This window comes from Chryseobacterium sp. YIM B08800 (assembly GCF_026163565.1).
In the GTDB taxonomy this organism is placed as follows: domain Bacteria; phylum Bacteroidota; class Bacteroidia; order Flavobacteriales; family Weeksellaceae; genus Chryseobacterium.
Map to the genome: position 1 here is coordinate 1 of NZ_JAPDKN010000028.1, position 90,160 is coordinate 90,160.

Annotated in this window: 83 protein-coding genes and 2 riboswitches; of the genes, 38 read left to right on the top strand and 45 right to left on the bottom strand. The window is 33.1% G+C overall.

The window, feature by feature from the left end; translation table 11 throughout:
* Positions 1 to 155: 155 nt before the first annotated feature.
* Positions 156 to 728, bottom strand: coding sequence for a hypothetical protein (locus OEW74_RS11705; protein WP_265428664.1), 573 nt, complete (start codon positions 726 to 728; stop codon positions 156 to 158).
* A gap of 329 nt (positions 729 to 1,057) precedes the next feature.
* Here OEW74_RS11705 and OEW74_RS11710 point away from each other — a divergent pair, with 329 nt between their 5' ends.
* The 4 genes from OEW74_RS11710 to OEW74_RS11725 are packed head-to-tail and all read left to right on the top strand — an operon-like array spanning position 1,058 to position 5,215.
* Positions 1,058 to 1,423 (top strand): BlaI/MecI/CopY family transcriptional regulator, encoded by a 366-nt coding sequence (locus tag OEW74_RS11710; protein WP_265428665.1) that lies wholly within the window; start codon positions 1,058 to 1,060, stop codon positions 1,421 to 1,423.
* Between the two features lies 1 nt (position 1,424).
* Complete coding sequence (locus tag OEW74_RS11715; RefSeq protein ID WP_265428666.1) at positions 1,425 to 3,446, top strand: M56 family metallopeptidase; 2,022 nt, start codon at positions 1,425 to 1,427, stop codon at positions 3,444 to 3,446.
* A 40-nt stretch (positions 3,447 to 3,486) separates the two neighbouring features.
* On the top strand, positions 3,487 to 4,317 hold the full coding sequence (locus OEW74_RS11720; protein ID WP_265428667.1) for a GLPGLI family protein: 831 nt from the start codon (positions 3,487 to 3,489) through the stop codon (positions 4,315 to 4,317).
* Position 4,318: 1 nt separating this feature from the next.
* A complete protein-coding gene (locus OEW74_RS11725) occupies positions 4,319 to 5,215 on the top strand; it encodes a GLPGLI family protein (RefSeq protein WP_265428668.1) in 897 nt (298 codons plus the stop codon).
* A 214-nt stretch (positions 5,216 to 5,429) separates the two neighbouring features.
* On the opposite strand, the gene OEW74_RS11730 is transcribed toward OEW74_RS11725, so the two are convergent.
* The 5 genes from OEW74_RS11730 to OEW74_RS11750 all read right to left on the bottom strand — a co-directional run bounded on the left by OEW74_RS11730 (position 5,430) and on the right by OEW74_RS11750 (position 11,685).
* The gene (locus tag OEW74_RS11730) at positions 5,430 to 7,286 is read right to left on the bottom strand and encodes a peptidase M61 (RefSeq protein ID WP_265428669.1); all 1,857 of its coding nucleotides are present in this window, start codon (positions 7,284 to 7,286) and stop codon (positions 5,430 to 5,432) included.
* Positions 7,287 to 7,413: 127 nt separating this feature from the next.
* A complete protein-coding gene (locus tag OEW74_RS11735) occupies positions 7,414 to 9,042 on the bottom strand; it encodes a M1 family metallopeptidase (RefSeq protein WP_265428670.1) in 1,629 nt (542 codons plus the stop codon).
* A 128-nt stretch (positions 9,043 to 9,170) separates the two neighbouring features.
* Positions 9,171 to 10,001, bottom strand: coding sequence for a twin-arginine translocase subunit TatC (tatC, locus tag OEW74_RS11740; RefSeq protein WP_265428671.1), 831 nt, complete (start codon positions 9,999 to 10,001; stop codon positions 9,171 to 9,173).
* Positions 10,002 to 10,055: 54 nt separating this feature from the next.
* Positions 10,056 to 10,706: a hypothetical protein gene (locus OEW74_RS11745; RefSeq protein ID WP_265428672.1), complete on the bottom strand. Its 651-nt coding sequence runs from the start codon at positions 10,704 to 10,706 to the stop codon at positions 10,056 to 10,058.
* Between the two features lie 19 nt (positions 10,707 to 10,725).
* Positions 10,726 to 11,685 carry a KpsF/GutQ family sugar-phosphate isomerase gene (locus OEW74_RS11750; RefSeq protein ID WP_074229214.1) on the bottom strand — a complete coding sequence of 320 codons (960 nt, stop codon included), beginning with the start codon at positions 11,683 to 11,685 and terminating at the stop codon, positions 10,726 to 10,728.
* Positions 11,686 to 11,831: 146 nt separating this feature from the next.
* Here OEW74_RS11750 and recQ point away from each other — a divergent pair, with 146 nt between their 5' ends.
* From recQ to OEW74_RS11825, 15 genes are all read left to right on the top strand, one after another.
* On the top strand, positions 11,832 to 14,036 hold the full coding sequence (gene recQ / locus OEW74_RS11755) for a DNA helicase RecQ (RefSeq protein ID WP_265428673.1): 2,205 nt from the start codon (positions 11,832 to 11,834) through the stop codon (positions 14,034 to 14,036).
* Between the two features lie 19 nt (positions 14,037 to 14,055).
* Positions 14,056 to 14,304 (top strand): hypothetical protein, encoded by a 249-nt coding sequence (locus OEW74_RS11760; RefSeq protein ID WP_265428674.1) that lies wholly within the window; start codon positions 14,056 to 14,058, stop codon positions 14,302 to 14,304.
* On the top strand, positions 14,292 to 14,528 hold the full coding sequence (locus tag OEW74_RS11765) for a hypothetical protein (protein WP_265428675.1): 237 nt from the start codon (positions 14,292 to 14,294) through the stop codon (positions 14,526 to 14,528). The genes OEW74_RS11760 and OEW74_RS11765 overlap by 13 nt, the downstream gene beginning before the upstream one ends.
* 125 nt (positions 14,529 to 14,653) lie before the next feature.
* A complete protein-coding gene (locus OEW74_RS11770; RefSeq protein ID WP_265428676.1) occupies positions 14,654 to 15,739 on the top strand; it encodes a glycosyltransferase in 1,086 nt (361 codons plus the stop codon).
* 24 nt (positions 15,740 to 15,763) lie between these two features.
* On the top strand, positions 15,764 to 16,408 hold the full coding sequence (locus OEW74_RS11775; RefSeq protein WP_265428677.1) for a hypothetical protein: 645 nt from the start codon (positions 15,764 to 15,766) through the stop codon (positions 16,406 to 16,408).
* 59 nt (positions 16,409 to 16,467) lie between these two features.
* Complete coding sequence (locus OEW74_RS11780; protein ID WP_265428678.1) at positions 16,468 to 16,818, top strand: hypothetical protein; 351 nt, start codon at positions 16,468 to 16,470, stop codon at positions 16,816 to 16,818.
* 49 nt (positions 16,819 to 16,867) lie between these two features.
* A complete protein-coding gene (locus OEW74_RS11785) occupies positions 16,868 to 17,425 on the top strand; it encodes a zinc-ribbon domain containing protein (RefSeq protein WP_265428679.1) in 558 nt (185 codons plus the stop codon).
* 138 nt (positions 17,426 to 17,563) lie between these two features.
* A complete protein-coding gene (gene lpdA, locus OEW74_RS11790; RefSeq protein ID WP_074229207.1) occupies positions 17,564 to 18,967 on the top strand; it encodes a dihydrolipoyl dehydrogenase in 1,404 nt (467 codons plus the stop codon).
* Positions 18,968 to 19,169: 202 nt separating this feature from the next.
* Complete coding sequence (locus OEW74_RS11795; RefSeq protein ID WP_265428680.1) at positions 19,170 to 20,045, top strand: DUF4476 domain-containing protein; 876 nt, start codon at positions 19,170 to 19,172, stop codon at positions 20,043 to 20,045.
* A gap of 9 nt (positions 20,046 to 20,054) precedes the next feature.
* Positions 20,055 to 20,537 (top strand): hypothetical protein, encoded by a 483-nt coding sequence (locus tag OEW74_RS11800; RefSeq protein ID WP_265428681.1) that lies wholly within the window; start codon positions 20,055 to 20,057, stop codon positions 20,535 to 20,537.
* 290 nt (positions 20,538 to 20,827) lie between these two features.
* Positions 20,828 to 21,652, top strand: a complete 825-nt coding sequence (locus tag OEW74_RS11805; RefSeq protein WP_265428682.1) for a S1 RNA-binding domain-containing protein — start codon at positions 20,828 to 20,830, stop codon at positions 21,650 to 21,652.
* A gap of 250 nt (positions 21,653 to 21,902) precedes the next feature.
* Complete coding sequence (locus OEW74_RS11810; protein ID WP_265428683.1) at positions 21,903 to 22,496, top strand: TetR/AcrR family transcriptional regulator; 594 nt, start codon at positions 21,903 to 21,905, stop codon at positions 22,494 to 22,496.
* 89 nt (positions 22,497 to 22,585) lie between these two features.
* On the top strand, positions 22,586 to 23,938 hold the full coding sequence (locus tag OEW74_RS11815) for a TolC family protein (protein ID WP_265428684.1): 1,353 nt from the start codon (positions 22,586 to 22,588) through the stop codon (positions 23,936 to 23,938).
* Between the two features lie 4 nt (positions 23,939 to 23,942).
* Complete coding sequence (locus tag OEW74_RS11820; RefSeq protein ID WP_265428685.1) at positions 23,943 to 25,004, top strand: efflux RND transporter periplasmic adaptor subunit; 1,062 nt, start codon at positions 23,943 to 23,945, stop codon at positions 25,002 to 25,004.
* A gap of 6 nt (positions 25,005 to 25,010) precedes the next feature.
* Positions 25,011 to 28,199: an efflux RND transporter permease subunit gene (locus OEW74_RS11825; protein WP_265428686.1), complete on the top strand. Its 3,189-nt coding sequence runs from the start codon at positions 25,011 to 25,013 to the stop codon at positions 28,197 to 28,199.
* A gap of 238 nt (positions 28,200 to 28,437) precedes the next feature.
* Here the strand turns inward: OEW74_RS11825 and OEW74_RS11830 are convergent, their stop codons facing one another.
* From OEW74_RS11830 to metE, 4 genes are all read right to left on the bottom strand, one after another.
* The gene (locus OEW74_RS11830) at positions 28,438 to 28,884 is read right to left on the bottom strand and encodes a KTSC domain-containing protein (protein ID WP_265428687.1); all 447 of its coding nucleotides are present in this window, start codon (positions 28,882 to 28,884) and stop codon (positions 28,438 to 28,440) included.
* Between the two features lie 210 nt (positions 28,885 to 29,094).
* Positions 29,095 to 29,679: a hypothetical protein gene (locus OEW74_RS19635; protein ID WP_322645557.1), complete on the bottom strand. Its 585-nt coding sequence runs from the start codon at positions 29,677 to 29,679 to the stop codon at positions 29,095 to 29,097.
* A gap of 29 nt (positions 29,680 to 29,708) precedes the next feature.
* Entirely contained in the window at positions 29,709 to 30,458 is a 750-nt protein-coding gene (locus OEW74_RS11840) for an HNH endonuclease (RefSeq protein ID WP_265428688.1), read from the bottom strand.
* A gap of 87 nt (positions 30,459 to 30,545) precedes the next feature.
* Positions 30,546 to 32,861: a 5-methyltetrahydropteroyltriglutamate--homocysteine S-methyltransferase gene (gene metE / locus OEW74_RS11845; protein ID WP_265428689.1), complete on the bottom strand. Its 2,316-nt coding sequence runs from the start codon at positions 32,859 to 32,861 to the stop codon at positions 30,546 to 30,548.
* A 525-nt stretch (positions 32,862 to 33,386) separates the two neighbouring features.
* A riboswitch (cobalamin riboswitch) is annotated at positions 33,387 to 33,572 on the bottom strand.
* A 153-nt stretch (positions 33,573 to 33,725) separates the two neighbouring features.
* On the opposite strand from metE, the gene OEW74_RS11850 reads away from it, so the two are divergent.
* Positions 33,726 to 34,187, top strand: coding sequence for an Lrp/AsnC family transcriptional regulator (locus tag OEW74_RS11850; protein ID WP_074229194.1), 462 nt, complete (start codon positions 33,726 to 33,728; stop codon positions 34,185 to 34,187).
* Between the two features lie 32 nt (positions 34,188 to 34,219).
* Here the strand turns inward: OEW74_RS11850 and OEW74_RS11855 are convergent, their stop codons facing one another.
* From OEW74_RS11855 to OEW74_RS11890, 8 genes are all read right to left on the bottom strand, one after another.
* Positions 34,220 to 34,783, bottom strand: a complete 564-nt coding sequence (locus OEW74_RS11855; RefSeq protein ID WP_265428690.1) for a suppressor of fused domain protein — start codon at positions 34,781 to 34,783, stop codon at positions 34,220 to 34,222.
* Between the two features lie 55 nt (positions 34,784 to 34,838).
* The gene (locus tag OEW74_RS11860; RefSeq protein WP_265428691.1) at positions 34,839 to 35,039 is read right to left on the bottom strand and encodes a hypothetical protein; all 201 of its coding nucleotides are present in this window, start codon (positions 35,037 to 35,039) and stop codon (positions 34,839 to 34,841) included.
* A 3-nt stretch (positions 35,040 to 35,042) separates the two neighbouring features.
* Positions 35,043 to 35,636, bottom strand: coding sequence for a hypothetical protein (locus tag OEW74_RS11865; protein WP_265428692.1), 594 nt, complete (start codon positions 35,634 to 35,636; stop codon positions 35,043 to 35,045).
* Positions 35,637 to 35,655: 19 nt separating this feature from the next.
* A complete protein-coding gene (locus OEW74_RS11870; protein ID WP_265428693.1) occupies positions 35,656 to 36,228 on the bottom strand; it encodes a hypothetical protein in 573 nt (190 codons plus the stop codon).
* Between the two features lie 99 nt (positions 36,229 to 36,327).
* Positions 36,328 to 36,909, bottom strand: a complete 582-nt coding sequence (nudK, locus tag OEW74_RS11875; protein ID WP_265428694.1) for a GDP-mannose pyrophosphatase NudK — start codon at positions 36,907 to 36,909, stop codon at positions 36,328 to 36,330.
* Between the two features lie 197 nt (positions 36,910 to 37,106).
* Positions 37,107 to 38,012, bottom strand: coding sequence for a TIGR01777 family oxidoreductase (locus tag OEW74_RS11880; RefSeq protein ID WP_265428695.1), 906 nt, complete (start codon positions 38,010 to 38,012; stop codon positions 37,107 to 37,109).
* Positions 38,013 to 38,224: 212 nt separating this feature from the next.
* Positions 38,225 to 38,563 carry a DUF2116 family Zn-ribbon domain-containing protein gene (locus OEW74_RS11885; protein ID WP_265428696.1) on the bottom strand — a complete coding sequence of 113 codons (339 nt, stop codon included), beginning with the start codon at positions 38,561 to 38,563 and terminating at the stop codon, positions 38,225 to 38,227.
* A gap of 5 nt (positions 38,564 to 38,568) precedes the next feature.
* Entirely contained in the window at positions 38,569 to 39,165 is a 597-nt protein-coding gene (locus tag OEW74_RS11890; RefSeq protein WP_265428697.1) for an HPP family protein, read from the bottom strand.
* 496 nt (positions 39,166 to 39,661) lie between these two features.
* A riboswitch (TPP riboswitch) is annotated at positions 39,662 to 39,766 on the top strand.
* A 26-nt stretch (positions 39,767 to 39,792) separates the two neighbouring features.
* Between OEW74_RS11890 and pnuC the strand changes: the two genes are divergently transcribed.
* Complete coding sequence (gene pnuC / locus OEW74_RS11895; protein ID WP_265428698.1) at positions 39,793 to 40,386, top strand: nicotinamide riboside transporter PnuC; 594 nt, start codon at positions 39,793 to 39,795, stop codon at positions 40,384 to 40,386.
* A gap of 292 nt (positions 40,387 to 40,678) precedes the next feature.
* A complete protein-coding gene (locus tag OEW74_RS11900) occupies positions 40,679 to 41,698 on the top strand; it encodes a hypothetical protein (RefSeq protein ID WP_265428699.1) in 1,020 nt (339 codons plus the stop codon).
* Between the two features lie 15 nt (positions 41,699 to 41,713).
* Here OEW74_RS11900 and OEW74_RS11905 read toward each other — a convergent pair whose 3' ends face one another.
* A complete protein-coding gene (locus OEW74_RS11905; protein ID WP_265428700.1) occupies positions 41,714 to 42,952 on the bottom strand; it encodes a hypothetical protein in 1,239 nt (412 codons plus the stop codon).
* A 295-nt stretch (positions 42,953 to 43,247) separates the two neighbouring features.
* On the opposite strand from OEW74_RS11905, the gene OEW74_RS11910 reads away from it, so the two are divergent.
* From OEW74_RS11910 to OEW74_RS11925, 4 genes are all read left to right on the top strand, one after another.
* Positions 43,248 to 43,580 carry a single-stranded DNA-binding protein gene (locus OEW74_RS11910; RefSeq protein ID WP_074229183.1) on the top strand — a complete coding sequence of 111 codons (333 nt, stop codon included), beginning with the start codon at positions 43,248 to 43,250 and terminating at the stop codon, positions 43,578 to 43,580.
* 177 nt (positions 43,581 to 43,757) lie between these two features.
* Entirely contained in the window at positions 43,758 to 44,216 is a 459-nt protein-coding gene (locus OEW74_RS11915; protein ID WP_265428701.1) for an HRDC domain-containing protein, read from the top strand.
* Positions 44,217 to 44,355: 139 nt separating this feature from the next.
* Positions 44,356 to 45,726 carry a histidine--tRNA ligase gene (gene hisS / locus OEW74_RS11920; RefSeq protein ID WP_265428739.1) on the top strand — a complete coding sequence of 457 codons (1,371 nt, stop codon included), beginning with the start codon at positions 44,356 to 44,358 and terminating at the stop codon, positions 45,724 to 45,726.
* Positions 45,727 to 45,738: 12 nt separating this feature from the next.
* Positions 45,739 to 46,425, top strand: a complete 687-nt coding sequence (locus tag OEW74_RS11925) for a DUF1835 domain-containing protein (RefSeq protein WP_265428702.1) — start codon at positions 45,739 to 45,741, stop codon at positions 46,423 to 46,425.
* A 98-nt stretch (positions 46,426 to 46,523) separates the two neighbouring features.
* Here OEW74_RS11925 and OEW74_RS11930 read toward each other — a convergent pair whose 3' ends face one another.
* The 4 genes from OEW74_RS11930 to OEW74_RS11945 all read right to left on the bottom strand — a co-directional run bounded on the left by OEW74_RS11930 (position 46,524) and on the right by OEW74_RS11945 (position 50,816).
* The gene (locus tag OEW74_RS11930) at positions 46,524 to 47,030 is read right to left on the bottom strand and encodes a thermonuclease family protein (RefSeq protein WP_265428703.1); all 507 of its coding nucleotides are present in this window, start codon (positions 47,028 to 47,030) and stop codon (positions 46,524 to 46,526) included.
* Positions 47,031 to 47,214: 184 nt separating this feature from the next.
* Positions 47,215 to 48,813, bottom strand: a complete 1,599-nt coding sequence (locus tag OEW74_RS11935) for a hypothetical protein (protein WP_265428704.1) — start codon at positions 48,811 to 48,813, stop codon at positions 47,215 to 47,217.
* A complete protein-coding gene (locus OEW74_RS11940; protein WP_265428705.1) occupies positions 48,814 to 49,788 on the bottom strand; it encodes a hypothetical protein in 975 nt (324 codons plus the stop codon). It lies immediately after the preceding gene.
* A gap of 5 nt (positions 49,789 to 49,793) precedes the next feature.
* Positions 49,794 to 50,816, bottom strand: coding sequence for a hypothetical protein (locus tag OEW74_RS11945; protein ID WP_265428706.1), 1,023 nt, complete (start codon positions 50,814 to 50,816; stop codon positions 49,794 to 49,796).
* Positions 50,817 to 50,976: 160 nt separating this feature from the next.
* On the opposite strand from OEW74_RS11945, the gene OEW74_RS11950 reads away from it, so the two are divergent.
* Positions 50,977 to 51,774, top strand: coding sequence for a class I SAM-dependent methyltransferase (locus OEW74_RS11950; RefSeq protein WP_265428707.1), 798 nt, complete (start codon positions 50,977 to 50,979; stop codon positions 51,772 to 51,774).
* A 33-nt stretch (positions 51,775 to 51,807) separates the two neighbouring features.
* Here the strand turns inward: OEW74_RS11950 and OEW74_RS11955 are convergent, their stop codons facing one another.
* The 4 genes from OEW74_RS11955 to OEW74_RS11970 form a co-directional block, all read right to left on the bottom strand.
* Positions 51,808 to 52,050: a YtxH domain-containing protein gene (locus OEW74_RS11955; protein ID WP_265428708.1), complete on the bottom strand. Its 243-nt coding sequence runs from the start codon at positions 52,048 to 52,050 to the stop codon at positions 51,808 to 51,810.
* 101 nt (positions 52,051 to 52,151) lie between these two features.
* Positions 52,152 to 52,994, bottom strand: a complete 843-nt coding sequence (locus tag OEW74_RS11960) for an isoaspartyl peptidase/L-asparaginase (RefSeq protein WP_265428709.1) — start codon at positions 52,992 to 52,994, stop codon at positions 52,152 to 52,154.
* An 84-nt stretch (positions 52,995 to 53,078) separates the two neighbouring features.
* Positions 53,079 to 53,405, bottom strand: a complete 327-nt coding sequence (locus OEW74_RS11965; protein ID WP_265428710.1) for an antibiotic biosynthesis monooxygenase family protein — start codon at positions 53,403 to 53,405, stop codon at positions 53,079 to 53,081.
* 1 nt (position 53,406) lies between these two features.
* Positions 53,407 to 54,336 (bottom strand): alpha/beta hydrolase, encoded by a 930-nt coding sequence (locus tag OEW74_RS11970; RefSeq protein WP_265428711.1) that lies wholly within the window; start codon positions 54,334 to 54,336, stop codon positions 53,407 to 53,409.
* Positions 54,337 to 54,465: 129 nt separating this feature from the next.
* Here OEW74_RS11970 and OEW74_RS11975 point away from each other — a divergent pair, with 129 nt between their 5' ends.
* Positions 54,466 to 55,149: an ArsR/SmtB family transcription factor gene (locus tag OEW74_RS11975; protein ID WP_265428712.1), complete on the top strand. Its 684-nt coding sequence runs from the start codon at positions 54,466 to 54,468 to the stop codon at positions 55,147 to 55,149.
* A gap of 39 nt (positions 55,150 to 55,188) precedes the next feature.
* Here the strand turns inward: OEW74_RS11975 and OEW74_RS11980 are convergent, their stop codons facing one another.
* Positions 55,189 to 56,073 carry a cyanophycinase gene (locus OEW74_RS11980; RefSeq protein WP_066679208.1) on the bottom strand — a complete coding sequence of 295 codons (885 nt, stop codon included), beginning with the start codon at positions 56,071 to 56,073 and terminating at the stop codon, positions 55,189 to 55,191.
* Between the two features lie 288 nt (positions 56,074 to 56,361).
* Here OEW74_RS11980 and cphA point away from each other — a divergent pair, with 288 nt between their 5' ends.
* Positions 56,362 to 58,989, top strand: coding sequence for a cyanophycin synthetase (gene cphA, locus OEW74_RS11985; RefSeq protein WP_265428713.1), 2,628 nt, complete (start codon positions 56,362 to 56,364; stop codon positions 58,987 to 58,989).
* A gap of 23 nt (positions 58,990 to 59,012) precedes the next feature.
* On the opposite strand, the gene OEW74_RS11990 is transcribed toward cphA, so the two are convergent.
* From OEW74_RS11990 to OEW74_RS12035, 10 genes are all read right to left on the bottom strand, one after another.
* Complete coding sequence (locus OEW74_RS11990) at positions 59,013 to 59,489, bottom strand: hypothetical protein (RefSeq protein ID WP_265428714.1); 477 nt, start codon at positions 59,487 to 59,489, stop codon at positions 59,013 to 59,015.
* Between the two features lie 62 nt (positions 59,490 to 59,551).
* Entirely contained in the window at positions 59,552 to 59,995 is a 444-nt protein-coding gene (locus tag OEW74_RS11995; protein WP_265428715.1) for a hypothetical protein, read from the bottom strand.
* Between the two features lie 13 nt (positions 59,996 to 60,008).
* Positions 60,009 to 61,193, bottom strand: a complete 1,185-nt coding sequence (locus tag OEW74_RS12000; protein ID WP_265428716.1) for a hypothetical protein — start codon at positions 61,191 to 61,193, stop codon at positions 60,009 to 60,011.
* Positions 61,194 to 61,267: 74 nt separating this feature from the next.
* Entirely contained in the window at positions 61,268 to 62,101 is an 834-nt protein-coding gene (locus OEW74_RS12005; protein ID WP_265428717.1) for a type 1 glutamine amidotransferase, read from the bottom strand.
* Positions 62,102 to 62,133: 32 nt separating this feature from the next.
* Positions 62,134 to 63,252: a carboxylate-amine ligase gene (locus tag OEW74_RS12010; RefSeq protein WP_265428718.1), complete on the bottom strand. Its 1,119-nt coding sequence runs from the start codon at positions 63,250 to 63,252 to the stop codon at positions 62,134 to 62,136.
* 25 nt (positions 63,253 to 63,277) lie between these two features.
* Positions 63,278 to 64,231 carry an ATP-grasp domain-containing protein gene (locus OEW74_RS12015; protein ID WP_265428719.1) on the bottom strand — a complete coding sequence of 318 codons (954 nt, stop codon included), beginning with the start codon at positions 64,229 to 64,231 and terminating at the stop codon, positions 63,278 to 63,280.
* A gap of 55 nt (positions 64,232 to 64,286) precedes the next feature.
* A complete protein-coding gene (locus OEW74_RS12020; protein ID WP_265428720.1) occupies positions 64,287 to 64,997 on the bottom strand; it encodes an alpha/beta hydrolase-fold protein in 711 nt (236 codons plus the stop codon).
* 97 nt (positions 64,998 to 65,094) lie between these two features.
* A complete protein-coding gene (locus OEW74_RS12025; RefSeq protein WP_265428721.1) occupies positions 65,095 to 66,306 on the bottom strand; it encodes an ATP-grasp domain-containing protein in 1,212 nt (403 codons plus the stop codon).
* A 140-nt stretch (positions 66,307 to 66,446) separates the two neighbouring features.
* Complete coding sequence (locus tag OEW74_RS12030; RefSeq protein ID WP_265428722.1) at positions 66,447 to 67,862, bottom strand: leucyl aminopeptidase family protein; 1,416 nt, start codon at positions 67,860 to 67,862, stop codon at positions 66,447 to 66,449.
* Positions 67,863 to 67,881: 19 nt separating this feature from the next.
* Entirely contained in the window at positions 67,882 to 68,997 is a 1,116-nt protein-coding gene (locus OEW74_RS12035) for an alpha/beta hydrolase (protein ID WP_265428723.1), read from the bottom strand.
* A 172-nt stretch (positions 68,998 to 69,169) separates the two neighbouring features.
* Between OEW74_RS12035 and glgB the strand changes: the two genes are divergently transcribed.
* The 7 genes from glgB (at position 69,170) to apaG (ending at position 79,793) form a co-directional block, all read left to right on the top strand.
* Entirely contained in the window at positions 69,170 to 71,119 is a 1,950-nt protein-coding gene (gene glgB / locus OEW74_RS12040) for a 1,4-alpha-glucan branching protein GlgB (RefSeq protein ID WP_265428724.1), read from the top strand.
* Positions 71,116 to 72,522, top strand: a complete 1,407-nt coding sequence (locus OEW74_RS12045; RefSeq protein WP_265428725.1) for a glycogen synthase — start codon at positions 71,116 to 71,118, stop codon at positions 72,520 to 72,522. The genes glgB and OEW74_RS12045 overlap by 4 nt, the downstream gene beginning before the upstream one ends.
* 17 nt (positions 72,523 to 72,539) lie before the next feature.
* Positions 72,540 to 73,808: a glucose-1-phosphate adenylyltransferase gene (locus OEW74_RS12050; RefSeq protein WP_265428726.1), complete on the top strand. Its 1,269-nt coding sequence runs from the start codon at positions 72,540 to 72,542 to the stop codon at positions 73,806 to 73,808.
* A 187-nt stretch (positions 73,809 to 73,995) separates the two neighbouring features.
* Positions 73,996 to 75,036: a polyketide cyclase gene (locus OEW74_RS12055; RefSeq protein WP_265428727.1), complete on the top strand. Its 1,041-nt coding sequence runs from the start codon at positions 73,996 to 73,998 to the stop codon at positions 75,034 to 75,036.
* Between the two features lie 123 nt (positions 75,037 to 75,159).
* Positions 75,160 to 77,973: a 2-oxoglutarate dehydrogenase E1 component gene (locus OEW74_RS12060; RefSeq protein ID WP_265428728.1), complete on the top strand. Its 2,814-nt coding sequence runs from the start codon at positions 75,160 to 75,162 to the stop codon at positions 77,971 to 77,973.
* Between the two features lie 106 nt (positions 77,974 to 78,079).
* Complete coding sequence (gene odhB, locus OEW74_RS12065; RefSeq protein WP_265428729.1) at positions 78,080 to 79,324, top strand: 2-oxoglutarate dehydrogenase complex dihydrolipoyllysine-residue succinyltransferase; 1,245 nt, start codon at positions 78,080 to 78,082, stop codon at positions 79,322 to 79,324.
* Between the two features lie 82 nt (positions 79,325 to 79,406).
* A complete protein-coding gene (gene apaG / locus OEW74_RS12070; RefSeq protein WP_102980216.1) occupies positions 79,407 to 79,793 on the top strand; it encodes a Co2+/Mg2+ efflux protein ApaG in 387 nt (128 codons plus the stop codon).
* A 73-nt stretch (positions 79,794 to 79,866) separates the two neighbouring features.
* Here apaG and OEW74_RS12075 read toward each other — a convergent pair whose 3' ends face one another.
* The 3 genes from OEW74_RS12075 to OEW74_RS12085 all read right to left on the bottom strand — a co-directional run bounded on the left by OEW74_RS12075 (position 79,867) and on the right by OEW74_RS12085 (position 82,480).
* Positions 79,867 to 80,421 carry a 3'-5' exonuclease gene (locus tag OEW74_RS12075; RefSeq protein ID WP_265428730.1) on the bottom strand — a complete coding sequence of 185 codons (555 nt, stop codon included), beginning with the start codon at positions 80,419 to 80,421 and terminating at the stop codon, positions 79,867 to 79,869.
* 190 nt (positions 80,422 to 80,611) lie between these two features.
* On the bottom strand, positions 80,612 to 81,601 hold the full coding sequence (locus OEW74_RS12080; protein ID WP_265428731.1) for a glycosyltransferase family 2 protein: 990 nt from the start codon (positions 81,599 to 81,601) through the stop codon (positions 80,612 to 80,614).
* Positions 81,602 to 82,480: a lysophospholipid acyltransferase family protein gene (locus OEW74_RS12085; protein ID WP_265428732.1), complete on the bottom strand. Its 879-nt coding sequence runs from the start codon at positions 82,478 to 82,480 to the stop codon at positions 81,602 to 81,604.
* Between the two features lie 79 nt (positions 82,481 to 82,559).
* Between OEW74_RS12085 and OEW74_RS12090 the strand changes: the two genes are divergently transcribed.
* Entirely contained in the window at positions 82,560 to 83,135 is a 576-nt protein-coding gene (locus OEW74_RS12090; RefSeq protein ID WP_265428733.1) for a thioredoxin family protein, read from the top strand.
* Positions 83,136 to 83,169: 34 nt separating this feature from the next.
* Here the strand turns inward: OEW74_RS12090 and OEW74_RS12095 are convergent, their stop codons facing one another.
* The 4 genes from OEW74_RS12095 to OEW74_RS12110 all read right to left on the bottom strand — a co-directional run bounded on the left by OEW74_RS12095 (position 83,170) and on the right by OEW74_RS12110 (position 88,744).
* Positions 83,170 to 84,531, bottom strand: coding sequence for an aldehyde dehydrogenase (locus OEW74_RS12095; RefSeq protein WP_265428734.1), 1,362 nt, complete (start codon positions 84,529 to 84,531; stop codon positions 83,170 to 83,172).
* A 42-nt stretch (positions 84,532 to 84,573) separates the two neighbouring features.
* Positions 84,574 to 86,136 (bottom strand): hypothetical protein, encoded by a 1,563-nt coding sequence (locus OEW74_RS12100; protein WP_265428735.1) that lies wholly within the window; start codon positions 86,134 to 86,136, stop codon positions 84,574 to 84,576.
* Between the two features lie 218 nt (positions 86,137 to 86,354).
* The gene (locus OEW74_RS12105) at positions 86,355 to 87,401 is read right to left on the bottom strand and encodes an HlyD family secretion protein (protein WP_265428736.1); all 1,047 of its coding nucleotides are present in this window, start codon (positions 87,399 to 87,401) and stop codon (positions 86,355 to 86,357) included.
* Positions 87,402 to 87,406: 5 nt separating this feature from the next.
* Positions 87,407 to 88,744: a TolC family protein gene (locus OEW74_RS12110; RefSeq protein ID WP_265428737.1), complete on the bottom strand. Its 1,338-nt coding sequence runs from the start codon at positions 88,742 to 88,744 to the stop codon at positions 87,407 to 87,409.
* A 135-nt stretch (positions 88,745 to 88,879) separates the two neighbouring features.
* Between OEW74_RS12110 and OEW74_RS12115 the strand changes: the two genes are divergently transcribed.
* Entirely contained in the window at positions 88,880 to 89,683 is an 804-nt protein-coding gene (locus OEW74_RS12115; protein WP_265428738.1) for a helix-turn-helix domain-containing protein, read from the top strand.
* Positions 89,684 to 90,160: the final 477 nt, after the last annotated feature.

The window sequence follows — 90,160 nt, forward strand, 5'->3', positions numbered from 1 at the left end:
GGCTCATAACCCGGAGGTCGCACGTTCGAGTCGTGTCCCCGCTACCAACAGGAGAGTCAGAAATGGTTCTCCTTTTTTGTTATTAATGCTAAAATTTAAAACAAAAAATCCCGCTTCATTGAAACGGGATCTTTTTGTTTATGTAGTTAGTTTCCTTATTTAACCAAAGTATCGAAAGGAGCCAATTTGAAATCTTCAGATTTTACCTGCTCAAAGTAAGATGCTTTTGCCATACCTCTTAATTTACCTGCTGCTTTTGAAGCTGCAGTAAAGTCGGTATCAATTTTAGTAGCAATTTCTGTAGGTTTAAAATCTTTTTTCACAGAATCATCTTCTACTCCTAAATATCCGTTTTTCTTTGTGATATAATTGATGAAGTTATCATAATTACCTAATGTATTTCTGAAATATAAAGTGTGGTAATTCATGCATTTTGTTGCTTTTTTAGAAGATTTATTGACGATACAGCTTGCCATATTTCCTCTGTAAAGATCGAATTCTAATGCAACAATATCGTATTCTTTTTTAAGAGCATTTTTACCATTGGTAAGAATGGCATTGTCATTTTGCGATTCGCTTATTTTTTTTAAATGTTCCAAAACCAAAGGAACGGTGTTTTCAATTTTTGTTTTTGCTTCAGTAACCGATCCGAAAACAGAAGATGTCTGCGCTGATGTTACACTAAATATCAACAACATTAAGACAGAAAATAGAGTATATCTTTTCATTAGAAATTTTTAAAGCACTAAAATAAATATATTTTCTCATTCTGTGCATATTCATTTTAATTTTATTTAATAAAATTTAACAAGTTTTAAGAATTTACACTCATATTTAGCTTTTCTCTGATGATTAATAATTGCCTATTTTCTGTTAATTAAAAATTTAACATATTTTAATATTTTTTATAACACTGATTATCAATTACTTATTTGTTTTTAATTTTTATCACTAAAAAAATAGTTGTTCGGATGAAAAATATTTCTACATTTGTATAACTAATTTATTAGTGATACGATTTTTTTAGTAATTTTATCACTTAATCTAAATTAAAATTATGGTCATCCAAACTTTAACAAAAGCAGAAGAACAGGTAATGCAGTTTTTATGGAAACTAGAAAAAGGTTTTCTTAAAGATGTTTTGGATCTTTATCCGGAACCAAAGCCTCATACCAATACAGTTTCTACGATTCTGAAAGTTTTAAAAGATAAAGAGTTTGTAGATTATAATGTGTACGGAAGACAGCACGAATATTTTCCTTTGGTAACCAAAGAGCAGTATTCCGGGAAAACGATGAAGAGTCTGGTGAAAAATTATTTTAAAGGTTCTTACAAAAGTGCCGTTTCTTTTTTGGTTGAAAAAAATGAAATGACCGTTGAAGATCTTGAAATGTTATTAAGCGAACTTAAAAACAAAGACTAATATGGAAGCGCTGATTTTTTACTTCGGAAAAGTAATCATCTGTTCGGGTGTAATGTTTTTGTATTATCAGTTGTCTTTAAAAGACAAGACTTTTCATCATTACAACAGATTTTATCTTTTGTCGGCAATGTTGATCTCGATTTTGCTGCCTTTGATTAAAGTGGAAGATTTTACCATTGAGGTTAATGAAAATTTGTTTTTGCTGATTAATAAGATACAGAATTTAAATACAAATAAAACTATAAGCCATGACTACATTTATTTTAGAATTATTTTTTCAGCTTTGGGACTGGTTTCTCTCTATTTTTTAGGGAAATTCATGTACGGGATTTTCAGAATCCAACAGCTCAAAAATCAGTTTAAAAAAGAAAGTTTTGAAGGGGTAAATTTTTACCAGACCAACCTTTCTGAAGCTCCGTTTTCGTATTTCAAAAATCTTTTCTGGAAAAACTCTATTGTTATCAACTCAGAAGTTGGGAAGCAGATTTTAAAGCACGAAATGGTTCATATTGAACAAAAACACTCTATCGACAAGATATTTATAGAGATTCTCACTTCTGTTTTTTGGTTCAATCCGTTTTTTCACATTATCAAAAAAGAAATCAATTTAATACACGAATATCTGGCTGATAAAAAAGCCGTAAAACAATCGGACACAAAAGCATTTGCGCAGATGCTTTTAGCAAGCCACTTTTCCGGAAAACCGTTGCCTGCGACCAGTCCGTTTCTAAGTTCAAACCTTAAAAAACGACTCAAAATGTTACAAAAACCTCAAACAAAATTCGGGTATGCGCGCAGAATATTTGCCTTACCGGTTTTATTCACCGTTGCATTCGCTTATATGGTTAATGCAAAAAACAAAGAAATAAAAGAAGTAAATAACGAAATTGAAAAAGCAGTTGCTGAAATTAAAAGAGACACTATTTCTCCAAAAAATGAAACAGAGCAGATTGTAAAATTGCAACAGGAAAAAATTTCAAAAGCTAATGAAAAGCTGAAAATTCAGTCTGAAAAGCTTAAAACTTTAAGTGAAAAATCAAAAGAAAAAGCTGCAGAACTTCAGAAAATAGCAAAAGAAAAAGGGGAGAAAAGCTATGAATTTGAATTAAAAGCTAAAGAGCTGAAACAGCTTTCAGGCGAAATGGATAAGATTGCCCGCGACAAGCAGTTTTCTATGGATTTTGATGATTTGCTAAGCAGAAGAGACAAAATGCTGGCTGAGAAAGATGCTAAAGTTATTCTTAAAGACATGAGTTTTAAAAGAGTATTTCCTGATGGAGATAACTATAAAATAAGCGTTAATGGAGAAGAACTTGATTTAGAAAAAATGTTTGATTCTAAAGAATTCAAAGAAAAAGCAGGCTTAACTGATGAAAAGATTGAGTCTTTAAAAAGTACTTTTTTATCTCCTGAATTTAAAAAGAAATATAGCAATATTAATAAGTTTTATATCAACGGAAAGGATGTATCTACAATTAGCCCAGAAGATTCTAGAAAACTAGAAGTTTTTAAAGATTATGGTTACAGAATTTTAAGTGATAATCTGAATCGTAGAATGGAGCAAATAGCGAAAGGTAAAAATAACCTTTCTAAAAAAGACCAGAGAAAACTTGAAAGATTATCAAAAGAAAAAGCAGAACTTTCTAGAAAGCAAGCAGAACTATCTAAAAAACAAGCAGAAATCATTAGAGAAAAAGCACAAAACAATCCGTGGATGATTTCTGTTGATGCTCACGCACCAAAAGTAAGTTACTCAACAAGTTCTTCTTATACAGATTCTTCATTACCTTCGAATAATAAAATTAAAATTCTTTCTACAGGAGGAACCTTTCAAACAAATGTGAAAGATATGATTAAATCTAATTCTGTGGGAGATATAAAATATTTCATTGACGGGAATGCAAGTTCTAGTGAAGAAATGCAAAGTCTTGATCCAAAAAATATCGAATCTATTAATATCAACAAAACGAAAATTTCCGGCAAAGACGCAGGGGAAATTCATATCAAAACAAAACAAAAATAATCTTTAAAGATTTAAAATACTCACAAAATAAGTTTTTAGAATGAAAAAACTAATAACAGTTTTCAATGTATTGCTGATCGGGATTTTTGCCAATGCTCAAAACAAACGCTTTACGTATGAATACCGTTTCATACCAGATTCTACCAATGTAAGCGATGTGAAAACAGAGATGATGAATCTTGATGTTGCCGATTCTGGATCTAAATTTTACAGCTATACTGCTTATCATTCTGATTCTATTATGAAAGTTGATTTAGAAAAACAACTGGCTTCAACGGGAATGATTAATATAAAAACCGATGATCGAAAAGGTTCGGTAAGATATTCAATTTCCAAAAAATATCCGAAATATGAAGTTTTCCTTCATAATAGAATTTTGAGAGATCAGTACAAAGTTTCTGATGACCGAAAAATAGATTGGAAAATAAGTTCCGAAAAGCAAAAAATAGGAGAATGGAATACTCAGAAAGCGGAAACTGAATTTGGAGGAAGAAAATGGGCGGCATGGTTCACTTCAGATATTCCGATTCAGGATGGACCTTACAAATTTCATGGTCTTCCCGGTTTGATTGTAAAGTTGGAAGATCTTAGTAAATCTCATGTTTTTAATCTGCAAGCTGTAAAAAATCTCACAGAAATTCCAAAAGATGTTTTTGGAGAAAAGGAAATTTTAGTCAATCAAAAACAATACGATAAATTGGTTAAAGAATACGAGAATGATCCTACAAAAGGATTAAAGCAAATGCAGATGGGCGGTGTTACGATGATTATGAAAGAAGGTACCGGAAATCAAATGAAAGATCAGGAAGAACGTCTGAAAGCAAGAATAAAAAAGGATAACAACAGAATAGAACTTAATAAAACAAAATAGCATGAAAAAAATATCTTTAGCGCTGTTATTAGTAATAGGATTCTCTAGTTTTGCTCAAAACCGTTTTTTCTACGATTATAAATTTATTCCGGATTCTACAGATAAAACAAACGTTTTGAAAGAAATAATGCTTTTGGATATTGATAAAAGCGGATCAAAATATTACGGTCAGGAAAAGTTTATAGCAGATTCTACTTCTCGGGCAGATTTAGAGAGACAATTAAAATTGAGTCCCAACAATATTAGTATCAGCAGAAACGATAAACCGGGAATGATTACTTATAAGGTTACCAAACAATATCCGGATTTTAAAACTCATCTTTTCACAAAGATTTCCAGTGACAATTATAAAATTGAGGAAGATAAAAAACCTGAATGGAAAATTCTTCCCGACAAGCAGAAAATTGGTGAATACAATGCTCAAAAAGCGACGACGAAATATGGCGGAAGAGAATGGACGGCTTGGTTTTCTTCAGATCTACCTTTTCAGGACGGACCTTATAAATTCTACGGACTTCCCGGTTTAATCGTGAAAATTGAAGATAAAACAGGTTCACATTCTTTAACTTTAGTAGGAAATAAAACGATCAAAACTGTTGACGAAAAAGAGATGAATCTTCCGCAGGGAGTTCAGCTTTATGGAATGGGAGGGAAGGATATTGAGATTAATAAAGCTCAGTTTAAAAAAGCATGGAAAGCATATAAAAGTGATCCCACGAAAAATATGCGAGAAATGATGTCTAAAAATTCTGATACCAATAAGATTGTTTTCAAAACAAAAACAGCCGATGGAAGAGAGATTTCAGATCCTAATCAGGTTTTCAGAGAGATGGAGAAAAAAGCAAAGGAAGGTTTTAAAAAGAACAATAATCCTATTGAACCGGAATTGTATAATTAGTTATTAGTTATTAGTTATTGGGTTTTAGTTTAACCTATAAAAAATTAACCTATAAATACTTTCAGAAACTGTAAAATCTCATTCATAATAAAACAAGCGAGGAAATTTTTCCCCGCTTGTTTTTATTTTAAATTCTTTGAATAATATAATTTTTTGATTTTTAAATAAGGTATCAAACCATTAACGATCAACTAAAAACCATCAACAAAATAAATTACTTTTTTCCAGTCAACCACTGATCCTGAAGTTTCTGTTCTGCAGGAGTAGGATTGGCTTTAAATGTAAGCGTTTCCAGTGTTATTTTATCTAAAATAGCTTTTCCTTTTAAATCAATTTTATCCATTTTATCGCCGTTTTTACGAAGAATGGTTACGGTAACGTTTTGCCCGTCTTTAATCGATTGTGCGTAGCTGATAAATTCCTGTGCATTTTGGATATTGATAGTTTTTCCGTCTAAAGCAAGAACCTGATCGGTAATTTTCATTCCGATGCTTTTTGAGAATGGTGACAATGCAGAATGATCATCAAAAGCAAAAGCATTGTTCTTCTCATCATATCCGGTTTGTGCAGGATCTTTGATAAACCAAAACATTGGCGGAGTTTCCTGTTTTGTGATTTCAACAGCAACTTCTTTCAGATATTCTGCATAAGGAGTCGGCTGGCTTCCTGCAATATATTTATTATAAAAATCTTTTACTTGCGGATATCCTGTAATGGTTACCAATTCGTCAATCAGTTTATCATCTTTAAAAGGTTTGTTTTCACCAAATCTCTGAGATAATTTTCTGATCATATCACGATAACCCATTTCTCCGTTTGAGAGTTTTCTCAGTTCAATATCAAGACACATCGTCAAAAGCGTTCCCTTTTCGTAAACATTTCTGTACTGATCTTTGTATTGATCCTGAAGAATATTTTTACTCATCACCGTAAAAGGCATGGTGTCATCATAGCTTTTAGAATTTTTGATTTTATCTCCGATTCTCTGTAAAAACTGATCTTTGGTAATTAAGCCTTCCTGAATCTGAAATAAATTGGCAAAATATTCGGTTCCGCCTTCATACATCCAAAGATGCTGAGACATTTTAGGATCTGCATAATCGAAATAATGAATTTCTTCAGAATGGGTTTTCAAAGGATTTACCGTGTGGAAAAACTCATGAGATACTACATCAACAATCGATTCGTCAATAGCTTCTTTAGGCATCATTTCGTGAAGGACAACACTTGTAGATTCGTGATGTTCCAAAGCTCCGAAACCTTTAATTTGCGGACCTTCAGTTCCTGCAAGATAAAGCATGATCGCATATTTCTTATTGGTATTCATATCGCCCAAAAATTTCTTTTGAGCAACGACCATTTTTTCTAAATTTTCTTTAAAATCTGCCGCTTTATATTTTCCTGTCGGAGAATAAACGCCTAAAACAAGATCCATTCCGCCTGCATTAAAACTGATGTAATCAGGTTTTGAATACATTAAAGGAGAATCGGTCAGTTTAGCATAATTTGCCAAAGTAAATGTATCTGTTGCTTCAGATTTATCCTGATCTACCAAAGCGGTCGTTCCGTAAAAATCATTAGGTTTCTGAATTACCAATTGATACGGAACGTCTTGCATATTATCGATGTAGCCTACAAAACCGTGGGTATTAATTAAATAAACTTTTCCCTGCTCGATATCTGTTCCTGAAGGCGAAAATACTGCTTTATGCTTATCGGTGTCGTTTTCCTCATCGAAACTGTCGTTTACCCAATACGTAATTTTACTTAAAGCTTTTGCATTTTTTAGGGAGTAGGTATTGTCATTCACTTTGGTAAAAGCGATTTCTTTTCCTTTGTTGTCTAAAAATTTTATTCCTTCTATAAATCTTCCATAATCATCCACAGAATAAGTTCCGGGAACCGTTTTCGGAAAGTGAAACTTCACGTCATTCGATTTCATTTTCGGAAATTCCATCGTAACGGCGATTTTATCGTCTTTTACATTCACCAAATCGATGTTTGTTTTTATAGATTGCGCTTGAACGAATGCCACCGCAAGAATTCCTAAACTAAGTGCTATTTTTTTCATTAGGTTTATTTTATTGATAAGTAGTTGATTTTAAATTGAGATTGTTACAGAGTGATTTATAATTTTTTGCTAAACTTTAGTTAAAAAAAGCAAAACCATACTTATGATTTTGCTTTTTAAAATTTCATTAAATCTTTTTATATCTGATATAATAATTTTTGCTAAACTCTACCGGATTTGAATTTTTAAGTTTCAAAGTCTGCCAAGATTCGTTTGGTGAAATGGTATATTCGTCAAATCTTATCGGAAGTTTTAGGTTTTTTACACCATTTACAAAACGGTATTTCAATTCAGTTCCTTTTTGTGTGTATTCTAAAACAGGAACATCGGTTGTCCGTAAATATTGGTTGAAAATCGTTGTAAAGTCAAAACCTGCCTTCTCTGAAATATATTTTTCAACTTGCTCGGTTGTAACGGTCTGATGATAAAAATCTTTATTTAAACCTCTTAAGATTTGTCTGAATTTCGCATCGTCATTAATAATCTGTCTCATTGTATGTATCATACTTGCGCCTTTCGCATACATATCGCCGCTTCCTTCATTTCGCACACCATATTTACCGATAATAGGAACGTCGTTTTCAATATTATTCTGAATCCCCTGCGCATAAATATCTGCAGATTTTTTATCCATATAATTTTCGGTGAAAAGAACTTCAGAATAATTGGTAAACGCTTCGTGAATCCACATATCGGCTTGATCTTTTGCCGTAATATTATTAGCAAACCATTCGTGCCCGCTTTCGTGAATAATGATGAAATCCCAGTTTAAACCCACTCCGGTTCCTGAAAGATCTCTGCCCAAATATCCGTTTTGATAGCCATTTCCATAAGCAACATTACTTTGATGTTCCATTCCCAAATAAGGCGAATCTACCAACTTGTAAGAATCTTCGTAGAAAGGATAAGGCCCAAACCAATATTCAAACGCTTTCAGCATAGGTTTTACCTGTTGAAACTGCTTTTTTGCTTTATCTAAATTATAGTCGATTACCCAATAATCAAGATCCAGTTTTCCTTTTTCTCCAGTATAAGAATCTTTAAAATTCACATATTTTCCGATATTCGGAATGATAGAATAGGCATTAATTGGATTTTTAACTTCCCAGATAAAAATATTTTTATTGTTCTCAGTCTTTTTGCTGATTAATCTTCCGTTTCCGACTCCAACTAAATCTTTTGGAGTAATAATTTTCATGACGATTCCGTTATCAGGTTCGTCACTCCAAATATCTTTTGTAGGAAGCCAGATCGAAGCACCAATTCCCTCATCGGCAACGCTCATCCACGGATTTCCTTTTTCATCTTTTGTGAAAACCCAGCCTCCGTCCCAAGGTGCTCTTTTGGCGATCGTTGGGTTTCCGGAATAGCCAATATCAATGGTGTATTTTTCTCCCTTTTTAAAGTTTTTATGAGAGGAAATAAAAATAAAATCACCTTCTCTTTTAAATGGTTTTGGAGTAGGGAAACTACATTGTACAACATCAACTTTCATTGGTTGTTGTAGATCAATCTGAAAAACAGGATTTGAAATATCTTTCGTAATCTCAAAACTTATTTTATTATTTCCCGCGATACTTTTTTGCTGAAAATCAGCTTCTACAGAAAGTTCATACTTTTTTACATCCCAGAAATTTCTGAATTCAGTATTAGAACCTTTTAAAGTGTCTTGCTTTGTAAAGGTTTTGCCTTTTTCGAAAAACTGACCGAAAGCTAAACCTGAAACTAATAAAATTGAGTAAGATATTTTTTTCATTAAGATGAAATTTGACTAAAGTCAAAATTAGAAAATATTATTAATAATGTTTGTATTTTGATAAGTATTCTGAAAATAAGCGGCGCGAAAATCGAAGATTTTCGCGCCGCTACTATTTATATTAATTTTTAAGATTTTTGAACCGTTTTTAAACCGGTATCACGTTTTTGAACTTTTTTATAAGTGTAACCACACATTACTATACTGAATTCATATAGTAATAAAAGCGGCAATGCAGCCATCATCATACTCAAAACATCGGCAGGAGTAATAATTGCAGCAACAACCATAATTAAAACAATAGCGTGTCTTCTGTATGTTTTCATAAACTTTGGATTCAGAATTCCGATGTTGGTCAAGAAATAAATTAAAACCGGAAATAAAAAGACAACGCCCATTCCTAAAACAACCTGTAAGAATAGAGTAGTATAATCACTAAGGTCATAAAGGGGGATAATAATGTCTGAAATTTTAAAAATAACCCCAAAATTAACCGCAAAAGGTAAAATAAGGAAATAACCGCATAAAACTCCGGTCATAAATAAAATCCAAACCGAATTGATGATAAAAAGCGAATTTTTTCTTTCATTAGGATGCAAAGCCGGACTGATGAATCTCCACAATTCCCAAACGATATAAGGAAAAGCTGCAACAACTCCACCAAAAATAGAAACTGCCATCATCACGTTAAATTGCTGATACAATCTCTGAACTCGCACCGGAAATTCATCCGGCAAAGTAATACTGTCTTCACCCAAAATCCATTGTGAAAATTCATTCACCAGTTTAAACGTAGGAAAATCATTTCGGGTAGGACCAAAAAAGATATGATCCATAATCCAGTTGATATTAAAACCGACAACAACTGCCGCGATAACAATAGCAAGAATAGAGCGGATTAAATGTGCTCTTAATTCCCCAATATGCCCGAAAAAGGACATGTCTTTATCTTCTGCCATAAATTTATGTTATGAATTCTGAGATTCAATTTGCAATGATAATAATTATTTTAATTAATTATTGTTTTGATAAGCTAATTCTTTATCTAATAACGTTTTTAATTCAGAGTCAGGAGAAAACTTCACATGAAATGTAACAGGAGTTTTGTACCAAATCTCTTCTTTAATAATATATACGCCTAATTCTTTTAAAATGGATTTTAAAACTTCAAATTGTGGTTGAGCATTGGCAACCGAAATTTCATAAACTTCATACTGATCTCCGCCGTCATTTTCTGTTTTTATATTTCCATGAATTAAAAATGAACCCAATAAATACGATAGCAACTGATTTTTTGTTCCTTTTAAAACTTTTTCAGGATTTAATTTCCCGTTATAATTTTCACTACTTTTTGCTCTGGAAAAAGAATAAAATTGATTGATTTCTTTTTCATAATGATCAGAATTGAGAGAGCTCCAGTCTTCTAAGGTTTCAGAACTAAAGTTTGAAAATTTTAAACCGGAAATTTCTTCAAGCCTATTAATTATATTGGTTTCATTCTTCTTGATCTTTAAAACATAGCCTTTATAATCACTGTTTTTTAGTTCATAATTTCTACCTGAATAATTATCAACTGCTCCTAATAAATAATACGTTTTATCAATTTCCTGAGCATTTAGATTAAAAGATAAAAAGGCAAAACAAAATATAATGAAATTTCTCACTTTAATAATCACAGAAAAATTAATTAATTCCTTCGTCTAATAATGTATGCAGATCAATAATTCCAAAGTACTGTCCGTTTTCTGTTACAATTAATTGTCCGATGTTATTGTCTTTTAAAATTTTCATGGCTTCTTTCGCCAAAACATCTTTCTCGATTGTTTTAGGATTTGCAGACATAATATCTTTTGCCAAAACTTTAGAAATATCATCTCCTTTCAATAACATTCTTCGCAAATCTCCGTCGGTAACAACTCCGATAATTTTATCGTTATCTGTTACTACAGTGATTCCATGACTTGATGCACTGATTGAAATAATAACATCTCTGATTGAAGAATCTTCTGAAACCTGAGGTTTTTGTGAAGAAAGGAACTGTTCAACTCTCGCCGTTAAGTTTTTACCTAAACTTCCACCCGGATGAAATTTGGCAAAATCATTTTCTTTAAAGTCATTCATTTCCATAAGACAAACAGCCAAAGCATCGCCTAAAGCCATTTGATTGGTGGTTGAACTTGTGGGAGCCAGTTTATTTGGGCAAGCTTCCAAATCTACATGAGTATCTAAAATAACATCAGAAAATTCTGCAAGTTTGCTTTTTCTGTTTCCTGTCATGCCTATTAAAGCCGAAGAATAATCTTTTAAATAAGAAACAAGATTGGTAATTTCTGGCGAATTTCCAGAGTTGGAAATGCATAAAACCACATCCTGCTTTTGAATAACCCCCAAATCTCCGTGAATGGCTTCAGAAGCGTGTAAAAATTGGGAAGGAGTTCCTGTAGAATTCAGAGTGGCGACGATTTTATTGCCTACATGAGCCGATTTTCCGATACCCACTACGATAAGTTTTCCGGTAGCAGAATGAATCAGTTCTACTGCTTTTACAAATTCATCTCCAATTCTTTCTTTTAATTTTTCCAGTTCGGAAATTTCTATGGTCAATGTGCTTTTTGCTATTGAGATAATATTGTCTCTTTCCATTTTTTATAACGAAATTAGTATGTAGATTACCAATGATTTGAATTTATACTTAATATAAATTTGATGACTAAAAATTCTATTACTTTTATTTTAAGTAAAAATTTTATAACTTTGGATTGGATGCAAATTTAGCAATACAAAATTAGATGAGCGCAAAAAAAGCCAATTTATCAGGCGAATTAAAAAAATACTTCGGATTTTCTACCTTTAAAGGACAGCAGGAAGAGATCATCACTAATCTCTTAGATGGAAAAGATATTTTTGTACTGATGCCTACAGGAGGCGGTAAATCACTGTGTTATCAGCTTCCGGCCCTTATTTCTGAGGGCACGGCTATCGTTGTTTCACCGCTTATTGCTCTTATGAAAAATCAGGTGGATGCGGTAAACGGTCTTTCTTCCGAAACAGGTGTAGCCCACGTTCTTAATTCTTCTCTTAACAAAACTCAGACCAAACAGGTCTTTGATGATATAAAAAGTGGTAAAACAAAACTACTTTATGTAGCTCCGGAATCTTTAATTAAAGAAGATTATTTGGAATTTTTTAAAGATGTTAAAATATCATTCTTTGCAATAGATGAAGCACACTGTATTTCAGAATGGGGGCATGATTTCCGACCTGAATACAGAAATTTAAAGCAAATTATCGATAAGATTGCAGATGTTCCTGTAATCGCTTTAACGGCGACGGCGACCCCGAAAGTACAGGATGATATCCAAAAAACTTTGGGAATGACAAATGCTTTGGTGTTTAAAGAAAGTTTTAACAGAGCCAATTTATTTTATGAGGTTACTCCAAAAGTAAATATTGATAAAGAAATTGTAAAATTTATCAATAAAAATAAAGGAAAATCAGGAATTGTTTATTGTTTGAGCCGAAGAAAAGTGGAAGAATTTGCCCAGCTTCTTCAGGTAAACGGTATCAATGCGCTTCCTTATCATGCAGGTCTCGACCAGAAAGTGAGAGTTGCCAATCAGGATAAGTTTCTGATGGAAGAAGCAGATGTAATTGTAGCTACAATTGCATTCGGGATGGGAATCGATAAACCGGATGTACGCTTTGTGATTCATTATGATTTTCCAAAATCTCTGGAAAGTTATTATCAGGAAACCGGTCGTGCAGGTCGTGATGGAGGAGAAGGGTATTGCCTTGCTTTCTACGATCCTAAAGATATTGAAAAACTGGAAAAATTCCTGGCTCAAAAACCTGTTTCTGAAAGAGAAATCGGTTTACAGCTTTTAAATGAAGTAGTAGGTTATGCCGAAACTTCGATGAGCCGAAGACAGTATATTTTATATTACTTTGGCGAAACTTTTGATCCTATAAACGGTGACGGAGCCAAAATGTGCGACAATGCAGCAAATCCGCCAAAGCTGAAAGATGCTACGGCTGATTTAAAGAAAACCTTAGAATTAATCAACGAAACAAAGGAGAAATTTAAATCAAAAGACTTAATTTCTGTAATTGTTGGGAAAGAAACAGCGGTTACAAAGTCGTACAAATTAGAGCAAAGTTCGTTTTTCGGTTTTGGAAAATCAGAAAAAGATAATTACTGGAAAACAATTCTAAGACAGGCAACCGTACAGAATTTTTTACAAAAAGATATTGAAACTTACGGTGTTTTAAAAATTGCAGAAAAAGGAAAACAAGTTTTAAACGGAGATTTTAAAGAACAATTTTTAATTGCCGAAGACCGTGAATTTGACCTTTCACAGACAAAAGCAGAAAGTGATCAGGTGCAAATGCAGTCTGGTGGAGGTTTAGACCAAAACTTGTTTGCACTTTTAAAAGAACTTAGAAAAAAAGTAGCCAAAAAACACGGGATTCCACCTTACACGGTTTTTATGGATCCTAGTTTGGAAGATATGACCGTACAATATCCTATTTCTGTTGAAGAAATTGCCAAAATCTACGGGGTCGGAGAAGGAAAAGCTAAGAAGTACGGAAAAGAATTTGCAGATTTCATCGCAAAATATGTTGAAGACAACAACATAGAACGTACTCAGGATATGGTTTTGAAGCAGGTTGCGAATAAATCTAGTCATAAAGTTTTTATCATTCAGAGTACCGACAAAAAAATTGATCTTGAAGATATCGCAAGAGCCAAAAATCTTTCGATGAATGATCTTTTGAAAGAAATGGAACGTATTGTTTATCAGGGTACAAAATTGAATATCGATTACTATATTGAAGATAACTTTGATGAAGATGTAGTAGATGATTTTATGGAATTTATGAACGAATCTGAAAGCGACAGTATGAAAGTTTTGCTTGATGAATTCGGAGATGAGCTTTCTGATGAAGAAGTAAGAATGCTGAGAATAAAATTTATCAGCGATGTAGCCAATTAATTTTTGAAAAAAATTAAAAATGGAAAATCCGATATTAGAAGCAAAAAAAGAACTCATTCAATGGATAAAAGAAATGGATGAGCTTGAAGATATTGCAGAATTGCTTGAGATTAAGAATAGAAAAACTTCCGTAAGTAAAGTTGCAGAATCTCAAGCTGAATATGTTGTGAAGGATGATTTTGATGAACGATTTGCAAAAGGAATTCCACATGATGAAATGAGGAGAAGAACATTTGAATTTATTGAAAGTTTGCCTTGGAAACAGTAATTGTTTATAAGGATAGGTTTGAAAATGAAATTGACAAATTACTTGAAGTTTTATTTGTAAATGAATATTTTGGCTTTGAGGATTCTGCCTTGAATTATGTAGAGAAAATTTATGATTTTATAAAGAATAATATTTCCAAACCTATCAGCAAAAATTCACCATTAGCTTATCAGAAATTTGGTAAAAAGTTTATAAAATACAAAGCAAACAACAATACCTATTGATATATATTTTTTGATCAGAAAGAGCATAGGTTTTTAATAAATCATATTATAAATAATCATTCTCAGGATTTTCCAGACCTATTGTGAGACTAAATTCCTTTGAAAAATATTTTAAAAATCTTAGGATGAATAAGAAAATTTCTGTCATGTTTATTCTGCCGGATCTTGAAACCGGAGGTGCAGAAAGAATCGTTACCACCATTGCAAATCATCTTTCCAGAGATCGTTTTGAGCCTATGATTTTGCTTTTACGAAAACAAGGCGGTTACTTAAATTTTCTAAAAAAAGATGTAGAAATTATCGACATAGATACCGAAAGAATCAGACATTCTTTAAAGCCTATTCTTTCACAAATTTACCGTAGAAAACCTGATATTGTTTTTTCAGGATTTGGTGAAGTAAATGCATATTTGTCTGTATTTATCAAGCTTTTCCCGAAAATTAAATTTATTGCAAGAGAAACCAATGTCGTTTCAGAGCATGTTACACGAAAAGAAATAAAATTTTTCTATAATTTTTACAACAATTATCAACAGATTATTGCGCAAAGCGATGATATGATGAATGATTTGGTGAGTAATTTTAATATTAAAAAAAATAAAATCACCAAAATTAATAATCCTGTAGATTTTGAATTTATCAATGAAAAACTTCTGATTTCTACAAAACCTGAAAGTTTTAAATACAATTATAAAAATGTAGTTGCCATCGGCAATTTGTCTGCAAGAAAAGGGTTTGATAATCTGTTGAAAGTTTTTTCAAGACTGAAAAATGAAAAAATTATCCTTCATATTCTAGGAGATGGCAGAGATCGGGAGATTCTTCATCAAATGAAAGATTTTTTAGGTTTAAAACAGGTTATTTTTCATGGAAGACAGGAGAATCCGTATCAGTTTTTGAAATTTGCAGATCTTTTTATTCTTTCTTCACGTTATGAAGGTTTTCCGAATGTTTTGTTGGAAGCCGGAGCTTGCGGAACATATTCTTTGGCAAATAATTGCAGAGGTGGAATCAACGAAATTATTCAGCATAATACCAACGGCGAAATTGCAGATATTGAAAATCACGAAGACTTTTCACAAAAAATTATGCAGATTTTGCATCAGTCATATGATCAGGATGCAATAAAAAATTCTATAAAATCTAGATTTTCCAAAGAAATTATTTTAGATAGATATGAAAAAATTTTATTGGATTTAATAAAAAAATAGGTTCTATAATTTCAAAAATCTTAAATGCGAAAACTTTTTTCTTTAATATTTCTACTGCTCCTATTTTCCTGTAAAAAACAGGAAGCTATAGTAATTAAAGAAAATAAAGATACGATCGAATACGAATCCACAGACTGGCAGGAAGGTTTTGGTCTAACTTATTCAATTGATCTTGATTCCGTTTGGGGGAAACCTATGAGATATTACATTACAAATAAAAACTGTGATCCTGTTGCAAGAGATTTTTATTTGGGAGTTTACAGACCCAAAGACGAACCTAAAACGGAAAGACTATTAAATTTAGTTACAACGGATAATGATTCTTTAAGACCTTTTTATCGATGGATTTTAGATAAGACGATACTTATTCAGGATGGAGCTTTAGGAGAATACACCGGACTACCTGCAAGAAAATATGCGGAAAAATATCCAAAAGAATTTTTTGACTACATGGATTTTGATGAATCTGGAAAAAAGTATTCTGATTGGTGTAATTCTATTTTGTACAGTGGTTTTAATGATTTTGAAAATTCGGATAATACAGAAGAAATTAAACAAAGTTTTATTAAAACAATGACCCAAAATTGTAATAATTGTAATGCAAATTTTGAAAAAAGAATAGTGAAATTTGCTGATGATTGTTTTTCAAATGGGAATATTGCTAAATAAAAGCTTTTATATTTCCTTAAATTTACAATTCAATTTTATTTAAAATCAATATTTCATTCATGAAAAAACTTCCGAAACTGGGGTGTGCCTGCGAAAAACACGACTTAATTGAATCCGAATATAGAACCTCAATAGTAGGAACAGATGTTACTCATGGCAAAAATGCTGAAGTAAGTATTATTCAATGCAGACTTTGCCAAAGAATCTGGCTTAAATATTTCGTAGAATCAGAAAAATCTCCCGAATTAAGCAGATGGTACAAAGGAATTATCGCCAAAAAAGAAGTTGCAGAAATGAAACCAGAAAACGCAGTAGAATATCTGGAAAACCTTCCATGGTACATTTGCGGCGGTTCTTATTTTGGAAATAAAGAAGTTTTTGGAGAGGGGAAATTGAATACGGATTTATAGATTCTAAAATTAAACGGCATATTCTTTTCTAAACATATTAATTGCAGTGATGAAACATGAAAAAAATAAATCTACTAAATGTAAATGCTGTGGTCTTGTAAAAGATAAACATGATGTTTCAATTTGTCTATCAGTTTTAAAAAAGATAGATTTTCTAAAAGATTCTGATCAAAAACACGATCTATATGAATCGTTAATTGATAATAATTTTGAGTGGGCTTGTGATCAATGTATAAATGATAAAAGAGCTTTAATCGCAAATCCTTCACAGCAAAACCATTCTTATTATTTTTATTTTGTGTACTATGATTCTAATATAAACTGTAAAAAATGTAAGAAGGAATTTACTTTTACTAAAGAAGAAAAGAAATTTTGGTATGAAAGTTTAAAATTTCGTAAAGAATCTACTCCTATTCACTGTTTAAGTTGTAGGAAGGAAATAAGGAAAGAGAAATTACAAAACAAAAGACTTTCAGAGATCTTAAAAAAAGATTCTAAGGATATGACAATTGAAGAGTTATATGAACTTGTTCAAATTTATGATGAGTGGGAGATAAAGGATAAATTTAATTTTTATAATAAAATTCTTAAAGCAAAACAAAATTAAAAATGTTTTAAACTTCCATCCTCTAACATCCATCACCCCGCAACAAAAAACTTGACAAAACTCACTTTGTGGCGTGGTAATTAATCAGTAAATTTGTAAGAATTAATCATTTCAGATAATAATAAATAAAAATATAAAATGAGTCAATTTGATGTTACCGTAATCGGTTCCGGTCCTGGAGGTTATGTAGCTGCAATTCGCGCTGCACAATTAGGTTTCAAAGTAGCAATTATCGAGAAATATTCAACTTTGGGCGGAACATGCCTTAATGTTGGATGTATTCCTTCAAAAGCGCTTTTAGACAGCTCTGAGCATTTTGAAAATGCTAAACACAATTTCGAAAACCACGGAATTATCATTAACGAGCCAAAAGCTGATATCGCAAGAATGATTGCGAGAAAAAACGAAGTGGTAGAGCAGACTACAAAAGGTATCAACTTCTTGATGGACAAAAACAAGATCACTGTTTTTGAAGGTCTTGGAAGCTTTGAATCTGCTACTCAAATTAAAGTGACTAAAAACGACGGTTCTTCAGAAACCATCGATTCTAAATATACAATCATTGCAACAGGTTCTAAACCTTCATCTTTGCCTTTCATTACTTTAGATAAAGAAAGAGTGATTACTTCTACGGAAGCTTTAAATTTAAAAGAAATTCCTAAGCATTTAGTAGTAATCGGAGGTGGTGTAATTGGTCTTGAATTAGGTTCTGTTTACTTAAGATTAGGAGCTCAGGTTACTGTGGTTGAGTTTATGGACAAAATCATTCCTACAATGGATGGAGCTTTAAGCAAAGAATTGACTAAAGTTCTTAAAAAACAAGGAATGAAATTCATGCTTTCTACAGCGGTTTCTGCGGTTGAAAGAAACGGAGATTCTGTGAAAATTACTGCAAAAGATAAAAAAGGAGAGGAAGTTACTGTTGAAGGAGATTACTGTTTGGTTTCTGTAGGAAGAAGACCTTTCACAGACGGACTTGGATTGGAAAAAGCAGGTGTTGAGCTTGATGAAAGAGGAAGAGTAAAAACAAACGATCATTTACAGACAAACGTTGCCAATATTTATGCAATCGGTGATGTAATTAAAGGGGCGATGTTGGCTCACAAAGCTGAAGAAGAAGGAGTTTTTGTTGCTGAAACTTTGGCTGGACAAAAACCTCACATCAATTATAACTTAATTCCTGGAGTGGTTTACACTTGGCCGGAAGTTGCCGGAGTTGGTAAAACTGAAGAGCAATTGAAGGAAGAAGGTGTGGCTTATAAAATCGGAACTTTCCCAATGAGAGCTTTAGGTAGAAGCCGTGCAAGTGGTGATATCGACGGTTTGGTAAAAATTATTGCTGACGAGAAAACGGATGAGGTTCTTGGTTTCCACATGATTGGAGCGAGAGCTGCAGATTTGGTTGCTGAAGGAGTAATTGCAATGGAATTCCGTGCAAGTGCAGAAGATATTGCAAGAAGTTCTCACGCTCACCCAACTTATGCTGAAGCTGTAAAAGAAGCTGCTTTGGATGCTACAGGAAAAAGAGCACTTCACATGTAAGAGTTAAGTAAAAAGTAAAAAGAGCCAAGTTTTGGCGAAAATATAAAAGAGAAGTTTCGGCTTCTCTTTTTTTGTTTGAATTTCCCTTGGATTCGATATTTTGAACAAGGTTAAACCAAATGATTTTAAATTTTATTTTAATTGAAATTGCCTGTTTTTGGCATGAAAATAGAGAGCGAATTCACTATAAAATGAAATCATTATGAAAAAAATATTTACAGTTTGTACAATCTTATCCGGGCTATTGTTTTTTGCGCAGGAAGCAGGAAAAGCAGGTGAGCTTTTAAAAAACGAAGTATCGAAGCGAGAAATTGGAACAACAACCAGCAAAAGGCAAGATTCACAAAATAGAAATTCAGATAATTCTTCAGGATTCAGAAATTCAAATAATCAGAATAACACAAACAGAAGACCTGCAAATCCCAATTATCAATGGAATAATAATTATGGATATGCAGAAGTTTTTCTGAGAATTCCGGAGCAGGGAAATTTTAGTGTGGAATTGGCAGATCAGTTGATCTCAAACAACTCAGGTAAATATAGATTCTTTGATCTTCCATCGGGAAGAATTCCTATTTCAATTTACGAAAACGGATTTCTGATGTACAGAACGACTTTGAATGTTAGAAATAACAGCAGATTGGTTCTCGATTTTTTCACGAATGAAGGTTTGTATCTTTTAGATTCTTATCCGCTTCAAAATGGCTATTACGGGTTTAATAACTGGAATGATATCTGGAATAATCCTTACGGGAATTCAGGAAACATTGGCAACATAAATTATCCTAATGTAATGGATAATCAGACTTTCCAGCAATTTTTCAGTACGATGAAAAAAGATGCATGGTTTGATGATAAAAAAATCACATTTATTAATCAGCAAGGTCGTCACGCTATGTTTACATCGGAGCAAATAAGTGTTCTGGTAAAAGATCTGAGTTTTGATAAAAATAAAATTGCTTTGGCAAAATCTTTATTCTCGAAATGTGTTGACAAACAGAAATATTTTGTTGTTGGAGATGCATTAGATTTTGAAAGTAGCAGAAGAGATTTGATGGATTTTGTATCTAATTATTAAGATATTTCAATGAAAAAATTGATTCCGTTTTTGCTCATTGTTTTATCAGAATTGATTTCTGGTCAGAATATTGAGCCTGTAAGAAAAGCTGTTCAAAAAATTAATCAAACAAAAGGTTTTAAGATTAAAACAGTTCCATATTCCTATTTTATGGATAGATCTGAGGTAACGGATAATGGAATTGAATTGAAAGGGTTTTATAAAAATGGTGTGCTTAAAAAAATGGAGCATTTTGTTGGTTTATCAGCCTGGAACATTGTAACCGAATATTTTTTTTCCGAGAATCATCAATTGGTTTTTGTGCATTCTACAAAATATCAAACGGTTGACGAAAACGGATATTTAGAAAAACCTCAAAAGTTGTCTGAATTGAGATGTTATTATGAAAATGATAAACTGATAAAATCTGTCGGAACATTTAATACTGATGAAAAAACAGATTATCTGAAAGAATCCCAAAATCTTATCAATGATTTGAAAACATACAGATAAAGAGACTGAAAAGTTTTAATACGGCGTGTTGTTTTAACCGCAAAAGCAACAAAAGACTTTATGGTAATTTAAGTTGTTCAAAAGCTGACAAAAATAAATGAACATTTACATTTTGTGAACTTTTGTAATTCTTTTTTTCCAATCATATCTTTTGTTGCTTTTGCGGTAAAAATCTATACAATACTTTTTTCATAAAGATAAAACTCATTAATTCTAAAACTCTCCGACTCAAAAACACTTAAAACTCTCCAACATATTTTCCTTACCTTTGCAGACTAAATTTATCATTAATGCAAATCGGAAAAACCCAGACCTTAAAAATTTCAGAAAAAAATAACTCTGGATGGATGCTTGAATCAGAGACAGGCGAAAGTGCTTTTATGTCTAAAGTTTTCATTCGTGATGAAAAAGAAATTGGTGATGAGATTGAAGTTTTTGTGTATCAGGATGATAATAAACTGAAAGCTACGACTGAAATTCCTTTGGCTGAAGTAGGAGAGTTTGCAGTAATGACTTGTGTGCAAAGTCTTCCAACCGGTGCATTTATGGATTGGGGAATCATTAAAGATGTTTTCATTCCTTACAAACAGCAGAAAACAAAGATCATTGAAGGTAAAAGATATCTTGTGTATTTATATGTTGACAATGATTTGAAATTAATTACCGGAACTACAAAATTCAAAAGAAATCCACAGTACGAAAATCTTCCTTTCAAACAAGGAGACAAAGTAGATTTGCTGATGATGAATGAAAGTGAACTGGGCTGGAATGTAGTAATCAACAAAAAGTATATCGGATTAATCTACACTTCGGATGTTTATAAAAAACTATATCCGCTTTCTGAAGAAGAAGGATATATCAAGGACATTCGTGAGGATGGAAAAATTGATGTTTCGCTGCAGCCTGTAGGTTTTGAGAATATCGATGAATTCAAACAAAAGATTCTTAATAAATTAGAAGAAAATTTTGGATTACTTCACCTTTCAGACAAATCTTCACCAGAAGAAATCAAAGATGAATTGCAAATGAGTAAAAAGAACTTCAAAAAAGCTTTAGGCGGATTGTATAAAGATAAGATCGTAGATATTTTAGAAGATAAAATTAAGTTAGTTTAAACAAAACTAATTGACCAACATAAAAAAACGAGCAGAAATTTCTGCTCGTTTTTTTATGTTTTTAACTTCATGAAAATCCTTTATAAACCATTCTATAAGAAGTATTTTGCTTTAAAGAAGTATAAATGTTTAAGTCATTAACGAGTGTTATACAATTAAAAATATGACGCAAATCATATTAATAATTTTGTTTAACAATTTTGTCAAAACAAATGATTGACATATATTTGCACAAAATTGTTTAACAAAAATGTCAAAACAAGAGAAAAAAGATCAAACCCAGGAATTAATCAAGCAGACTGCAAAGAATTTATTCTTTGTGCAGGGTAAGTTTGATGCCACAACACAGGAAATAGCAGATGAAGCAGGTGTAAATAGAACACTTATCAACTATTATTTCAGATCCAGAGATAATCTTATCCAGATTATTTTTGATGATGCACAGAAAGTAGAAAAAGAAAAATCGGAAATTATTATGAATTCTGATCTTCCTTTTAAAGAAAAAATATCGCAGTTTATTGAAGGAAGTCTCTCTACAAGTCTTCAGTATCCTTATTTAGAAACCTACATCGTTTCGCAGATCAATAAAGGAAACTGTCGCAAAAAAGATATTGAAACCGAAGATTTAGAAAAACTTTACAAGGACATTGAAGCAGAAATGGAATTAGGCAACATCGAGAAGATGAAACCGGTACATTTTATTCTGAATATGATTGCCTTACTCATTTTCCCCAGTGCAATCCGACCATTATTTATGGAGAATATGAATGTAACTGATAAAGAGTTTGATAAAATTATTTCAGAAAGAAAAGAAATCATTCTTAACATGCTTTTTAAAAATTAATTAAAAACTGTTAAAGTAATTTAAGAATTAAATCGTCCTTTAGGAATAAAGATTTGAACAAAATAAAAAAATAAACGAAGTATAAAATTATGAACAGAAAACGTATAACTGCTAAAAGGCTCAAAATTGGTGTAGCTGCAGCATTTATGATGTTGGCCTCTTCATCAGCTTATGCGCAACAGCAGATTTCTCTGCAGGAAGCTATTAAACAGGCGTTGCAAAATAAAGCTGAAGCTAAAAAAGCGGCTTTACAGATTAAAAAAGCAGAGTACAAAATCAATGAGGCGAGATCCGGAGCTTTACCTCAGATCGGAGCTACTGCAGGGGTAACTTACAACCCCGTAATTCAAGAGTCATTGCTTGAATTTGGAGGCGAAAGAATTCGTGCACAATTGGGGCAGGCTTGGCAATCACAAGCTGTCGTTACTCTTAACCAGACTATTTTCGATCAGAGAGTTTTTACAGGTCTTAAAGCAGCAAAATCTACCAGAGAATTTTATGTTTTAAATGCTCAGTTGACCAATGAACAGATTATTGAAAATGTAGCAACAGCTTATTACCAGGTTTTTGTACAAGAAGAAAATCTTAAAACTTTAAATGTAAGTTACACCAATACCGAAAAAGTAAGAAATGTAATTAAAAGTTTGGTAGATAATGGTTTAGCAAAAGGAATTGATCTAGACCGTACCAATGTTCAGTTAACCAATATCAGCTCAAGCAGACAGCAATTGGTAAACGCAGTAGAACTTTCAAAAAATTCTTTGAAGTTTTATATGGGAGTTCCTATTGATACCGACATTGAGCTTGAAGAAAAAACAATTGAACCCCAACCTCAGCTTTTAGCAGATGCTGTAAATCTTGAAGGTCGTTCTGAGCTTAAAGTTCTTCAAAAAAACAGAGAGCTTTTGGTATATAACAAGAAAGCTACTGAAGCTTATCTTTATCCTACTGTTGGATTGCAGGCAAACTACGGTTGGTCCGGAATGGGTAAAAAATTCCCTTTAACAAATGGATTGAATAACGGAGTTCTTTGGAGCGATTATTCTGCGATTGGTTTAAATATAAACATTCCGATTTTTACGGGTGGCTCTACAAAATCAAAAATTCAGCAGGCTGAAATTGATATCTTAGATCTTGATCAGGATATTCAGAATACGCAGCTTCAGCTAAGTCTTGAATATAAAAATGCAGTAACCAATATTGAAAATTCATTGATCAATATTGAAAGCATGAAAAACAACGTTACACTTGCCGAAAAAGTACAGAAAGACACCCAATCAAATTATCAGTACGGTTTAGCAACATTAACTGAAGTTTTAGATTCTGAAAATGCATTAACAGACGCGAAACAGAATTATACCACAGCATTATTGGATTACAAACAGGCTGAAATTAAATTAATAAAAGCTAAAGGCGAGCTTAATACTTTACAAAACCCATAAGAACATGAAAAAAACTTTAATATATATCATCGTAGCCGCTGTACTTGTTGGTTTGGCAGCTTGGAAAATTGCAGATAACAAAAAGAAACAGGAAACTGAAGTAAAAGAAGTTGCAAAACAGGTTGACAAGATCAACGTGAATGTAATTACTGCTTCAAGAGAAAATATAAATACCGACTATAGCGCAAACGGAACTTTCCTTCCTAAGCAGGAAATGCAGCAGTCTTCTGAAATTTCAGGACGTATTGTGAGCGTTTTGGTAAAAGAAGGTTCAAAAGTTGGAGCTGGACAGACTTTAGCAACGATTAAAAGAGATGCAATCGAAGTTGATGTTACTCAGGCTCAAAACAATTTGCAAAACGCAATTATTGACAATCAACGTTACGAAAATGCGTATAAAACTGGTGGTGTTACAAAACAACAGCTTGATAACTCAAGATTACAGTTGAAAAATATGCAGGCTGCAGTAAGAGCTCAAGGAGTTAAAATCAACGATACAAGCATCAGAGCGGGAATCAGCGGTACAATCAATAAGAAAATGGTTGAACCGGGAACTGTGGTTTCTCCAGGAACAGCTTTATTCGAAATTGTAAATATCAATTCATTGAAACTTTCAGTTTTGGTTGACGAAAGCCAAATCGGAAGAATTCAGTTGGGTCAGGAAGTTCCAATTAATGTAAATGTTTTACCAAACGATTCTTTCAGCGGAAGAATTACATTTATTGCTCCTAAAAGTGATGCTTCTTTAAATTTCCCGGTTGAAATTGAAGTTCAAAACAGAGGAAACTTAAAAGCGGGTATGTATGCTACAGCGACTTTCAAAACCAATAATGGTGCTGAAACTCAAAATATGTTGACTGTTCCTGCAGAAGCTTTCGTAAACGGAGTAAGTTCAGGACAATTATTTATTGTAAGCAACGGAACTGCTAAATTAATTAAAGTTCAGACCGGTAAAGTTTACGGTGACAAAGTTCAGATCCTAAGCGGATTGAATGGTGGTGAACAAGTAATTACCAGTGGACAAATTAACCTTGATAACGGTTCAAAAATCAATATCGTAAAGTAACAGCAGATGAAGTTAGCAGAAATATCCATTAAAAGGCCGTCCCTCGTTATCGTATTGTTTACGATCCTTACGTTGGGAGGTTTATTAAGCTACTCCATGATGGGGTACGAGTTGATTCCGAAGTTTGAAACCAATATGGTAACGATTTCTACGGTTTATCCGGGAGCTTCGCCTTCTGAGGTGGAAACTTCGGTGACCAGAAAAATTGAAGACGCCGTAGGTTCTTTGGAAAACGTAAAAAAGGTAGAATCTTCATCTTACGAAAGTTTATCAGTAATTATGGTTCAGTTGAACACGGGTGCTGATGTAAACTATGCTTTGAATGATGCACAGAGAAAGGTAAACGCTATTTTGGCAGACCTTCCTGAAGATGCAGATCCGCCTTCACTTCAAAAATTCTCATTAGATGATTTACCGATCATGACAATGAGTATTACCAGTGATAAGCTGAATAATAAAGAATTATACGATCTTTTAGATAAGAAAATTGAGCCTATTTTTTCCCGTGTAAACGGAGTTGCTCAGGTTGATCTTGTTGGTGGACAAGAGAGAGAAATTCAGGTAAATTTAGATGAAAAGAAATTGCAGGGTTATGGTCTTTCTATTGGAGACGTACAACAGGCAATTCTTTCTTCCAACTTAGATTTCCCAACGGGAGCTTTGAAAACAAGAACTTCAAGATCTACCATCAGACTTTCCGGAAAGTACAGAGATGTAACTGAAATGAATAACCTTGTAGTTTCTAATAAAGATGGAGCACAGGTTCGTCTTTCAGATATTGCTACGGTTTTTGATACTCAGAAAGATGTTGAAAAAGTGGCAAGATTCAACCAGAATCCTACGATTTTACTTCAGGTTAAAAAACAATCTGATGCCAATGCAGTAGCGGTTTCAGAATTAGTTCAGAAAACTATTGCTCAAGTTCAGGATAATTACAAAACTCAAGCAATCAAAGTAACGATTGTAGATGATACTACAGACTTTACACTTGATGCAGCCGATCACGTAATTTTCGATTTATTCTTAGCGATTATTCTTGTAGCGATTGTAATGCTATTGTTCCTTCACAACATCAGAAACGCATTTATCGTAATGGTTTCTATTCCGATGTCTTTGATTGCTACAGTAATCGGAATGTATTTGATGGGATATACGCTAAACTTGATGAGTTTACTTGGACTTTCATTGGTTGTGGGTATTCTTGTGGATGATGCGATTGTGGTTTTGGAAAACGTTTACCGTCACATGGAGATGGGGAAAAGCAGAATTCGTGCAGCGTACGATGGTGCTTCAGAAATTGGATTTACTGTAACGGCAATTACCTTGGTAATCGTGGTGGTATTCTTACCGATTGCGATGAGTTCAGGATTGGTATCTGATATCTTAACACAGTTCTGTGTAACGGTAGTTATCGCGACATTATTATCATTATTGGCTTCATTTACCATCATTCCTTGGTTATCTTCAAGATATGGTAAATTGGTTCATTTGACAGGTAAAAATCCTTTCGAAAAATTCATCCTTTGGTTTGAAAAACAATTGGAGAAATTTACACACTGGATTACAGGAATTTTAGAATGGGCTTTAAAAACAACTTTAAGAAGAATCATGACGGTGGTTGTCACTTTCATTATTTTGATTGCTTCGTTTATGTTGGTAGCATTCGGATTTATCGGTGGTGAATTCTTCCCTAAAATGGATAGAGGACAATTCCTTGTTCAGATGGAATTACCAAAAGATGCTTCTGTAGAAAAAACCAATCAAATAACTCTTGAGGTTGAAAAATATCTTAGAGCAGATAAAGATGTTGTAGATATGATCACAACAGTTGGTCAGCAATCATCAGGTTTCGGTGGAGCGCAGGCAACTTTGTATCAGTCAGAAATTCAGGTAATCTTAGTGGATAAATCTGAACGTAATGAAAGTACGGATATTAAATCTGCTAAAATTAAAAGAGCCTTAGAAGAAAAATTCACAGGAGTTGAGTTTAAAACAGCACCAATCGGATTAATGGGAGCAGACAATGCACCAATCGAAATGGTAGTAACAGCTCAAGATAACGAAACGGCAAATAAAGAAGCTAACAGAATTCTAGAATTACTTAAGAAAGTTCCTGGTTCTGTAGATGCTGAATTATCAACTGACTCAGGAAACCCGGAAGTTCAGGTGAATATCGACAGAGATAAAATGGCTTCTTTAGGCTTAAATCTTTCAAGTGTAGGACAAACAATGCAGACCGCATTCAGTGGAAATACAGACGGAAAATTCAGAGCCGGAGAATACGAATATGATATCAACATCCGTTTTGGAGATGCCAACAGACAATCTATTGAAGATGTAAGAAACTTGATGTTTACAAATCCTCAAGGTGAACAGATCAGACTGAGTCAGTTTGCAGAAGTGAAAATGGGTTCAGGACCAAGTTTACTAGAACGTAGAGATAAAGCACCTTCTGTAAAGGTAAAATCTAAAGTTGTAGGTCGTCCTGTAGGAGATGTTGCCAACGAATGGGCAGCGAAGTTTATGGACAACGAAAAAACAAAACCTGCAGGTGTTACTTACATTTGGAGTGGTGACATGGAAAACCAGACTGAAGGTTTCGGTACTTTAGGAATTGCTCTATTAGCGGCTATTGTATTGGTATATCTTGTAATGGTTTCGTTATATGACTCGTTTGTATATCCGTTTGTGGTATTGTTTTCAATTCCTTTGGCATTGATCGGGGTAATGGTAATTTTGGCCATCACCGGAAATTCATTAAATATCTTTACGATGTTAGGGATGATTATGTTGATTGGTTTGGTAGCGAAAAACGCGATTATGATTGTCGATTTTGCCAATATGAGAAAAGCGGCTGGAGCAACAACTCATGACGCTTTGATTCAGGCAAACCACGCCCGTCTTCGTCCGATCTTGATGACAACTATTGCGATGATCTTCGGTATGATCCCGATTGCGATTGCAAAAGGAGCAGGAGCGGAGATGAACAATGGATTAGCTTGGGTAATCATTGGTGGTTTGACTTCATCATTATTCCTTACTTTGATTATTGTACCGGTAGTATATTCACTATTCGACTCAATTTTAAGAAGAATGGGTAAACATGAAAAGCCAGACTACGAAGCTGAAATGAAAGCCGATTACGAACATAGAGAACTAAGTGAAGACGGATTTACTCCGAAACACGTAGACTAATATAACAATCTTTAATTAACCTAAAAGCGTATCAATTTATTGATGCGCTTTTTTTGTCATTGCGATGAGCAAAGTGAAGAAGCAATCTTAAAATATATCTTGCGGATTTTGCAGATTGCAGATGTTTGTGTTGTATCATTTGTGTTTATTTGTGAAAAATAATTTGTGTGATTTGTGTTTAAATAAAAAAAACTTCCGGAAAACCGAAAGCTTTATCATTCATTTTTCATGCGGAGCATTAGTCTGCCATCACTTCACCAGACTTTCTAAAGATAAAATTTCCATAGATATGTCTTCTTGCAAAGCGGCTTGGCGAATCTGCATTCACCATTTTAATATAGGTATTTCTTGGAACACCAATGTATTCAAACATTTTACCATTCAAGTGCTGAACTTTTAGAATAGATTTCTCCAAATAAAAATCAGTAATGATTGAAGTGGTAATCGTTTCTGTGTATTCTTCTTTGTATTTTTCCTGCGTTTCAGGGTTGATGCTTACCAAAAAATGATAGGCCTCAATCACAGATTTGCTTTTTTCTTCTGCAGCCAGTTTCCCTTCTTCATCATTCACGAATTTATCAGGATGCGTATCTTTCATCACATTTCTGTAAATTGTTTTCAAATCTTTCAAAGTAGCGGTATTGTCTACCTCAAGAAGTTTTCTGTAATCACCTATTTTTTTCATAACGTACAATCCTTATTTCGGGGTGCAAAATTAAGGATTTAAATTGAGAAAACCGTAAGTTTTTGATTATTAATTTGTTTGATATTAAAAAGATATGTTTAAATTAAGATTTGAGAAAATTTAATAATACTAAATTAAACTTTGATTAGCTTTTCATTAACAATTTTAATAATTTTTCCAGTACCAATTATTTGTAAATTTTCATATAGCTTAAAAACCCATTCCTGCTTTTAATTTTGCGTGAAAATATGCTTGAGATAGGATGTCGATTTCTGCATTTACCATATCTCCAGGGAAAGCATAATCTGTCCCAATATAAATTTGACGAGCGGAAGTTTTGTAATTATCAAAGTTGAAAACCAATTGACATCTATAATCACTTTTTACATAATTTTTTCTCCCTCCTTCATTTTCTTTTTTAAAATGAATTTGAGCTATAAAATCACATTTTGAATTTTCAGTTTCTAATTTATTCTCATGAAAATATTCATAAGCATAACCTTCTAAATCTCCACCTTCAGAAATTAGATTGTCTTCTTCATCATAAATTTTAAGGGATTCTTGTGAATCTCCAATACTTGCCGAACCATCTAAACCAAGCAAAATTGTATAAAAGGTATCATCTAAAAGATAAGAAATGATTTTTTTAAATTTTTCAGTTTCAATATCATTAAGATTTAATTCTTTAATTTTAGTTGAAACAAGAGTTCTATGTTCTGATTGAATATCAAAAGTTGAATGGAGAATATTTTGTTTTTCTTGGTAGAAGTTTTTTACGAATTCTTCGACAGTCATTTTATAATATTTTAATTTAGGTTCTAAATTTACCACCAAGTAAGATAATTTTTAGAAGTTGAATGATGAGTATTACTTTTGGTTTTATTACATGTTTCACAACTCAATTGAATATTACATGGATCATTGCTCCCATATAAATCAAGGGGAACCATATGATCATAGTTCTTATTTACTAAAGTATTAAAAATCATAGTTAAATCAGTATTGCAATATACACACCTCCCCTTATCTCTATGAAAGACTGCTTTTTTTACCCATTCAGGTATGTTTGTCCTTTTTATTGTTCCTTTTTTTGTTTTATTCTTTATATTAAAAGTATCAATATTATCAGTAATTATTTGTTTCATCAAATAATTAAACTTCAACATTAAATTTCTATTATTAAATGTAATATAAAACGATTCTTCGGCTAAGTAATGAAAGAGTAACGAAAATTCTTTTTTCCTATTTAAAAACCATTTGTAAATAGTATAACTTTCTTTAAATTTATATACAGGAACATAAATTTCATATGCGTCAAAAAGCTCATACCATGATTCAATAACATCTTCTTCTTGATAATAATCTTCATTTTTTTTAAAATCTCTATTGAAATGATTATATAATATATTCACCGCATATAAATGAAATAATGTAGTTTTTCTAAAGTTACATGAAGAATCTTCAAACTGTTTTATAGGATAATTCCACAAAGGCCAATTTATATCTATATGTGATTCAATAATTGCAGTAAAATCATAAATATTTTCAAATTTATATTCGGTTAATGATGACATTAGTTTTTATTTTCTAATTTAAAAATATTTATTGATATATTAAAACAGGAGCCCCAAAAGGCTCCTTTAAAAATAAACATTCATAAATTAAAGCGTCTCCAAAGCAAACTCCTCACTCATTTCCCTCGAAGCCTTCACCATTGCGATCAGTGCCTTTTCCGTTTCATCCCAATGACGGGTTTTCAAACCACAATCTGGATTCACCCAAAGTTGCTGTGCAGGGATTACGGCTTGTGCTTTTTTCAGCAATTCTACCATTTCCTCTTTCGAAGGAACTCTCGGCGAGTGAATATCATAAACTCCCGGTCCGATCTCATTCGGATATTTGAAATCTGCAAAAGCATTCAACAATTCCATCTGGCTTCTGGAACATTCAATTGTGATCACATCGGCATCCATATCGGCGATATTTTGGATGATGTCATTAAATTCAGAATAACACATATGCGTATGAATTTGCGTGGCATCTTCCACACTGCTTGCCGAAATTCTAAAGGCTTCAACTGCCCATTTCAGATAATTTTGCCAATCAGATCTTCTCAACGGAAGACCTTCACGAATTGCAGGTTCATCGATCTGTATAATTCTGATTCCCGCTTTTTCCAAATCATTTACCTCATCACGGATCGCCAAAGCAATTTGTTTACAAGTCGTTGAACGAGGCTGGTCGTCACGAACAAAAGACCATTGAAGAATCGTTACAGGTCCTGTCAACATTCCTTTTACCCATTTTTGAGTTAAAGATTGCGCATATTCCGACCAATAAACCGTCATAGGATTCGGTCTGTGAACATCTCCAAAAATTACCGGAGGTTTCACACAACGGCTTCCGTAACTTTGAACCCATCCGTTTTGAGTAAACGCAAATCCGGCCAACTGTTCGCCGAAATATTCTACCATATCGTTTCGTTCAAACTCTCCGTGAACTAAAACATCGATCCCAATTTCTTCCTGCCAACGAATCGTTCTTTCGGTTTCCTGTTTCAATAAAGTATCGTATTGTTCGGCATTCAATTCTCCTTTTTTGAATTTTGAACGCCAGTTTCTCACTTCTTTCGTCTGCGGAAATGAACCGATTGTAGTTGTCGGAAACAAAGGAAGTCGCAACACTTCCTGCTGCGTTTCTTTTCTTATAGTAAATGGCGAATTTCTTTGTGCATCTTCTTCCGATGTTACATCAATACGGTTTTTCACATCCTGATTGTGAATTAAGGTTGACGTTTTACGGTTCTCAATTGCTTTTTTATTTTCAGCTAAAGCCTGTAAAGCATTGTAATCCGGATTTTCTGAAGCTAATTTTTTTAAATGAACAATCTCATAGACTTTCTGTTTAGAAAAAGCCAGCCATTGCTTGATCTCAGGAGATAAAATGTCTTCGTTTTTCTCTGAATCAAGGTCGAAAGGAGAGTGGAGTAGTGAACAAGACGGAGCGATGAAAATTCTTTCTGAACCAATTTTTTCAACAGCTTTTTTAATAAAACTTAAAGACTGGTTGAGATCATTTTTCCAGATATTTCTTCCGTCAACGATTCCTAAAGATAGACTTAAAGTTTCCGGAATTGTATTTAAAACTTCATCCAATTGTTCAGGACAACGAACCAAATCAATATGCAAAACATCGATCGGAAGGGTAGTTGCCAACATAAGGTTGTCTTTTAACCCTTCAAAATAAGTCGCAACAATGAATTTAAGTTTCGGAAATTCTTTTCTGATTTCAGTATAAATAAACTGATACGTTTCTTTCGTTTTTTCATTTAGATCTAAAGCTAAAAACGGCTCATCAAACTGAATATATTCCGCACCATGATTTTCAAGTTCTTTTAAAATCTGAATATAAACCGGAAGCAAATTTTGAGCTAGATCTAATTTATCAAAACCTTCTTCTTTCTCTTTTCCTAGTAATAAATAGGTCAACAAACCGATAATCACAGGTTTGGCATTAATTCCTGCCTGTTTTGCGCTGATGAATTCTTTGATGATTTTATTGGAGAATAATTTAAACTCCTGATCTTTCTGAAATTCAGGAACGATGTAATGGTAATTGGTGTCAAACCATTTCGTCATTTCCATTGCGGTAATATCCAATCCATCTTTCTGAAAACCTCTTGCCATCGCAAAATAAAGATCGATTTCAGATTTTTTGAAAGCAATTTCCTGATAACGTTCCGGAATCGCTCCAACCGTTAAGGTCATATCTAAAACCTGATCGTAATACGAAAAATCGTTGCAAGGAATAAGGTCAATTCCTGCTTCCTGTTGTAGTTTCCAGTTGCTTTGAGTGATGGTTTTTCCGACCTCTAATAATTCGTCTAAAACAATTTTGCCTGACCAATATTGCTCGCAGGCTTTTTTGAGTTCTCTGTTGCTACCAATTCGCGGATAGCCAAGAAGATGTGTTTGCATTTCTTAAAAACTTTTAAATTAAATAATGATTTTAAAAGTTCTTCAGATGCTTCGAAATGCTCTCTTAGAAAAAGTTTTGTGGAGTAGAGTAGATACGGTGAATATGTAATTTTCTTATTAAGAATTTAAAATTTAACCATTAAGAAAGTTTAAGCAGTTAAGATTAATTAAGAAAACATTAAAAATGTTTTAAGCATCCTGCTTAATAATTTGAAAATCAAACTACCTTAAAAACTCATTTCTTAAACTTAAAATTCTTAATGTTGATTCTTTTTTGACGCAAAGTTTTAATTTAAACTTGAAAACATGTAAAGAGGCAAAGATTTTATCAATTTCATTGATTTGAGTAAGCTCCTGCATAAACATAAGCTTCATCAGCGACAAAGTCGCAACTCTTTGCTCCTTAAAAATTAAGAAGTCATAACAAAAAATCTTTGCGTTTAAAAATTAAAAAAGTTAGAATTTTAAACCAAAATTACATTCAAAAGTATCATCTGTAGACCTAAAAACTCCAATTCGCGAGAGCATTGATCATTCGGAACAGGCAGGTCTCCTGACTTGTAACAGTTTTTGTCATCCTTCCCGTTTTCACAGTGGATATTCTCGGACAAAAACTTTTGGTGTGTTACTTACAGTTGCGCGACAGCTCGTGATTCTCACACGATTCCCTATTAATTTACCTTAAGTAAAACCTTTTCCGTTTGATGAAGTATGTGAAAGAACAATTTCTTTGGTAAAGATAGGATTAAAGTTAATTGATTGGTTTTAATTTGAAAATAAAGGGTATTGTTCTTTTTATTGTGATTATAAAAGAATTTTATTCTTTAAATTTGAAAATTGTAACCCCAAAAAGAATATTATTCTGTGGAAAGACTCGACGAAAAGGATCTACAGCTACTAAGGATCCTCCAAAAAAATGCAAAACTGACCGTAAAAGAGTTGGCTAAAGAAGTAAATCTTTCAGCATCGCCTGTTTTTGAACGGATGAAAAGACTGGAACAGGAAGGATATATTAAGCATTATGCAGCCGTTTTGGAAGCTGAAAAGCTGAATCGTGGATTTACTGTTTTTTGCCAAATTAAACTCAAAATTCATGACCGTTCTGTAGGAAACCAATTTGTGGAAGATATTCTACAGATCGATGAGGTGGCAGAATGTTATAATATTTCCGGCGATTTTGATTTCTTACTGAAGGTTCAGGTAAGAGATATGAAGCATTATCAGGATTTTGTTTTTAATAAATTAGGAAGCGTAGATTCTATCGGAAGTACACACAGTACTTTTGTGATGGCGGAAGTGAAGAATATTTATGGGGTGAGTATTTAAAAGAAGGGAAAAATAATTTGAAATTATAGTTATCATACCTTATTTGTTATCCTTTTTCTTGTAACACTATAGTTGTCAAATTGTGGGTGAAACCAAAATTCTTTAAGTCCAATTTCATCATAAATGGTAATTTCTTCGGAATAGATAGGATAGAGTCCTGCAATATTTATTTTATAATCCGTACCAATATCGATGTCCAAATAATCTTCTTTTTGCAAAGTGCTTGGTGCAAATATTAAAAATGCATCCATTTCAGAATCTTCACTAATCTGTTCTCCAAAATCGATAGTTTCTCCATAACAAAAAGGAGATTTTCCTCTAAGCTGATTGGCAATAAATCCTGCTACAATTCCCCAATCAAGATTTTCAGATTCCACAGAGATACATAATTCAGGTCTGCTAAATTTCCAATCTGGATGGACAACTAATGAAAGACCATAAGTTATGGCTGTTATGAATCCTTTTTCCGGAATATTTCTGTAAACAATTGATGTTACACCTTTCATTCCTTCAATTAAGCTTTCATTATTATAAAATTCAGGTTCTTGTTGAAATATGTTGTCTAAATGTTCAAGATATTTTTCTATTGGAGTCATTTGATTTATAACCTTTTTGTAAAAATATAATAAAATTCGCTATTCATTAATTACTTCAATAATAATTACTCACCTCTATCAAATTCAAATCAGGATCTCTGAAATAAACCGATTTAATCTTTCCGGTTGCTCCAGTTCTTTCTATAATTTCTTTGATGATCTCTATATTTTTCTGTTTTAGTTCTTCTAAAACATCCTCAATATTGGTTTCTGCGATAAAACATAAATCTGCTGAACCAAATGTTTTTTTTAACATAAATTATTTCAAATTACGATTCGTGTGATAAATCGAAGCGAGTTCTTCTGTAGGAATTCTAACTGAATTTACATCATAAATATTGAAGTTTATCGACTGATAATCTTCATAAGTTTCAGCATAAAAAACTAGTGCATATTTATTATTTCTAAAATAAATCGGTTTCGAAAAACTATAAACAATAGAACACATCAATTTTTGTTCTTTGGTTGGGAAATCTTGCTTCAAATTACGATTGATGTTTAACTCTTTAAAATATAAAGCTTTAGAATTTGGAAACAAATGATCATTCCACATAAAAGTTTTTAACTTATTCAATTCTGAAATAAGATATTCCCGCTCAGATCTAGAAATAGAAAAGTAATTCTTCTTACCATGATCTTTTTCGAACTTATTTGTTTTCGTTAAAATTTCTATAGCTTGATCAATTGATTCGCCGTCAATGTCTTTTGTGTAATATAAACTGTCACATTTTACATTTCCATAACTTTCTCTACTCTTCATTTCTAAAGGGATATCAAAATAATCGAACTTTTCTTGACTTGAAAATAAATTAAAACTTAAAAATAAAATGATTAAAATAAATTTTTGTTTCATTTTTTACAATTTGTTTGATCTATTCAGTATCAATATACGTCAGTTTTGCCCCTTTAATAAATTCTTCCAAAGAAATGTCTTTTGTAGCTTTATCATTCATCAATTCAAAAAGATAGGTTGAGGTTGTGTTTAACCGGATGTCTTTTAGTGAAACTTTAAATCTCTTTGTTTTTATGTTTGAATTAAAAAAAGCCAACTCAGAAGTGTTGCTCAGCTTGATATTATTCACATCAAAAGAAGCTTTTGGATCTTTCTGAAGTTTCAAAAACCTTTTCTGTGTTTTATCAGTTGACTCATCTAGAAACTTCTGCATTTGATAATCGGTTAAAAGTTGCGGATAAATCAAACCTTCTTTCAGAATTGTACCTGTGATTTTATCGGATTTGTCATAATAAACTGTCTTATCATCAAACTGTATCAGATTATCTTTTACAAGAATTTTTCCTGCAAATTTTTTATAATTTTTCTTTTTATAATCGGTTTTAAAATGCTCAACGATGGCAGCATCTTTCGTACTTAACTTATCATTTTTCTGGGCAAAAAAATTAGAAGAAAGCAATAGTGAAAGACCAATTGTGAATATAAATTTCATAATATTTTATGTTTTTGTTTAATTAAAATCTTAAAACTATGCAAATTTCATTTTTTAATACATTGATTTTAATCCATCAACTATCAACTAAAAAACTATTTACAAAATATTTTTCAGACGAAGATGCTGTAAAAGCATAATGGTTTTGGCATCTTTTATTTCGCCCTTGTCGATCATAGAAAGAGTTTCTTCAAACTGAAGTTGCAATACTTCGATGTTTTCGCCTTCCTCTTCCAATCCGCCACCTTCGTTTATTTTCATATCATCAGAATATTCGGCAATAAAAAAATGCAGAATTTCTGTAACCGAACCGGGCGACATATAAGCTTCGAATATTTTTTCTACTTTCGAAATTTTATAACCGGTTTCTTCTTCAGTTTCTCTTTTAATACAATCTTCGGGATTATCGTTGTCTAAAAGTCCGGCACAAGCTTCAATCAACATTCCGTCCAGATTTCCGTTGATGTAAGTCGGAAGGCGGAACTGTCTCGTTAAAATTACATTTTTAGTATGCGTATTGTACAGTAAAATAACGGCTCCGTTTCCTCTGTCATAAGCTTCTCTGCTTTGAATTTCGGTTTGCCCATTTTCTTTTTTTATATTGAAGGTTACCTTCTTTAAAGTGTACCAATTATCTGATAAAATCTCTGTTTTCTCGATACTTACATTCGTCTCTTGCATTCTATATTGTATATCTTTTTATTTTAATGATAGTTTTTATTAAAAAACTCTGTGTTCTTTGTCAAGTGAAACGCCTTTGCCTCAATTATATAATTAATTTTTTATTTGAATCGGCGAAACTTTGTTTTGCGAACTTAAAAACAGTTAGTAATTAATAAATCTTTGCGTCCTTTGCGTTTAAAAAATTAATCACGGCATTATTTTTTCAGTAAATCTTCCAAAGCCATTTTCAAATCAGGAAATTGGAATTCAAAACCAGCTTTCTCTATTTTCTCTGATGAAGCTCTAGAACCTTCCAGCAAAGCGTCTGCCAATTCACCAAATATCAATTTTAAAATAAATGACGGAACATTCGGCATCAACAAGGGTTTGTTTAAAACCTTCGCAATTAGTTTTGTTAAGTTTTCATTCGTTGTATGTTGTGGTGCTGAAGCATTATAAGAGCCTTCAATTTCAAGATTTTTTAAAGCAAACTCATACATCCTGCAAATATCATCAATATGAATCCACGACATATATTGTTTTCCGCTTCCAAGTGGCGACCCAATTCCGAATTTTATTGGAGTCATCATTTTTGCCAAAGCGCCTTCATTTTTAGAAAGAACAACAGCTGTTCTTATTTTTACCACTCGTTCTGCGATATTTTGCTCTTTAAATTCATCAGCAGCTTTTTCCCAAACCACAACAACTTCACTTAGAAAGTCATTTCCGGGAGCATCGTTTTCAGTGAAAATTTTATCTGTAGTTTTTGTTCCGTAAAAATTAATTCCGGAAGCTGAAATGAATGATTTTAACTTTAAATTTTTCTTCTTAAGTGTATTTAAAATCAATTTAGCAGAATCTACACGACTCGAAATCAATTCTTTTTTTCGGTCTTCAGTCCAGCGTTTTTCAGAAATATTGGCTCCTGCAAGATGAATGATGTGGCTTACATTTTCAAAAGCGTTTTCCTCAATAATCTGGTTTTCAAGATCCCATTCAAATTCGTTTTCAGCTTCTTTCTTGCGGGTTAAAAAACGTATTGAATATTGATTTTCCAGTTTTTTTGAAAGCACTCTTGCAATGGTTCCGCTTGCACCGGTAATTAATACAATTTCTTTCATCTCTTTTTTTAGATTATTTTTTTAATACCTGATTTTTTTAACCACAAAAGCAACAAAAGATTTTATGATGGAATAAGCTATTCAAAAGCTAACAAAACAAAAATAAATTAAAATTTTACATTTTTGAAACTTTTGAATTTCTCTTTTTCAATCATTTCTTTTGATACTTTTGCGGTTAAAATTATATTTTGAATTTTTTATCAAGTATCAAACTAATTTTTTACAATTAAAACGTAATCTTCTTCAAGAATTTTATAGCCGTGATCGTAAATAAACTTGTATTCCGAACCGTTTTTATACACTTTTATATTGGTGAAATAATTAAAATCAAAACCTAAGCCATCAAGTTTAGATTTCGGAATTTTGGTTTTCCCTTCGATATTGATTTCATTCAGAATGCGGTAGTTTTTACGGAGCTTATTATTCACATTCCGCATCAGGTTGCTCGAATCTTTATTTTGCTTATTGTTGTAAGCATTTCTACAGGCATCATTGCAGAATTTTTTATCAGATCTTCCAATGATTTTTTCGCCGCATTCTATACATTCCATACTTTTTAATTTTTCAAATTGTGTCTGTGTCTTTTATGTAAAAGTTGCTTCCATTTTGTACTGTTGGGATAGCTTCTGTGTTTGGTCATATTATTAAAAACGAAAGCCACTAAAAGTAAAATTAAGCAGCCAGAAAGAACCGGAGAAACCGCATACCAATATCCCAGTTCAGGAATTTTACCCGTAGAACTTACTGCAATTAAAGCTGTTGCTCCACCGGGTGGATGAAGCGTTTTGGTGTATTGCATGGCAACAATTGAAAAAGCAACAGCAAGCGGTGCAGAAAGCCAGATAATATCAGGAACAATTTTAAAAACGGTAACACCGATCAATGCTGAAATTACATGTCCGCCAACAAGATTTCTTGGTTGAGCCAATGGACTTTGAATGGCTCCATAAATCAATACACAAGAAGCTCCGAATGAGCCGATTAAAAAAATGCTTTCTTGTTTAAATAGATATTGAGACTGCAGAAAAGCAATCAGTCCAATCCCGAAAAACGCACCCAGAAAAGACCAGAAATGCTCTTTATAATCAACAAGAGTTTCTTTATAAATGACATATTTTGAAACTCTGAGCGTTCTTTTGAAGTTTTTTTTCACAATAAATTTATTTGAGATTTAAAGGTACAAAATATCCGTTTGCAAACGGGTATGAAAATAGATTGATTGAATTTCTTTAAATGTTATCTTTTGTATTTAGTGGAACCTATTTCAAGTTTTCCTTTTAATTTCTGAGATTTATGTAATTGACCTGAGTTAAGAGTGAGAAATTCAACAAAACCTTTTACGCAAAGATTTTAATTTTTAAACTTATTATTTTAAGGAGCAAAGAATTGCGACAAAGTCGCTGATGAAGCTTTAATGCAACGAGAGCTTAATAAAAATCAATTTATTGATTCATCTTTGCTTCTTAAAAATGAGATTTGAGAAAATCAAACTTTGCGTTAAACAAGCGACGAATTAAAAATTAGAAGTTCATAGCTGTTGCTAATCTGTATTTAGGTTAATTAAATATTTTTCATCTGCAAATTTGCAGAATCAGCGAGACAATTATTTCTGTTTTAATTTTTTATTTTCAAAAATAAGCCTCAATTTTGCTCCATCAATGGGGTGCTGCAAATTGCGGCTGAGATGATACCCGGGAAAATTTTCCACACCTGATTCGGATAATGCCGACGTAGGGATTTTTTGATTTATCATCTCATCATTTAATTTATATAAGTTAATTTGATGCAGGACATTTTACAACAGACAACATGGCAAGAATGGCTTGGTGTCTTCTTTTCAGTATTTCAGGTTTTATTGGCAAGAAAAAATAATTCAAATAATTATCTTTTTGGTATTGCGGGGATTTCACTAACGCTTTATGTGATGATACAATCTAAACTCTACGCAGAGTTTACGCTTAATCTTTACTATCTGGTAATGAGTATTTATGGATGGCTGTATTGGAAGTTTGGAAAAAGAAGATCTGAAACAACAATTTCTGAAACGACCAATAATGAAAAATTAAGTACTGCAGGAATTGTGATTGGAACCTTTAGTATTTTTTATTTTTTCCTGACAAATTTTACAGATTCTGATGTTCCGATCTTGGATTCTTTGGTCAGTGCTTTTGCATGGGCAGGAATGTGGTTAATGGCTCGTAGAAAAATTGAAAACTGGATCTTACTCAATATCAGCAACATTATTGCAATCCCCTTGTTGATTCATAAAGGCCTTTATTTGTATGCAGTTTTGACGGCTTTCTTGTTCATCGTCGCAATTTCTGGTTATTTGGAATGGAGGAAAAGTATTAGATCTAAACCGGTTGTTGTTTAATTAAAATGCTTAAACGAATCGAGATTATCTGCTTGATCTGTTAAATCAGCGAGAAGTAGTTAAACGCAAAGTTTTATATTAAAAATACATATTATAAAGGAGCAAAGATAACACCTTCGTTGCTGATGAAGCTTGAAAACATACGCTTAAAATCAATTTTATTGATTATTCTTTGCCCCTTAAATAATAAACATACAGAAGTAAAACTTTGCGTTGACAAAATAAGAATTATAAAGTTCCATTTAGATTAAAGAAATTAATCTGTTTAATTATTCAGAGATAGATAGAAGGTATGTTTACACCTAAAGAAATAAGAGAAAAAATGTATGGAGCTTCTGAAGTTCCACAATCAATCATTGATCAGATTTATCATGAAAGATTGCTTCAGATTTGGGTTCCGAAAAGGTATGATGGATTAGGATGTCGTTTAAATCAAGGTTTGCAAATCCTTTTTGATTGGTCAAAAATCGATGGAAGTTTAGGCTGGATGCTCACTTTATGTTCAGGAGCTAATTTTTTCTCGAGAAACTTAAACCCCAATATAGCTAAAGAACTTTTTTCCAATTCAAAAACCTGTTTTGGCGGAAGCGGGATGATTGGCGGAACAGCCGAAAAACAAAACGACGGAACTTTTTTGATTAACGGACTTTGGCATTTTGCAACGGGTGCTCCTCATTTAAGCCATTTTACATTGAATGCAAAGCTTACCGACAACGGAATTTCTTTGCTTGATGAATCGGGAAATGAACTCATCAGATCTTTTGTTATTTCTAAAAATCAGGTTGAAATTATTCCAAATTGGAAATCGATGGGAATGAAAGCAACCGGAACGTATTCTTTTAAAGTTGATAATATAAAAGTTTCTGAAGATTATAGTTTTATATATGATGAGTTTTTTACGGATGATGTTTTAGATAAAGTTCCGTTCAGAATTTTTGCAGATTTGACCTTGTTGGTCAATTATCTCGGAATGGCTTCTCATTTTGCCGAAGAAGCGATTAAAATTAGACCTCATCTTGATTTAAATTTTTTCGATAAAAAAATAGAAGATGCGATGGTAAAAGTGATTGATTTTGCCAATGAAATTAAAAGTTTATTAAACGAATTTCAATGTATAAACCAAGAAAAGCAATTTGAAATTCACGATTATTCTTCAGATTTAGTTAACGATTTATCCCAAAAGATTTTGCAGATTTACATTCAATTAGGAATAAAAGCAAGCCATACTGATTCTGCAGTCTATCAGGTTTTTTGTGATTATTTTACGGCAACGCAGCATTCTAATTTTAGGAGGGAGTTTGTGATTAAATAAATTTGATAAAACCGACTACTTTATTTCTTCGATAGGAATTTGATTTTTCGAGTTACTTATCAAAACGGCATAATCAATAAAATTTGTAGTAGATTTTCCTTTCAATTCTTTGCCGTTACTTTTTTTTAGAAAAAGTTTTACTTCAATCAGGTCTGTTCCAAAATTGTAAGGCGAATTTTCTTTATTTAATTTATAAAGTGTTACATCAGATAGTTTCGTTTTCTTCAGATATTGAATACCCTTAAAATATTCTTTCCAATAATCTCCAATCCCGTAACCTTTTTCGGTTGTGTAGGATTGATAATTTCCTTGTTTGTCATAAATTTTATCCCAAAGAACCTCACTTTTCGTTAAATACCCGATAATGGTGATTACCTTATTTCGATTATATATATTCTGTTTTATCAATCTTGTGAAAAATGAAGGATAATTTTCTTCTCGTTCTTTTTCGATATGAAAAAATCCATATTTAGCAAATTGTTTTTTGGTTTCGAGATGGTATATATTTTTTAAGTAAAGATAATTGTCAAAAATTATTTTTTCACGGTCTCTTTTTTTGTCAAAATTGTAAGCAATGTTTTTAAGTATATGATGAAAACTTATGGTGTCCTTAATTTGCGGAGCATAAAGATTTTTATTCGCTTTATAATCTGTAATAAATTTTTCTAAAAGTTGAGTTATTTCTTTATTTTGAACATTAAAATCTGCATTTTTTTTTGATAGCTTTATTTTTAGTTTGTCTTTCAATTTCCAGTTGGAAATATTTTCAGCTAAATATAAAATATGTTTTATTGGAAACCGATATTCGTTGATAATATCAAAACCAATTACTTTTATTGGGCTGTCTTTATATGATTGATTTAGTAATCTTAGATTTTTCCAATGTTTAAAGGTTTCGATTGTTCCTTCCTGCTTTACAATTGTTTGAAAAGCTAAAACCAACTCTTTCAACAAGTCTTCATTTCCTGTTTCTAAGTATTGTTGAAAGAAAAAAGCTTGACTAAAATTGGTTTCAGGAATATAATAATCAAGAGCATTTTGTTTTTTTAGACTTTGAATAATGGCTAATTCGGCTTCATAAGTTTTAGCTCCTCCATGATAAGCTCCAAAACCAATTATATTAAAACTTGTTTGTGGAAATTTAAAATTAGTTTTCTCAAGATCGAACCGGTTTTGTCTTAAATATTCTTTTTTGCTTTGTGAAAATACGGCTAGGGAAATAACCAGAACTAGAATTGTAAATATTTTTTTCATAATGTGTTTAAATTAGGTAATCAAAATAATGTTTTCAAATTCAAGTGATGTTAGTTCTTCATTTGTTTGCTGTTGGTTTATAATTATTTCTGTTGACATTCAAATTTATGCAATTTTAAATAAATGTGTTTTAAGTGGTGATAGTTAATTGTTTATCCGTTTTCAAACGACTACAAACGAATTTAAACAGTTTATTACCGACTAATTTTTGCAATCTGATGAATCTTTGCAACAGAGATTTGAGAAAACAAGTGAACGTCTCTTATCTAAATTGCTAATCTTAAAATATAAAGTTATGTCACTAAGAAACAAAGTAACCTTAATAGGTTTCACAGGAAAAGAAGTAGAAACAGTAAACTTCGAAAACGGAGGGATGAAAATTTCAGTTTCACTGGCTACAAATGATCATTACACCAATGCAAAAGGTGAGAAAGTAGAAGAAACACAATGGCACAATCTGGTTGCTTTTGGGAAAACTGCTGAGATTTTTCAGAAATATGTTCCAAAAGGAAAAGAGATTGCTATTGAAGGGAAATTAACGTACAGATCGTATGACGATAAAGACGGCGTGAAAAGATATATTACCGAAATCAGAGTAGATGAACTTCTGCTTTTAGGAAGTAAATAATATTCGTTTTCAACCTACACTTTTTTACGATAAACTACTTTGAGCTCTTTGCTGAGTTTATGCCTTTGCGAGCTTAAAACAGTGAGTTGTAAAGAAAACTTTGTGCACTTTGCGTTAAAATAGTTGTAGGATTAAAACGGAAAATCAAATAATTGCTAAACTTTAAAATCACAAATAATGAAAATAAAAGTTTTAAAAATCAGAATTGCAGATGAATTTCTGCGTGAAGACCAAAAAATATTTGATCATTTTCTTGAAAATCATGAAATTATTAAAACTGAAACGGCATTTGTGCACGACGAACAGTTTTGGTCAGTTGTACTGTATTTTAATGATGTAGAATCTACAGTTAATAAAACGAGTGTAAAAGATTCTAAAGCTGTAAAATATTCAGCGGAAGACGAAGTTCTGAATAATGACGAAATAAAAATTCTGGATGCCCTGAAACTGTGGCGTTCCGAGAAAGCAAGAGAACAAAATCTTCCGACGTATTTTATTGCAACCAATAAAGAACTCGTGTCTGTTGCTAAGTATAAACCTGCAAAAAAAGAAGAGCTACTCGACATCAAAGGCTTCGGAAAACATAAGATTGAAAACTATGGTGAAGAGATTTTAGAAATCCTGGAAAGCGTGTAAAATGAATACCCTAAAACACAAATGATGAAATGAAGGCCGGAGAAATAAAATCTGCGGCTTTTTTATGAGTTTAAAAGTCCTTTCAATTCCTTATTTTTGCAATCAATTACTGATTACTTATTATTCATTACTCATAAATATGAAGCCAAGCTTAGCAAAAGGAACGAGAGATTTTACATCGCTGGAAGTTTCAAGAAGAAAATACATCATCAATATATTACAAAAGAATTTCGAATTATTTGGATTTCAGCCTTTGGAAACTCCTAGTTTTGAGAATCTTTCAACATTGACCGGGAAATATGGTGAAGAAGGAGACCGTTTGATTTTTAAAATTTTAAATTCAAGCATCAACGAAGCTAAAGAAGAAAAGAAAACTCAGATGTTGACCGATTTTCAGAAAGCTTTAGATAAACCATTTAGCGCAGAAAGTCTTACAGATAAAGCTCTTCGTTATGATTTAACGGTACCTTTCGCGAGATTCGTTGCCATGAATCATGGGAAATTAACATTTCCGTACAAACGTTACCAAATTCAACCGGTTTGGAGAGCAGATCGCCCGCAAAAAGGAAGATTCAGAGAATTTTATCAGTGTGATGCCGATGTTGTAGGAAGTGAAAGTTTGTGGCAGGAAGTTGATCTGGTGCAATTGTATTTAAAATCTTTTGCTCAGTTAAAAGTTTCGGTTACGATTCATATCAACAACAGAAAGATTCTTTCAGGTTTGGCAGAATATGCGGGAATTACAGATAAACTGATCGATTTCACCGTTGCTTTAGATAAGTTAGACAAAATCGGGAAGGATGGAGTAGTGAAGGAACTTTTAGAAAGAAATATTTCTCAGGAATCGATTGATAAATTAGATTTCCTTTTCAATCAGTCGAATGATGCTTTGGAGAATCTTCTTCAGTTGAAAGAAAAATTTGTAGGAAATGAAGTTGGTTTGAAAGGTGTTGAAGAACTAGAATTTGTGATTACTCAATCTCTAAATTTGGGTGTAGATATTCAGAATCTTGTTTTTGATATTACTTTGGCGCGTGGTTTAGATTATTACACCGGAGCAATTTTTGAAGTGAAAGCAGATGAAGCGCAAATGGGTTCTATCGGTGGTGGTGGAAGATATGACAACCTTACTGAAGTTTTTGGTGTAAAAAATGTTCCCGGAATTGGAATTTCTTTTGGCTTAGATAGAATTTATCTGGTAATGGAAGAGTTAAATCTTTTCCCTGAAGAAGCTACTTCAAATGTAGAATATCTGTTTGCCAACTTTGGTGGAGAAGAAACTTCGGACGCTTTAAGATTAATCATCCAATTAAGAGAAAAAGGAATTTCTGCAGAACTTTATCCTGAAAGCGCAAAAATCAATAAGCAATTCACTTACGCTGAAAAGAAAGGAATTAAAAACCTTGTTTTCTTAGGTGAAGAAGAGCTAAAAAATAATACCGTTACTTTTAAAAACTTAGAAGCAGGAGAACAGAAAACGGTTTCTTTGGAAGAGTTTCTTAATTCTTAAGCTTTTTAACAGATGAAAACTTTTCACATTTTGAATGGCGATTGTTTAGCCGAAAAATTTCCAAAAAATTTGGAAGGTGAAAGTATTATCTGGCGTGAAGTTTTAATTGATGGACCTGTTTCGGACAATAAATTCTTTGAAAATCGTAAAAAATTTATAAAAGAAAATTACGATTCAGAAAGCGACTATGATGAATTGGTTGTAAAGGAATTTCAGAAAATGCAAAATATTCCTGAGGATTCTGCTGTATTTTTCTGGTTTGAAGACGACTTGTTTTGTCAGGTGAATTTTTGGTTTTTAATTTCGAACTTGAATTTAGGTAAAACAAAGATTTTTAGAGTTTTCCCAAAAGACATAGAAAAAGGATTTGCAGAAAGTGATGAAAACGATTTACTGGAACTATTTGATTCGGCAAAAGAAATTAATGATACCGAAAGAAAATTAATTTCAAATCTTTGGGCAGATTTCCAAAAGAATAATTTATCGAAAGGGAACTCATCTGAAATTGTAAAAAACCTTGAAGAACTGATTACTGCAAACGAAAATAGGTTTAACGGAACTTTGGAAAATCAGATAAAAGATATTCAAAAAACAGCAGAAAGTTTCGAAGAAATTTTCAAAATATTTAATCAAAAATATCCTGTTTATGGTTTTGGAGATTTGCAGTTAAAGAGATGTATTGACCAGTTTTTCAGATGATTTTTTAAAGAATATTGAAATAATCGTTTAGGAAATAAAAGTATAATTTTGTAGATGAAATATTAGAATTCCGGCTCGAAGAGCCGGAATTCTTTATGTTATTTAATTTTAGAAGTAGAAGAGAAGGATTGTTGTGAGGATTTTTTTCGTGATTTCCTCCATTCCCAAGGCGCGGTCGGGTTTTTGTCATTCCATAATCCTAATTTCAGCTTTCTTGCCTGCTTTTCCAGATCATCATAGCTGTTGTCTTTAGAATATTTTTTGTAATGCCAAGCAAAACCATTTTTTACAAGCTCTTTATTAAGATTTTTTCCGTTTGATAATATAATTTCGGCAAGCAATCTTTTATTGCGATCTTTTTTCCAGCCTGTAGAAAGTTTAACTTTTTTTCCAAAGCACAGATCTGATGCAAACTGTTTTGCATTTTTTCCGAACGGTTGTTTTTTTTCAGGACAATCAATATTCGAAAGTCTCACAGTTTGTGGTTTTCCATCTATTAATATCTCCACAGTATCACCGTCTTTTACCCCGATTACTTTGTAAGATTTGTTTTGCGAAAAGATTATAATTGGAAAAAGGAAGAGAAGAAAAGTTTTATAAATCATTTTTTTAAGAACAGTACAAAAAAGCTTAAGTATCTTTTTTGCTGCAAAAGTATCAAAAGAAATGATAAAAAAATCTATTCAAATGGGATGTATTCCATTAATTTATTTTATCCATTTTTAAAACACTTACTCTCAGGATATTGGCAAACTGAGAGTAAAAAGTATGGTTATTGAAATTTTATTTTCAATGATCTGCGCTCTGATAAGTATTTATTTCGGATACATTTTTATCAGAAGGTTTTAAGTAGAATGGTATTTTTAGTAATAAATCTTTCCTTATTAAAATCTTTTTTGAATCGAATGCATCAATATTTTCTTTAATTAAATCATCTGCATAATCGTCCTTTTGAAATTGATAAACATCCTTGATTATCTTATTTTTTTCAAAAATTAAATTTACAATCTCGTCAACATGTGTTGTGGTGTCCGTAAGTTTATTCAAATCAAGGTTTTTGTTCTCTGCATTCAAAGCCATTTTATTAGGCAAAGGATTAAGCTTGCTTTTCCATAAGCTGTCTTTTTCTGAAACTTCATCTGTAACTGTTTCTTGAGATACGGGAGAAACGTCTGGAATTACTTCCTGCTTCTTTTCTTTCTCGTAAAACATTGTGAAAAACACCAATGCACCTATCAATAAAAGATTCAAAACAAAAGAAATAATGAGAAAAACTACATTTTTATTTTGCTTTTCTTCGGTATGATGAGAAAATTCTGACAAAGACGGTCTTTGTAACGGAAAAGAACTCGTATTTCGATTATTGGTTAAAGATGAAATTTGGTTTGGATGATCTAACTTTTTCTTTTCGTCATAAAACTCTTTCTCAATCTGTTTTATAGAATTATTAACCTCTTCAAGCTGTTTTCCAGATTCCAAAGCAGAAATAAATTCATTGAATTTGCGTAAAAAATTTGCGTATAAGCTATTTAAATCAGCTAAATTTTTGTCTGCTTTCTCAATTTTTTTACCGTTTTCTAAATGTGTTTTTTCGTCTTGCTCAATTTGCTTTTTTAAATTTTCATATTCTGTTCTTCCCTCATCTTCAATTTTTTTACTTTTCTGTTTCAGCTTTGAAATGGTATTGATCAACTGCTGCTTTATTTCATTTTGAAAATTTTGAATTTCTTCTTCTAAAATATTGATGTCAATTAATCTGAAAAGCCTTTTTTGAGACACAAATTCAGCGATTTCTTTACTGTCAATAAAAAACAGAGTCTCGTATTTTGGTAAAATTTCCAAAGCTTTTTTAAATAGATTCTGGATAGAATTATTGTCTAATTTATTGGTGAAAATAACCAAGTTTTTATCTGAACTTTGCCAGTCTATAAAACCTATTTTTCTGCTGTTGTATTTAATTTTTTCAAAATCCTGATCAAAAACATTGGTGAGATTAAACTCTTTTGAATGATTAATATTTAAAACATTATTGCTTACACTATTGTTTTTTAATTTCTGGTGAATCTGGTGCAACGAGTTTAATATCAAATTTTCATCGGCTATTTCATCAGAAAAAATCAAGCTTGTTCCGATAAAAGTACCTGTTCTGTTAGAATTTTTTTCTTTTGCATAGGTATAAACAGAATAAGAGATCAAAAACTTATCGGCAATACCTTCTTTTCTAATCGAATAAATACGGTCATTGGGAGATAATAATTGTATAGCATCTGTTTTTAAATCGAAAGTTTTTAGAGCTTTTTCTAAATTTTTGTTTCCATAAATACAGGATTGTGTAAAACCATTCGGTGTCCCAAATGTTGCATAACCAAAGACATTTATATTTTTCATTTATTTTGAAAAGCTAAATTTTATTTTTTCCCAGAAAGTACCTTCGTAATCCAAATTGTAACCAACAATATTGTGATAGAGCCACTTTGCAATGACTTCTGCTGACTCCAGATTCAGGAGTGTTATTTTTTCAATTCCGGCCTGATTTTGCACGGTTCCTATTGTAAAATAGGTTTTGCTGAGGTTGTAAGTATCAATTCTGTTATTGGTCATACTCAATCTTTCACTGATGAAATTTTCAAGATGTTGCTCGTTATCTACGCCCGTATTTCCAGATTTATCCCATTTAGAAATCACAAGAAGTACGTTTACATTTTTTAGATTTTTCCCCTTTTTTTCCAGATAATCTAAAAACTCTACGATTTTAGAATCCTCATTGTGCGCTTTGTCATAGCTTGTTACAATCAGAAAGTTTAGCGGAATATCTGAGTTTAAATACGCTTCAATATCTGCATGATATCTTCCGCCTCTTGAAATTTCGTTATGATTTTCTCCTGCTGTTTCCAAAAATGAAATATTAATGGAAGGAACTTTTTTCGATTGATTATTCGGGTCAAATACAAAATCTAATCTTGTCACCTGATCTCTCGTACTTCTGTTGGGAAGAATGCCCTTTTTTATATTTTCAAAAAAATCAGCCAATAAAATTTGCGCTTCCCTGGAATTCGGACTTCCCAATTTGGGTCTTAAAACTCCGGCATAAGAGTTTAAATAATACAAAATTGCCGATAAAATAACAGATTTCCCTGAAGCAGATGTTCCGTAAAAGAAAACGAAATTACTGTCTTTATTTTTCACAGTGGTTGTACTTCCATTTGAAGTGGGAACAAAACCGTTGTCTTCTATTTCAGGATGCGTGTAAATGTTTTCATTCGTTACAATCTCGTTTTGAGACTCTGTAAAATCATCGAATTTTTTAAAATCGTTATCATAATCATAGTTATCGAAAGAAAAAGGTTTGTCATTATTCATCATGGTAATTATTTATTTGGGATTAATGTTTTGCCTTTTTTTCTGTTTCCTAAAACGCTGTTATTGGTTCTGCTATCCGGACTTGTCACCAATAAAATAATAATTACAATCACAAAATCTAACAAAATACATCCCGCCAAAACAACAAACTGATACATTCCGAAGTTTTTAATTGCGTGCTCAAACGCATAACCTATTTTTCCAACGTCTTGCGTTTTAGAAAGTAAAGGTTCGAATTTAAATTTTTCTTCTCCTAAAACATTACTTCCTCGGTTGCCAAGTTTGTTATAATCTGTTAAGGCATTGTCTATAAGCGCTTGTGCTAAAAGATCTTTCTCTTTTTTAGGCAACAATAAGAACTCTTGTATTCTTTTATTCCATTTCAGAACAGAGTTGTTGATGTCAGATTTCAGATTTCTTTCGTCCGGTGACAAATCCATCACCATATTGTCGATTTGGCTTCCCATTCTTTGCGCTAAATCTTCATAATCATTTCCAATCGGAGTTAATAAATCTACTTTTTGCCCGGTCATTTTTTCAATATCTCTGATTAATGATTGCGCTCTTGAGCCGATTCCCTGATTTGCAGGATCAATAATTTGAGCCATTAATTGTTTTTTCTTAATCTCAATATTTCTTGTGGTTTCTTTCGGGTATTTATAATTTAATTTAGCTTCAATATTGTTTTCCAGCGTATTAAAATCTTCATTAATCGTTTTTAATTCAGTGGTATAAATGTCTGTACGCATAAATCTTGTGTATAATGCGTTGAAATTGGCAATAAAACAAAACGATGCAATGAATATGTAAATTCCTACCAAGCTTCCGGTAGATTTACCTTCAAGTTTTGCGGCACGAAGCATCCAGCAGAGGAATAATAATAGCAAAGAAAGTACGAGTGCTATTACGAATGATGCGTTGCCGAAGATCTGTTCAAGCCCGACCCAGGTTTGATAAAAGCTCACGCTGATTAATAATATTGCGAGCACGCCTAAAAATAGATCTGATGCTCCTAAAGAATTTTTACTCATGGTTGGTATTTATAATATTGTTTTTTTTTCTTTATTCTAAAACAAGAATTTCAGTGTTCTAATTTTCTTCAAAACTACAGTGGCATTCTTGTATTTTTTTACGGGAAACCATAAAGCGCGAATGTTTCAGGAAAAAAATTATATTTACAGAAAAATAACAATGGAAAATTATTTAGACATCAACAGAAAATCCTGGAATGCCAAAGTAGAACCACATCTGAAATCTGATTTCTATTTTTTAGATGAATTTCTAAAAGGAAGAACTTCTTTAAATTCTATAGAATTGGAACTTTTAGGAGATGTAAAAAGTAAAACAATTCTGCACTTGCAATGTCATTTTGGGCAGGATTCTATTTCGCTTTCAAGAATGGGAGCAAAAGTTACCGGAATTGACCTTTCAGATAAAGCAATTGAAGCAGGAAGAGATTTAGCAAAACAATGCAATACCGATACTGAGTTTATCTGCTCTGATGTGTATGATTTACCAAATATTTTAGATGAAAAATTTGATGTTGTTTTTACAAGTTATGGCACAATTGGCTGGCTTCCTGATCTTGAAAAATGGGCGGGTGTAATTGATCATTTTTTAAAACCAAACGGACAATTTATCATAGCAGAATTTCATCCTGTAATTTGGATGTTTGATGATAATTTTAAAGATATTGCGTATAACTATTTCAATGAAAGCCCAATTGTAGAAACCTACGAAGGAACGTATGCAGACTTTTCTGCCGAAATCGTTCAGGATTACGTAATGTGGAATCATTCATTATCAGAAGTAATGCAGAGTTTGATAAATAAAAACTTAGTAATAGATCAGTTTCAGGAATTTGACTGGTCACCTTATCCTTGCTTTAAACACATCGAAGAATTTGAAAAAGGAAAATGGCGAACGGAAAAATTTGGTAATAAAATACCTATGGTTTATGCCCTTTCAGCACAAAAAAAGTCATCGTAATGATGACTTTTTTTATATGAATGCTTTAAAATTTTAAATTTTAGAAGCAGAATCTTCAACTTTCGCTTTCGCTTCGTCAAATTTACTTTGAGCTTGGGAAGCCACTTCATTTGCTTTATCTTTCAAATCGTTTCCCCATTTGTTCAAATTATCCTTTGCAGAGTTGATTTTGTCTTTTACAGCTTGTTGCTGTTCCGGAGTAGATTTTTTGTACTTCCAATATGCTAAAGCACCTAGTCCTAATAAAGCTAATAATCCGTTTGTCTTATTTCCCATGATTTCTGATTTTTAAAAGTTATAATATTAAAATTTTGTTATTAATAACTATGTAAAATGTGTGCCAAAAAATTTATGGGAATAATAAAAATATGTTAAAATTATTTAAAGATTTCAAACTGATTTCCATCAAAACTTGCAAAAACCATTGTAGGATAAGAATCTTGATGATAAATATTTCCATTTTTATCAATGGCAATAGCTCCAGCAAAACCGTCTATCACTTTTAGTTCAGCAAAAGTTTTGTTGAAAGCGTCTTTTAAGCTCATTCCATCGGTCACTCTGGTTACAATTTTGGCAGAAGTTGCATTGCTTACAATATCTTCACCAACACCGGTACAGCTTACTGCGCAAAATTCGTTGGCATAATTTCCGGCTACCGTTGCAGAATCAGAAATTCTTCCCGGAATCTCAAAACCTTTCCCTCCGGTAGAAGTTGCAACGGCTAATTTTCCGTTTTTATCGATCGCAACGCAACCCACCGTTCCTTTTCCGCCGTTTTTTAGTTTCGCTTCGTATTCTTTTCTTCTTTGAGGAATTTCTGTTGGAAAATTTTCAAATCCGTTATTATTAGCATAAATTTTAGCTCCGTTTCCTCCTAAAACCCGGTCGTCTTCTTTCATTAGTTCTTTCGCCACAAAAATAGGATTCTTCACATCCTGAATATTGATAACGCCGCTCATTTTCTGAGTTTCACCATCCATCAATGCCGCACTCATTCTGATAACGCCGTCGCTTTGAATTTGCGAACCGATTCCTGCATTAAACAATTCGTCATCTTCCAAAAGAGAAACTGCATACGCAACAGTGTCAACAGCTGAATGGGTTTCTAAATATTGATATGCTTTTTCTGCAATATTTTTTAAAGAATTTTGTTTGGCAACTTTCACTTCATGGCTCTGGTCGCTTTCGGAGAAAAATCCGCCGTGGATAATGATTTTCATATTGATTATTTGATTTTAAATATATAAAAAAAAGTGCTTTGCTTTTTCTAATAATCGAATACAATTTGCCAATTTACTTTCAAATTACCGAAAAGGACATTCTTTTCTATCATAAAATCCGTAATTTCTAACAATATTTCCTACTCTGATTTTGTAATCGTTAAAAATAGAACTGCGACCTTTTTGCTGCGCGCTTTTATGTTGTTCAAAATTTCTCCATTCAGAAATAGCGTTTTCATTTTCCCAAAAAGACAAAGAAAGAATTTTTTGGTCGTCAGAAAGACTTTGAAACCTTTCTATGGAAATAAATCCTTCAATATTTTTCAGCTCTTTCTTTAGCGCTGCGGCTATATCCAGATATTCACTTTTTTTGGATTCATTGATCCAAACTTCAAAAATTACAGCGATCATTTTATTTTGATTTTAAAAATAGTTCAACTTCTTCGTACAAATGAAATCTTCTTTTTTCCAAATGCAGAACATGGGTACTTTTATCGATCAGTACATATCTTTTAACGGGCGCATTTTTTATTTCAGAAAACACTTTATGCGCTTCTTCTTCATTAAATGCAATATCCCATTCGCCTCTTATCAGCAAGGTAGAATTTTTAATTTTCGATGGATAAAAAAAACAGTTTCCATTCCAGCATTCAAAAAGATCTTTTTCCCAAGCCGAAGGAAAACGTATGGTGTGAGGAAATCTTTCTTTAGCTGAAGGATCACTTTTTAACCATTCGTTTCCCCATTTTGTGAAAATTTCATCTTCTAAAGTCATTTCACAATCATCAGGAATATGGCTCAAAAACTGATTTATCCTTTCTGATGGTGATAAATCTGTATAAACTGTTGTAGGTTTTTGCCAAGATGTTAATCCGGATCTTTGGACAATGGGTGCAAATAATATTAATTTGTCTATTTTGTCTGGAAAAACTGTTGCATAATATCCGGAAATTGTTGCACCCCAAGAATGACCTATTAAATGTATTTTGTTGTAAATCAATTTATTAAAAATATAATCTATCGCAATATCAATATCTTTTACCAAATCTTTCCCGTTGCAAGAATTGACAAATTCATTTCCCAAATCCGACATATAATCGTATCTATCTGATTTACCGTAACCTAAAAAATCTAACGCAAAAACATCATAACCAGCTTCTGAAAGATAGTCTGCCCAAGAAATTCCGTTCATTTGAAATCCCGAAGAAAGTTGCGAAGGAAATGTTGCGCCATGTATAAACAAAACAGCTTCGTCTGCGTTTTTATATTTGGCTTTTTGAAAATTCAGATTAATTTGCTTTTCGGGTATTCTGCTATTTAACTTTACATCAGTTTGTTTCATTTAAAAAAAAATATTGCAAATCTGGATAAGATTTTTGATTAATTATATTGCAAAATTAAATACTTAAAAATCTTAAAAGTTCATTCTAAAATGAATTATAAATTTTAATTGTTTCCTAAATTTGTCATTATGGAAATCGAAAATGAGTTTACAAAAATAGCTTCACTTATCGGCGAAAGAGCGCGCGCTTTAATTTTGTGGTCTTTGCTGGATCAGAAAGCTTACACCGCTTCCGAATTAAGTATTATAGCAGATATTTCGCGACAATCGGTAAGTAATCATTTATCAAAACTTATTGATGCGAAACTCGTTTGTGCCGACAAACAAGGTCGTCACAGATATTTTCGACTGACCGATGAAAATATCGCGCATGTAATTGAATCAATGGCGAGTTTGATTCCTCACAAAAAAATAGAAATTAAAAAAAATGCAAATGCAGAAAAACTAAGTTTTGCCAGAACCTGTTACGATCATCTTGCAGGCAAAATTTCTGTTGAAATTGTAAATGCTTTGCTCAATAAAAATATAATCTGTCTAGACAAAGATTCTTTTACAGTAACTGAGTTTGGTGAAAAATGGTTTGATGAGATTGGAATCAATATCGATAATTTAAAAAATAAAAATCGCTCTTTTGCCCACAAATGTTTGGATTGGACAGAAAGAAAACATCACATTGCAGGAGCTTTAGGCAACGCCATTTTAGAAAAATTTCTGGAAAAAGACTTTATCCGAAAAAAGAAAAACAGCCGTGAAATATTAATCACGACTGTCGGGAAAAAATTCTTTTATGAAAAACTGAACATAAGTTTATAATTTTATAAAATTATTCAGACTAATTTTATTATTTCGAAACTACGTTTGCGGTATCGGATTAAACTGAGAGTTCTCTATTGTCAGTTTTCTTGTCGTCAAATCATAATGATCGTTCATCGACATCACATGAACGGTAAGATTATCTATTGAAATAGGTTCACCTAAATTAATATTGGTAAGATTGGTGTCTTTAATGAATCTTCCATCAACAATAATTACCAAACCAGATCCTACTGCAGTCATGGTATCATTATGAATGAAAAGTCCGGTGTCTTCACCCAAACCAATTCCTAAAGTTCTGGGATTGTTTACTACAGCCTGAAAAAGCCTTCCGATTCTTCCTCTTTGTACAAAGTGAGTGTCTACAATGACGTTGTCGATTAAACCTAAACCCTGAGTCGTTTTAATTTCACCTTTTAATAGAGCTTCAGAACTGCTTCCTTGGTAAATCATATTTTCAGAAGCAGCAGCAGCTCCTGCAGACGTTCCGGAATAGATAAAATCTTGCTCTTGATATTTTAGTAAAATAGCATCGTGAAATCTTGTTCCGCCCAAAATTGAGGTCAGTCTCAATTGATCTCCACCCGTAAACATCACGACATCTGCTGCATTGGCTCTTGCAACAATAGCATCAGAATTAGCTTCTTCACGGTTATGAATATCAAGAATATTGACGTTTTTAGCTCCCAAAAATTCAAAAGCTTTTTTATATTCGGCACCAACAATTTGAGGAATTTGCGACGCTGTAGTCACTACCTCAATCACAGAATTTTCCTTGTTTTTAGATTCAGTAATAATCTTTCTTAAAATTCCTCTTTCAAAAAAGTTAAGATTTTTTTCAACATTCTGATCGTAATCGGTCTCAGAAAAGCTGCCTTTATTCACAGCTCCACCGATAATAATTAATTTTCCAACAGGTTTCATAGCTTGCAAATTTAAAAAATAATAAATTGTTAATGCAATGTAAACCCATTTTTAACGTATTTCCTTTGATTTTTAATCGATTACAGAAATTGCATTTTTTTAATAAATCTTTAATAACGCTATGGTTTTGTTTATGGTTTTGCATTATCTTTGATTTAGAAAGATGTTTTTATTAAAGTAATTAAGGCATAGAAAAACTATGAAATCATAATTTTTTTAATTATTAAATTATAATTTTAAAATTAAAGATGATAGATAACAAATGGAAAAAAAATTAAGTAGCTGCATATGAAAATTGAGAAAATACAGGCTTTACGTGGTCCGAATATTTGGAGTATAAGAAGAAAGAAGCTAATACAGATGCGTTTGGATCTGGAGGAAATGGAAGATTTCCCTACCAATAAAATTGAAGGTTTTCGTGAAAGAATAGAGCAGCTTATGCCTTCGCTCATTACTCATCGTTGTTCTGAAGGAACGAGAGGCGGTTTTTTTCATAGAGTAGAAACGGGGACATGGATGGGGCATGTGATTGAACACATTGCTTTAGAAATTCAAACTTTAGCCGGAATGGATACCGGATTTGGAAGAACTCGTGAAACAAAAACTCCCGGAGTTTACAATGTAGTATTTGATTATATTGAAGAAAATGCAGGGATCTATGCAGCCGAACAAGCGGTAGAAATTGCCTTAGCTTTAATTGAAAATAAAGAATATGATATTAATGCCTGTATTCAAAAATTAAAAGAAATCAGAGAACGTGTAAGATTAGGACCTTCAACAGGTAGTATTGTTGAGGAAGCGGTTTCAAGAAAAATTCCGTGGATACGATTGGGAAGCAATTCTCTGGTTCAATTAGGTTACGGGGTTAATCAGCAAAGGTTTCAGGCGACGATTACCGGAAATACAAGCTCGATTGCTGTAGATATTGCCTGCAATAAAGAATTGACGAAAAGAATGCTTCATGATGCTGCAATTCCTGTTCCGATGGGAGATTTAATTGTGGACGAAGAAGATCTACAGAGAGTCATCAAAAAAATTGGTTATCCTATCGTTATCAAACCTTTGGATGGAAATCATGGGAAAGGTTCTTCAATCAATGTTAATGATTGGGTTTCTTCTGTGACAGGTTTAGAATACGCTCAGAAATATTCAAAAAAAGTAATTGTTGAAAAATATATTACGGGATACGATTTTAGAGTTTTGGTAATCAATAATAAAATGGTTGCTGCTGCGAGAAGAGTTCCCGCTCATGTTGTTGGTGATGGTGAGTCTAATCTTGAGAAACTCATTGAAAAAGAAAATAAAGATCCAAGAAGAGGATATGGTCACGAAAATGTTCTGACCGAAATCACAGTTGATAAAGACACTTTAGAATTACTTGAAAAACTTCAATATACTTTAGAAACAGTTCCTCAAAAGGGGGAAGTAGTTTATCTAAAATCTACCGCTAATCTTTCTACAGGTGGTACTTCTATTGATGTAACCGATATGGTACATCCTGAAAATATCACAATGGCAGAAAGAATTTCAAAAATCATCGGTTTAGATGTCTGCGGAATTGATATTATGGCAGAAAATCTTACACAGCCTTTGAAAGAAAGTGGCGGAGCGATAATTGAAGTGAATGCAGCTCCTGGTTTCAGAATGCATTTGGCTCCGAGTGAAGGTCTTCCGAGAAACGTTGCCGCTCCGGTTGTAGATATGTTGTATCCGCAAGGAAAACCTTTTACCATTCCGATTATTGCAGTTACAGGTACTAACGGAAAAACAACAACGACGAGATTAATTTCACATATTGTAAAAAGCAATGGCTATAGAGTAGGTTTCACCACATCAGACGGAATTTATATTCAGAATACGATGTTGACGAAAGGGGATACAACAGGTCCTATTTCAGCCGAATTTATTTTGAAAGACCCAACTGTAGAATTTGCAGTTTTAGAAACCGCACGTGGCGGAATTCTTCGTTCCGGTTTAGGATTCGGACAGTGTGATATCGGAGTTTTAACCAATATTAAAGAAGATCATTTAGGAATGAATGATATTCACAACCTGAAAGATTTAACCAAAGTAAAAAGGGTAGTACTCGACAGTGTAAAGAAAAGCGGATGGAGCGTTTTGAATGCTGAAGATGAATATTCTATGAGAATCATCAACGATTTACCGAGTAATGTCGCTATTTTTAGTTTGGATGAAAATAATGAATACATTAAAAAATTCGCTAAAGAAGGACGCACAACTTGTGTTTACGAAGAAGGCTATGTAACCATCAAAAAAGGCGATTGGAAGATCAGAATCGGAAAAGTAAAAGATTTTCCGATTACGATGGAGGGAAAGGCAAAATTTATGATTGATAACGTTTTGGCAGCGAGTTTGGCTTGTTATCTTTATGGTTTTGGGATTGAAGATATTTCCAATTCACTTCGTACATTTATTCCAAGTGCGCAATTGACTCCGGGAAGACTGAATGTATTTAAATTTAAAAACTTTAAAGTTTTAATAGATTTTGCGCACAATCCTGCAGGTTACGAAGCAATTGAAGATTATCTTAAAAATGTAGAATCTACCAAGAAAATCGGAATTATTTCCGGTGTGGGAGACAGAAGGGATGAAGATATCAGACTATGCGGAAAGATTGCCGGAAGAATGTTTGATCATATCATTATCAGAAATGAAAAACACCTTCGTGGAAGAACAGAAGAAGAAATCAACGGTTTGATTATCGACGGAATGCAGTCTTCAGGAAAAGATGTAAGCTATGAGATTATTCCTAAAGAAATCGATGCGTTGAAACATGCGATGGGAATGGCAGAAGAAGGTACTTTTATTACCGCTTTAAGTGATGTAATTTCTAATGCAATTGACCTTGTTCAGGATTATCAGGCGAGAGAATTGCTTGAAGACGATAAATTTTAAAATAGAAAAAGGAGTAAGTTAATTTACTCCTTTTTTGTTTCTGGTTGTTCAGAATTAGCGTAAATCATGCCAATAGTAAGGTTTTTGTAATCCTTTAAAATCTGTTGATTAGATTTATTTTTTAGGCTGTCTCTATAAAATCCGATCCTCTTTGTTTCAGAATAAAAAAGCTTATTGGTTTCAACGTCTTGTTCTTTAATGAAAAGCGTTAATCTTGCAGGTTTTATTCCTTTTTGCTGAAGTTGATATTCATCTTTTCGATTACTAAATCTTAAAACAATGAAACTCATTTCTTCAGACCAGCCACCGCCAACGTAAGCTATCTCAAAATTTACTTTAAGGTCTCTTAAAAGGTCTTTTACTTTTTTATTAAGGTAAAACTTTTCATTTTCTTTAAATTTTCCAATTTCCTGTTTAGAATAAATTTTTTGTTGAGCATTCAGCTTAAACGTAAAAACTAAAATAATCGGAAAAAAGACTTTTAAAACATATTTATTCATTTTCATAAACTATTCTTCCTCAAAAAAGCATTAAAATTCTTATTCAAATTTTATTTTTTTTGCTACCAGTTTTTTTCTATTTTTTGAAGCTTAATCAAGTAAGGAATTAAAACAGCAACTTCAAGTCGTAATTCAAAGTTTTTAGTAAAAAATGGTAAAACAAACATTGAAATTCCGCAAACGGCTAATCCAATAACTGCATCTATTTTTGCGATTTTTATTCCCCAATCTTGCTCAAACCACAGTCCGTACAAGACAATACCTTTTAAAATAAATAAAGCTGTGAGGAAAAATCCTATTAAACTATATGCTTTATCAGTTTCAAACCCGTAAAGAGACAAGTTAATTTTACCCATGAAAAATCCGAAAGCCAGAATTAAAACACCAATAAAACCGCAAGCAAAGAAAAGCCAGGTGAAAACTTTTATCCATATAGGCAATAGATTCCTTCTTCTTTTTGTGGTTAACTGATGATCAAATTCATCAAAAACTGATTTTTCTTCCATATACAATTACTATTTATTCTTCCCCAAAAAATGCATGAGAACTGCCAATCCAGATTGCATCTTTTTTATTGAAATCTACATTCACCATCGCAGCTTTTGTCATTCTTGAAAGGTTTTGAAGTAAAATTGGTCGTTCTTCATTTTCTTTCCAGATATAAAGCAAACGAATTTCGGCTCTTGAAAAATCTCCGTTGATATCTTCAAAAATTGGCTCGTAGTTTACTTTTCGCTGCAAGATATAATTTTTTTTATCTAAAATAGAATCAGTAATCTCTTTTGTGGGATTTAGATTCACGCCGCTACCTGCAAAAGAAAACAAAGGTTTCAAAACAAAATTTTCAAGGCTTTCATTTTCAGGAAATTCGTCCAGGAAATAGCTTTTCGGAACAAATTCATGTTTTAGTAAAGGCAAAAGATATTTAGAAATCTTGAAGAACCAATTCGGGTGAGTGATCCATTCTACATCTACGTCTTCACGGAAATTAAACTCAGTTTTAAGGTCTGGAATTTTATCAAGCTCATCAAAAATAACGCGATTATAAATTCTTTTGATTCTGATCAGTTCACCATTGTGCTCATAAAATAATTGATTTCCGTGTTTTTTTACTTTAGTGAGACAAACAGTTTTTATGCCTAAAAGTTTTTCGGTTAAAGCAAAATCAATAGCCGTTTTCTGTTTTTCAGGATAAATTTCAAGCAAAATAACGTTTTTCGGATCTTCTATACCAACAATTAATTCTTGTAAATGCTTCTGATAATCGTCATCCGAAATATTATTTTTCAATTGATTTAAGAAAGGATAAACCTCACAAAATGTCTCTTCATAAACATTCTGAAAAGCATACAGCGAAGGAAAAGCTTGTAGCTCTATCAGTTGAGGTTCTATTTTACCGTTTTCGCTTCTGCAAATTCCAAAATCTATGGTAAAAAAATGAGGCTGTTTGGTATCGTTGGGAACTTTGCAGTTTTCCGGAATCGAATTTTCTAAAGTTCCTTCAGGTAAGTTTTTAATCTGATCAATAATACTTTCACTTGCTGAAACTAATTTTTCTTTGAATTCTTTAGTAAAAAAAATGGGGCTTTCAGACAATCTGAAGGTAGGCTGTATGCCACTTTTTTCTTCCAAGATTGATTTTAGCTGATCATACTTTTCGCTGGTGAATTCTTCGTTGAACTGTTTTCTGTATTTTTGGATCATAATTTTTTTCTTTTGTGATTTAAAAAATCGAGCAAATTATGCTCGATTTTAATTATTTTTTATTTGAATTTTTATCAGGCTGTTGCCGTCTTTTGTTTCAAAATATTTTTCTTTGCATCGCTTAAAAAACGAGGAAGAATCTGAGATTGTGTAAGAACGATTTTGTCTTCGTCATTAATTCGGTCTACGGTTTCCAGATATTTTTCCATACCGTAATTTTCAATCATGGCTTCTTTATTTTTCTCGTCTTTCAGGTTTTCAATCATTCCGTCGGGATTGGCTTCAGGATGAAACTGTGTGCCGAAAATTTCATCAGAAAAACGAACTGCCATAATTGCCCGTTCCAAATCAATGTGAGGACGGGATTTTTCAATCGCCATCATTTTCATTCCCAACTCTTCAAAACGCTCTGCATTAGGCTCAATAAATTGATATGCTCTGGAATCTACAGCATAAAAAGGATCAGGTAAGTTTTTAAACAGAAATTCATCTTCACCCTCTTCTGTTTTGTGAATAGGCATTATCCCGAAAGAATAAGATCTTCTTTGGCAGATATTGCCCAATTCCCAATGAATACTCGCCAATTGAAAGGAATGACAAATCAGAAAAAGATATTTTTTAGCATCATTATGCTTGTTATATTCATAAACTGCATCTAAAAAATCTGCAAATTTCTGTTCCCATTCAAAACCTTCACGGTGCGGATTTCCCGGTCCGCCGGAAGAAATGAATATATCAAAATCTTCAATGTTTGGAATCTCGTTTTTATATCTTACATCAAAACCTGTAATGCTTATATTTTCTTCCGATTGCTTCTGGAAATTCTCAGAGATTTCTTTAATATTTTTAAATCCCTGATTTGCCTGATTGTTGTTCATATCCAGCAAAGCAATTCTTACATCTTTCATAACTACATAATTTCTGCAAAGTTATGAATTTATTATAAAGCAATTTGGCTGTGCGTGATGCCGTATTCGGTTTCAGCAATCATATAATCAACGACTTTCTTCAAATCTCCGGTTTCTTTATAGACCGCCAATTGCCGATCTGCACCCGTTCCGTTTTCCAAAATTTTCCAGGCATATTCTACTTCTTTTCTGCATCCTAATTCATCCACAACATCATCAATAAACTCTAAAAGTTCCTTTAAAAGATCAGGGTAAGGTACAGATTCTTCTTTACCAAAATCAATCAGTTTAGAATGAATTCCATCTTTAGAAGCACGCCATTTGTTTTCGTTAAGCAACAATCTTCTGTAGCTTCTGAAACTTAAATTCTGCTGATGAAGTTTATAGATTTTAGCCACTAAACTCTGCATAATTGCAGCCAAACAAACCGTTTCTTCAATTCTTAAAGGCATATCGCAAATCCTGAACTCAATGGTCGGATAAAACGGGTGAACACGCAGATCCCACCAAATTTTCTTGGCATTATCAATTGTTCCTGTTTTTACCAAAAGATCTACATAGCTGTCAAATTCCGCCAAAGAAGTAAAGTAACTCGGGATTCCGGTTCTTGGGAATTTTACAAAAATTTCCTGTCTGTAAGATTTAAAACCAGTACTTCTTCCAATCCAGAAAGGGGAGTTGGTTGATAAAGCATAAACATGCGGAAGGAAATAGCGCATTACATTCTGTATTCTTACGCCTTCTTCACGGTTTGGAATTCCAATGTGAACGTGCAATCCGAAAATAAGATTTCCACGGGCAACATCGCCCATATCGTCTACAATTTTGTTGTAACGTTCGCCGTTTGTAATGGTGTTGTGTTCCCAATTTGAAAAAGGATGAGTTCCACCACCAGAAACACGAAGTCCCTGTTCATGAGCTGTGTTGATCAAATGTCTTCTAAGATTGGTGAGTTCAGCCTGAGCTTCCTGAATATTCTGGCAAATTCCGGTTTCCATTTCAATCATCGATTCGTGCATTTCGTGTTTTAAATTTTCGCTTAAAACAGCTTTTCCGCCTTCAATAATTTTTGAAACGTGAGAAATTAAATCACGGCTTTCAACATCTATAATCTGATATTCTTCTTCTATTCCTATTGTAAATTGATGCATTTTTTTTCAGTGTTTTTTTTAGGTTTTATTTTACAGAGTCTTTTACAAAAGTTCCCCACGAGATATTGGGTTTTCCGGGAACGTGTTCTTTAGCTTTTTCAATGGCTAATTTTGCAGAATGTTCTACAATCCACGCAAAATTTTCTTCTCCTACAGAGTTTTTGTCTGCATCCGGAGCAGGATTACAGAAATCAATGGCGTAAGGAATTCCATCTCTTACCGCAAATTCTACGGTGTTGAAATCGTATCCTAAAGCCTGATTCATTTTAATGGTATAATCATGAATTGTTTTCAATAATTTTTTTAAATCTTCACCTTCTGTTTGATGCGTGGTTTCATATCTCAAATGTGGTGCATTTCTTGGCTCATAAGGCATAATGTGAACGTATTTTTGCCCTAAACAATACACTCTGTAATAATCCTGAAAAACAATTTCTTCCTGCACCATCATTACTAATTGTTCTGTTTCGCTCAGTTTATCCCAAAGATCCTGCGGATTTTCTACTCTGTAAACACTTTTCCAGCCACCACCGTCGTGAGGTTTCATATAAGCAGGAAATCCTACGTAATCAAAAATATATTCCCAGTCGTGTGGAAACTTTAGGTTTCTGAATGAAGTTTCGGAAGTGTTTGTAGGTCTTTCGTGTGAAGGAAGCAAAACAGTTTTTGGTAAAGGAATTCCAAGTTTGGTCATTAAAGCATTGTTGAAGAATTTCTCATCTGCGCTCCACCAAAAAGGATTATTGATTACATAGGTTCCGTTTAAAGCTGCATTTTTCAGATAAGCTCTGTAGAAAGGCACATCCTGAGAAATTCGGTCTATAATCACGGCATACCCATAATCTGCGCCTTGCTCCAATTTATCTATATTCACAGCTTCAGCGATTACTTCTCCGCCTCCAAGTTCGTTTACTTTATCAATAAATGCCCACGGAAATGTATCTTCCATTCCGAATAAAATTCCTACTTTTTTTGCCATAATTTTTTTTCTTTTTTAAATGTTTACTATTAATATTTTGATTTTTTTTGAATTCTTAAAAAAATGCACCGATATATGTTGGGAATGTCATTCTCCAAAGCGGCCAGTCGTGATTGATCCATTTTTTTTCATCATACCAGAAATCAATACCTTTTGAAGCTAAAATTTCTGCCATTTCCACGTTTTTGTCTTTGCATATATCTTCATCAGAAGTGCTTAAAACAATGTGCATGTGTTTGTATTTCCAGGCTTCATCATTTTTTACAAATTCTCTCGGACAATTAAAATAAACGAGTTCACCATCATATCCATCCATGAAATTTCTAATGCTGAATGCTCCCGAAAGACAGAATAAATGCGAAATCACATCCGGAAATCTGAATGCGAAATTAGCTGCATGATAACCTCCGAAACTCGCTCCTGCAATCGCAACACGATGAACCTGATGAAGTTTTTGAATATAAGGAACGAATTCCTGAATCAGAAACTGTACATATTTTTCATAATTTCTGATTCTTTGTTGCGGTGAAATTTTTTCGTCATAAAAAGTCCACGCATCAATCGTTTGAACGTTATATAGTTTTACTTTTCCCTGCTCAATAAAATAATTGATGCTGCTGTTCAGGTGAAAATCATGATTTTGAGTATATAAACCCTGTGAAGTAGGGAACATAATAATGGGATAACCGTAATGTCCCGTAACTTCCACTTTAAGGCTTGTTCCTAAAATATTTGAGTAATAATCTGTATGTTCTATATGTGGCATATTTTTTATAATTGATAAGTAATGAGTAATGGATAGTAATTTTGCATCTAACATCTAACATCTAACATCTAACATTTAACATTTAACATTTAACATCTTAGCTTGATGGTTTATCTTTCGGGGGAAGTACATTGAGCATCTCCGCATGAATCTTTTCAGCTGCAGAATCGAGTCTGTCCTGAACAATTTCAGAATCTTTTGACTTATAAACTATTCCTACATGATAGTCGATTGGAAGAAATTTCACGACTTCTTCACATTCAAAATCTTTATAATTGGGAGCTAAATCTTTAATCAACGCTACGATCAACCCTGAATAATATCCAGTTGGTTTCGAAACTTCGTAATGATTTCCTCTTAACAATGCGTCTTCAATTTTTGCCCATTCACGCCAAATATTAATGTTGCTCGATGCTTCTACCAAATCAGGAATATGGGCGCCTCCAACTCTTGAGGATGTTTCCAGGAAATACCATTTTTTGTCTTCTTTACCACGAATAAATTCTGTGTGTGTAGCACCATTAAGCAAGCCAAAGTTGTTTAAAACTTTGGCATTGGCTTCTTCCAAAGCTTTAAATTCTTCAGAATATCTTCCAAGAGTTTTGGTTCTGAAAACTCCGCCTTCGTGAGAAACCTGCATTGGTGGAGCAAGATATTTTGACGCAGAGGTAAAAACAATCTCTTTATTGAATGTTAAACTGTCAACATGGTAAACATCGCCTGGTTTAAAACTTTCGAGAAGAAACAAATGTCTTTCTTCGCCCAGTTTTTCCAACGCATTCCAAAGTTCTTCCTGCGTTTTTAATTTTTTAATTCCTGATGCTGAAGCTTCAGAACGTGGTTTTAAAACCCAGGGTGGAGAAACTTTTTCAGTAAAATCTTTTACTTCCTGATCATTAAATACAGCAGTGAATTCAGGAACATTGATTCCTGTATCTTTTGCTTTTTGGCGCATTGCCAATTTATCTCTGAAATAACGGTGCGTTGTCTGTCCCATTCCGGGAATACGGAATGTCTCACGAATCAGCGCAGCTTTTTCAACATCATAATCATCCAAAGCGATTACAGCATCTACTTTTCGGGTTTTCATCAAGTGAGAAAATCCCTGAATAAGATGATCGAGATTCCAGACCGAAGGTTTTATTTCCGGCATATAGAAAACTTCATCGACAGCGTGCCATGGCCAGTTTTTTTCTTTTAAATTTTCCGATGTTACGAGGATGATTTTATTGCCGAGTTTTTTCATCTCGTCCATAAAATCGTAACCTTTAAAATAGCACGAAATACATACGATGGTTTTCTCCTTCATATAATGATTTTTAATTTTTATTAAATTATAAAAAATAAAAGCTTATGATTACTGATTATTTAATATTAAAAATTGATAATCGGTGTGCTTTTGAAAATTACTAATCAAGTATAAGAAGAAAAATTTTAAAAAACTAATTTTTAATGATAATTTTCGATTAAATCGGCCAGTAATTGCACTCCAAAGCCGGTTGCTGCTTTTTCTTTTGCATATCCTACGTTTCCAAATGCAACTCCTGCAATGTCGAGATGTGCCCAGTTTGGGTGGTTTCCGATGAATTGTTCCAGAAATTTTGCAGCAATAATACAATCTCCAAGAGGTTTCATTGAAATGTTTTTAAAATCGGCAACATCAGATTTGAAATCATCTAACCAAACATCCCATAAAGGCAGATTCCATAATCGCTGATTGGTTTTATCCCCTGTTTTAATTAAAAGATTTTTCAAGTTTTCATTGTTAGAAAACATCGCTCCGCAAGTGTCTCCAAACATTCTTACAGAGCTTCCTGTAAGGGTTGCAAGATCAATCAGAATATCGGTTTTATAATTTTTTGAAAGATAAGATAGGCCGTCTGCAAGAGTCATTCTGCCTTCTGCGTCGGTGTTTAAAACTTCAATTGTTTTTCCGTTGTAAGCAGTGATAACATCACTCGGTAAATAAGCGTTTTCAGAAATTGCATTGTCGGTAATCGGTAAAATCGCAGTAATGTTAACGGGAAGTTTCATTTGCGATGCGTAAATTAATGCTCCAATCACTGCAGTTGCGCCTCCCATATCAGATTTCATGTAATGCATATTGTCTGAAGTTTTCAGGGAAATTCCTCCTGTATCAAATAAAACGCATTTTCCTACAAGACCGAAAGTCTTTGCTTTTTTTTCAGTGGTTTTATATTCTAAAATTGTAAAAGCAGCATCATGCGCACTTCCCTGATTCACAGAAAGAAAGGCTCCAAGACCCAATTCTTCGCATTTTTTTCTATTAAAAACGGTGTATTTTAACTGATTTTTCTTGGCTAAATTTTTCAGATAAGTATTAAAGATTTCAGGCTTTTTTAAATTAGCAGGTTTATTAAGCCAATCCTGACAAGCGGTTTGACCTTCACAAATAGCATTGATCCGAGAAGAAATAACATCTAGTTTTTTCTGGCTTAAATTCCCAAAATGAAGTTCGAAAGATTTATTCCAAAAAGGATGGTTTTTATCAAAAGGGTAAGTGTAGGTTCCTAAAAGTAATCCTTTTGCGAATTCTTCAAATTGTTTTTCATTAATAAATTCAGAAACGAGTAAAGTTGCTACGGTTTGCAGGTTTTTTTTCTGAGTTTGAGAAAATTTTACTCCAATTTGCTGAAATTCAAAATTCTGTAAAGTCTCTTTTCCAAGACCTATATAATAAATGATGTTTTTTTCGTTAGCTTCTACGAAAACTTCATGTTTTTTTCCTGAGAAAAGCAAACCAATATTTTTATTGAATTTTTTAGAGTTTAAATTCCAGGATTCTTCTGTAAATAATTGAAAAATCTGTGCGTACTGTTTATTTTTTTTGTTGAGTAATTGCATTTTTTAAATCGTTTTATTTTTAATATTTTTCTTGTTGTGGTGTTACTTCAACAGGATTTTCTTTATTGTTATAGAACAGCCATTCAATTGCCCTTGGAAACTCCTGTGACCAATAAAATTCACTGTGTTCACCGTCGGGATTGATATTGGTTTTAAATTCAAAATCAAAAAGATTTTTCTTTTCCCACCGTTTTAAATAATTTTCAAAAACCTGAATTCTTTTGACCATTTTAGAGCCTTCCTTTTCGCCACCATAAAGATAAATTTTGGTTTTAAAAGGAACTCTGAAACTCATCATCGGAAAGTTATTGTTGGGTTCTATCCAAAGTGAGGGTGAAAAAATAAGCAGTTTAGAATACACTTCAGGATAAAGAAAACCACTGTACAAACTAATGAGTGCTCCTAAAGAACTTCCGCCAATTCCCGTGTTTTCACGGTCTTTTTTTGTGCGATAATGTTCATCAATAAAAGGTTTTAGAGTATCTGTGACAAATCTGATGTATTTTTTTCCTTCTGATCCGTTGGCAACGTTATCATTATCAAAAATATATTCTTTAATTCGGTCTTCACTACCATGTTCTATTGCGATTACAATAACATCTCCACGACCATATTCAGCAAGAATAGACAGTTTTTTGTCGATTTCCCAGTTTCCGTATGCGCTGCCTTCGTTGAATAAATTTTGAGCATCCTGAAGATAAAGCACAGGGTATTTCTTATTTGAAATATAATAATCGTAGGGGAGAAGCGCCCAAACTTTACGATAACGATCGAGCTGCGGAATATAAAATTCTTCGGAAATCACCTCAACAATAGGGAAAAACTCATCTTTAAATGGTCCCCAATTGAATCTCCATTTTTCTACAAAATCATTGGTTGTGGCAGATTTTTTCTTGACTTTTCTGTTGGGTGTAATGTTTCCGTATTGATCCAGTTCTACATTTTCCCAACCTCCTTTTGTGAATTTATATTCTATATCATCACCGAGCAATTGGTCTTCAATGTCAATGCTGTAGGTACTTTCATCCAAAATTTTAAGTTGAAAATCGTAATCTTTCGGGTTCCATTTATTAAAATTTCCGGTGATGAAAATAGGTCTGTTGTCTTCTTCTGCCGTATTGAGCGTAAATTTCATTATGTGTTTTTAACGGTTTAAAACTTTTAAATTTATAAAAAATATTTTTATGAATTCTTTTTAATATTGATTAAAAATAGCTTTTGCCAAGGGAAAATTTTATATATTTGGTAGTCATCGTAATTTTGTAAAAGATATATGTTTATGATGATGTAGACCAAAACCGATTATGATGAATTTTGTAAAAACCTACACTCTTTTTACGGATCATGATATTTATCTTTTTAAAGAAGGTAAACATTACAGACTCTACGAAAAGTTTGGTGCTCATTCTGTTGAGAAAGACGGAATAAAAGGGGTTTATTTTTCGGTTTGGGCTCCGAATGCCAAAAAAGTTTCCGTTATCGGGAATTTTAATAACTGGAATCACCGCGAACATATCCTTTTCCCAAGATGGGATCAATCGGGGATTTGGGAGGGTTTTATTCCTGCTCTTTCTTGGGGTACGCTTTATAAGTATGCAATAGAAACAGCTCAGGGAAAAATATTAGAAAAAAGTGATCCTTATGCGTTAAGTTGGGAGCAGAACCTTCAGGCTGCATCAATGGTTTCTACCAATTGGTATGAATGGAGCGATTACGAATGGATGGAAAATCGGTGGCAAAAAAATAGTTTAGATGCTCCTATTTCAGTTTACGAAATACATTTAGGCTCATGGCTGCGGAACGAAACCAATCCTGAAAAATTCCTGAATTACAGAGGTATTGCCTCAAAACTGGTTCCTTATATTAAGGATATGGGTTTTACTCATGTAGAGTTTATGCCCGTGATGGAATATCCTTATGATCCGAGTTGGGGCTATCAGATTACAGGTTTTTTTGCGGCAACTTCTCGTTTTGGTTCTCCGCAGGATTTAATGTTTTTAATCAATGAACTTCATAAAAATGATATTGGCGTTATTTTAGATTGGGTTCCATCGCATTTTCCGGGTGATGCCAATGGATTGCATCGTTTTGATGGTTCTTATTTATATGAACATGAAGATCCCAGAAAAGGCTTTCACCCCGATTGGAAATCTTATATTTTTAATTACGGACGAAATGAAGTGAAATCTTTCCTGATTTCAAATGCTGTCTTCTGGCTCGATCGTTATCATGCAGACGGACTTCGGGTTGATGCGGTAACTTCAATGCTTCATTTGGATTACTCAAGAAATGAAGGTGAATGGGAACCGAATATTTACGGAGAAAATGTAAATCTTGAAGCAAAAACTTTTCTTCAGGAATTTAATACAGCCGTTTATAAAGAATTTGGAGATAATATCATAACTATTGCCGAGGAGAGTTCAGATTTTCCAATGTTGACAAAACCGGTACATGAAGGTGGAGTAGGGTTTGGAATGAAATGGATGATGGGTTGGATGCATGATACTTTATTTTATTTTAAAGAAGATCCGATCAATAGAAAACATCACCATAACAAGCTGACTTTTTCTTCGATGTATATGTATAATGAAAATTATATGATTCCGCTTTCTCATGATGAAGTGGTACACGGAAAAGCCAGTCTGATCTATAAAATGAAAGGCGATGAATGGCAGAAATTTGCCAATCTCAGAGCTTTGTATATTTATATGTTTACGCATCCCGGAGCAAAATTGCTATTTATGGGCGACGAATTCGGGCAAACCAATGAATGGAATTTTAAGCAGAGTTTAGATTGGCATTTATTGCAATATCCGGTTCATAAAGGCTTGCAGACTTTAGTGAAGGATCTGAATCATCTTTATAAGAACGAAACGGCACTTTTTGAAAATCAATTCAATCAAAATGGTTTTGAATGGGTTGAAGCCAATGATCAAGAAAATTCTGTCTATATTTATTTAAGGAAAGGGAAAAGGCGGGATGATGTTTTTATGGTAATTTTAAATCTCACTCCAAATGTTTTAGATTATAAAGTTGGCGTAAATTTAGGTGCACACTGGGAGGTAGTTCTTAATTCGGATGATGAAAAATATTGTGGAAGCGGAGTTGAAGCGAATATTTTCAGAGAAGATCATGATGAATGGATGAACCGTCCAAGATCAATAAGCCTGAATCTTCCGCCACTTTCCGGAATTATTTTAAAACAGAGAAAAGATAAAAAGTATAAATTAAATAGGATTAAACAACACAAAAAATGACAATATTTCACCTCAGTACAGAATGTTATCCCGTAGCAAAAGTTGGCGGACTTGCAGATGTGGTCGGTGCTTTGCCAAAATATCAGAACAAAATAAAAGAGGTCAACGCAAAAGTCGTAATGCCCTGGTACAACAAACATTTTATGTACGACTATGATTTTGAAGTGGTTTTTGATGGCTTTATTCATCAAGGTTCCAATATGCTTCAGGTTCAGGTAATGAAAGAAACGACGGATGTTTTGGGATTTGAATTGTTCATGGTGAAAATTCCCGGTTTGCTCGATCGTGAAAATCCTTATGGCTATCAAGATGAAAGTTTTCAGTTTTTAGCTTTTCAGCACGGGGTTTTACATTGGTTGACTGCGATGAAAATTCGTCCCGATGTTTTGCATTGTCATGATTACCATACAGGTTTGGTTCCTTTTATGATAGAAAACTGTGATGAGTTTGAATTTCTGAAAGGGGTAAAAACCATAGGAACGATTCATAACGGAGAATATCAGGGAATGATGAGTTGGGATATGGTCAATTATATGCCTGCTTTTGATTATCACAAATGGGGACTTCTCGACTGGAATGGTTTTATCAATCCTTTGGCGAGTATGATTAAGTGTTGTAGCGCCTTTACAACGGTTTCGGAAGGCTATCTTGAAGAATTGTTTGTAAGCTTCAGAGGTCTCGAAAGCTTGGTAAGAGAAGAATTTTCCAAAGCTTATGGAATTATCAACGGGATTGATACCGATGTATGGAATCCAGAGACCGATCCGATGATTGATTTTAATTTTAATAGTAAAAATGCACTTAAAATAAAGAAGAAAAATAAGGCTAAGCTTTGTAAAGAATATGGTTTAAACCCTGAACTTCCTTTGTTTGCTTTTATCGGAAGATTTGCTACTGAAAAAGGCGCAGATCTGCTTCCGGATTTAATTTGGCGAAGCATTAAGCAGAGTTTTGGAGGTTTGAATATTATTGTTCTCGGCTCAGGAAATGCTTATATAGAACAGCAGTTGAAAGAATTGGACTCAGTTTATTCAAATTTTGCGACAGATATTGGATATAAAGAGCATCTTTCTCATAAAATTTACGCTTCGGCAGATTTTTTGTTGATGCCTTCAAGAGTTGAGCCTTGCGGTCTCAATCAGATGTATGCAATGCGTTATGGGACTGTTCCTGTCGTGAGTTATACAGGTGGATTGAGAGATACTGTAAAAGATATTACAACCGGAGGTTCCGGCTTAAATTTTACCTATCCCGGAGTTGACGATATTATTCACGCGATGAGTCGTGGTGTGAATATTTATAAAAACAAAGCGCAAATGGATGAATTGGTTCTGTCTAATATGAAATTTGACTTTGCCTGGGAAAAATCAGCTGAAAAATATTTAACATTATATAAAAATTAAAAAAAACGCAGATATTTATGAAACACAACGTTATTTCTATTGTGTTGGGAGGAGGTAGAGGAACAAGGCTTTTTCCATTAACCTATACAAGGTCTAAACCCGCTGTTCCGATTGCAGGAAAATACAGATTGGTAGATATTCCGATCTCGAATTGTCTTAACTCAGGATTGAATAAGATTTTGGTTTTGACTCAGTTTAATTCAGCTTCTCTTAACTCGCACATTAAAAATTCTTACCACTTTGATATTTTCAGTCAGGGTTTTGTAGATATTTTGGCGGCAGAGCAGAATGTTGACAGTGATAGCTGGTTTCAGGGAACTGCAGATGCGGTTCGCCAATCGATGAAACATCTTGAAAAGTATGATTATGAATATATTTTGATTCTTTCAGGGGATCAGCTGTATCAGATGGATTTTAATGAAATGCTCGATTTCCATATCGATAATGGAGGTGATGTAACCATTGCAACTATTCCTGTCAACGCAAAAGATGCAACAGGTTTCGGAATTTTAAAATCTGATGATGATGGAAATATCACTTCATTCGTTGAGAAACCCGGATTTGATGAGCTCGAAGGCTTACAGTCTGAAGTTTCAGACGAAAATAAAATGAAGGGAAAAGAGTTTTTAGCTTCAATGGGAATTTATATTTTCTCTAAAACTATTTTAAAGAAAATGTTTGATGAAGGAGCGGGAGACGATTTCGGAAAAGATATTATCCCCAATTCTATCGGAAAATACACAACATTGAGCTATCAATATGAAGGTTACTGGACGGACATTGGAACGATTGAGTCTTTCTACGAAGCCAACTTAGATCTTTGTCACGATTTCCCACAGTTCAATTTGTTTTCATCAGCGCCAATTTTTACGCGTGCAAGAATGCTTCCGCCATCAAAAGTGAACGGTTCTTATGTAAGCAAAGCTGTTTTTGGAGACGGATGCATCATTATGGCAGATAAAATTGAAAATTCTGTGATTGGAAACCGTACAAGAGTAGATAAAGGAAGCACGATTGTAAATTCCTACATTATGGGAGCCGATTTTTATCAAAATACCACAGAAATTGTGAATAACGACCGAAAAGGTTTACCCAACATGGGAATCGGGAAATACTGCTACATTGAGAAAGCAATTTTAGACAAAAACTGCTTCATTGGTGATAATGTAAGAATTATTGGAGGAAAACATCTTCAGGACGGTGATTACGGAACGCATTCAGTACAAGACGGAATTGTTGTCGTGAAAAAAGGTGCCGTTTTAAAACCAGGAACGCACATTGGATAAAGGGCTGGAAGTTTGACGCTGGAAGCTGGGTGTTTTGAGAGGTGATAATTTTGAAATTTATCAATTAATCAAAATCTAAGCAGTTGAATGTGACATCCATCATCCTTTCATCCAACACCCATCAAAAATAAAAAACAAGAGTGATCAAGATATTGGTCACTTTTTTTATTTGTATTACTTTTGTACGATGCGTTTTTTCAAAATCATAGCGGTTATTATAGTTTTGTTGGTGGGAGCTTATGCGGCTTCCATGTATTATTTTGTGGATGAAAGTAAAAAATTTACGATAGAAAAAGAGGTAGATTATCCTTTAGAAAAGGTTTTCAATCAGTTTAATAATTTGCAGAATTTTACCCGTTGGAATAATTTCTTTTCCAGCTCAAAAACCATTACGATTGATTATTACACACCTTATGAAGGAAAAGGAAGCTCAATAAGTTACGATGATCCTAAGAGTGATGATGGTGGCGAAATGTTTATCCGTTACGAAAATCCAAATAAAACGTTGAAGTATCAGCTTTTTGAAGATGAAGATGAAAATCCTACCTTAATTGATGTGAAATTTACCGCAGTTTCTGCTGAAAAAACAAAGATTACTTGGTATGTTCACACTCCGAAATTATCGGTTTTATCAAGAGCTCAGAATTTCTGGACGGAAGATAAATTTGCTGATAATATTGATAAAAGCATGCTTAATCTTAAAAATGTTTTAGGCAATAAAGTAGAAAAAGACAACCAGCTGGCTGCGATAAAATATGACAGTCTTATGGTGGAAAAAGAAGAAGAGAAAATGATTTTAGGAGTAAATGTAAGTACTTCCAATAAAAAAGATGCTTTGTACAGAAATATTGTCATGAATTATAACAAAATAAATAATTTTGTGACGATGGATTTAGGTAAAAAAAGTGATGAAGTGGGGTATCCCGTTCTGATTACCGACGCTGATAATTTTAAAGACAATGAGGTATCTTATTTTTTCGGAATTCCATTATCGAAAAAAATAGGAATTTCAGATAATAATTTCAGTTTCAGGTCTGTGAGCCCGACAGAAAATTATGTAATATATTTTAAAGGATCTTATCCGGCGAGAATAAAAGCAATTCAGCAGCTTATACAAAAAGCAAAGAAAGACGAAATGCGATATGGTGATGTTTATCAGACTTTTATAGAGCCACCTGTGGAAGGTCAGGATGTTAATATGAAACTTTCTCTCTCTGTTTACAGATGATTTTTTCCCAATTATCTTTTTTATATTTTTTTTAAGGTTTTGAGGCTATCCCAACTCGGTTTTTTTTATTAAATTTGAAGATTAATACGTTAAACAAAATTTAATAATAGATAAACTGTAATAATGGACAGATTTTCATTCCTAAACGCAGCTCATTCTCAGTTAATTGAGGATTTATACCAACAATACTTAAAATTTCCTGACTCTTTAGAACCATCATGGAAAGCCTTTTTTCAAGGCTTTGATTTTGCACTAGAAAACTGTTCTGATGAAGAAAGTGTTCAGTACGTGCAAAATTTGGGGAATTCTTCTCCGGCAGTGCAGCAGATTTCTCAGGCAACATCAAACGGTGAAGTTCCGGAGCATATCAAAAAGGAATTTAAGGTGGTAAACCTTATTGAGGCTTACAGAACGAGAGGTCACTTGTTTACAAAAACCAATCCTGTGCGTGAAAGAAGGCATTATATGCCAACTTTGGATATTGAAAATTTCGGTCTTAGCAGTGCCGATTTGAACACAAAATTCAATGGTGCGGTAGAAATTGGTTTCAAAGAGCCTGCAACTTTAGAGGATATTGTGAAGCGTTTAGAAGCTATCTATTGTGATTCTATTGGTGTTGAATACATGCATATCAACAACGTTGAAGAAAAAGATTTCATTAAAAGATGGCTTCAGGTAAATGAAAACCATCCTGTTCTTTCGGCTAACGAAAAAACTGAAATTTTATTGAAATTAAATCAGGCGGTTGCGTTTGAAAATTATCTTCATACAAAATTTGTTGGGCAAAAAAGATTCTCACTTGAAGGTGGTGAAACTTTAATTCCAGCTTTGGATCAATTAATCTCAAGATCTTCTCAGCTAGGAGTTGATGAGGTTGTTCTGGGTATGGCTCACAGAGGAAGATTAAATGTTTTAACCAATATTTTCGGGAAATCTTACAAACAGATTTTCTCAGAATTTGAAGGAAAAGAATTTGAAGAAGATGTATTCTCAGGTGACGTAAAATATCACTTAGGTTCATCTAAAAAAATAAAAACAGCTTCAGGAGAAGAAGTTGCAATTAATTTAACGCCAAACCCGTCTCACTTAGAGACTGTAGCAGCTTTAGTTGAAGGTATTTGTCGTGCAAAAGTAGACGATAAGTATAAAGATTATTCTAAAGTTTTACCAATCATTATCCACGGTGATGGTGCATTGGCAGGTCAGGGTATTGCTTACGAAGTTGCTCAGATGATGACTTTGGACGGTTACAAAACAGGTGGTACAGTTCATATCGTTGTAAATAACCAGGTTTCATTTACAACCAATTATATGGATGCAAGATCTTCTACCTATTGTACAGATGTTGCTAAAGTAACAGAATCTCCTGTAATGCACGTAAATGCAGATGATGCAGAAGCAGTTGTTCATGCAATCCATTTTGCTGCTGATTTCAGAGCTAAATTTGGTAAAGATGTTTATATTGATTTATTAGGATACAGAAAATATGGTCATAACGAAGGGGATGAACCAAGATTTACACAGCCTAATTTATATAAATCAATTTCTAAGCACCCGAATCCTAGAGAAATTTATAAAGATAAATTACTTAAAGATAACGTTACCTCAAATGATGTTATCGCAAAAATGGAAACAGAATTCAAAGCGCTTTTAGATAAAGACTTTGATGCTTCTAAGGAAATCGAAAAGAATGTGATGGATATTTTCATGGCAGATGACTGGACTAATTTCCCGATTGCAAAAAGAGGAGCTGTACAAGATGCTGTTGATACAAAATATGACTTAGCGAAGTTGAAAGAATTGGCAATTAAAATGTCAACACTTCCTGCTGATAAAAAATTCATCAATAAAATTACAAGACTTTTTGATAACAGGATCAAGGCTATTGATGCAAACTCTTTAGATTGGGCTCTTGGAGAATGGTTAGCTTATGCTACACTTCTTGTAGAAGGTCACAATGTAAGAATTTCTGGTGAAGATGTAGAAAGAGGTACTTTCTCTCACAGACACGCTGTTGTAAAAACTGAAGATACAGAAGAAGAATATGTTCCTTTAAAAGAAGTTTCGGAAAGCAGATTTGATGTTTTCAACTCTCACCTTTCAGAATACGGAGTTTTAGGATTCGATTATGGGTATGCAATGGCATCTCCGAATACTTTAACGATTTGGGAAGCTCAGTTCGGAGATTTCGTCAACGGAGCTCAGATCATTGTTGACCAGTATTTGGCTGCAGCAGAAGAAAAATGGAAGATTCAAGATGGTTTGGTAATGTTATTACCTCACGGTTCAGAAGGACAGGGTGCAGAACACTCTTCAGCAAGATTGGAGAGATTCCTTACGCTTTGTGCTAATGAAAATATGGTCGTGGCGAATATTACTTCTCCTGCCAACTATTTCCACTTATTGAGAAGACAGTTGAAATGGTCATTCAGAAAGCCATTGATCGTAATGAGTCCGAAATCTTTATTAAGACATCCAAAAGTGGTTTCTCCGCTTGAAGATTTCTCAAGCAAAGGATTCCAGCCAATTTTAGATGATCCTACGGCAGACCCAGCAAAAATTGAAAAATTAGTTCTTTGTTCAGGTAAATTATACTTCGAATTATTAGCTAAAAAAGAAGAATTGAATTGTGAAAATGTTGCATTGGTAAGATTCGAGCAGTTGTATCCGCTTCAAACGGATGCTATCGAAGCTATTTTTGCTAAATATGATAATAGAAAATCAATCATTTGGGCTCAGGAAGAACCAGAAAACATGGGAGCTTGGTCTTATATCTTAAGAAATTTCAGAGATACAGGAATTCAGGTAGTTTCTCCGGTACCAAGTGGTGCACCGGCTCCGGGAAGTCACAAAATGTTTGAAAAAAACCAAAATGCTGTGATTAATAGAGTATTCGACAGAGACGATGCTCCGGCTAAAAGACCAGTAACAGCTTAATAAAAAAATAGAAGTTAGAAATCAGAGGTTAGAAATTAGTCTTTCATCTTTTATCTATTTTCTCAAAGTCTTAATAAATATCAATTAAAAAAATAAAAAATACGATATGTCAATTTTAGAAATGAAAGTTCCTTCACCGGGAGAATCAATTACAGAAGTTGAAATTGCAACTTGGCTTGTAAAAGATGGTGATTATGTACAAAAAGATCAACCAATCGCTGAAGTAGATTCAGACAAGGCAACTTTAGAATTACCTGCAGAAGAAAGTGGTATTATCACTTTAAAAGCTGAAGAAGGTGATGTAGTACAAGTAGGTCAGGTTGTTTGTTTAATTGATATGGATGCAGCTAAACCGGAAGGTGCTGCTCCTGCTGCTGAAGCTCCAAAACAGGAAGAAGCTAAAGCTGCTGAATCTGCAAAAGTAGAAGCTCCAAAACCTGCTCCGGCTGCTCCTCAGTCTTATGCTACGGGAACTCCTTCTCCGGCTGCCAAGAAAATTCTTGACGAAAAAGGAATTGATGCTTCTCAGGTTTCAGGTTCTGGAAGAGACGGAAGAATCTCTAAATCTGATGCTGAATTAGCTGCTGTTCCTGCTTTGGGAGGAAGCTCTTTAACAGCTACAGGTGCAAGATCTACTACAACTACTAAACTTTCAGTTCTTAGAAGAAAAATCGCTCAGAGATTAGTTTCTGTAAAGAACGAAACTGCAATGTTGACAACTTTCAACGAAGTTGATATGTCTGAGATTTTCAGATTAAGAAAGCTATATAAAGAAGAATTTGCTCAAAAACACGGAGTAGGACTTGGTTTCATGTCTTTCTTTACAAAAGCGGTTACAAGAGCATTACAAATGTATCCTGACGTAAATGCATCTATCGACGGAGATTTCAAAGTAAATTATGATTTCTGCGATATTTCAATTGCAGTTTCAGGACCTAAAGGATTGATGGTTCCGGTATTGAGAAATGCTGAAAACATGTCTTTCGCAAACGTTGAAGGAAACATCAAAGATTTAGCGATTAAAGTAAGAGACGGTAAAATCACAGTTGACGAAATGACTGGTGGTACGTTCACTATTACAAATGGTGGTACTTTCGGATCTATGCTGTCTACTCCAATTATCAACCCACCTCAATCTGCTATCTTAGGAATGCACAACATTATCCAAAGACCTGTTGCGGTTGACGGACAGGTTGTAATCAGACCAATGATGTATGTTGCAATGTCTTACGATCACAGAATTATCGACGGTAAAGAGTCTGTAGGATTCCTTGTTGCGGTAAAAGAAGGTATCGATAATCCTGTAGAAATTCTATTGGGTGGAGACGAAAGAAAAGGCTTAGGATTATAATATTTTTTTGAATAGATATATATCTACAATCTCGCCTTGAAAAAGGCGAGATTTTTGTATTTAATGTTTTAAATTGAATGAAATGTTTTCTAAAATTACTTCTAATATCAAAGTTTCGGTAGACCCTGAATATGATAGTATGAACTCTTATCCTTCAGAAAACCGTTACGTTTTTAAGTATAATATCGTGATCGAAAACGATGGTGATTTCCCGATTAAAGTCCTTAAAAGAAAATGGCTTATTTTCGATGTAGGATTCGGGTTTACAGAAGTTGTAGGTGATGGTGTAATCGGGCTGACTCCGGATGTAGAAATCGGAGATAACTTTGCTTATTTTTCGAATGTGATGTTGCGTTCAGGCGTAGGAAATATGAGCGGAAAATATTTGGTTGAAAACTTATACACCAAAGAGCAGTTTGAAATAGATATTCCTAAATTTAATCTGGTGTCTGAGGTTTTAAGTAATTAAAATTGGTTGATAGTTTAATACTTTTTAGTCTAAATTTTCTTCATCTGTTTCCATCTCTGAAAATCTGTAGAAATTATAAAGCTTTAATTTTCTGCTTCATAAATTCTGAAACCTCATCATTGCTGGTAAGAAACAGTTTTTCAAAGGCTAAAAGCGAAATTCTTGCGCAAGCTTCTGCATCATCTCCGGCTCTGTGATGTTTAAACTGAATATCATGATATTCCGCAAGATGCTTTAAACCATATTTCGGAAGATAATTCCATGATTTTTTTGCCAACTGAATGCTGCAGAGATAATTCAATTTTGGGGTAAACATTCCGTAATAATCAAGACATCCCTTTAAAACTCCTGCATCAAAACTTGCATTGTGAGCAATCATTAAAGTTCCGTACATCATATCCTGTACTTCATACCAGATTTCATCAAATCTTGGCGCATCTTTTACATCACTTGGTAAAATGCCGTGTACATCAATGTTTCTCTGATGAAAATAAGGGTAACTTGGCGGTTTTATCAGCCATGTTTTGGTCTCCACGATTTTAGAATCCTGAACAATACAGATTCCCAATTCACAGGCAGAATGTCTCTCGTGAGTGGCGGTTTCAAAATCTAATGCGCAGAAGTCCATGTTGATGAGTTATTAATTATGAGTTATTAATTATGAATTATGAATTATGAATTATGAATTATGAATTATGAATTATGAATTATGAATTATGAATTTTATCTGTTTACCACACTTTTTTATCAAACTAATTTTCTAACTCTAATCACCGAATTTTATAACAGCAACTCGTAACTCGAATCTCGAAACCAAATTATTTCTTACTTCCTAAAAAGTGCTTAAAAATAAGCCATTTTGATTGATAAAATATGTTTTTCTGATGTTGCTGTCGACGTTTCCATGTTCCTGCAGCTTGAGCATAAAAACCGAAGTGAGCTCTTACAACTGCCCATAAATGCGGGAATCCTTGTTTTAAACCAAAATAAATTCCGGCAATTCCGTCTAAACATAATCTGAAAAAAATCAACCCAACCAATTTTAGAAAAGGCAGATTTTTAAGCATCATTGAAAGATTATTTCTGATGTTTAAATATGTTTTTTGTGCGCTTTGCTTATTTAAAGTTCCGCCACCAACATGATAAATTTTAGATTTTCCGGTATAAAATATTTTCTTTCCTGAATTGATTAATCTCCAGCAAAGATCGATCTCTTCCTGATGCGCAAAAAATCTTTCATCAAAGCCATTCTGCTCCCAAAAATCTTTTGATCTGATAAAAAAACAACATCCTGAAGCCCAGAAAATTTCAGCTTCGTCATTATATTGTCCTTTGTCTTCTTCCACATCGTCAAAAATTCTTCCTCTGCAATAAGGATACCCTAAATTATCGATCAAACCACCTGCAGCTCCGGCAAACTCAAAATAATTTTTATTATTAAAAGATAAAATTTTAGGCTGAATCGCAGAAATTGAAGGATTTTTTTCAAATAAATTTAAAACAGGTTTAATCCAGTTTTCTGTCACTTCTACATCAGAATTCAGAAGGCAGAAATATTCCGCATTTATTTTTTTTAAACCTTCATTATAACCGCCTGCAAAACCGTAATTTTTATCATTAATTACAATTTTTACGGTAGGAAAGTTTTGTTTTAAAAAATCAACAGAATCATCTGTCGAATGATTATCGATAACGTATATTTCAGCTTCTTCAGAAAAACGAATAACGCTCGGAAGAAATTTTTGTAACCAGTTTTTACCGTTCCAGTTTAAGATTGCTACGGCAATATTTTTAGAATTTTCTGTCATTTATTCGCCATCATAAGTTTTTATAGAATCCTGATATTTCCATTTTCTGTGTGACCAAAGATAGTTGTCCGGGTTTTTTCTGATGGTATTTTCAAGCAACTGATGAAATTTTCTTACCACTTCATTCTTTACAAACTTTTCTCCATCCGGATAAATTCTGTGATAATTAACCTGATAAAAACCTCTTTTTACCTTCTTCATTTCACAGTAAATAAAAATCAGATCCATTCTTGTTGCTAATTTATCATAACCGATAAAAGCAGGAGTTCGCTGATTTAAAAATTTTAAACCATAATTGACATGAGCAACATGCGGAGTTTGATCTGCCACAAACATATAAATAGATTCCCCGTCGTTTTGGTTCCTGAAAATATTTAAAATCACTTCATTGGCTTCCAGAGCTTCATTTCCGAATTTATTACGAACTTTCTTCATCTGATCTTCCCAAAAGCTGCTGTTTACTTTTCTGTAAACGGGATGCGAATTTTTTTGCGGAGTTAATGTTGCCAAAGCATTCATCCATTCCCAATTGAAAACATGCCCTGCCATCAGGATGATATTTTTACCTTCAGCTTTGGCCTCATGAAATAAATGCTGATTGATATGCTGCATTCTTACCCGAGATTCTGTTTCAGAAATACTGAAAGATTTTACAGTTTCTGCCAAATAATCTGAGAAATTTAAATAGAATTTCTTTCTGATTTCTTTTATTTCCTGATCTGTTTTTTCAGGAAAAGAATTTTTTAGATTTTGGGTAATAATTTTCTTTCTGTAGCCTACAAAATAGAAATTTAAAAAGAAGATAATATCCGAAAAAATATATAATATTTTTAGCGGCATTTTAGAGATCAGGAAAAGTATTTTTATCAGAAAATTCATAAAGTATGCAAATTTAGTGATAAAAAAAATATGGTTTCATTTTTGCTGTTAATAACTGTTATTTTTTTATTTTTATAGTATGAAAAAAATGTCGTTAATAGCTCTTTTGGCTTTAAGCACATTCGCTTGGGCTCAAAAGATTGATCAACCAACAAAAGTTAAAAATTCAAACGATAAAGCTTTGTTGGTAAAAAGTGATGCAGCAGAATTGGAAGCGAAGAAAAAAGCTGCGGCAGAAGAAAAAGCTAAACTGCCAAAACCTTATGATTCTAAAGCAGATGCACAGGCAGATATCAACAAGCTTATTGCTCAGGCTAAGAAAGAAGGAAAAAATATTATGATTCAGGCGGGAGGAAACTGGTGTATCTGGTGTTTGAGATTCAACCAGTATGTACAGACAACTCCGGAATTGAAGAAAATAGTAGATAAAAATTATCTTTATTATCATTTAAATTACTCTCCGGATAATAAAAATGAAAAAGTTTTTAGTCAGTATGGAAATCCGGGAGAGAAATTTGGTTATCCGGTTTTTATTGTTTTAGATAAAGATGGAAAGATGATTCATGTGCAACAAAGTGATGTTTTGGAAGAAGGAAAAGGCTATAGTTTAGAAAAAACAAAAGCATTTTTCAATCAGTGGGCTCCGAAATCATAAAAAAGTAAAACCGAGAAATTCTCTCGGTTTTTATTTACATCAATCTTTTGATCCAGCTTAGCTTTTTCTCAGAATAAGGCGGATATTTTATGTTGGGTTCGCCCCATGTTGCTCTTTCTAAAACGGCTTTTTGATGTGAAAAGGTTTCAAAGCCAAATTTTCCATGATAGTTTCCTATTCCGGAATTTCCAACACCACCAAACGGAAGGTTTTCATTTCCTAAATGCATAATCACATCATTGATACAACCTCCGCCAAAAGAAAGTTTATTCTTGAAATTTTCTTTTTCTTCAGAATTATCGGTGAATAAATATGCTGCTAAAGGTTTTTCAAGTTCTACAATTTCATTTAACATCAAATTAAAACTAGTAAAAGAAATTACAGGTAAAATAGGACCGAAAATTTCTTCCTGCATTACTTCATCTTTCCAATTAATGTTTGTTAAAATTGTAGGTTCTATATATCGTTTTTCTTTATCAGAATTTCCGCCAAAATAAATTTTATCGTGATCAATGAGCTTTATTAATCGCTGAAAATTCTTTTGATTAATGATTTTTGTATAATGTTCAGATTGAGGTTCATATTTAAATTGCTGAATGTTTTTTCTCAGCATTTCTAAAAACTGTTCCTGTATAGATTCTTCGACCAATAAATAATCCGGAGCGACACAGGTTTGTCCGGCATTTAAAAATTTTCCCCAAACAATTCTTTTGGCAGCGACTTCAAGATTGGCATCTTTTGTAATGATCGCAGGAGATTTTCCTCCCAATTCCAGAACAACGGGAGTTAAATTTTCTGCAGCAGCTTTGTAAACGATATTCCCGATTTTTGTACTTCCTGTGAAGAATATTTTATCGAATTTGAGCTTTAAAAGTTCTGTGGTTTCATCAACTCCGCCTTCGTAGACGTATAAATATTCCGGTGGAAAATTTTCATTGATAATTTTTACCATCACTTTCATTGTATTTTCGGCAATTTCACTGGGTTTTAAAATACAGCAGTTTCCGGCTGCTAAAGCTGCAACAATGGGTGATAATGAAAGCTGATAAGGATAATTCCAAGCTCCAATAACCAAAATATTTCCTAAAGGTTCGTTGTGAATTCTGCTTTTTCCAAATTGATTAGCAAGATTCGTTCTTACTTTTTTAGGTTTTGAAAGTGATTTTAAATTCTTCAGATAATATTTAATATCATTTAAAATAAAGGAAATTTCCGTGGTAAACGTATCAAATTTTGATTTTCCAAAATCTTTGTAAATCGCTTCATATAAAAGGTTTTCGTTTTCTAAAATCAAATCCCGAAGTTTTTCAAGATACATTTTTCTGAACCTTAAATTTTTCGTTTGCTGTGTTTTGAAAAACGCTTTCTGTTGTGATACAATTTCCTGAATTTTCATAAATCAAATTTCAGAAAACATATCAAATCTTTTGCCTAAATTTTACATAATATTTCTCACCACAATTTTTACAGGATGATACAGCAAAACGACAAATGCAGTAATTAACGCTAACCAAAATAATCCTGTGAAAATTTCCATATTTGAAAGCAAAATTGCCTGTGCATTAATTTTAGCTTTAAAAGCTCCGGCTGTCATGGATATCGACTCATTTACGGGAAGTCTTGCCATATTTGCTCCAAAAATCTGATTCCATTGTGAATAGAAAAGAGGATTGATATCTGTTAACTGAGAGCTTAAAGTATCCGAATGTTTTAACGTTAAAAATAACATCATATTTTGCATCAAAGCATATCCGATTGCTGTTGTCCAAAATCTTGTTGCAGTTCCGACCGCTGTTGCATTAGAAACGTATTTTTCAGACATTCCTGCAATTAAGAAAAAAACAAGTGGTGTAAAAAGCAATCCTTGTCCGACACCTTGTAAAAATAACGGCGGGCAAATCGTTTGAAGGGTAGTATCGGGATAAAAAGTATAAGTAAACCAAGCGCAATCAATTGCTAAAATTAAAAATCCGGCGAAGAAAACCAGTCGTGATGAAGCTCCTTTTGTAATGCAAAGTGCAGAGAGAAAAACTCCGAAAATACTTCCTGCAACATTCCAGTATTGAATTTCAACAATATAATCCCATGGCCATTTCCAGACTGTTGCCATCACAGTGTAAACGTTATTGATGGATGCTCTCAGAATGTAAAAAATAAAAAATAGAACAACTCCAACAATCACATTTTTAGAACTGAAAACCTCAAAATGAAAAAAAGGACGGGGCTGGCTTCTCTGTTTCAGCATAAATAATCCACCAAAGAGTAAGAAAATAAGAAAACAAAGAATGATGATATCAGATTCAAACCACATTAATCTTTTCCCATAAATCAGAGCGTAACCTCCTGCCTGAAGACATCCCCAAAGTAAAAACCAACTTGTAATATCAAGCTGATACAAAGGCTTTTTAGGAAAAAACCTATTTTTATTAAAAATCGCAAAGGCAATAATTAAAACAAAGACATGAAAATAAACCATCATTAAAATCATGTGTTTAAAATCATAATCTTCAATGCTCGATTTCATTAAAGAAGTCGTCAACGTTCCGCCCGTAAGAATAATGGTGTACATAAAAAGATAAGCAATTTCTTTGGCGTGTTTCGTTTTTAGCTCGGCAATAATTAACGGTAAAAAAATAGCTCCTTCCAAAACTCCAAAAATCCCCTCTAAAACTCGAATTACTAAAATTATATGATAATTATTCGTAACAGATAGTGCATAAAGAGTGAGAATTGAGATGGAAGACATCAGCAAAGTGTAATATTTAACACTGAAATACGCCATAAAACGCTGTATCACCAATAAGGTCACAACAAAAGTTCCGTACATTAAAATCATCAAATATTGAATGTCATCCGAATCTGCATCCATAAAGGAAGAGGTAAAGGCACTGTTAGAATGAAAAATAGACAACAACATCAAATGCGGAAACAACGCCAAAATAAGAAGCGGAAGCTTCAGCCATTGTGGTACCCATTTATGATAAACTGTATTGTGATGCATAGTATAATGAAGAATAATCTATTGATTAAGAAAATGCGAAAAGACAAAAAAGCAAGAGGAAAAGTAAAGATAAGAATGGCAAAATTGCGGTTCTGTCTTTTCGCTAAAATATTTTAATTTGAAAATTTGATGATGAGATAATTTGAAAATTTCGAGCAGAATATTTTCTTCTAAAACACTCAAACACTAATGTTTTAAAACATTCCCACCCTCAAACTCTACATCTTTTTCGCGCTCACCAGAACACTCATTCCGGAAAGTAGTTTTTCGTTATTCTGATTGTTCTCAAGAATAATTTTCACCGGAAATCTTTGTTCGATTTTTACGAAATTTCCTGTTGCATTATCGGGTTTTACCAAAGAAAATTGCGAACCTGAAGCTGGGGAAACAGAAACTATTTTTCCTTTAAATTCAGCATTCGGATAAGCATCTGCAGTGATGATAACTTCTTTATTCTGGTCGATTTCTCCTAACTGCGTTTCTTTGTAATTGGCAATGATCCATTTTTCTTTGCTTACGATTTGAACTAAAGCCTGACCTTCTTTAATCAATTGACCTTCCTGAATGGTTTTCTTACCGACCCAACCGTCGTAAGGCGCTGTAACCACCGTGTAAGAAAGGAAAAGTTTGGCATTATTAAGATTGGCAGAACTTTGCTGAATCTGGCTTTTTACCGGAGCAACTTTAGTTTCTTGTTCATTTACATTGGCTCTCACTGCATTTTTCTGCTGCTCTAAAGCTAAAAGATTGGCTTTTGCCTGCTCATAAGAAGCTTTAGCATTTTCAAATTGCTGTTCTGTGGCGGCATCTTCAGAAACCAAGTTTTTATATCTTTTAAAATCCTGTTCGGTTCTCCAGATGTCTATTTTGACGGAAGCTATTTTGGCATCAATGATTTTAGTGTCGCTGGCTTTTGTGTTTACTCCGCTTTCGATGGTGTTAATGTTCTCAGAGTTTGCATTAAGGTTGGCTTCAGCCATTTTTACCTGATTGACAAATTCGCGATTGTCGATAATAATTAAAGTATCTCCTTTGTGAACGAATTGATTTTCGTTAAACTTTATAGTTTGAATAAACCCCGAAACTTTGCTTGAAACTGGCGTTATATATTGTTCGATTTGCGCATCGTTGGTCGTCACGTTTTTTCTTGAAAAAAGATAGAAGCTTAACATTCCGGTAATTCCGGTGATGATGAGGATCCAGGCTAATAAAGTAATTGTTTTGTTGATCCTTTTTTCCTTTCGTGTTAATTGCTTTTGTGCCATAGTTTTTATAGGTTTCCAATAGTGTATTGGAGTTGGTAATATTTTAGTTGACGATTTATTTTTATTGAAATTAAATTAGATTGAGCTTCCAAATAAGCGTTGTCTGCATCGATTAATTCGGTGATAAGGCTTAATTTGTTGGTGTATTTCTTTCTTACAATTCTGTAGTTTTCCTTAGCCTGATCAATTGCTTCTTGTGCGATGCTCACTTTCTGATCGGTTTCTTCAAACTTTTTGTAAGCTTCATATACGTTATGTCTGATATTTTCTTCATTTTCTTCGATCTGCAATTTGGCAAGACTAATATTTTCCTTTGCTTCCTGCATTTTGTATTTATTTTTATACAGACTTTCGATAGGATAGGTAAGATTGACACCAATCATTCCTAAACGATAGGCATAAGGTTCGGGCGGAAAAAACATCATGTTCGGATATTTCATAAAATATTCTCCACCTGCTGTAATTTTCGGTAAATAATTAGCTTTTGTAATTTTTTTATCTAATTCCTTCAACGAAAGATTTTTGGTTGCCATTTCAACAGTTTCGTTTTTATGCAAAGCAGTTTCCGTTAATTCATCCACGTAAGGAATTTCTACATTTTCTGAAATCAAATCTTCCGTATCAACATGCATTTCCTGATTTTCGGGAAGAGATAGAATGGTTTTTAATTTATGTTCGGCAATTTGTACATTATTATCCAGTTCTGTCCAGCTCATTTTGTGATTGGAAAGCTGTAAAGAAGTTCTCAAGACCTCATTTACCGTTACAACACCGTTTGCTTTTAAAGCTTTTACCTGTTTGATATTGACAGAATCTTCTTTCATTTTATCATTAATTAAACCTTGCTGTTCTTTTAAATGATGGATTTGAAGGAAAGCGGTGATGATTTCCATCGTTAATTGTCTTTTGTCTAAATGCGTTTTTAATGAAGAAATTTCAGTGTCAATGGCTGCTTTTTTTTCAATATTTTTAATTTTTCCACCCATGTAAACCGGAATGGAAGCTGAAAGCGTAAAATCGTACATTCCATTAATGATGTCATACTTTGTCGCTTTTCCAAATACGCCATTTTCATGTTGAAAAAGATTTGAAACCTGATTATAACTTGTATGAAACTCAATGTCTGGCAGTTTTTCCATTTTGAGATCTTTCTCTTTGGTCTCGGACATTTCATTTTTTAAATGACTGATCTGAACCTTTTTATTGTTCTTTAATCCGATCTCAATTGCCTGCTGCAAGCTGAGATGTTGATAATCGATCATCTGTGAATGTAGAAAACTGCTCATTAATAATAAGCACAACGCTATACAGTGATATCTGTGTGCGCCAAATATCATTTTCATAATTTAAATAAAAGTTTTTTGCTGAATTGATTTTGATTCTGCAAATTTACGGGGTGAAGCTTGAGACATGATTTGTGAAAACAGAAAAATATTTGTCCATTTGCGCCAAATTGATTTTTTTATTACCTTTATTTAATGAACGACAGTCATTTTGGAGCCGTTGAAGAATTCGATGCCGAATTTTATATCTATCATGTTCTTGCAGATAATATAAAAACAGAAATTCATAATCACAGTTCTGCTCAATTAGTGTACGCAGAAGGCGGTATTGTACATATCTTTACCGATTTGAAACACTGGTATTTACCGGCAAGATGTTTTATGTGGATCCCGGCTGGAACTCCACATTATATTTTTTCTACAAGCCCGAAAGTTGATCTTTATAACTTTTATTTTAAAAAAGAAGAAAATGAAGATGGCTTTTTTGATGAAATTAATATTTATTCGGTCAGCCATTTACTTAGAGAGATGATTTTATATACAAAAGAATGGGATGGGAAAATCACAAAAAATGACGGTGCAAAATATTATTTTCTTAAAGCCTTAAAAGGGATTTTACCTGAAAAAAGAGATAAAAAATTAGCTTTTCCTGTTCAGCATCCTTTTCCTAATGATGAAACTTTATTAAAGGTTGCCCAATACATTCATGCTAATCTTGAAAAGCCTTTAACCATCGAATCTACCGCAAAAGAATTTGGAATGAGCACAAGAACGCTTTCAAGAAAGTTTAAAGAGATTTTAGGCATGAATTACGTCCGTTTTCTGCGTGCCTTGAGGATTACCCGCTCCCTGGAATTAATGATCGAAGAAAAATATAATATGTACGAGATCGCCATGATGGTGGGATACAACAGTCTTTCTTCTTTCAGCAATATTTTTAAAAAAGTAATCGGAATTCCACCGACGGAATATCAGCAAAAGCTGAGAGGGAATGATTAGGTGGGAGAGTTATGTGTTTGAGAGTTGGAGGGTTATAGAGTTAGAGAGTTTTTGCTGCGAAGTTTTTTGTGTCATTGCGAGAAATTATGTGATGAAGCAATCTTTTTAAAAGAGTTGTTAATAAAGATTTTCGCAAAGTTTGTCATCCTGAAAGGATTTAGGCAATAGTTTTTACAAATCAGTCTCTACAAAAAGAGTTTAGATTCCTAAGGAATGACAAAGTGGATGTAGATTTTAATTTTATATCGAGATTACTTTGTCGTAACGCTTCTTGCAATGCTAAAACCTGTAACGCACGAATTCCCCTCCTTTGGAGGGGTGGCGAAAATTCGAAAGAATTTTTGACGGGGTGGTTTATGAGGTTAAAGGTTACTTCGTCGCAACACTTCTCGTAATTACAAAAGTGGAATGAAAGACAAATTTCCTAGCCCCGATAAAAACGGTTACCCCGCAACAAGGAGTGGGGAAGTTTGAGGG

Bases quoted from the DNA above. Each gene is read 5' to 3' on its own strand.
- OEW74_RS11705 (WP_265428664.1), bottom strand. From the start codon at position 728: ATGAAAAGATATACTCTATTTTCTGTCTTAATGTTGTTGATATTTAGT.
- OEW74_RS11710 (WP_265428665.1), top strand. From the start codon at position 1,058: ATGGTCATCCAAACTTTAACAAAAGCAGAAGAACAGGTAATGCAGTTT.
- OEW74_RS11715 (WP_265428666.1), top strand. From the start codon at position 1,425: ATGGAAGCGCTGATTTTTTACTTCGGAAAAGTAATCATCTGTTCGGGT.
- OEW74_RS11720 (WP_265428667.1), top strand. From the start codon at position 3,487: ATGAAAAAACTAATAACAGTTTTCAATGTATTGCTGATCGGGATTTTT.
- OEW74_RS11725 (WP_265428668.1), top strand. From the start codon at position 4,319: ATGAAAAAAATATCTTTAGCGCTGTTATTAGTAATAGGATTCTCTAGT.
- OEW74_RS11730 (WP_265428669.1), bottom strand. From the start codon at position 7,286: ATGAAAAAAATAGCACTTAGTTTAGGAATTCTTGCGGTGGCATTCGTT.
- OEW74_RS11735 (WP_265428670.1), bottom strand. From the start codon at position 9,042: ATGAAAAAAATATCTTACTCAATTTTATTAGTTTCAGGTTTAGCTTTC.
- tatC (WP_265428671.1), bottom strand. From the start codon at position 10,001: ATGGCAGAAGATAAAGACATGTCCTTTTTCGGGCATATTGGGGAATTA.
- OEW74_RS11750 (WP_074229214.1), bottom strand. From the start codon at position 11,685: ATGGAAAGAGACAATATTATCTCAATAGCAAAAAGCACATTGACCATA.
- recQ (WP_265428673.1), top strand. From the start codon at position 11,832: ATGAGCGCAAAAAAAGCCAATTTATCAGGCGAATTAAAAAAATACTTC.
- OEW74_RS11760 (WP_265428674.1), top strand. From the start codon at position 14,056: ATGGAAAATCCGATATTAGAAGCAAAAAAAGAACTCATTCAATGGATA.
- OEW74_RS11770 (WP_265428676.1), top strand. From the start codon at position 14,654: ATGAATAAGAAAATTTCTGTCATGTTTATTCTGCCGGATCTTGAAACC.
- OEW74_RS11775 (WP_265428677.1), top strand. From the start codon at position 15,764: ATGCGAAAACTTTTTTCTTTAATATTTCTACTGCTCCTATTTTCCTGT.
- OEW74_RS11780 (WP_265428678.1), top strand. From the start codon at position 16,468: ATGAAAAAACTTCCGAAACTGGGGTGTGCCTGCGAAAAACACGACTTA.
- OEW74_RS11785 (WP_265428679.1), top strand. From the start codon at position 16,868: ATGAAACATGAAAAAAATAAATCTACTAAATGTAAATGCTGTGGTCTT.
- lpdA (WP_074229207.1), top strand. From the start codon at position 17,564: ATGAGTCAATTTGATGTTACCGTAATCGGTTCCGGTCCTGGAGGTTAT.
- OEW74_RS11795 (WP_265428680.1), top strand. From the start codon at position 19,170: ATGAAAAAAATATTTACAGTTTGTACAATCTTATCCGGGCTATTGTTT.
- OEW74_RS11800 (WP_265428681.1), top strand. From the start codon at position 20,055: ATGAAAAAATTGATTCCGTTTTTGCTCATTGTTTTATCAGAATTGATT.
- OEW74_RS11805 (WP_265428682.1), top strand. From the start codon at position 20,828: ATGCAAATCGGAAAAACCCAGACCTTAAAAATTTCAGAAAAAAATAAC.
- OEW74_RS11810 (WP_265428683.1), top strand. From the start codon at position 21,903: ATGTCAAAACAAGAGAAAAAAGATCAAACCCAGGAATTAATCAAGCAG.
- OEW74_RS11815 (WP_265428684.1), top strand. From the start codon at position 22,586: ATGAACAGAAAACGTATAACTGCTAAAAGGCTCAAAATTGGTGTAGCT.
- OEW74_RS11820 (WP_265428685.1), top strand. From the start codon at position 23,943: ATGAAAAAAACTTTAATATATATCATCGTAGCCGCTGTACTTGTTGGT.
- OEW74_RS11825 (WP_265428686.1), top strand. From the start codon at position 25,011: ATGAAGTTAGCAGAAATATCCATTAAAAGGCCGTCCCTCGTTATCGTA.
- OEW74_RS11830 (WP_265428687.1), bottom strand. From the start codon at position 28,884: ATGAAAAAAATAGGTGATTACAGAAAACTTCTTGAGGTAGACAATACC.
- OEW74_RS19635 (WP_322645557.1), bottom strand. From the start codon at position 29,679: ATGACTGTCGAAGAATTCGTAAAAAACTTCTACCAAGAAAAACAAAAT.
- OEW74_RS11840 (WP_265428688.1), bottom strand. From the start codon at position 30,458: ATGTCATCATTAACCGAATATAAATTTGAAAATATTTATGATTTTACT.
- metE (WP_265428689.1), bottom strand. From the start codon at position 32,861: ATGCAAACACATCTTCTTGGCTATCCGCGAATTGGTAGCAACAGAGAA.
- OEW74_RS11855 (WP_265428690.1), bottom strand. From the start codon at position 34,783: ATGACTCCAATAGAAAAATATCTTGAACATTTAGACAACATATTTCAA.
- OEW74_RS11860 (WP_265428691.1), bottom strand. From the start codon at position 35,039: ATGTTAAAAAAAACATTTGGTTCAGCAGATTTATGTTTTATCGCAGAA.
- OEW74_RS11865 (WP_265428692.1), bottom strand. From the start codon at position 35,636: ATGAAACAAAAATTTATTTTAATCATTTTATTTTTAAGTTTTAATTTA.
- OEW74_RS11870 (WP_265428693.1), bottom strand. From the start codon at position 36,228: ATGAAATTTATATTCACAATTGGTCTTTCACTATTGCTTTCTTCTAAT.
- nudK (WP_265428694.1), bottom strand. From the start codon at position 36,909: ATGCAAGAGACGAATGTAAGTATCGAGAAAACAGAGATTTTATCAGAT.
- OEW74_RS11880 (WP_265428695.1), bottom strand. From the start codon at position 38,012: ATGAAAGAAATTGTATTAATTACCGGTGCAAGCGGAACCATTGCAAGA.
- OEW74_RS11885 (WP_265428696.1), bottom strand. From the start codon at position 38,563: ATGGAATGTATAGAATGCGGCGAAAAAATCATTGGAAGATCTGATAAA.
- OEW74_RS11900 (WP_265428699.1), top strand. From the start codon at position 40,679: ATGTTTACACCTAAAGAAATAAGAGAAAAAATGTATGGAGCTTCTGAA.
- OEW74_RS11905 (WP_265428700.1), bottom strand. From the start codon at position 42,952: ATGAAAAAAATATTTACAATTCTAGTTCTGGTTATTTCCCTAGCCGTA.
- OEW74_RS11910 (WP_074229183.1), top strand. From the start codon at position 43,248: ATGTCACTAAGAAACAAAGTAACCTTAATAGGTTTCACAGGAAAAGAA.
- OEW74_RS11915 (WP_265428701.1), top strand. From the start codon at position 43,758: ATGAAAATAAAAGTTTTAAAAATCAGAATTGCAGATGAATTTCTGCGT.
- hisS (WP_265428739.1), top strand. From the start codon at position 44,356: ATGAAGCCAAGCTTAGCAAAAGGAACGAGAGATTTTACATCGCTGGAA.
- OEW74_RS11925 (WP_265428702.1), top strand. From the start codon at position 45,739: ATGAAAACTTTTCACATTTTGAATGGCGATTGTTTAGCCGAAAAATTT.
- OEW74_RS11930 (WP_265428703.1), bottom strand. From the start codon at position 47,030: ATGATTTATAAAACTTTTCTTCTCTTCCTTTTTCCAATTATAATCTTT.
- OEW74_RS11935 (WP_265428704.1), bottom strand. From the start codon at position 48,813: ATGAAAAATATAAATGTCTTTGGTTATGCAACATTTGGGACACCGAAT.
- OEW74_RS11940 (WP_265428705.1), bottom strand. From the start codon at position 49,788: ATGATGAATAATGACAAACCTTTTTCTTTCGATAACTATGATTATGAT.
- OEW74_RS11945 (WP_265428706.1), bottom strand. From the start codon at position 50,816: ATGAGTAAAAATTCTTTAGGAGCATCAGATCTATTTTTAGGCGTGCTC.
- OEW74_RS11950 (WP_265428707.1), top strand. From the start codon at position 50,977: ATGGAAAATTATTTAGACATCAACAGAAAATCCTGGAATGCCAAAGTA.
- OEW74_RS11955 (WP_265428708.1), bottom strand. From the start codon at position 52,050: ATGGGAAATAAGACAAACGGATTATTAGCTTTATTAGGACTAGGTGCT.
- OEW74_RS11960 (WP_265428709.1), bottom strand. From the start codon at position 52,994: ATGAAAATCATTATCCACGGCGGATTTTTCTCCGAAAGCGACCAGAGC.
- OEW74_RS11965 (WP_265428710.1), bottom strand. From the start codon at position 53,405: ATGATCGCTGTAATTTTTGAAGTTTGGATCAATGAATCCAAAAAAAGT.
- OEW74_RS11970 (WP_265428711.1), bottom strand. From the start codon at position 54,336: ATGAAACAAACTGATGTAAAGTTAAATAGCAGAATACCCGAAAAGCAA.
- OEW74_RS11975 (WP_265428712.1), top strand. From the start codon at position 54,466: ATGGAAATCGAAAATGAGTTTACAAAAATAGCTTCACTTATCGGCGAA.
- OEW74_RS11980 (WP_066679208.1), bottom strand. From the start codon at position 56,073: ATGAAACCTGTTGGAAAATTAATTATTATCGGTGGAGCTGTGAATAAA.
- cphA (WP_265428713.1), top strand. From the start codon at position 56,362: ATGAAAATTGAGAAAATACAGGCTTTACGTGGTCCGAATATTTGGAGT.
- OEW74_RS11990 (WP_265428714.1), bottom strand. From the start codon at position 59,489: ATGAATAAATATGTTTTAAAAGTCTTTTTTCCGATTATTTTAGTTTTT.
- OEW74_RS11995 (WP_265428715.1), bottom strand. From the start codon at position 59,995: ATGGAAGAAAAATCAGTTTTTGATGAATTTGATCATCAGTTAACCACA.
- OEW74_RS12000 (WP_265428716.1), bottom strand. From the start codon at position 61,193: ATGATCCAAAAATACAGAAAACAGTTCAACGAAGAATTCACCAGCGAA.
- OEW74_RS12005 (WP_265428717.1), bottom strand. From the start codon at position 62,101: ATGAAAGATGTAAGAATTGCTTTGCTGGATATGAACAACAATCAGGCA.
- OEW74_RS12010 (WP_265428718.1), bottom strand. From the start codon at position 63,252: ATGCATCAATTTACAATAGGAATAGAAGAAGAATATCAGATTATAGAT.
- OEW74_RS12015 (WP_265428719.1), bottom strand. From the start codon at position 64,231: ATGGCAAAAAAAGTAGGAATTTTATTCGGAATGGAAGATACATTTCCG.
- OEW74_RS12020 (WP_265428720.1), bottom strand. From the start codon at position 64,997: ATGCCACATATAGAACATACAGATTATTACTCAAATATTTTAGGAACA.
- OEW74_RS12025 (WP_265428721.1), bottom strand. From the start codon at position 66,306: ATGAAGGAGAAAACCATCGTATGTATTTCGTGCTATTTTAAAGGTTAC.
- OEW74_RS12030 (WP_265428722.1), bottom strand. From the start codon at position 67,862: ATGCAATTACTCAACAAAAAAAATAAACAGTACGCACAGATTTTTCAA.
- OEW74_RS12035 (WP_265428723.1), bottom strand. From the start codon at position 68,997: ATGAAATTTACGCTCAATACGGCAGAAGAAGACAACAGACCTATTTTC.
- glgB (WP_265428724.1), top strand. From the start codon at position 69,170: ATGAATTTTGTAAAAACCTACACTCTTTTTACGGATCATGATATTTAT.
- OEW74_RS12045 (WP_265428725.1), top strand. From the start codon at position 71,116: ATGACAATATTTCACCTCAGTACAGAATGTTATCCCGTAGCAAAAGTT.
- OEW74_RS12050 (WP_265428726.1), top strand. From the start codon at position 72,540: ATGAAACACAACGTTATTTCTATTGTGTTGGGAGGAGGTAGAGGAACA.
- OEW74_RS12055 (WP_265428727.1), top strand. From the start codon at position 73,996: ATGCGTTTTTTCAAAATCATAGCGGTTATTATAGTTTTGTTGGTGGGA.
- OEW74_RS12060 (WP_265428728.1), top strand. From the start codon at position 75,160: ATGGACAGATTTTCATTCCTAAACGCAGCTCATTCTCAGTTAATTGAG.
- odhB (WP_265428729.1), top strand. From the start codon at position 78,080: ATGTCAATTTTAGAAATGAAAGTTCCTTCACCGGGAGAATCAATTACA.
- apaG (WP_102980216.1), top strand. From the start codon at position 79,407: ATGTTTTCTAAAATTACTTCTAATATCAAAGTTTCGGTAGACCCTGAA.
- OEW74_RS12075 (WP_265428730.1), bottom strand. From the start codon at position 80,421: ATGGACTTCTGCGCATTAGATTTTGAAACCGCCACTCACGAGAGACAT.
- OEW74_RS12080 (WP_265428731.1), bottom strand. From the start codon at position 81,601: ATGACAGAAAATTCTAAAAATATTGCCGTAGCAATCTTAAACTGGAAC.
- OEW74_RS12085 (WP_265428732.1), bottom strand. From the start codon at position 82,480: ATGAATTTTCTGATAAAAATACTTTTCCTGATCTCTAAAATGCCGCTA.
- OEW74_RS12090 (WP_265428733.1), top strand. From the start codon at position 82,560: ATGAAAAAAATGTCGTTAATAGCTCTTTTGGCTTTAAGCACATTCGCT.
- OEW74_RS12095 (WP_265428734.1), bottom strand. From the start codon at position 84,531: ATGAAAATTCAGGAAATTGTATCACAACAGAAAGCGTTTTTCAAAACA.
- OEW74_RS12100 (WP_265428735.1), bottom strand. From the start codon at position 86,136: ATGCATCACAATACAGTTTATCATAAATGGGTACCACAATGGCTGAAG.
- OEW74_RS12105 (WP_265428736.1), bottom strand. From the start codon at position 87,401: ATGGCACAAAAGCAATTAACACGAAAGGAAAAAAGGATCAACAAAACA.
- OEW74_RS12110 (WP_265428737.1), bottom strand. From the start codon at position 88,744: ATGAAAATGATATTTGGCGCACACAGATATCACTGTATAGCGTTGTGC.
- OEW74_RS12115 (WP_265428738.1), top strand. From the start codon at position 88,880: ATGAACGACAGTCATTTTGGAGCCGTTGAAGAATTCGATGCCGAATTT.